Origin of the sequence: Wolbachia endosymbiont (group A) of Aleiodes leptofemur, assembly GCF_964028465.1 — a bacterium.
Taxonomy (GTDB): Bacteria; Pseudomonadota; Alphaproteobacteria; order Rickettsiales; family Anaplasmataceae; genus Wolbachia; species Wolbachia pipientis.
In genome coordinates, this window is record NZ_OZ034782.1 from 458480 (window position 1) to 573822 (window position 115343).

General features: G+C 35.7%; 97 protein-coding genes, 4 tRNA genes and 22 pseudogenes (2 of these 123 running past the window's edge). 78 read left to right on the forward strand and 45 right to left on the reverse strand.

Annotated elements, in window-relative coordinates:
• The 5 genes and pseudogenes from ABWU67_RS02570 to ABWU67_RS02590 all read left to right on the forward strand — a co-directional run.
• Positions 1 to 1371, forward strand: a pseudogene (locus ABWU67_RS02570) (glycoside hydrolase TIM-barrel-like domain-containing protein) (its annotated part extends 924 nt beyond the left edge of the window); the annotation flags it as partial.
• Positions 1372 to 1428: 57 nt separating this feature from the next.
• Positions 1429 to 2295: a hypothetical protein gene (locus ABWU67_RS02575; protein ID WP_353282150.1), complete on the forward strand. Its 867-nt coding sequence runs from the start codon at positions 1429 to 1431 to the stop codon at positions 2293 to 2295.
• Positions 2296 to 2480: 185 nt separating this feature from the next.
• Positions 2481 to 3644, forward strand: coding sequence for a multidrug effflux MFS transporter (locus ABWU67_RS02580; RefSeq protein ID WP_341822181.1), 1164 nt, complete (start codon positions 2481 to 2483; stop codon positions 3642 to 3644).
• 132 nt (positions 3645 to 3776) lie between these two features.
• Positions 3777 to 5909 (forward strand): ankyrin repeat domain-containing protein, encoded by a 2133-nt coding sequence (locus ABWU67_RS02585; protein ID WP_353282151.1) that lies wholly within the window; start codon positions 3777 to 3779, stop codon positions 5907 to 5909.
• Positions 5910 to 5941: 32 nt separating this feature from the next.
• Positions 5942 to 6343 carry a hypothetical protein gene (locus ABWU67_RS02590; RefSeq protein ID WP_353282152.1) on the forward strand — a complete coding sequence of 134 codons (402 nt, stop codon included), beginning with the start codon at positions 5942 to 5944 and terminating at the stop codon, positions 6341 to 6343.
• Between the two features lie 664 nt (positions 6344 to 7007).
• On the opposite strand, the gene tkt is transcribed toward ABWU67_RS02590, so the two are convergent.
• On the reverse strand, positions 7008 to 9071 hold the full coding sequence (gene tkt / locus ABWU67_RS02595; protein WP_353282153.1) for a transketolase: 2064 nt from the start codon (positions 9069 to 9071) through the stop codon (positions 7008 to 7010).
• 113 nt (positions 9072 to 9184) lie between these two features.
• Between tkt and rpsD the strand changes: the two genes are divergently transcribed.
• The 5 genes and pseudogenes from rpsD to ABWU67_RS02620 all read left to right on the forward strand — a co-directional run.
• On the forward strand, positions 9185 to 9799 hold the full coding sequence (rpsD, locus tag ABWU67_RS02600; protein WP_010962555.1) for a 30S ribosomal protein S4: 615 nt from the start codon (positions 9185 to 9187) through the stop codon (positions 9797 to 9799).
• A gap of 9 nt (positions 9800 to 9808) precedes the next feature.
• Positions 9809 to 9895 (forward strand) — tRNA-Leu (locus ABWU67_RS02605).
• A 30-nt stretch (positions 9896 to 9925) separates the two neighbouring features.
• The gene (gene iscX / locus ABWU67_RS02610; RefSeq protein ID WP_007552114.1) at positions 9926 to 10126 is read left to right on the forward strand and encodes a Fe-S cluster assembly protein IscX; all 201 of its coding nucleotides are present in this window, start codon (positions 9926 to 9928) and stop codon (positions 10124 to 10126) included.
• A gap of 565 nt (positions 10127 to 10691) precedes the next feature.
• Positions 10692 to 11276 carry a reverse transcriptase domain-containing protein gene (locus ABWU67_RS02615; protein ID WP_353282154.1) on the forward strand — a complete coding sequence of 195 codons (585 nt, stop codon included), beginning with the start codon at positions 10692 to 10694 and terminating at the stop codon, positions 11274 to 11276.
• Between the two features lie 190 nt (positions 11277 to 11466).
• Positions 11467 to 12408 (forward strand): annotated as a pseudogene (locus ABWU67_RS02620) (IS110 family transposase); the annotation flags it as partial.
• A 23-nt stretch (positions 12409 to 12431) separates the two neighbouring features.
• Here ABWU67_RS02620 and ABWU67_RS02625 read toward each other — a convergent pair.
• A pseudogene (locus ABWU67_RS02625) lies at positions 12432 to 12611 on the reverse strand (transposase); the annotation flags it as partial.
• A 62-nt stretch (positions 12612 to 12673) separates the two neighbouring features.
• Between ABWU67_RS02625 and ABWU67_RS02630 the strand changes: the two are divergent.
• Together ABWU67_RS02630 and ABWU67_RS02635 are read left to right on the forward strand one after the other, a co-directional pair.
• Positions 12674 to 13532 (forward strand): annotated as a pseudogene (locus ABWU67_RS02630) (IS630 family transposase).
• Between the two features lie 90 nt (positions 13533 to 13622).
• Positions 13623 to 14455 (forward strand): IS5-like element ISWpi1 family transposase gene (locus tag ABWU67_RS02635; RefSeq protein ID WP_353281801.1). Its coding sequence is split into 2 segments (ribosomal slippage): positions 13623 to 13992 and positions 13992 to 14455, totalling 834 coding nucleotides; the frame shifts between segments, so codons are not numbered across the junction.
• A gap of 116 nt (positions 14456 to 14571) precedes the next feature.
• Here ABWU67_RS02635 and ABWU67_RS07235 read toward each other — a convergent pair.
• From ABWU67_RS07235 to ABWU67_RS02650, 3 genes and pseudogenes are all read right to left on the reverse strand, one after another.
• Positions 14572 to 14820: pseudogene (locus ABWU67_RS07235) on the reverse strand (IS4 family transposase); the annotation flags it as partial.
• Positions 14821 to 15176: 356 nt separating this feature from the next.
• The gene (locus tag ABWU67_RS02645) at positions 15177 to 16040 is read right to left on the reverse strand and encodes a gamma-glutamyl-gamma-aminobutyrate hydrolase family protein (protein WP_341821661.1); all 864 of its coding nucleotides are present in this window, start codon (positions 16038 to 16040) and stop codon (positions 15177 to 15179) included.
• Positions 16041 to 16258: 218 nt separating this feature from the next.
• Positions 16259 to 16331: transfer RNA gene (locus tag ABWU67_RS02650), tRNA-Phe, on the reverse strand.
• A gap of 79 nt (positions 16332 to 16410) precedes the next feature.
• Between ABWU67_RS02650 and coaD the strand changes: the two genes are divergently transcribed.
• Entirely contained in the window at positions 16411 to 16917 is a 507-nt protein-coding gene (gene coaD / locus ABWU67_RS02655; protein ID WP_006279325.1) for a pantetheine-phosphate adenylyltransferase, read from the forward strand.
• A gap of 68 nt (positions 16918 to 16985) precedes the next feature.
• Entirely contained in the window at positions 16986 to 17177 is a 192-nt protein-coding gene (locus ABWU67_RS02660) for a zinc-finger domain-containing protein (RefSeq protein ID WP_006279326.1), read from the forward strand.
• Positions 17178 to 17193: 16 nt separating this feature from the next.
• Here the strand turns inward: ABWU67_RS02660 and ABWU67_RS02665 are convergent, their stop codons facing one another.
• The 7 genes from ABWU67_RS02665 to rpsB are packed head-to-tail and all read right to left on the reverse strand — an operon-like array spanning position 17194 to position 21789.
• Positions 17194 to 17820 (reverse strand): phosphatidate cytidylyltransferase, encoded by a 627-nt coding sequence (locus tag ABWU67_RS02665; RefSeq protein ID WP_010082212.1) that lies wholly within the window; start codon positions 17818 to 17820, stop codon positions 17194 to 17196.
• Positions 17810 to 18505 (reverse strand): polyprenyl diphosphate synthase, encoded by a 696-nt coding sequence (gene uppS, locus ABWU67_RS02670; protein WP_006279327.1) that lies wholly within the window; start codon positions 18503 to 18505, stop codon positions 17810 to 17812. The genes ABWU67_RS02665 and uppS overlap by 11 nt, the downstream gene beginning before the upstream one ends.
• Before the next feature lie 6 nt (positions 18506 to 18511).
• Positions 18512 to 18775 (reverse strand): hypothetical protein, encoded by a 264-nt coding sequence (locus ABWU67_RS07240; protein WP_010962657.1) that lies wholly within the window; start codon positions 18773 to 18775, stop codon positions 18512 to 18514.
• A 5-nt stretch (positions 18776 to 18780) separates the two neighbouring features.
• Entirely contained in the window at positions 18781 to 19338 is a 558-nt protein-coding gene (gene frr, locus ABWU67_RS02680; RefSeq protein WP_010962658.1) for a ribosome recycling factor, read from the reverse strand.
• 7 nt (positions 19339 to 19345) lie between these two features.
• Positions 19346 to 20083 carry a UMP kinase gene (gene pyrH / locus ABWU67_RS02685; RefSeq protein WP_410529992.1) on the reverse strand — a complete coding sequence of 246 codons (738 nt, stop codon included), beginning with the start codon at positions 20081 to 20083 and terminating at the stop codon, positions 19346 to 19348.
• A 16-nt stretch (positions 20084 to 20099) separates the two neighbouring features.
• Positions 20100 to 20960: a translation elongation factor Ts gene (gene tsf, locus ABWU67_RS02690; RefSeq protein ID WP_070356839.1), complete on the reverse strand. Its 861-nt coding sequence runs from the start codon at positions 20958 to 20960 to the stop codon at positions 20100 to 20102.
• Positions 20941 to 21789, reverse strand: a complete 849-nt coding sequence (rpsB, locus tag ABWU67_RS02695; RefSeq protein ID WP_010962661.1) for a 30S ribosomal protein S2 — start codon at positions 21787 to 21789, stop codon at positions 20941 to 20943. The genes tsf and rpsB overlap by 20 nt, the downstream gene beginning before the upstream one ends.
• A 191-nt stretch (positions 21790 to 21980) precedes the next feature.
• Here rpsB and ABWU67_RS02700 point away from each other — a divergent pair.
• The 6 genes and pseudogenes from ABWU67_RS02700 (at position 21981) to ABWU67_RS02725 (ending at position 27994) form a co-directional block, all read left to right on the forward strand.
• A tRNA-Asp gene (locus tag ABWU67_RS02700) sits at positions 21981 to 22057 on the forward strand.
• Between the two features lie 137 nt (positions 22058 to 22194).
• The gene (gene yajC / locus ABWU67_RS02705) at positions 22195 to 22566 is read left to right on the forward strand and encodes a preprotein translocase subunit YajC (protein WP_010081840.1); all 372 of its coding nucleotides are present in this window, start codon (positions 22195 to 22197) and stop codon (positions 22564 to 22566) included.
• A gap of 80 nt (positions 22567 to 22646) precedes the next feature.
• Positions 22647 to 24467, forward strand: coding sequence for a glutamine--fructose-6-phosphate transaminase (isomerizing) (glmS, locus tag ABWU67_RS02710; RefSeq protein WP_353282227.1), 1821 nt, complete (start codon positions 22647 to 22649; stop codon positions 24465 to 24467).
• Between the two features lie 315 nt (positions 24468 to 24782).
• A pseudogene (locus ABWU67_RS02715) lies at positions 24783 to 25028 on the forward strand (PD-(D/E)XK nuclease family transposase); the annotation flags it as partial.
• A gap of 633 nt (positions 25029 to 25661) precedes the next feature.
• Positions 25662 to 27209, forward strand: a complete 1548-nt coding sequence (gene ltrA / locus ABWU67_RS02720; RefSeq protein ID WP_353281708.1) for a group II intron reverse transcriptase/maturase — start codon at positions 25662 to 25664, stop codon at positions 27207 to 27209.
• A complete protein-coding gene (locus tag ABWU67_RS02725) occupies positions 27206 to 27994 on the forward strand; it encodes an Rpn family recombination-promoting nuclease/putative transposase (RefSeq protein ID WP_353282155.1) in 789 nt (262 codons plus the stop codon). The genes ltrA (ABWU67_RS02720) and ABWU67_RS02725 overlap by 4 nt, the downstream gene beginning before the upstream one ends.
• Here the strand turns inward: ABWU67_RS02725 and ABWU67_RS02730 are convergent.
• Complete coding sequence (locus tag ABWU67_RS02730; protein WP_353282156.1) at positions 27983 to 28345, reverse strand: hypothetical protein; 363 nt, start codon at positions 28343 to 28345, stop codon at positions 27983 to 27985. The genes ABWU67_RS02725 and ABWU67_RS02730 overlap by 12 nt on opposite strands.
• Positions 28346 to 28574: 229 nt before the next feature.
• Between ABWU67_RS02730 and ABWU67_RS02735 the strand changes: the two are divergent.
• The 10 genes and pseudogenes from ABWU67_RS02735 to ABWU67_RS02780 form a co-directional block, all read left to right on the forward strand.
• Positions 28575 to 28885, forward strand: a pseudogene (locus tag ABWU67_RS02735) (phage portal protein); the annotation flags it as partial.
• A gap of 105 nt (positions 28886 to 28990) precedes the next feature.
• Positions 28991 to 29584 (forward strand): annotated as a pseudogene (locus tag ABWU67_RS02740) (phage portal protein); the annotation flags it as partial.
• Positions 29581 to 30663, forward strand: coding sequence for a S49 family peptidase (locus ABWU67_RS02745; protein ID WP_341821699.1), 1083 nt, complete (start codon positions 29581 to 29583; stop codon positions 30661 to 30663). The pseudogene ABWU67_RS02740 and the gene ABWU67_RS02745, both read left to right, overlap by 4 nt.
• 112 nt (positions 30664 to 30775) lie before the next feature.
• Positions 30776 to 32239, forward strand: a complete 1464-nt coding sequence (locus ABWU67_RS02750; protein WP_353282157.1) for an AAA family ATPase — start codon at positions 30776 to 30778, stop codon at positions 32237 to 32239.
• A gap of 66 nt (positions 32240 to 32305) precedes the next feature.
• A complete protein-coding gene (locus ABWU67_RS02755) occupies positions 32306 to 32677 on the forward strand; it encodes a head decoration protein (RefSeq protein ID WP_341821696.1) in 372 nt (123 codons plus the stop codon).
• A 44-nt stretch (positions 32678 to 32721) separates the two neighbouring features.
• Positions 32722 to 33384, forward strand: a pseudogene (locus ABWU67_RS02760) (major capsid protein); the annotation flags it as partial.
• A 227-nt stretch (positions 33385 to 33611) separates the two neighbouring features.
• Positions 33612 to 34517 (forward strand): IS110 family transposase, encoded by a 906-nt coding sequence (locus ABWU67_RS02765; RefSeq protein ID WP_353281687.1) that lies wholly within the window; start codon positions 33612 to 33614, stop codon positions 34515 to 34517.
• Positions 34518 to 35085: 568 nt separating this feature from the next.
• Positions 35086 to 35871: a 4-hydroxy-tetrahydrodipicolinate reductase gene (dapB, locus tag ABWU67_RS02770; protein ID WP_010962542.1), complete on the forward strand. Its 786-nt coding sequence runs from the start codon at positions 35086 to 35088 to the stop codon at positions 35869 to 35871.
• A complete protein-coding gene (gene pstB, locus ABWU67_RS02775) occupies positions 35868 to 36626 on the forward strand; it encodes a phosphate ABC transporter ATP-binding protein PstB (RefSeq protein ID WP_006280935.1) in 759 nt (252 codons plus the stop codon). The genes dapB and pstB overlap by 4 nt, the downstream gene beginning before the upstream one ends.
• A 78-nt stretch (positions 36627 to 36704) precedes the next feature.
• Positions 36705 to 37058, forward strand: a complete 354-nt coding sequence (locus tag ABWU67_RS02780) for a transposase (protein WP_264329466.1) — start codon at positions 36705 to 36707, stop codon at positions 37056 to 37058.
• An 81-nt stretch (positions 37059 to 37139) separates the two neighbouring features.
• On the opposite strand, the pseudogene ABWU67_RS02785 reads toward ABWU67_RS02780, so the two are convergent.
• A pseudogene (locus tag ABWU67_RS02785) lies at positions 37140 to 37998 on the reverse strand (IS630 family transposase).
• Positions 37999 to 38032: 34 nt separating this feature from the next.
• Positions 38033 to 38374, reverse strand: coding sequence for a transposase (locus ABWU67_RS02790; protein WP_353282158.1), 342 nt, complete (start codon positions 38372 to 38374; stop codon positions 38033 to 38035).
• A 651-nt stretch (positions 38375 to 39025) separates the two neighbouring features.
• Between ABWU67_RS02790 and fsa the strand changes: the two genes are divergently transcribed.
• Together fsa and ABWU67_RS02800 are read left to right on the forward strand one after the other, a co-directional pair.
• A complete protein-coding gene (gene fsa, locus ABWU67_RS02795) occupies positions 39026 to 39667 on the forward strand; it encodes a fructose-6-phosphate aldolase (RefSeq protein ID WP_007552982.1) in 642 nt (213 codons plus the stop codon).
• A 336-nt stretch (positions 39668 to 40003) separates the two neighbouring features.
• The gene (locus ABWU67_RS02800; protein ID WP_353282159.1) at positions 40004 to 41113 is read left to right on the forward strand and encodes an ankyrin repeat domain-containing protein; all 1110 of its coding nucleotides are present in this window, start codon (positions 40004 to 40006) and stop codon (positions 41111 to 41113) included.
• Between the two features lie 9 nt (positions 41114 to 41122).
• On the opposite strand, the gene secA is transcribed toward ABWU67_RS02800, so the two are convergent.
• Positions 41123 to 43783 (reverse strand): preprotein translocase subunit SecA, encoded by a 2661-nt coding sequence (gene secA, locus ABWU67_RS02805; RefSeq protein WP_244663065.1) that lies wholly within the window; start codon positions 43781 to 43783, stop codon positions 41123 to 41125.
• Positions 43784 to 44032: 249 nt separating this feature from the next.
• On the opposite strand from secA, the gene ABWU67_RS02810 reads away from it, so the two are divergent.
• Positions 44033 to 47512 (forward strand): tetratricopeptide repeat protein, encoded by a 3480-nt coding sequence (locus ABWU67_RS02810; RefSeq protein WP_353282160.1) that lies wholly within the window; start codon positions 44033 to 44035, stop codon positions 47510 to 47512.
• A gap of 38 nt (positions 47513 to 47550) precedes the next feature.
• Here ABWU67_RS02810 and odhB read toward each other — a convergent pair whose 3' ends face one another.
• Positions 47551 to 48723 (reverse strand): 2-oxoglutarate dehydrogenase complex dihydrolipoyllysine-residue succinyltransferase, encoded by a 1173-nt coding sequence (odhB, locus tag ABWU67_RS02815; RefSeq protein WP_353282161.1) that lies wholly within the window; start codon positions 48721 to 48723, stop codon positions 47551 to 47553.
• 963 nt (positions 48724 to 49686) lie between these two features.
• Between odhB and hemC the strand changes: the two genes are divergently transcribed.
• Both hemC and murB read left to right on the forward strand, forming a co-directional pair.
• Positions 49687 to 50565, forward strand: a complete 879-nt coding sequence (gene hemC, locus ABWU67_RS02820) for a hydroxymethylbilane synthase (RefSeq protein WP_353282228.1) — start codon at positions 49687 to 49689, stop codon at positions 50563 to 50565.
• On the forward strand, positions 50556 to 51443 hold the full coding sequence (murB, locus tag ABWU67_RS02825; RefSeq protein WP_253303484.1) for a UDP-N-acetylmuramate dehydrogenase: 888 nt from the start codon (positions 50556 to 50558) through the stop codon (positions 51441 to 51443). Before hemC ends, murB begins: the two co-directional genes overlap by 10 nt.
• Before the next feature lie 402 nt (positions 51444 to 51845).
• On the opposite strand, the gene ABWU67_RS02830 is transcribed toward murB, so the two are convergent.
• The 3 genes from ABWU67_RS02830 to ABWU67_RS02840 all read right to left on the reverse strand — a co-directional run bounded on the left by ABWU67_RS02830 (position 51846) and on the right by ABWU67_RS02840 (position 54820).
• On the reverse strand, positions 51846 to 52643 hold the full coding sequence (locus tag ABWU67_RS02830) for an Rpn family recombination-promoting nuclease/putative transposase (protein WP_353282162.1): 798 nt from the start codon (positions 52641 to 52643) through the stop codon (positions 51846 to 51848).
• On the reverse strand, positions 52640 to 54187 hold the full coding sequence (gene ltrA / locus ABWU67_RS02835) for a group II intron reverse transcriptase/maturase (RefSeq protein ID WP_353281708.1): 1548 nt from the start codon (positions 54185 to 54187) through the stop codon (positions 52640 to 52642). Before ltrA (ABWU67_RS02835) ends, ABWU67_RS02830 begins: the two co-directional genes overlap by 4 nt.
• Positions 54188 to 54622: 435 nt before the next feature.
• Complete coding sequence (locus ABWU67_RS02840; RefSeq protein WP_230609272.1) at positions 54623 to 54820, reverse strand: hypothetical protein; 198 nt, start codon at positions 54818 to 54820, stop codon at positions 54623 to 54625.
• 39 nt (positions 54821 to 54859) lie between these two features.
• On the opposite strand from ABWU67_RS02840, the gene ABWU67_RS02845 reads away from it, so the two are divergent.
• From ABWU67_RS02845 to ABWU67_RS02855, 3 genes are all read left to right on the forward strand, one after another.
• Entirely contained in the window at positions 54860 to 56101 is a 1242-nt protein-coding gene (locus ABWU67_RS02845; RefSeq protein ID WP_353282163.1) for a hypothetical protein, read from the forward strand.
• Between the two features lie 102 nt (positions 56102 to 56203).
• A complete protein-coding gene (locus ABWU67_RS02850) occupies positions 56204 to 57211 on the forward strand; it encodes a hypothetical protein (RefSeq protein WP_353282164.1) in 1008 nt (335 codons plus the stop codon).
• A 146-nt stretch (positions 57212 to 57357) separates the two neighbouring features.
• Complete coding sequence (locus ABWU67_RS02855) at positions 57358 to 59496, forward strand: hypothetical protein (protein ID WP_353282165.1); 2139 nt, start codon at positions 57358 to 57360, stop codon at positions 59494 to 59496.
• Here ABWU67_RS02855 and ABWU67_RS02860 read toward each other — a convergent pair.
• Positions 59454 to 59681 (reverse strand): annotated as a pseudogene (locus ABWU67_RS02860) (pyrimidine dimer DNA glycosylase/endonuclease V); the annotation flags it as partial. The gene ABWU67_RS02855 and the pseudogene ABWU67_RS02860 sit on opposite strands and share 43 nt — an antisense overlap.
• A 20-nt stretch (positions 59682 to 59701) precedes the next feature.
• Positions 59702 to 60634: an Rpn family recombination-promoting nuclease/putative transposase gene (locus tag ABWU67_RS02865; RefSeq protein WP_353282166.1), complete on the reverse strand. Its 933-nt coding sequence runs from the start codon at positions 60632 to 60634 to the stop codon at positions 59702 to 59704.
• Positions 60635 to 61052: 418 nt separating this feature from the next.
• On the opposite strand from ABWU67_RS02865, the pseudogene ABWU67_RS02870 reads away from it, so the two are divergent.
• From ABWU67_RS02870 to ABWU67_RS02885, 5 genes and pseudogenes are all read left to right on the forward strand, one after another.
• A pseudogene (locus tag ABWU67_RS02870) lies at positions 61053 to 61449 on the forward strand (RNase H family protein).
• Positions 61427 to 61576 (forward strand): hypothetical protein, encoded by a 150-nt coding sequence (locus ABWU67_RS07245; protein WP_410541768.1) that lies wholly within the window; start codon positions 61427 to 61429, stop codon positions 61574 to 61576. The pseudogene ABWU67_RS02870 and the gene ABWU67_RS07245 overlap by 23 nt, the downstream one beginning before the upstream one ends.
• A gap of 56 nt (positions 61577 to 61632) precedes the next feature.
• Positions 61633 to 62067: a helix-turn-helix domain-containing protein gene (locus tag ABWU67_RS02875; protein WP_353282167.1), complete on the forward strand. Its 435-nt coding sequence runs from the start codon at positions 61633 to 61635 to the stop codon at positions 62065 to 62067.
• Between the two features lie 27 nt (positions 62068 to 62094).
• Positions 62095 to 62927 (forward strand): IS5-like element ISWpi1 family transposase gene (locus tag ABWU67_RS02880; protein WP_353281801.1). Its coding sequence is split into 2 segments (ribosomal slippage): positions 62095 to 62464 and positions 62464 to 62927, totalling 834 coding nucleotides; the frame shifts between segments, so codons are not numbered across the junction.
• 56 nt (positions 62928 to 62983) lie between these two features.
• Positions 62984 to 63556: a helix-turn-helix domain-containing protein gene (locus tag ABWU67_RS02885; RefSeq protein ID WP_353282168.1), complete on the forward strand. Its 573-nt coding sequence runs from the start codon at positions 62984 to 62986 to the stop codon at positions 63554 to 63556.
• A gap of 8 nt (positions 63557 to 63564) precedes the next feature.
• Here the strand turns inward: ABWU67_RS02885 and ABWU67_RS02890 are convergent, their stop codons facing one another.
• Positions 63565 to 64185, reverse strand: a complete 621-nt coding sequence (locus ABWU67_RS02890) for a helix-hairpin-helix domain-containing protein (protein ID WP_353282169.1) — start codon at positions 64183 to 64185, stop codon at positions 63565 to 63567.
• Between the two features lie 50 nt (positions 64186 to 64235).
• Here ABWU67_RS02890 and ABWU67_RS02895 point away from each other — a divergent pair.
• Positions 64236 to 65094, forward strand: a pseudogene (locus ABWU67_RS02895) (IS630 family transposase).
• Between the two features lie 28 nt (positions 65095 to 65122).
• On the opposite strand, the pseudogene ligA reads toward ABWU67_RS02895, so the two are convergent.
• From ligA to ABWU67_RS02910, 3 genes and pseudogenes are all read right to left on the reverse strand, one after another.
• Positions 65123 to 66115: pseudogene (gene ligA, locus ABWU67_RS02900) on the reverse strand (NAD-dependent DNA ligase LigA); the annotation flags it as partial.
• A 222-nt stretch (positions 66116 to 66337) separates the two neighbouring features.
• Positions 66338 to 67282: an IS110 family transposase gene (locus ABWU67_RS02905; protein WP_265022222.1), complete on the reverse strand. Its 945-nt coding sequence runs from the start codon at positions 67280 to 67282 to the stop codon at positions 66338 to 66340.
• A gap of 679 nt (positions 67283 to 67961) precedes the next feature.
• Positions 67962 to 68723 (reverse strand): Fic family protein, encoded by a 762-nt coding sequence (locus tag ABWU67_RS02910; RefSeq protein WP_353282170.1) that lies wholly within the window; start codon positions 68721 to 68723, stop codon positions 67962 to 67964.
• A gap of 123 nt (positions 68724 to 68846) precedes the next feature.
• Here ABWU67_RS02910 and ABWU67_RS02915 point away from each other — a divergent pair, with 123 nt between their 5' ends.
• The gene (locus ABWU67_RS02915; protein ID WP_353282171.1) at positions 68847 to 69827 is read left to right on the forward strand and encodes an IS481 family transposase; all 981 of its coding nucleotides are present in this window, start codon (positions 68847 to 68849) and stop codon (positions 69825 to 69827) included.
• On the opposite strand, the pseudogene ABWU67_RS02920 reads toward ABWU67_RS02915, so the two are convergent.
• A pseudogene (locus tag ABWU67_RS02920) lies at positions 69791 to 70389 on the reverse strand (IS5-like element ISWpi1 family transposase); the annotation flags it as partial. The gene ABWU67_RS02915 and the pseudogene ABWU67_RS02920 sit on opposite strands and share 37 nt — an antisense overlap.
• Before the next feature lie 519 nt (positions 70390 to 70908).
• On the opposite strand from ABWU67_RS02920, the gene ABWU67_RS02925 reads away from it, so the two are divergent.
• The 3 genes from ABWU67_RS02925 (at position 70909) to lpdA (ending at position 73271) form a co-directional block, all read left to right on the forward strand.
• Positions 70909 to 71076 carry a hypothetical protein gene (locus ABWU67_RS02925; protein WP_155968863.1) on the forward strand — a complete coding sequence of 56 codons (168 nt, stop codon included), beginning with the start codon at positions 70909 to 70911 and terminating at the stop codon, positions 71074 to 71076.
• A gap of 323 nt (positions 71077 to 71399) precedes the next feature.
• A complete protein-coding gene (locus tag ABWU67_RS02930) occupies positions 71400 to 71822 on the forward strand; it encodes an IS110 family transposase (protein ID WP_049973639.1) in 423 nt (140 codons plus the stop codon).
• A 75-nt stretch (positions 71823 to 71897) separates the two neighbouring features.
• Entirely contained in the window at positions 71898 to 73271 is a 1374-nt protein-coding gene (gene lpdA, locus ABWU67_RS02935) for a dihydrolipoyl dehydrogenase (protein ID WP_151807945.1), read from the forward strand.
• A 5-nt stretch (positions 73272 to 73276) separates the two neighbouring features.
• On the opposite strand, the gene ABWU67_RS02940 is transcribed toward lpdA, so the two are convergent.
• A complete protein-coding gene (locus ABWU67_RS02940; RefSeq protein ID WP_006279962.1) occupies positions 73277 to 73669 on the reverse strand; it encodes a hypothetical protein in 393 nt (130 codons plus the stop codon).
• Between the two features lie 69 nt (positions 73670 to 73738).
• Between ABWU67_RS02940 and murG the strand changes: the two genes are divergently transcribed.
• A complete protein-coding gene (gene murG, locus ABWU67_RS02945; protein ID WP_341822164.1) occupies positions 73739 to 74770 on the forward strand; it encodes an undecaprenyldiphospho-muramoylpentapeptide beta-N-acetylglucosaminyltransferase in 1032 nt (343 codons plus the stop codon).
• On the opposite strand, the gene gshB is transcribed toward murG, so the two are convergent.
• Positions 74755 to 75684 (reverse strand): glutathione synthase, encoded by a 930-nt coding sequence (gshB, locus tag ABWU67_RS02950; RefSeq protein WP_007549071.1) that lies wholly within the window; start codon positions 75682 to 75684, stop codon positions 74755 to 74757. The two genes, murG and gshB, sit on opposite strands and share 16 nt — an antisense overlap.
• Before the next feature lie 60 nt (positions 75685 to 75744).
• Entirely contained in the window at positions 75745 to 76341 is a 597-nt protein-coding gene (locus ABWU67_RS02955; RefSeq protein WP_006279461.1) for a BON domain-containing protein, read from the reverse strand.
• 140 nt (positions 76342 to 76481) lie between these two features.
• Between ABWU67_RS02955 and ABWU67_RS02960 the strand changes: the two genes are divergently transcribed.
• The 10 genes and pseudogenes from ABWU67_RS02960 (at position 76482) to ABWU67_RS03005 (ending at position 87718) form a co-directional block, all read left to right on the forward strand.
• A tRNA-Leu gene (locus ABWU67_RS02960) sits at positions 76482 to 76563 on the forward strand.
• A gap of 158 nt (positions 76564 to 76721) precedes the next feature.
• A complete protein-coding gene (tig, locus tag ABWU67_RS02965; RefSeq protein ID WP_341822162.1) occupies positions 76722 to 78056 on the forward strand; it encodes a trigger factor in 1335 nt (444 codons plus the stop codon).
• A gap of 11 nt (positions 78057 to 78067) precedes the next feature.
• Positions 78068 to 78694, forward strand: coding sequence for an ATP-dependent Clp endopeptidase proteolytic subunit ClpP (gene clpP, locus ABWU67_RS02970; RefSeq protein WP_038250016.1), 627 nt, complete (start codon positions 78068 to 78070; stop codon positions 78692 to 78694).
• The gene (gene clpX / locus ABWU67_RS02975; protein WP_174515832.1) at positions 78694 to 79971 is read left to right on the forward strand and encodes an ATP-dependent Clp protease ATP-binding subunit ClpX; all 1278 of its coding nucleotides are present in this window, start codon (positions 78694 to 78696) and stop codon (positions 79969 to 79971) included. The genes clpP and clpX overlap by 1 nt, the downstream gene beginning before the upstream one ends.
• A 15-nt stretch (positions 79972 to 79986) precedes the next feature.
• On the forward strand, positions 79987 to 82440 hold the full coding sequence (lon, locus tag ABWU67_RS02980; protein WP_353282172.1) for an endopeptidase La: 2454 nt from the start codon (positions 79987 to 79989) through the stop codon (positions 82438 to 82440).
• A gap of 393 nt (positions 82441 to 82833) precedes the next feature.
• The gene (locus tag ABWU67_RS02985) at positions 82834 to 84129 is read left to right on the forward strand and encodes a Na+/H+ antiporter NhaC family protein (protein ID WP_353282173.1); all 1296 of its coding nucleotides are present in this window, start codon (positions 82834 to 82836) and stop codon (positions 84127 to 84129) included.
• The gene (locus tag ABWU67_RS02990) at positions 84122 to 85423 is read left to right on the forward strand and encodes a cbb3-type cytochrome c oxidase subunit I (RefSeq protein WP_341822175.1); all 1302 of its coding nucleotides are present in this window, start codon (positions 84122 to 84124) and stop codon (positions 85421 to 85423) included. Before ABWU67_RS02985 ends, ABWU67_RS02990 begins: the two co-directional genes overlap by 8 nt.
• Before the next feature lie 464 nt (positions 85424 to 85887).
• Positions 85888 to 86746: pseudogene (locus tag ABWU67_RS02995) on the forward strand (IS630 family transposase).
• A 27-nt stretch (positions 86747 to 86773) separates the two neighbouring features.
• Positions 86774 to 87277, forward strand: a pseudogene (locus ABWU67_RS03000) (transposase); the annotation flags it as partial.
• Between the two features lie 18 nt (positions 87278 to 87295).
• Complete coding sequence (locus ABWU67_RS03005; RefSeq protein ID WP_338482224.1) at positions 87296 to 87718, forward strand: TrbC/VirB2 family protein; 423 nt, start codon at positions 87296 to 87298, stop codon at positions 87716 to 87718.
• Between the two features lie 11 nt (positions 87719 to 87729).
• On the opposite strand, the gene ubiG is transcribed toward ABWU67_RS03005, so the two are convergent.
• The gene (gene ubiG, locus ABWU67_RS03010; RefSeq protein ID WP_015589098.1) at positions 87730 to 88905 is read right to left on the reverse strand and encodes a bifunctional 2-polyprenyl-6-hydroxyphenol methylase/3-demethylubiquinol 3-O-methyltransferase UbiG; all 1176 of its coding nucleotides are present in this window, start codon (positions 88903 to 88905) and stop codon (positions 87730 to 87732) included.
• A gap of 195 nt (positions 88906 to 89100) precedes the next feature.
• On the opposite strand from ubiG, the pseudogene ABWU67_RS07250 reads away from it, so the two are divergent.
• The 4 genes and pseudogenes from ABWU67_RS07250 to ABWU67_RS03025 form a co-directional block, all read left to right on the forward strand.
• Positions 89101 to 89187, forward strand: a pseudogene (locus ABWU67_RS07250) (WPE palindromic element domain-containing protein); the annotation flags it as partial.
• A gap of 618 nt (positions 89188 to 89805) precedes the next feature.
• The gene (gene dnaG, locus ABWU67_RS03015) at positions 89806 to 91554 is read left to right on the forward strand and encodes a DNA primase (protein WP_341822133.1); all 1749 of its coding nucleotides are present in this window, start codon (positions 89806 to 89808) and stop codon (positions 91552 to 91554) included.
• Between the two features lie 237 nt (positions 91555 to 91791).
• Positions 91792 to 92874: a Fic family protein gene (locus tag ABWU67_RS03020; protein ID WP_174515935.1), complete on the forward strand. Its 1083-nt coding sequence runs from the start codon at positions 91792 to 91794 to the stop codon at positions 92872 to 92874.
• A gap of 201 nt (positions 92875 to 93075) precedes the next feature.
• A complete protein-coding gene (locus ABWU67_RS03025) occupies positions 93076 to 94158 on the forward strand; it encodes an efflux RND transporter periplasmic adaptor subunit (RefSeq protein ID WP_353282174.1) in 1083 nt (360 codons plus the stop codon).
• Here ABWU67_RS03025 and ABWU67_RS03030 read toward each other — a convergent pair.
• The 6 genes and pseudogenes from ABWU67_RS03030 to ABWU67_RS03055 all read right to left on the reverse strand — a co-directional run bounded on the left by ABWU67_RS03030 (position 94155) and on the right by ABWU67_RS03055 (position 96060).
• Complete coding sequence (locus ABWU67_RS03030) at positions 94155 to 94418, reverse strand: hypothetical protein (RefSeq protein ID WP_353282175.1); 264 nt, start codon at positions 94416 to 94418, stop codon at positions 94155 to 94157. The two genes, ABWU67_RS03025 and ABWU67_RS03030, sit on opposite strands and share 4 nt — an antisense overlap.
• A gap of 1 nt (position 94419) precedes the next feature.
• Positions 94420 to 94617 carry an IS3 family transposase gene (locus tag ABWU67_RS03035; protein ID WP_353282176.1) on the reverse strand — a complete coding sequence of 66 codons (198 nt, stop codon included), beginning with the start codon at positions 94615 to 94617 and terminating at the stop codon, positions 94420 to 94422.
• Complete coding sequence (locus tag ABWU67_RS03040; protein WP_353282145.1) at positions 94610 to 94771, reverse strand: hypothetical protein; 162 nt, start codon at positions 94769 to 94771, stop codon at positions 94610 to 94612. The genes ABWU67_RS03035 and ABWU67_RS03040 overlap by 8 nt, the downstream gene beginning before the upstream one ends.
• Positions 94772 to 94920: 149 nt before the next feature.
• Positions 94921 to 95076, reverse strand: coding sequence for a hypothetical protein (locus tag ABWU67_RS03045; RefSeq protein WP_353282244.1), 156 nt, complete (start codon positions 95074 to 95076; stop codon positions 94921 to 94923).
• A gap of 18 nt (positions 95077 to 95094) precedes the next feature.
• Positions 95095 to 95235, reverse strand: a pseudogene (locus ABWU67_RS03050) (transposase); the annotation flags it as partial.
• Positions 95228 to 96060 (reverse strand): IS5-like element ISWpi1 family transposase gene (locus ABWU67_RS03055; RefSeq protein ID WP_353282041.1). Its coding sequence is split into 2 segments (ribosomal slippage): positions 95228 to 95691 and positions 95691 to 96060, totalling 834 coding nucleotides; the frame shifts between segments, so codons are not numbered across the junction. The pseudogene ABWU67_RS03050 and the gene ABWU67_RS03055, both read right to left, overlap by 8 nt.
• A gap of 41 nt (positions 96061 to 96101) precedes the next feature.
• Between ABWU67_RS03055 and ABWU67_RS03060 the strand changes: the two genes are divergently transcribed.
• From ABWU67_RS03060 to ABWU67_RS03070, 3 genes and pseudogenes are all read left to right on the forward strand, one after another.
• Positions 96102 to 96467 carry an IS3 family transposase gene (locus ABWU67_RS03060; RefSeq protein ID WP_353282229.1) on the forward strand — a complete coding sequence of 122 codons (366 nt, stop codon included), beginning with the start codon at positions 96102 to 96104 and terminating at the stop codon, positions 96465 to 96467.
• Positions 96389 to 97342, forward strand: a complete 954-nt coding sequence (locus ABWU67_RS03065) for an IS481 family transposase (protein WP_353281999.1) — start codon at positions 96389 to 96391, stop codon at positions 97340 to 97342. The genes ABWU67_RS03060 and ABWU67_RS03065 overlap by 79 nt, the downstream gene beginning before the upstream one ends.
• A gap of 60 nt (positions 97343 to 97402) precedes the next feature.
• Positions 97403 to 98261 (forward strand): annotated as a pseudogene (locus tag ABWU67_RS03070) (IS630 family transposase).
• 124 nt (positions 98262 to 98385) lie between these two features.
• Here the strand turns inward: ABWU67_RS03070 and ABWU67_RS03075 are convergent.
• From ABWU67_RS03075 to ABWU67_RS03090, 4 genes are all read right to left on the reverse strand, one after another.
• Complete coding sequence (locus ABWU67_RS03075; protein ID WP_264373917.1) at positions 98386 to 98688, reverse strand: transposase; 303 nt, start codon at positions 98686 to 98688, stop codon at positions 98386 to 98388.
• Between the two features lie 79 nt (positions 98689 to 98767).
• Entirely contained in the window at positions 98768 to 99082 is a 315-nt protein-coding gene (locus ABWU67_RS03080) for an FtsB family cell division protein (protein WP_010962526.1), read from the reverse strand.
• Positions 99083 to 99131: 49 nt separating this feature from the next.
• Positions 99132 to 99260, reverse strand: a complete 129-nt coding sequence (gene ykgO / locus ABWU67_RS03085) for a type B 50S ribosomal protein L36 (RefSeq protein WP_006279631.1) — start codon at positions 99258 to 99260, stop codon at positions 99132 to 99134.
• A gap of 49 nt (positions 99261 to 99309) precedes the next feature.
• Positions 99310 to 100140, reverse strand: coding sequence for a pyruvate, water dikinase regulatory protein (locus ABWU67_RS03090; RefSeq protein ID WP_006280267.1), 831 nt, complete (start codon positions 100138 to 100140; stop codon positions 99310 to 99312).
• A 135-nt stretch (positions 100141 to 100275) separates the two neighbouring features.
• Here ABWU67_RS03090 and ccmC point away from each other — a divergent pair, with 135 nt between their 5' ends.
• Positions 100276 to 100986 carry a heme ABC transporter permease CcmC gene (gene ccmC, locus ABWU67_RS03095; protein ID WP_151807941.1) on the forward strand — a complete coding sequence of 237 codons (711 nt, stop codon included), beginning with the start codon at positions 100276 to 100278 and terminating at the stop codon, positions 100984 to 100986.
• Between the two features lie 8 nt (positions 100987 to 100994).
• Complete coding sequence (locus ABWU67_RS03100; protein WP_353282177.1) at positions 100995 to 101411, forward strand: GNAT family N-acetyltransferase; 417 nt, start codon at positions 100995 to 100997, stop codon at positions 101409 to 101411.
• 51 nt (positions 101412 to 101462) lie between these two features.
• Here ABWU67_RS03100 and ABWU67_RS03105 read toward each other — a convergent pair whose 3' ends face one another.
• A complete protein-coding gene (locus ABWU67_RS03105) occupies positions 101463 to 103067 on the reverse strand; it encodes a hypothetical protein (RefSeq protein WP_353282178.1) in 1605 nt (534 codons plus the stop codon).
• Between the two features lie 180 nt (positions 103068 to 103247).
• Between ABWU67_RS03105 and ABWU67_RS03110 the strand changes: the two genes are divergently transcribed.
• The 6 genes and pseudogenes from ABWU67_RS03110 (at position 103248) to ABWU67_RS03135 (ending at position 109035) form a co-directional block, all read left to right on the forward strand.
• Positions 103248 to 104525, forward strand: coding sequence for an adenylosuccinate synthase (locus ABWU67_RS03110; RefSeq protein ID WP_341822172.1), 1278 nt, complete (start codon positions 103248 to 103250; stop codon positions 104523 to 104525).
• Between the two features lie 103 nt (positions 104526 to 104628).
• Positions 104629 to 105357: pseudogene (locus ABWU67_RS03115) on the forward strand (IS5 family transposase).
• Between the two features lie 251 nt (positions 105358 to 105608).
• Positions 105609 to 106040, forward strand: a complete 432-nt coding sequence (locus ABWU67_RS03120) for a hypothetical protein (protein WP_353282179.1) — start codon at positions 105609 to 105611, stop codon at positions 106038 to 106040.
• Positions 106028 to 108085 (forward strand): hypothetical protein, encoded by a 2058-nt coding sequence (locus tag ABWU67_RS03125; RefSeq protein WP_353282180.1) that lies wholly within the window; start codon positions 106028 to 106030, stop codon positions 108083 to 108085. The genes ABWU67_RS03120 and ABWU67_RS03125 overlap by 13 nt, the downstream gene beginning before the upstream one ends.
• 112 nt (positions 108086 to 108197) lie before the next feature.
• Positions 108198 to 108461 carry a translation initiation factor IF-1 gene (gene infA / locus ABWU67_RS03130; protein WP_007550159.1) on the forward strand — a complete coding sequence of 88 codons (264 nt, stop codon included), beginning with the start codon at positions 108198 to 108200 and terminating at the stop codon, positions 108459 to 108461.
• The gene (locus ABWU67_RS03135) at positions 108439 to 109035 is read left to right on the forward strand and encodes a Maf family nucleotide pyrophosphatase (RefSeq protein ID WP_010082554.1); all 597 of its coding nucleotides are present in this window, start codon (positions 108439 to 108441) and stop codon (positions 109033 to 109035) included. The genes infA and ABWU67_RS03135 overlap by 23 nt, the downstream gene beginning before the upstream one ends.
• On the opposite strand, the gene ABWU67_RS03140 is transcribed toward ABWU67_RS03135, so the two are convergent.
• The 3 genes from ABWU67_RS03140 to ABWU67_RS03150 form a co-directional block, all read right to left on the reverse strand.
• On the reverse strand, positions 109027 to 111705 hold the full coding sequence (locus ABWU67_RS03140; protein ID WP_353282181.1) for a hypothetical protein: 2679 nt from the start codon (positions 111703 to 111705) through the stop codon (positions 109027 to 109029). The two genes, ABWU67_RS03135 and ABWU67_RS03140, sit on opposite strands and share 9 nt — an antisense overlap.
• 152 nt (positions 111706 to 111857) lie before the next feature.
• Positions 111858 to 112016 (reverse strand): hypothetical protein, encoded by a 159-nt coding sequence (locus ABWU67_RS03145; protein ID WP_353282182.1) that lies wholly within the window; start codon positions 112014 to 112016, stop codon positions 111858 to 111860.
• Positions 112017 to 112051: 35 nt separating this feature from the next.
• Complete coding sequence (locus ABWU67_RS03150) at positions 112052 to 113395, reverse strand: alanine:cation symporter family protein (protein WP_353282183.1); 1344 nt, start codon at positions 113393 to 113395, stop codon at positions 112052 to 112054.
• A gap of 375 nt (positions 113396 to 113770) precedes the next feature.
• Here ABWU67_RS03150 and ABWU67_RS03155 point away from each other — a divergent pair, with 375 nt between their 5' ends.
• The 4 genes and pseudogenes from ABWU67_RS03155 to ABWU67_RS03170 all read left to right on the forward strand — a co-directional run.
• Positions 113771 to 114100, forward strand: a complete 330-nt coding sequence (locus ABWU67_RS03155; RefSeq protein ID WP_007548762.1) for a transposase — start codon at positions 113771 to 113773, stop codon at positions 114098 to 114100.
• A 1-nt stretch (position 114101) separates the two neighbouring features.
• Positions 114102 to 114284 (forward strand): transposase, encoded by a 183-nt coding sequence (locus ABWU67_RS03160; RefSeq protein ID WP_167347183.1) that lies wholly within the window; start codon positions 114102 to 114104, stop codon positions 114282 to 114284.
• Positions 114285 to 114303: 19 nt separating this feature from the next.
• Positions 114304 to 114711, forward strand: a complete 408-nt coding sequence (locus ABWU67_RS03165) for a transposase (protein WP_095742667.1) — start codon at positions 114304 to 114306, stop codon at positions 114709 to 114711.
• Positions 114712 to 115044: 333 nt separating this feature from the next.
• Positions 115045 to 115343, forward strand: a pseudogene (locus tag ABWU67_RS03170) (IS110 family transposase) (its annotated part continues 86 nt past the right edge of the window); the annotation flags it as partial.

Genomic DNA, 115343 nt, shown 5'->3' on the forward strand with positions numbered 1-115343 from the left:
GGAACGCTAAAGAAGTGGCAAAGCTCGGAAATGGTAGAAAAAATGTTTCTCTGGGCATGGGATGCAAGGCCATTTCCTTATTTCCCCAATTTGTGTGATATGTGGACTGACTGCCATAATTGGCAGACAGGACATTGGATTCAGGGAAAGCTTTCACAGCTTAATATTTCCGATGTTTTATCGGATCTATTACAAAAAGCAGGTTTAAAAAGCGATCAGTTCGATACGAGTGATGTTAAAGGATTATTGTCTGGATATGTAATAAATGACCAGCAATCGGTACGTTCAATTATTAAAATGCTGCAAAGTTGCTATTTTTTTGATGTGGTTGAACAGGACTCTAAACTGAAATTTGTCCAAAAGGGCAGGGGAGTTACAACTGTAATGCCAATTGGTGAAATGGTTTTCAATAACAGTTCAAAGTCGATGCAACTTGTTAATATTAGTCAACTGGATTTAAACAATAAAGTTAACATCGTTTACTTTAACCGCAATTTTGGCTATCCAATTGATGTTAAATATGCTGAGTTGCCAAAGCAAGGCACTGCTATAACAGTTGAAATACCACTCATTATGGAGGAGGGAGAGGCGCAAAATATCGCTGAGGTTTTACTTTATTCTTCGTGGCAAGAGAGAAATATATACAATTTCAAGCTACCGATAAAATATGCGTGGCTTGTGCCAAGTGATGTAATAACGATTTTAGACAGTGAGAAAAAACATACGGTGAGAATTATAAAAACGAAATTTGAAAGCATGTCCATTCAAGTAAGTGGTGTTGGTTATGACAGCTCCATATATAAGCTTTCTTTTCCTTCAACAAGGTCACTTATGCTGAAGGAATACCCTCCCTCTCACATTAGCAAAACCATCGTAGAAATGATAGATTTACCGGATATTAAAGGTAATAGTGCAAGCTTTACTTTAATTAGTGAGGAAAAGAATTGGAAGGGAGCAACACTCTTTATTTCGTACAACGATAAGGATTATAAGCCTATTGCAAGCACAAACAAGCAGTCTACTTACGGATATGTAATGGAATCTACCGACGAGGGGCTTATAGTAGTGCTACGTTTTGGTAAGCTGCTAGGAATTATCGATTCAAATTCAGCATTAATCGGAAAAGAGGTAATAAAATTCCAGAGTGCTGAACTTATAGATAAAAATAAATATAAGCTTAGCAACCTAATTAGAGGGCAAGAGGGCACCAAAGAGTATCAGCACACCGCAGGTGAAAAATTTACTCTGCTTGATGATTCAGTAATATCTTTCGAAGTGCAAAGGGGAAAAAAGTTTTACCTAAAAGCAGTGACTTACGGTGACTCGCTGGAAAATACGGAAGTGAAAGTGATAAATTCATTTAGTAATTGAAATTTAATAAAGTAAGTGCTAGAATTAATATACAGGTATTAATGGTAGAGATATAACATGTCAAAGGAAATGGTCAATGCGTTGAAAGCTGAAGTGAAGAAGCTCAAATATGCTGATTTCAAAGCTAACACTTGGGACGAAGTAATTTCTGGTGAGGGAACATATAAGGATCTTAATAGAACACACGGCCTTGCTATTAACGGACAAAAAATAACTAACGAATTTATTAACAATCTGTATTCAAAACATAAAAATCTAATTCTACGGGATGAAAACGGAAAAGGGAATTATCGTCCATTTCTCAGACAAATTTTTACAGAAATGTTTAAACACGTTGGTGCAACAATTCCCAATAACTCTATTATTGAGGAGTTAATAAATAACTATTATCAGGGCGGATATACTCATTTTCTTCCTAATGATATGAGTCAAGCTCTTGGATCTTTTCATTTGTCAACGCAAAGCAACTGTATGACAAGAGAGTATATTATGGATTGTCGTGAACCCAATTGTATAAAGCTTAGTTTTAGCATGAAATATACAAAAATGCTTAACTATGATGATTATACATATATCGAAACACCAGGTTTTTGCAGTTCAGCGGAGTTTAAGCTGAAATGTAAGGATGAAAATGTGACGTATGAAGACGGTAAGGTATTGCTTACCATTCCTAAAGAGTTAGAGGACTATAAAGCTGGTGATGACGGTTTGTTTGATAAGCTTACTTATATTATAAATAAGCTTATTGAGTATTTCAAAAAACTTTGTGAGAAATTGGGCTTTGAGTTTGATACAAGAATAGAGTACGATCCTGAGCGTAATATAAAAATAGAGCATAATCTTGGTGAACCACTAAAGGTAGTAAGTGAGGCAAATGCATCTTCTGTTGAAGACTTAAAGCTTAAAGTGAATAATCAAAGGTAAGATATTGAAATTCGTGCTTTTCATGATTTTAGCTTAAGATTTCAGTGTCCGCTACTCGAATGACATCGTTTACTATGTAACATTGTACTTATACTAATGAAAAAAATACATTATAATTAAGTATATTTAATCCAGTAAATCATTAAGTGAAAACAGCTCTTTCGCAAAATATCATCTCTCTTATTATGATATTGTCTGTAGCAATTGTCGATATGGCAACTGACCTATACTCAGTTGCACTACCAAGCATTGCCAATTATTTTAAAGTAGAAGGCAGTGTAGTGCAGCTTACAATTAGCTTGAATCTAGTTGGATTTGCGGTGTCTGGATTAATTTATGGTCCATTATCGGACCATTATGGTAGGCGTCCAATGATGCTGATTGGTATAACAATTTTTACTTTGGCAAGTGTCATGTGTTATATAGCCGACAGTATTGCGCTCTTGATACTAATTCGCTTCATACAAGGAACAGGGGCTGGTGTTGCAGGTGTTGTTGGGTATGCAGCAATAAGGGATATGTACTCGGGTAGTGAATACTCGAGAGTCATTTCAAAATTAAATATGGTTGTGGCACTCTCACCTGGAATAGCTCCAGTGGTGGGCAGTTATATAATTTCACATGGGTATAGTTGGAAATTTTTGTTTTTTATTATATCACTCGCGGCAATTGCTATACTTATTTTTATCTACTTTAAGTTACAAGAAACACTCACTGTAAATAAAAATGAAACCAGTATAACTAACATAACTACTAATATCTTCAAGCAATATATATCAATATTTAGAAATTATCGTTTCCTTGGGTTTTCAGCCATTCATGGATTAACTTTCATGTGGCTTTGGGCATACATTGCTAACTACCCGTTCATATTTGAATCGATGGGCATTGAAGTACAGTATTTTGGCTACCTCATATCGATCATAGTCATATTTTACATAATTGGAACTTTAATTAATAGAAGGTATGTACCAAAAGTAGGGGTTAGCAAAATGCTAATAATAGGTTTGGTGTTACCGATAATATCCGATAGTTTATTGGTATATTTTTATTTCGCGGACAAGTTGAATATATTCATTCTTCAAACTGCTTGGATTCCAGCCAATATCGGACTTGCATTAATAATAAGCAATAACGTAACTTCTGCCTTAGAAACGATCAAAGGTATAGGGCTTGGTAGTGCAGTCCTCTCATTCTGCAATATGATGTTTGGGGCTATTGGAATATATATAGTAGGAAAATTTTTTCGCTATGGTATTTTACCAAATTTACTATTAACAATAGCATGCTCTACAATTGCAATTCTTATGTACAGCCAGCTCAAATGTACTGAAAAACACAGGGAATAACCATTATTTGCGTGATCCAGAGCTCATGGGTTATTAATGACTTTATCATGATAATATAATTTTACAGGGGGTGAGAGCTCATAGATTACTAACGACTTTATCATAACAATATAGTTTTACAGGAGGTTTGGGATGAGCAATTCAAACAGAGATATAAGAGATATAAATGCTGATTTATTTCAGGCTGCTAAAAGTGGTGATTTTAATGTAGTAAACGATCTAATAAAGGAAGGAGCAGATGTTAATGCAGTAGATGTACATAACAACACTCTTTTACATTATGCTGCTGGAAATGGCTATGCAGAGATAGTAAAAGATCTATTGGATAATGGGGCAAATGTTAATGCAGTAGGATTTGCAAATATGACTCCTCTACATCGAGCTGCTGAAGAGGGCCGTAAAGAGGTAGTAGAAGTTTTACTAAATAATAGGGCAAATGTTAATGCAATAGATGAACATAACAGCACTCCTTTACATAGGGCTGCTGAAGAGGGCCATCAAGAAGTAGTAGAAGCCCTACTGAAAGTAAATGGGATCGATGTTAATGCACAAGATAAATATGAAGGTACTCCTTTACATTTTGCTGCTGCACATGGCCATAAAGAAGTAGCAGAAGCCCTACTGCAAGTAAAAGGGATCGATGTTGATGCACAAGATAAAGATGGAAAGACTCCTTTACACTTTGCTGCTGAAAGTGGTTATCAGCAGGTGGTGCAAGCTCTATTGGATAAAGGGGCAGATGTTAATGCAGTAGATGATGATGGAAAGACTCCTCTACATTGGGCTGCTGAAAATGGCCATGCAGAGATAGTAAAAGATCTATTGGACAAAGGGGCAAATGTTAATGCAGAGGATGATAATGGAAATACTCCTTTAGGTTTAGCCGCTGATGAAGAAATAAAAACTCTATTGCAATCCGCAGAAGAATCTGATGATGCTAGTCCAGTATTGCAAGATTATGAAGAAGAAAGCCAAGTTCCACAAAATGCTGCTTTATTTGAGGCTGTTGAAAGAGGTGATATTGATGGATTAAAGCGTCTAATAAGTGAAGGAGCAGATGTTAATGCTTTAGATGGAAACAGATTTACTCCTTTACGGCATGCTATTGCCAAAGGAAACAAAGATATGGTCTCGCTTTTAATTGATAGCAAAGCAGATGTTAATGCACAGTCTGAAACTGGACGCGCTCTTTTACATGTTGCTGTTGACGAAGCCAACAAAACGCAACCACTCGATACAAGCATAATAGAAGCTCTATTAAAAGTAGAAGGAATCAACGTTAATGCAGTAGATAAAGATGGAAAGACTCCTTTACATGAAGCTGCTAAAAGTTACAATCAGCAAATAGTAACAGTTCTATTAGAAGCAAAAGGAATTTATGTTACTCCACTAGATAATACTCGCAGCACTCCTTTAAATCTTGCCTCTCAACAAGGCAGGCAACATATAGTAAAAATTCTAGAAGAAACGCAAAAGGACATCGAAGCTTTGTATTCAGCCGTTAAAAGTGATAATTATGAGGAAGTTCAAAGTCTATTAAGTAAAAAAGTAAACGTTAATTCAATAGACAACGATGGAAAAACTCTTTTACATTTTGCTGCTATAAAGGGCAATGTAGAAATAGTAAGAGCTCTAATACAAACAGGGGCAGATGTTAATATAGCAGATAAAGATGGAAGGGTTCCTTTATTTGAAGCTGCTTTCTATGGTCATAAAGATGCAACTGAAGTTTTATTAAATAATGGAGCAAAGGTTGATACAGTAATGGAATCACTTCTTCAGAGTATGATGGAATATAATTACAATAGTAGCCATAAAGATATAGTTAAAGCTTTATTAAACAAGGGAGCAAATGCTGATGCAGTAGATTCATATGGACATACTCTTTTGCATTGGGCTGCTAGAGAAGGTTATACGGATATAGCAGAACTTTTATTAGAAAAAGGAGCGAATGTTAATATACAAGATAACGATCTATGGACTCCTTTACATTTTGCTACAAAAAATAAAGTGTTTATGGGTTATGCAGATCGTCCAGCAAACGCCTCTGCGGAAACAGTAAAATTCTTAATAAAAAAAGGAGCAGATGTTAATATAGAAAATGAAGATGGAAATACTCCTTTCAAATTAGCCACTGATGAAGGAATAAAAACTCTATTGCAACCAGCAGAAAAATCTGATGATAGTTCAGCGGGTGGATCATCGACAGATAGTGAAGGGGGTCAAGAGGAAGAAAAACGAGTAGGTGATGATACTGAACTATAGCTCTTTTTACAATAATCCGAACAGACCGTAATATGCTACTGGCCTGCTATAGCCATAAACACATATCTTATCGCATTCGGACTATTATAAGAAAGGCTATACAATCAGATAATAGCAAAGAAGGGGAAAAAACCAGCACCACCAGTGCAGAACAAGGAACTGATGTACAAGACAACGATGTAGGTCCTGTTGCTTCCACAGAACCTGCACAAACAGAAGAACAGCCGAGCTCTTTTTTTGGTAGTTTGTTTAGTATACTTATGAAGCCTTTTTCATTAATTGCATCATTTTTTGGTGGTTTTTTTTCATGGTTGTTTGGGTCTGACGAAGAAAAGTCTGACACACAACCTTATGATGATTCTTCTTCACCTGGGGTCGATCAATCAGTTGAACAAAATAATGGTGATCATAATGACCAGAGCAATGTGATTTGATAGTGATCTTCTACCGGAAAAGGTGTCATCCCAGTGCTTGACACTGGGATGGCTTTGTTGCATCGCTAGCTATGATGGATTAAAGATAAAAAAGATAGCGAATATCAGTAGCTTATTATTCTGGTATTTATAACAAGAACGGTCAATGAATACCTAAATTTGAGTAAAAGAAATTTCACTACCATTTACCAATCCGGCTAAAGTTCAAGAATTTCAATGCTTTAGCTATTTTCAATAGAATTAAATTTATTAATATAAATAACAAATTACTATTCTTAAATTTGATCAGATTGATTGCAAAAAAACAAGATTTTCAATAGGTTGCTTATAATCCTAACTATAGTTAGCCTTTCATAAGTAGCGATGCAACAAAGCCATTCCAGTGTCAAGTGCTGGAATGACATCCTCTCTAAGTAGCCTCCTTCTCCTGTTATCCCAGTGCGTGACACTGGGATCTCATTTTACTTTATGATGATGTCATGAAAGTAGCTGACATTGGGATCCAGAAGACTTAATTTCAACCAAATAATAAAGGCTAGATCCCAGTGTCACGCACTGGGATGACAAAAAAAGGAGCACTGGAATGACACCATCTTGGATGGAAATAACGTCACGCGCTGGAATGACAAAGAAGAGTGGGCTTTCATATGGTTATGCAAGAGGTTTACTGAATGCAACCTAACTTCTCACACACACATTTTACCACATGATCAGCGTTGATATTAAAATGCTCATAAAGTGTTTTATAAGGTGCTGATTCTCCGAAGCTTTTCATGCCAATAAATATACCGTTTGAACCTATGTATTTATGCCAACCCATTTCACTTCCGGCTTCAATTGCAACTTTAATGCTGTCATTATTTAATATTGCCGCTTTATATTCATCGCTTTGCTCGTCAAAAAGCCTCCAGCATGGCATAGAAACAATCCTTGTACCTATACCCTTTTCCTGCAATTTCTCCCTTGCTTCAACTGCAATTTCAACCTCGGACCCCGTAGCAAATATCGTCACTTTTAATTCTTTTGAACATTCACACAAAATATATGCACCAAACTTCGATAAATTAGCAGATTGATCGATATCAGAGTAGAACTTGCGCATGTAACTTACGTTTTGCCTTGAGAGCGCAAACAGTGCTGGAGATTCTTTCTTTTCGAGTGCAATGCTAACACACTCCAGAGTTTCAACTGCATCGGCTGGCCTAAAAACATATAGATTTGGTATAGCACGCAAAGAGGCTAAATGCTCTATTGGCTGATGAGTCGGGCCATCTTCTCCCACTCCAATTGAGTCGTGAGTCATGACATACATAACCTGCTGCTTCATCAGAGCTGAAAGACGTATAGCAGGACGACAATAGTCGGAAAATACCAAAAAAGTGCCGCCATAAGGAAGAATCGCGCCGTGAAGTGCCATACCATTCATACATGCTGCCATAGCGTGCTCTCTCACTCCATAGTGGACATAAGAGCCACTATAATTATTGCTATTTATTACCTGCATGTGCTCATATTTAGTGCAATTTGACCCGGTAAGATCAGCAGAACCGCCGATTAATTCCGGCATAGACTCAGTTAAAAGTTCCATTACTCTGCCGAAAGAAGATCGAGTAGCTTCGTTTGGCATTAGCTCACATATTTGTTTCTTCAGGTCAGCTAAAACACCAGCGATATTATCTGGTAGATGTTTATCTAACCGTCTTTGAAGTTCTGCATGATACCCTGTCATCCCAGCATTCTCTTCTGTCATCCCAGTACTCTCTCTTGTCATCCCAGTGCTTGACACTGGGATCCATTCTTTTTCTTCTTTCCTGGTCACGCGCTGGAATGACATCGTGTAGTTTTGTTTTGCTCTCTCAACAGTTTTCTTCCAGGCATTTTTCACATCTTCTGGTACATGGAATGGTTCATAATTCCAGTTTAATTTCTCTCTCATCTGTTTTATGTCTTCCTCCGAAAAAGCACCACTGTGAGCAGAGGATGTGCCAGCACGGCTTGAAAATTTTCCGATAATAGTTTTGCAGCAGACCATTGTAGGTTTATCAGACTTTTTTGCTTGCTCTATTGCAAGGGATATGGCATCAAAATCATGGCCATCAATTTTGTCAACATTCCATCCATACGCTAAGAAGCGTTTCTCTACATCGTCAGAACAGGAAAGGCAAGTAGCGCCATCTATAGAAATATCATTATCATCAAAAAGAGCTATAAGCTTATTCAATTTAAGATGCCCAGCAAGTGATGCTGCTTCATGGCTTATTCCTTCCATAAGACAGCCATCCCCTAGCATCACATAAGTGTAGTGATTGATTCTAAACTGCTTTTCAAGTATCGATTCAGCAAGTGCCATGCCAACAGCAGCGGCAAACCCCTGACCGAGCGGGCCTGTTGTTGCCTCTACCCCGGAAGTCAAGCCGAACTCTGGATGACCTGGGGTCTTGGATCCCATTTGTCTGAAGTTTTTTAGCTCATCTACGCTAATATAACCTGTCAAATATAATATTGAGTATAGTAACATTGACCCATGACCGTTTGATAAAACAAAGCGATCTCTATTGAACCATTTAGAATCATCAGGATTATGATTCAGATATTTAGCAAACAAAACAGTTGCAACATCTGCCATGCCAAGTGGCATACCTGGGTGTCCAGAGTTTGCTTTTTGTACTGCATCAATTGATAAAAAACGGATGGCGTTTGCCATAGATTTTAAATGTGAATGATTCATGTGTTAATAGAAAAACTTAAAAATGAAGTATAAAAGATTATATCAGCAAAAACAAGTTGACACTGAGTGCTAAAATCCTTAATAATCTAAAGTTAAATCGTGAGAGTTTTTATATGACAACTGTTATCACTAGAAAGTATAGGATTAGCCGTAGACTTGGTGTAAATTTATGGGGTAGAGCTAAAGACCCAGTAAACAAAAGGAAATACCCTCCAGGTCAACATGGTATTCTTGGATTCAAGAAGTTATCCGACTTTGGTAAGCAGTTTGCTGCGCATAAGAAATTTAAGTTTTACTATGCGATTTCAAGTAAGCAGCTCAGACGCACATTTTTAGATGCTTATAACAGAAAGGGTTATACGGCTGATAATTTTATCGGTATCTTAGAATCGAGATTAAGTTCTGTTTTATACCACTCTGGTCTTGTTCCAACAATTTACTCAGCAAAGCAGCTCATATCTCACAAGCACGTTACAGTTAATGATAAGGTGGTTAACATATCGAGTTATCGAGTGAAGCCAGGTGATATAATAAAAATAAGAGAAAGGGCAGCAAAAATCCCTGTAGTAGTAGAGGCTGAACAAAAACAAGAGCGCAAGGCTCCGGATTATTTAGAAGCAGATAGTAAAGAGCATTCAGTGAAGTATTTGAGGTCACCTCAATATTCTGAGGTTCCTTATTCAGCAGACATGGAAGTCAATTTAGTAGTAGAGTTTTACTCTAGATAGATAAAAAAAGCCCGTGTGGCGGAATCGGTAGACGCAGCGGACTTAAAATCCGTGGGTTTTGCGACCTTGGGAGTTCAAGTCTCCCCATGGGCACCAATTTAACTTAGCAGATAAATACAAAAAAGTATGAAATGGCTTGATATAGAAGATATTGTGGAAGCTCTGGAGGAAAAATTTCCAAATGAGAATATAATTAGTATCAGATTCACTGAGCTTAAAAAAAAGGTCTTGAGTTTAGAGGAATTTGATGATGATGAAAAACGCTGTAACGAAAAAATACTCGAAGCTATTCAAGCAGCTTGGATTGAGGAAAGATTAACCGCATAGCAATAAACCATACGCAAACGGTGTGCCGTAGAGACACAAAGAATGTTCAAGTAAGAGCAAACTAAGTGCGAAAGCTACGCAATAGATGAGGGTGGGCCCCTCGGAGCCGGTTTACAAGAACAGGCTTCAAACAACCATGAGCTGCTTTGGTAAAGAGCCAAGGTAGTGAGCGTTATGGAAAAGGCGCAATTATGCGTCATGTATGAAATAGAGAGATGAACGTAAGTGAACCACTGATGAAGTGTCGAAACCGGTTGTATGACGTCAAAACCAGGGGGTCGTTTGTAACCTGGGATAAGGCTATCGGGAGCTTGTTTACTGGATAGCTGGCGTCCGGCATAAAGGTGGCATGAATCTATTTTAGGCTATTGTGTGGAACTACGGGAACCTGTCGTTTCGATGATAAGGGAGAAATCCAAGGGGCTAAACTCCAAGGATGAGAGTACCGATGCGAAAAACAGGGACGGATCAGCTCGTAGTAGTGAAGAAGTTTCTGTAATGGAAATGGAGCGAAGGGGCTGAGTTATTTAGTTTTAATTGTTTATCAACCGAAAGGGAGGAGTTAATGAATAAAACAAAGTCTTTTGATATACCAAAGCAACTTATTTGGAGAGCTTATAAACAAGTATTGAAAAATAAAGGTGCTGCTGGTGTGGATGAGGTTTCGATAACAAAGTTTGAAGAGAATCTAAAAGATAATCTATACAAACTATGGAATAGGATGTCATCCGGAAGTTATTTTCCAGAGCCGGTAAAAGCTGTTGCGATACCAAAAGATACAGGAGGGCAAAGAATTTTATGTGTTCCTTCAGTATTCGACAGGATAGGGCAAACGGCTGCTGCTATGTATCTAGAGCCGCTGGTAGAACCAAAATTTCATGAGGATTCATATGGTTATAGACCAAATAAGTCTGCACTGGATGCGGTAGATACAGCTCGTAAAAGATGCTGGAGGTACGATTGGACGATAGATCTTGATATATCTGGATTTTTCGACAATTTGGACCACGGCTTGGCATTGCAAGCTATCAAAAAGCACACAGACTGCAAATGGGTCATACTGTATGTTGAAAGCCCAGAACAGATAAAATCTGTAAAACCAAAAAGAAACTCCCTCTTTACTTTATGTTCTTTGGGTATAGTGTTATGAAGAAGCGCTTCTGCAGCTATAACCGAAACAATCAATGGTGCTATAAATGCCCGTTTGAAAGCATGGTTTTGGGGGAAATGGTAAAACCATTGATGGAGTTCTTTTTGGGCTACCTCGTTTAGAAGATTGTATAACCTAACCGTCCCAAGCTGAAGTGCTTCTTATCATAATAATATAGGAGGGATTTTATATGGCAGAAGCAAAAAGTAAATTAAAAACAATAAACCTTGATGCAGCAGGGATTGATATTGGCTCGACTGTACATTATGTATGTGTACCTGAAGGAAGAGATGAACAACGTATCCAAAAATTTGGGTGCTTTACAGTAGATCTACACAACTTAGCAAAGTGGTTAAAAAAGTGTCAGGTTAGAACTGTAGCCATGGAGTCAACTGGAGTATATTGGATTCCCTTATTTCAAATATTAGAATCACATAAATTTGAAGTAAAATTAGTAAATGCGCGACATGTCAAAAATGTGCCTGGTAGAAAGTCTGATGTTCAAGATTGTCAATGGCTGCAACAATTGCACAGCTATGGACTGCTTCAAGGATCATTTAGACCGGATAATCAAATGTGTGTACTGCGTAGTTACGTTAGACAACGTGCTAATCTAATTGAAAATGCAGCTAAACATACTCAACGTATGCAAAAAGCGCTAATTCAAATGAATATTCAATTACACAAGGTTATTAGTCATATTACTGGGATAACTGGTATGAAAATCATTGAAGCTATAATTGAAGGCGAAAGAGATCCTGAGAAATTGGCTAAATTCAGGGATGCACGAATAAAAAATGATCAGTCTACTATAGCAAAAGCGTTAGCTGGTGATTATAGAGAGGAACACTTGTTTGTGCTAAAACAAGAATATGCAGCATATACTTTTTTTCAAGAGCAAATAACGGGATGTGATAAAAGTATAGAAAATTACTATAAAACATTTGAAACAAAGTCGAATGAGAACAGGGCATTGAATAAGACACGAAAGAGAAAACAGAAGAATAGTCCAGATTTTGCCGTAGATGAAGATTTATATCGAATAACGGGGATGGATTTTACTAGAGTTCCAGGACTTGATGTATTAAGTATACAGGCTGTCATTTCAGAAACAGGTATAAATCACAATAAGAGGTTGTCCGGAAACTAGTAAATTCAAGCATATTCCCTCTTTAACATAACCCTACTCATAGCTAGGTATATGAAATTCTCAGTGGATGTTGTGAGTAAATCATACTCCTTCGATAGCCTTCTATTCCTATTAACCCAAGCAAAAGTCCTTTCTACAACCCATCTTCTTGGCTGTACTTTAAACCCTTGTTCTCTTGTTGGTATAGCTCTTTCCACAGAAGTCCGGATATGATAAGATTAAGGATAGATGGCGATAAGGAGGTTGGATGCCGGCAGCATATAGTTATGATTTAAGAAAAAAAGCAATGGAAGCACTAGACGAAGGGGAAAGCAGAGAAGCAGTGGCAGCAAGATTTAAAATTGGACGAACTACTTTGTGGGAGTGGAAGCAAAGAAAAAAAGAAACAGGCGACTTTCAGTCAAAAAACTCGGTAATGGAGGTTACAATCAGAAAATTATCGACTGGAATAAGTTTATCGAATTTGCTAAAAAACACGGTAGAAAAACTCTGTCGGAAATGGCTAAACTTTGGGGCAACGTTAGTATCGAAACGATCCACCGAGCTCTCAGAAAAATTGGATTTACGCGCAAAAAAAGACATATGGATACAAGGAAAGGAACGAAGAAAAACGTGCTGAATTCTTAAAAATTATAGCAACAAAAGAACCAGAAAACTTAGTGTATATAGATGAGTCTGGGATTGATAACACGGAGGACTATCCATATGGGTATTGCCAGAAAGGACAGCGATTTTATGCCCTAAAATCTGGAAAAAAAACTCAACGAATCAGCATGGTTGCAGCCTTAAGTAGAAGAAAGATAGTTGCTCCATTAACATTTGAAGGCCACTGTAATATGGATATTTTTAATGGATGGTTTGAGCAATTTTTGGCACCGATCTTAGAACCTGGACAAACTGTCATTCTTGATAATGCTACTTTTCATAAGTCTGATAAGCTTATCAAGCTCGCTAAAGGAGTCGGTGCAGAAATTTTGTATCTGCCGCCTTATTCTCCAGATTTTAACAAAATTGAGCATCATTGGTTTGCTATAAAAAACAGAGCCAGGAAAAACATTCCTCTATTCGAATCCTTTCGTCGTGCTGTTGATTCTGCCTTCCTATGACCTATTCGGACTATTATGAGAAATGCTATAAGAGGTTGTCCGGAAACAAGTAAAAGGCTATAATATCTGAAATTTTAGTACGGGGTAAAGATGAGAAAAAAGTATCCAACAGATCTAAGCGAAAGGGAATGGGCAAGAATAGAAAAACACTTCAGAGTATCATACAAGAAAGGAGGAAGGCCGCCAAAGTATAGCAAAAAAGAAATATTAGAAGCAATTTTCTATGTATTGCGTACAGGGTGTCAATGGCGGTATTTACCAAATGATTTTCCGCTATGGAAGACTGTGTATGAGCAGTTCAGGCAATGGAAGAAGCAGGGAATTTTTGAGAAAATGAATTATGAAATTACAAAATATAGTAGAAGAAAAATAGGAATGAATGAGCAGCCGAGTGCCTGTATAGTAGATAGTCAATCTGTAAAGACTACAGAAAAGGGGGGATCAAAGGCTATGATGGAAGTAAAAAAGTAAAGGGTAGAAAAAGGCATATAATTACAGACACTCAGGGTTTTATACTAGGTTGTTACGTAGGCGCTGCTAACGAAAATGATAGAGATGGTATTAAAATAGCATTAAACAATATGAGAACAAAATATACTAAAGTTAAAAAAATGTGGGCTGAAATGGGATACCAAGGAAGAAATTTAAAGAATCACATAAAGGAAGAATATGACATAGATATTGAAATTGTTAAAAGGCCTCCATGTAGATTTTGGGTGCACAAAGATACTCCACCTGAGCTACTACCAACAAGAGAACAAGGGTTTAAAGTACAGCCAAGAAGATGGGTTGTAGAAAGGACTTTTGCTTGGGTTAATAGGAATAGAAGGCTATCGAAGGAGTATGATTTACTCACAACATCCACTGAGAATTTCATATACCTAGCTATGAGTAGGGTTATGTTAAAGAGGGAATATGCTTGAATTTACTAGTTTCCGGACAACCTCTAACTATTGCATTCCTGAGCATTTTGATTCATCATTCTCTTTGTGAAAAACATTCCAAACTTTCTCTCCACTTTTTCTGGGTAAGGTCAGTTTCCATTTGGTTCAAACTCGGATACAATTTCCCCAGAGCTAGGTAATCTCATACCAGAACCATCTGCTGCAATAAGTCTATAGCCTCTCCAACTCAGGTTCATCCTGATAGGCTGTTTGGATGCTTAAATTCTTGAAAGCCTGTATGGCAAATCTTATACCTTGCTTTAGAAAAAGCTTGCTTTGAGGGTACATGTCAATGGCTCCATAAGTTCACATTCTATTCCCAAACTTTTTTTAACTAACTTTATAGCCTTTCTTATAATAGTCCGAATGCGATAAGATATGTGTTTATGGCTATAGCAGGCCAGTAGCATATTACGGTCTGTTCGGATTATTGTAAAAAGAGCTATAATTTGTAAGATAAGATCTTTTCCTTTTTGCATGCCTCACCTAAAAAAGACACATTTTAAACTTTTTTGTTGCAATAAAATAGAAACAAAAGTGCTGTCCCTTGCACTCTTTGGATAATTTAATGATAAAAAATTTGGAGAGAAATTTTATACACTATCGCTGATATTTTTCCTTAAGTTGACGCCATTGCCTGAACGGATACATGACAAATCTATCGTTTATCAAATCGTCGGTAAGCCTAAAGCTATAGCCATTAAGCACGATAAAGAAAATCATTCATAATCGCTATAGCAACTAGTGTAGACACTTGACGTTCCTTGTGATTTGATAAATAGAGGTTTTTATCTGACTTCACAACAAGGGCTTCTGGATGACTTTGAAAGTGAACATTACCATGCTTATCTTCAATAGCCTCTATTACCCCCTCACTGGAAAATGCTGCAACTTTATATCCAAGTGACTCCAATTTTCTTCTATTTTCTGGTGTATTACTTACTGCTCCTGAATGAGCATCTGGAAAATATGTTGAAAACCAGCCATTTTCATTAGGTATTAGGAATTTGGCTACTACTTCTGCTAAACGACTATTTGGAACGATCTTTATCTGCTGGAGAGGTACATCCTCTTTCTGTGGATTAGGTGCTGATTTTAAATGAGATCTTTGCTTCTCTTCATCACTCACAACACTCACTACTTCAATTCCCTTTGCATTCATTATGCCTTCACATATGCCAAGTAAATGAATTGCAGGGTTATCATCCACTATTTTTACAATTGCTTCAGTAACAAGCTGGCGACAAGGAGTGGGTGCTGAGTGTAAATTATCCGGAATAAATATTCTATTTATTTTGTGCTCTTTAACAAACTTTGCAACTTCAACTTTTATTCGGTCTAATGTTAGCTTCTTTGCCAATGTTTCATCTTGTTTTGCAAAGATAAGCGACTTTTCTTGGATTTCTTTTAAGTTAATTATTTTATTGTAGTCAATGAGTACGGTTTTAACTCCAAAGTTATTAAACATCTCGTAGATATTTTGAGATAGCCCAAGCTCATGTGCTTCTTCCGTTTTCAACAAACCAACAACTATGTCATTATTTACTGTATTTTCTGCCGTCAAGACAGTTGACGCTGGTTCTTCTTTTCTGGTTACATGTTGAGATGCCGGTTTTTCACTAACGCCAGCATAAGTAATATTGCTTAATAATAGAACTATAATTAATAAGATATTAAATAGTTTATTATAATATTTATATACTATGACTTGCCTCCCTAATATTTATATTACGATATAGAGTATTTTATAACAAAAAGGCAAGTTTGCCAAGAAAGAGAAGGTGGCCTGAGCAGGAATCGAACCAGCGACACAAGGATTTTCAGTCCTTTGCTCTACCAACTGAGCTATCAGGCCAACTGTATACTTTTATTTTTAGATAAAAAATGTTATTATGTCTATCAAAAGTTTTTAAAGTAGTTTATAAAAATAAAGGATGAACATTAATGACAAAATAGGAATCTACCCTGGCACATTTGACCCTATAACTTTTGGGCATCTTGACATAATCAAAAGAGCGTGTAAACTAGTCGATAAATTAATAATAGGAGTTGCAGAAAACGTTAATAAGCATACTGCCTTTGACACAAAGCTACGCACAAGCATGGCTGAAAATGAAATCAAAGGGCTAGGAATTGATGCAGATGTTATATCTTTTAATGGGTTGCTAGTGAAGTTTGCCAAAGAGCAGAATGCTTCTGTTATTATTAGGGGATTAAGAGCAGTATCGGATTTTGATTACGAGTTTCAAATGAGCTGGGTAAATTATAAACTTCTTCCTGAAATCGAAACCATATTTCTTCCTGCTTCTGAAGATACTCAATTTATCTCATCAAGCTTTGTAAAGGAAATAGCAAGATTAGGAGAAGATGTTAGCAAATTTGTATCAAAAGGTGTTCAAAACGAATTGATTAACCTGAATAGGATAAAAAATGGAGAATAGTGCTTGTTGTTTTTTATTTCTGAATGGGTATATTCAATATATAAAATGTTATAAGCTAAAGGAGCAGCATGTCAAAAGTGAGGGTTAATAATAGAAAAGTTTGTTGTCATGGTGATGAGAATGATGAGGGTTCCGGCCATCCATTAATATATTTAGATATGGGAGAAGAAGAGGAAATAGCCTGCCCTTATTGTGAAAAGACGTTTGTCCATGACTGCACTGTAGAAGCGGTTGGGGAGCTGACTAGGGATGAGCTCTAATGGCACTTCTGAAGACTTAGCTTATGTAAATAGCAATAAGAGGGGCAGTAAAAATGAAACTGTCCATACGGTCGAGCACTCCCCCATGGCCAGGTATCATATTTCCACTATCTTTAACACCGTAAGCTCTTTTAACAAGCGACTCAGTGAAATCGCCAAGTTGCGCTAGAATAGCAATTGCAAGGCCAATGATTGGAGAATAAAAAATTGAAAATAGACCAAAAAATATTGATCCAAAAATTGTGCACACTACTCCAGCTAAAATCGCACCAAGAAGTCCTGCCCAAGTTTTTCCAGGGCTAATAATTGGGCAAATTTTAGCTCCACCAAAATTCTTGCCAAACAGGTAGGCAGTAACGTCAATTCCCCAAATGGTTAAGACGAACCATACTAATGCGTATTTTCCCTGTGGTAGATTATATAAATATATTAATGAGGCGCTTGGTAGTGCAATCAATAATAATGCAAAAACGTATAAAATTTTGTTTCCCTGGGTTAGATTATACCATTCAAAAGAAGATAAAACTGCTATCGAAAAAATCAATAGGTAAAACGATAAATCACTGAAATATGTAGCAAAGGAAAATATGAATAATATTACTATTGAGGACAACATTCTAATTATAAAATTATTATCTACCATATTTTTTCTCTCTTTTTGTATAATCTTCTAATGCTTTACTCAAATCTTGACAAGAAAAATCAGGCCATAAAGTATCACAAAAATACAATTCAGCATAAGCTGCTTGCCATAATAAAAAGTTGCTTAACCTTTTTTCGCCGCCAGTGCGAATTAATAAATCCAATTTTGGCAAATCTTTAGTATACAGAAATTTTTCAAATTCCTCTTCTGATACATAAGCAATATTTTCTTTTATAATATTGCTTATAGCTTGTGTAATTTCTTGCTTTGCTCCGTAACTGACTGCCACAGTGAGTAATAAACCATCGTTCTTATGTGTCATTTCTTCTGCTTTTTTAATTTGATCCAATATTTTACTGGGTAACAGACTTAAATTGCCAATAAAATTCAACTTAATGTTACAATTGTAAATGAAATTGACTTTATCTTCATTAGTTAAAACGGAGTAAAATAAATCAAATAGACAGTCAGTTTCGTTTTTAGGTCTAAGCCAATTCTCCATAGAGAATGCATACAAAGTTAAGTAGGGTATAGTTAAGTCCGTACAATACTTGGCAATATCGTATGCAACTTCACTGCCCTTTTTATAACCATCAATTTTTACCCTTCCTTGATTGTTCGCCCATCTACCATTACCATCCATAATAATTGCTAAATGTTTCGGTAAAGATTCTTGATTCAACATTTAAATTTAACCTAATTTTGACTTGAGTGAAATTTTTTGGATTTCAATGGACACCTGGAAGGTGTCAGCTACTTGCATGACAGGAAGAGAGTTACTGTAGTGACACCAATAGTTGATACTTGAATGCAAAATTGGTGTCATCCCAGTGCTCCGACACTGGGATCCAGGAAATTTGATTTCAAACAAGTGCATCAGATAGTTGTATAGTAAAGACTGGATTCCAGTGTCAAACACTGGAATGACATCATTTGCTATGTAAGCTTTCTCCATATCATTTAGTGATTCAGTATATCCTTTTCTTTGATGGACAATTCACCATCAATCTTTTTTATATTATCATCAGTAATATTTTGTATTTCCTTCTTAGCACCATGAAAATCATCTTCTGAGATTTCTTTATTTTCCTTCATTTTTTCTGTTTCTTCCATAATATCTCTACGTATATTTCTAATGGCAATCCGTGCATTTTCAGCAAACTGATGCAATAATTTCACTAATTTTTCACGGGTTTCTTGTGTCAAGTCCGGAAGAGCTATACGTATGGTGCTACCCTCGACAACAGGATTTAAATTCAGGTTAGCATTTAATATAGCGTTTTTCACTTCACCTACAACACTAATGTCCCAAACTTTAATTGATAGGGTTTTGTTATCTATAACCGAAACGCCTGCAACTTGATTTAACTTTTGATGCCCACCATAGATGTTTACAACTATACCATCAAGCAAAGATGCACTAGCTCTACCAGTGCGTACGCCTTTAATATCATCATGAAAGGACTGAATAGTTTTTAGCATTCTTTCTTTTGTTTTAGCTTTTATTTCATTTAACATAAATTACCTACTGTTTACAATCTGAAACTATAGTATAAGTACCTTGACCCTTAATAATATTGACTATTTTTTCTCCCTTCAAAGAAAAAACTATAATTGGAATAGAATTCTCACGAGCAAGTGAAATTGCTGATGCATCCATAACTTTTAAATCACGAGTCAATAAATCCGTGTAAGAAAGCCTATCATACATTACAGCATCCTCATTTTTTTTCGGATCAGCGGAGTATACACCATTTACTTGCGTACCCTTTAGAATAACATCACAATTCATTTCAACAGCACGTAAGGCTGCAGCTGTATCTGTAGTAAAAAATGGGTTGCCTGTGCCTGCTGCAAAAATTACCACTCTACCTTTTTCTAAATGACGAATAGCTTTCCTTCTGATGTAAGGTTCGCATACAGTGGCCATGGGTATTGCAGATAATACCCTAGAAGCTACTAAATTTTTTTCTAAAAAGTTTTGTAAAATTAAAGCATTGACTATAGTTGCAAGCATTCCAATATAATCACTGCTTGCTCTTTCACAACCACTTAAAGACGCAGATGTGCCACGAAAGATATTACCACCACCAACAACAATACATACCTGAACTCCAAGATTACAAACTTCAACTATGCCTTTAGATAACTCACCTATAGTCTCCATATCGTGACCAAATTGCTTTGATCCCATCAAAGCCTCACCAGAGATTTTAAATAACACCCTGGAATATTTTATTTCGCTTTTTTCATTTGTTGAAATAAACATTTTTTGCTATTTAATCTGCATCACCCAAAACAAGTAACTTGTAATTAGAGAGTTTAACAGCACTCAACTCGCTTGATTTTATAAAATCAGAAATCTTCATCTTATCATCCTTTATAAATTTTTGCTCCAGTAAAACAACTTCTTCATAGTACTTAGCCATTCGTCCATCTACTATTTTTTTTGCTACTTCTTCAGGTTTATTTAAGCTCCTCACTTGCTCTTCAATTATAGAACGTTCGTTGTTCAACTTCATTTGATCTAAATCATCTATAGACAAAGCTTCAGGCTTCATAGCAACTACATGCATAGCTATTTGTTTCCCAATCTCTTGTAGCTTCGCCTTATCACCAGATGATTGCAATGCAATTAAAGCACCAATCTTACCTAAGCCACACACATCACCATGTACGTAGCCAGCAATAACTCCATCCTTAGCTTCTAAGTAACAAAGCTTGCTTAACTCTAGCTTCTCACCAAGAACTGACGTACCATTCATAATAGCTTCCTGCACTGTGCCAATGCTTTCATACTTGGCATTTTTTAACTCATCAACGCTAGTACAGCGTTCTTGATGAGCAATTGATGCTAAATTTAAAACTAACTCTATAAATTTCTCATTCCTTGCGACAAAATCGGTTTCGCAATTGAGTTCAATCAATACACCACAATTTTCAGTCAAACACATAGCAACGAGCCCATCTGAAGCTACTCTATCAGATTTTTTGTCAGCTTTAGCAAGACCTATTGTACGTAACTTATCAACGGCTTTCTTAATGTCACCATCACATTCTTCTAATGCTTTTTTACAGTCACTTAAGCCAAGCCCTGTTCTATCACGTAATTCTCTTATATCATCTGGATTCATCTTCATTTGTTACTACCTCCCTTTCTTCTTCTTTGTAAACTTTACTACGTCTCCTTTTAGTTTGCACAATACCATCTTCTTTTTCTTGAATAAACTCATCACCCCTTATATCATCAATCTTAACTCCAGATTTTGCTAGACTAGACTCTATTCCAGCTAATATAGAGTCGGTAGCTAATTTACAATAGAGCTCTATTGATTTTCTTGAGTCATCATTTCCAGGTATTAGATAAGTAATACCATCTGGATCAGAATTAGTATCAAGTATTGCAACTATTGGAATTCCTAACTTCTTAGCCTCCTTAACCGCTATATGCTCTTTATTAGTATCAATGATGAATAAGATATCAGGAATTGCTCCCATTTCTCTAATACCGCCAAGCGCCTTATCAAGCTTTTGCTTTTTCTTTTCAATGTTTCCCAATTCTTTCTTTGTTAAAATGCTATCCTCGTCATTTAATATTTTCTCATATTGCATCAAGGTTTTTATCGAAGAAGAAACAGTGCCCCAATTAGTAAGCATACCACCAAGCCAACGATGATTCACATAATATTGACCACAACGAATCGCTTCACTTGCAATAATATCAAAAGCTTGAAACTTTGTACCAACAAATAGAATGCGACCACCTTGAAATGCAACGTCATATAAAGCCTTCATGGCCACCTGTAGCAATGGTAGTGTTTTTCGCAAATCAATTATATGTATACGATTTTCTTGATGCACTCCATATATGTATGGAGCCATTTTTGCGTTCCAGCGACTAATTTTGTGACCAAAATGTACACCAGATTCAGCTAAATCACGCACAGTGACTTTAGGCAAATTTGTCATATATCATTCCTCCAAATAGTTTATCTTCCATGGCATAACCCTAATGGGACTACTTGTACAAGCCATGTGTGAAATTAAATTATTTACATAGTAATAGAAAAGACAGCAAAGCGCAAACAAAAAATATTGACAAAGGGCAACATGTTTATTAGCTTTAAAGTTGAAGCCCGAAAATGCTAAAAAGAAATTAGGGGGGTGTAGCTCAGTTGGTTAGAGCGCATGCCTGTCACGCATGAGGTCGTGAGTTCAAGTCTCATCACTCCCGCCATATTAGTTTTAGCATAACTTAGAATTCGCAGTATTATTGCCGGTATTGAGAAACGCCTTCACCAAACTTGACATGGCATGGTATTGTAATTAATACTTAAATAGGTTTGTTTTTATCATTAACAATTAGGATTAAATATGCTCATTTCTGAAGTTTTTGCAGCAGATGCAACTAGCAATACATCAAGTATCGGCGCATCTTTTGCTAGTTTTATTCCACTGATTTTAATATTTGTGGTATTTTATTTTCTCATTATTCGCCCGCAACAAAAAAAACTAAAAGAACATAGAAAGATGATAGATCAAATAAAACGTGGTGATACAGTCATTACTTCTGGTGGAATAATAGGTGAAGTTAATAAAGTTGATGAGGCAAATGCACAATTTATAATAGAAATAGCACCAAAAGTTGAGATAAAAGTTCTAAAGTCCGCTATATCTGAGGTTTTAAGCAAAGAAACTCAAAAAGTAGCAGCTAAACCAATTAAAAAGGTAAAATCGAAAGAATGATAAAAAGAATATAAATCAACCAGTAATAAAGGCAAAAATGCTTAACATGTTTAGAAAAAAGTTTGTTTGGTGATCCATTTGTGTGCGGAATATTTGGTGTAGTAAGTAGCGGTGATTCAGTAATACCAACCTTACTAACTGGGTTACAAAAATTGGAATATAGGGGATATGATTCCTCAGGTATAGCAATCATAAATAACGAAGGTAAGATAGAAGTCAAAAAATCAGAAGGTAAAGTCGAAAGGTTATGTGAAGTTGTTGATGACAGCAAGATGTCTCACAGTACAGTTGGTATAGCACATACTCGCTGGGCTACACATGGAGTCCCAGGCCTTAAAAATGCTCACCCCATTCGTACAAATAATGTTGTTGTTGCTCATAACGGCATAATTGAGAATTACAATCTGCTAAAAAAGGGTCTAGAAGAAAGGGGCATGTCATTCCATACTGACACTGACACAGAGATCATACCAAACATGCTAACCTTATATCTTGATGAAGGATTGTCGCCAATTGATTCTCTATTTAAGTGTTTAAACAACTTACATGGCTCATTTGCCTTGGTCTTATTATTTGCAGAATATCCAGACGCCTTATTTGTTGCGAAGAGAAATTTGCCTTTAGCAATAGGCTATAACTGTAACACAGTGTTTGCTGCATCTGACTCTAATGCTTTAAGTGCATTTGTGGAAAGAATATCGCATTTGGAAGATGATGACATTGCAGTGATAAAATCTAGTGGAGTTAGTATATACAACAATGGTACACAAGTTAAACGCAGTATAGAAAATAGTAGTCCAAGTGATTTTCTAATTAGCAAAAATGGTTACCCTAGCTTCATGTTAAAAGAGATTTTTGAGCAACCGCGTGCATTAAACAAAACAATAAATCAATTTTACAAGCAATATAAAGAGGTAATATTTGCTAACAAAAAATTGTTTTCTGAGCTGAGTTACATTACTATAGTTGGATGCGGGTCATCTTATTTTGCTGGGATAATAGCAAAGTATTGGCTGGAAAATGTCGCTCAAGTTCGAGTATATCTAGAAATCTCATCAGAATTTAGGTATAGCAACGTCAAGCTGGAAGAAGGCAGCATTGGGTTATTTATCTCTCAATCTGGTGAAACTGCAGATACCATAGAAGCGCTGCGTTATGCAAAATCACAGAAGCAAACAATCATTAGTATAACTAATACATTTAGCAGCAGCATTGAAAAGATCTCAGATATTGTGTTACATACTCTTGCTGGGCCAGAAATTGGTGTTGCTTCAACAAAAACCTTTTCTGCGCAACTTGCAACTTTAGCATGCTTTGCCGTGGAGCTTGGAAAAATAAAAGGTGTACTGGGTGGAGAGAGAATAAAACAGCTAAGCAACGCTATTAACTCTATTCCCGAGTATGTTGAGCACGTTTTGAATGTGATGAAAATACAACATATATCGGGCAGTATATTAGAACACAATAACGTTATTTTAATCGGCAGAGGAAGTTCATACGGAGTTGCAATGGAAGGCGCATTGAAAATAAAAGAGCTTTCATATATCAATACAACTGGTATTGCAGCGGGAGAAATGAAGCATGGTTCTATTGCTTTAATAGACTCTACTGTGCTTGTTATAGCAATTATCCCTTATGATGATTTATTCTTTAAAACGCTATCTAATATACAAGAGATTATTGCAAGAAAAGGCAAAGTAATTGCCTTCAGTGATAAACAAGGAGCGCCATTCCTAAGGGGAGTTTGCGCAGATGTGGTGCAACTTCCAGACACTGATAATTTTATCTCTCCAATCATCTACAGTGTTGCTATGCAATTCCTTGCTTACTTTACTGCAGCAAAAAAAGGGTTAGATGCAGATTGTCCAAGAAATTTAGCTAAGTCTGTCACGGTTGAGTAGTCCATTTAAAGTTAAAGCTAAACTTCTAATTAAGGTAACCAGACTGCATTCTGTGATTTTTAGCAAAACACGATACACAATCGTCATTCCGCTACTTGTTAGCGGAATCTATGCCGAGATACCGCGAATGAATCGCGGTATGAAGGTTCGCGGTGGTATGACGGTTAAGTAATTCGTCATCCCGCTGCTTGTTAACGGGATCTAGAGATACCGCGGCGGTATGACGGTTCGCGGCGGCATAGCTATCTTCAAAAATATGGTTGAATAATTGTTAATAATAGTGTATAATTATTAATATTTTTAAGCACTTTGGCTATGGCTTTATCTAAGTTTCTCGAGCCTAAGCTGGATTTAACCTTTAAAAGAATCTTTGGCACTGAAAAAAATAAGAATATTCTCATACATTTTTTGAATGATATTTTAGGGTTTACCGAGATAAATACTATACAAGAAGTGGAATTCCTCAGTACTATAATGGATCCTGAAATTGCCTCTGATAAGCAAAGTATAGTTGATGTTCTTTGCAGGGACTCTAGTGGGGCTAGGTATGTGATTGAAATGGTGCGACCTGAAAGTCTTCGGTCATATTGTTTAAAAGGAGAGGAATTCATTCAGAAAGAAACTGAAAGGATTCTAAAACTTATTAAACCAGATGTTTTGCCGTCTGAGTCTACGCATCAGTGCGAATCGGGCAACCGGTTGGTGCCAAGCGATGCGGACAATGAACCTCCTCTTGAAAAAGAAGATGCTCAATCGTGAGAGGGGCATAAACTGCAAGCATCATGTGGTTGGAGGGCTAGGCTAGTGGTATGGTGAACGTAAGTGAAGCTTTATAAGTACCGATACGATGAAAGAGCTAAAGATGCTGATAAGCTCTGACCAAAAGGTAATGTGGATAAGTTACATTTTTCATTTCTAGATGTACGCAAATAATAACTCCACCGGTATAGAGAAGCCACCTAACCCACTATTGTATGAATGGAGAAACAGGGTAAGCCTGTATTTTCGCCTACATGGCAAGCAAACCGCAAGGAATGCTGATGGAAGTGCAGGTAAAGGAGAATGGAGAAAGCGAATGCCATTTTGTAACGAAATGGATAGAATTTGTAACATTAATTCGCGTGAAAACGAGCAGACTTCCGTTTGGTCCCTCGTGACAAGAAACTTTGTTAACCACTTAAGGTAGGAAAGCAGATGATTACAAGTAAACCTGTAAGTGCATCTACCAAAAGCTTTGAAGCATGGAAGCAGTTGCCATGGAAGAAATGCCAGAAAGTTATTGTGAGGCTACAAAGATGTATTGTTAAGGCTGTCCAAGAAGGAAGATGGGGTAAGGTAAAAACTTTACAACATCTTCTCACACGCTCTTTTAGCGGAAAAGCTTTGGCTGTTAAGAGAGTAACTGAAAACCAAGGAAAAAACACAGCGGGTGTAGATCGTCAACTATGGTCAACTTGCAATGCTAAATTTCAAGGAATAAAGCAGTTAAAGCAAAGAGGATATAAACCTTCTCCGCTAAAACGGATTTATATCAGTAAATCTAATGGCAAAAGAAGACCTCTTGGAATACCCACGATAAAAGATAGAGCCATGCAAGCATTATATCTGTTTGCTCTGGAACCGATAGCTGAAACGATCAGTGATCGTCACTCCTATGGCTTTAGACCTAAAAGATCCTGTGCAGATGCTACAGTAGCTTGTCATTTGTTACCGGCAAGTCGTAATCAACTACAATGGATACTTGAAGGTGATATCAAAGGATGCTTTGACAACATTAATCATGAATGGCTTATGAAGCATATTCCTATGGAGAAAAAAATTCTGCATAGTTGGTTAAAAGCTGGCTTCCTAGAATCAAAAACTCTGTATCCCACAACTGCAGGTACCCCGCAAGGTGGTATAATTTCTCCAATACTAGACAATTTAGCCTTAAACGGACTTGAAAAGTTATTGGAAAGTCGATTTGGTAAACTCGGCAGTAGAAAAAGAAACAAAATCAGAAGTGGAGTGAATGTAATCAGATACGCAGACGACTTTATTATTTCAGGTTTCACACATGAAGTACTGGAAAAGGAAGTTAAGCCTTTAGTATCATCTTTTCTTCATGAGCGAGGTTTAATTCTGTCAGAAGAGAAGACAAAGATTACATCTATCACAACAGGGTTTGACTTTCTTGGTTGTAATGTACGTAGATATAATAAGAAGTTAATTATTAAACCTTCGAAAGAAAGTATTAAAAGACTTCTTAATAAAGCACGTACATTGATAAAAGCAAATATAGCGAACACTCAGGCTATAGTAATTAAGTCACTCAACTCTCTACTGAGAGGATGGGGAAGTTACTATCACCATGTGTGTGCTAAAAAAGCGTTTAGAAAGATCGACAATGAAATTTGGCATAGTTTATGGAAATGGGCAAAGAAAGGACATCCTCGTAAAGGATTACGTTGGATAAAGAATCGTTACTTCAAAGTAATGGGTCAACGCCAATGGGTTTTTGCTGCACCCCTATGCAAGAACAAACCAAAAGAGATACGGTATTTAAGACTGCTTAAGCTGATTGATATACCTATCAGACGACATGTTAAAATCAGAGCGGATGCAAATCCCCTTGACTTAAAATGGAAAAAGTATTTTGATGAGAGAGTGAAACGAACAAGAATGTTAGCAAGCTCTTTCTCAAGAGAAGGTTCTCTACTGTTGGTGTCACCATTAAGAATGATGTTTCCTGAGGAATCATGAAGGACAAGCCGGTTCTAGAAAAGAAGAACTTAGATAAGGGGCTCAAGCGTAGTGTTGGGAAACCTGCATGCTGCGTTTCTAAGGGAGGGGGTAGTAGTAATACTGCTTCCTTACCTGACCAACTCGCTCGTGATAAAGGCTTCGAAAAACGAGCTCAACTATATGCTGCTAAGGCTTACTCAAGGCAAGCTGATAAAGGTGACCAGTATCATAACCTTAAGGAAATTATCTTCATTGCTATAGCAGATTGTGTACTGTTTCCTAATAAATCTGAGTACAAATCAAAGCATACTATTCGAGATGAAGACACTAATGAGCATGATCTAAAAGATTTCTATTTTATATTTATTGAGCTGCCAAAATTTCCAAAGAATAAGGAAGATCAGTTGGAAAATATAGTTGAAAAATGGGTTTATTTTTTTCGATATGCAGATGAGACTAGTGAAGAAGAGCTGGAAAAAATAATAGGTAGTGATGTAATAATTAAAAAGGCCTATGAAGAGCTAAATAGATTCAACTGGTCAGAAAAAGAATTTATTGCCTATGAACAGGAAATAAAACGTATTCTTGATGAACAGGCTGTCCTCGCTCAAAAACTTGATGATGCTACTGAAAAAGGTAGAGAAGAAGGTAAAGAAGAAGGCATCCAAATCGGACATGAAAAAGGCAGAAAAGCAGAGAAAATCGAAGTGGCAAAGAACTCACTTAAGGTCGGTGTCTCTATTGATGTTATCGCTCAAATTACCGGCCTTTCGATAGATGAAATTCAAAAATCAAGGAATTAATACTTTACCTTGACCTCTAGCTTGAGTTAAATGACATTGAACAGAAGTATTATTTAGATAACTTTTAGGCTTCAAGCTTATTTGTTGTTCTTTTACGTCACTCACTTCTAATCTGCTTAACATTTGTTGCATTAATTGATTTATTACTGGGTCTATTCTTCTATTAAATTCAGCCATAAACTTATCAAACTTTTTCGGACTTAATCTACCGGGATCTCCGGGTTCTCTACCAGGCAATTCTTCCTCTGCGTATGATTTTAAAATCCCTGAAATTTCATTAAATTCACCACTCCTAATTTTTTCATTAATCTTCTCAAATAATTTCTCAAAATTAATATCTAAGCGGTGCATTTTTATACCACCTTTCGATTCAGCTTGCTTCTCTAATATAGCTCTTTTTACAATAATCCGAACAGACCGTAATATGCTACTGGCCTGCTATAGCCATAAACACATATCTTATCGCATTCGGACTATTATAGCTCTTTTTACAATAATCCGAACAGACCGTAATATGCTACTGGCCTGCTATAGCCATAAACACATATCTTATCGCATTCGGACTATTATAAGAAAGGCTATAATTAGAAACGGCATTGAATTTAACCGATTGGGGCAAAGAGAGGCGTATTACCTATTTAGAGAACATCCAGGTGAAGGCTCGTTTGGCGAATCAGTGAGAGTACCAGCAAATGATGTTTTACATATCTACAGACCACTAAGACCTGGGCAGATTCGAGGAGTACCATGGTTGTCCAGTGTACTGTTAAAGCTCTATGAACTTGATCAATATGACGATGCAGAATTAGTACGAAAAAAGACTGCTGCAATGTTTGCTGGGTTTATTACGAGACTCGATCCAGAAGCAAATATTTTAGGAGAAGGTGAAGTATAGCTCTTTTTACAATAATCCGAACAGACCGTAATATGCTACTGGCCTGCTATAGCCATAAACACATATCTTATCGCATTCGGACTATTATAAGAAAGGCTATAAATGAGCATGGAGTAGCATTATCGGGTTTAGAACCTGGGACTATGCAACTTTTAGATCCAGGGGAAGATATCAAGTTCTCGGAGCCATCAGACGTTGGGGGAAGTTATGAAGCATTCATGAAACAGCAGCTTAGGGCAATAGCAGTAGGCACAGGGATAACTTACGAGCAGCTAACAGGAGATCTAAGTGGTGTCAATTATTCATCAATAAGAGCTGGGTTAATAGAGTTTCGTAGGAAGTGCGCGATGTTACAGCATAACGTGGTAGTATTTCAGCTTTGCCGGCCAGTATGGAATAGGTGGCTAGAATTAGCACTACTCTCTGGAGAACTGGACATAGGTGAAAAAAAAGGGGGAAAAGAAGAGGTAAAATGGATACCGCAAGGGTGTGCTTACGTAGATCCACTCAAAGACCAGCAAGCACAGCAAATGGCAGTAAGAAATGGATTTAAGAGTCGATCGGAAGTGGTTTCAGAACTAGGTTATGATGTAGAAGAAATAGACCAAGAAATTGCTGAGGATCAAAGACGTGCGAGTGAATTGGGCTTAAGTTTTGATTCTGATGTACAAAGTAGTTTTGCGGAAATGACATGAAACAACAAGCAATGTGGCTGAATAGACCGGTAATGATGGAGCAAAGAAGTTTTGATCTATTGTCATTATATGCAAAAAAGCAGCCGATCTTCAAAAACATAAAACACGCAATAAGAAATAATAGAAAGGGAATAGCAGTCATACCGATACATGGAATCTTGACGAAGAATTCAGAAGCTTTTGATGATATTTTAGGGATGACATCATACGAGAAGATACGTGAAGAGATAGAAGAAGCTTTAATAGATGAAGAAGTAGAAACAATAATTTTGGACATAGACAGCCCCGGAGGAGAAGTAAACGGTTTATTCGACCTTGCTGACTTTATTTACGGAGCAAGGACAAAAAAGAGGATTGTGGCGATAGCAAATGATGATGCTTACTCTGCTGCGTACGCTATAGCTTCTAGCGCTGAAAAGGTGTATGTAAGCAGAACATCGGGAGTTGGAAGCATAGGAGTAATAGCAAGTCACATTGATCAAAGTGGATTTGATGAAAAGCAAGGGATAAAATATACAACTGTTTTTGCTGGAAGTCGAAAGAACGATTTAAATCCGCATGAGCCGATAACATCTGAGAGTTTGGAAAGCTTACAAGAGGAAGTAGATCGCCTATATGAGATGTTTGTCCAGCTCATAGCACAAAACAGAAATTTGTCCACGGAAACAATCAAATCAACGGAAGCAGGGCTATATTTTGGGGAAAAAGCAATAGAGATTGGACTTGCTGATGGAATTACGACATTTTCAGAATTTTTTGACAATTATAGGAGTAATATGACTAAAACTGAGATAAAAGAACAAGCAATAGATATTGATGAGCAAGGAAGATGTTTAGGGTACGAGAGCTGCCGTAAAGAAGTATTAGAGGTGATAAGATTATGTAATTTATCAAAGATGCCAGAGAAAATAGGAGAATTTATCGAACAGGATGTCAATGCAAAACAAGCGCAAGAGATATTAATGTCGATACTAGCAGAGAGAACGAAGAAGACAGAGATTTTGAGTACAATACCACAAAGTACACCGGAAGACTTGATGATGCAGGTAGCGAAAAGTCGAGCAAAATCGGGCATTTGATGGTAGCCTACTCTTAACCGCGGTATATAATGCTAACATACGCCGCGGTAAAATAAAGTTGATCATCTTATAACCGCGGTATATAATGCTAACATACGCCGCGGTAAATTGTATGAGTGAACCAATAATTGGTAGAGAAAAAGAAACAGCGATTCTAGAAAATAAGCTTCTTTCCCAATCAGCCGAGTTTATCGCAGTGTATGGTCGACGTCGTGTAGGAAAAACATACTTAATAAAACAATTTTTTAGCAAGCGAGATGTAGTGCTATTTGAGCAGACAGGCCTTAACAAAGGTAAATTAAAGGCGCAGCTTGAGATCTTCGTAGAATCATTGTCTAGAGCTTTTTACAATGGCATAAGAATGGCTGTACCTAAAAACTGGATGGATGCGTTACATCAATTAACTCTTTCGATTGATATATACAGAGATAAACAAGTTGTGATATTTTTTGATGAGTTGCCATGGCTTGCTGCAAGAAAATCTGGATTCTTAGTAGCACTAGAACACTTTTGGAATGTATATTGGACATACCGGAAAAAACTTATATTGGTTGTTTGTGGTTCAGCAGCTTCTTGGATGTTAGAAAATTTAATATATAATAAAGGAGGATTACATAATCGTATTACTGCAAGAATAGGATTACAGCCTTTTAACTTACGTGAAACTAAAAAGTATTTAAGATATTTAGGAGTCAATCTTAACCATCAGCAGATATTACAGATCTATATGGCAATGGGAGGAATACCACATTACCTAAAAGAAATAAGTAAAGGATTATCAGCGACACAAAATATTAATGAGATCTGCTTTCAGAAGGAAGGTTTGTTATTTGATGAATTTGATATGCTATTCCACTCTTTGTATGAAGAACCAGAGACATATATAAATATTATTCGCACGATTGCAAAAAAGCCAAAAGGAATCAGCAGAAAAGAACTGATAAAAGCAACAAAAATCACTGAAGGAGGGTACTTAACCACAAAACTAAGGAGTTTAGAAGAAGCTGGATTTATAGGAGATTTTTTACCACTGAATAAAGCAACAAGAGGAGCATATTACAGGGTAATGGACGAATATGTGTTATTTTATCTAACGTGGATTGAACCATTCAGGGAAGTAATGAAAAAGGCAATAACAAGTGATGTTCATTATTGGGAGTTAGCAATAAAAAAACCAGCTTGGCTAACATGGACAGGACAAGCATTTGAAGCAGTGTGTTTTAAACATGCCAATACGATTAGAAGAAAATTAAATATAGAGCATATGGGGTTTATATGTGGAGATTGGCAATATCACTCAGGGAAAAACAGTAAAGAAAGTGGTGCTCAGATAGACTTGGTATTTGATCGAGAGGATGGATGTACGACACTTTGTGAAATAAAATACAGTGATAAGCCTTATACGATAACAAAAGAATATATAGAACAATTAAGAAAAAAAGAGGCAATTTATAAAGAAAAAACTAGGTCAAAGAAACAAATATTTTGGGTACTTATTGCTGCAAACGGAGCAACTGAAAATCAGTACTTGAAAGATATAATCAATAATGTGATCACGTTAGAAGACTTATTTTAATTTAATATCGAAATTTCAGAAAAACTTACACAGCTTTTTTTGAGTAACAAATATAGGAGGGAAAAAATGACAAGTATAACAGAAGGAAATAATTTAGGCGATCTTCTGAAATATGAAGTGTCTAATCTATATTCAAGAGACCAAATAACAGTAGCAAAGGGGCAAAACCTAAAGCTAGGTACGGTTGTTGGTTATGATACTAAAGACGGTCTAATTAAGTCCTTAAATCCAACAGCTACAGACGGCACGCAAACAGCAATAGGTGTAATAACAAGTGATGTAAATGCAACGGAAACCACCAAAGCAGTAATCATTACTCGTATAGCAATACTAGCTGATCATGCAGTGGTGTGGCCAGGAAATATCACTGAGGAGCAAAAAGCTGCAGCAATAAAGCAACTTGAAGCACGGGGTATCATCATCCGCAAAGGTGTCTAAACTTCAACTCAACTTAAATTAATAGGGAAAACAAGGGGAAAAACATGCAAAATCCATTTACAAATCCGGCATTTAGTATGACAGCATTAACAAATGCAATGAACATATTGCCGATAAATTATGGTCGAACAGAGAATTTAAATTTATTTCCAAGTAGGTCAGTAAGATTTCGTCATATTACGATAGAAGAACACCAAGGAGTTTTAACTTTATTACCAACGCAAGTTCCAGGAGCACCAGCAACAGTAGGAAAACGAGGAAAAAGGAAAATAAGAACTTTTACCATTCCGCATATTCCCCATGATGATGTAGTGTTGCCTGAGGAAGTGCAAGGAATAAGGGCATTTGGGTCAGAGAATGAACTTAAGGCGCTGGCAGATGTAATAACGGATCATTTGCAGATGATGAGAAACAAACACGCGATAACGTTAGAGCATTTGCGGATGGGAGAATTGAAAGGGATTATTCTGGACGCAGATGGCAGTGAATTATTAAATCTGTACAACGAATTTGAAATAACACCAAAAGTAGTAAATTTTGCGCTAGGAACAGCAACAACAGATGTAAAACGAAAATGTCTGGAAGTATTGCGCCATGTTGAAGATAACTTAAGTGGTGAATATATGACCGGGATTCATGCGCTGGTAAGTCCAGAGTTTTTTGATGCACTAACTTCTCATGCCAAAGTAAAAGAAGCATATGAAAGATTGTAAGTTAAAAATGTGATATAAAAGAGATAAGAGGGAAAGATAACCCTACTCACTATAGGAATAGGGCTATCACGGGCGTGTGCGACCGAATGAAAGTTGGTATTACAACCGTAGCCATCAAGGTAAACTAGCCCCATCTCTCGATACGTTTGAATAGTTGCATGGGACATATGTATGCACCCGTTTACAATCTTAAATTAATTAAACTATCGAGGTTATTTATTATGATTACATCTTATCAAAATTTCATTGGCATTGATATCGGAAAATTTAAAAATGTTGCTGCAGCTTATAACCAAAGGAGCGCTATCAAGTTTGACAATGATGCTACTGGTTGGCAACAGTTGTTTCAAAAATTTTCAGATATCCTACCTAATTCTCTAGTAACTTTAGAAAACACTGGAAAATATGAGCTTGGCTTAGCACATTTTCTTGTTGATAAGAATGTTGCTGTACATCGAGCTAATACTCGTAAAGTAAAAAGTTTTATCATATCACATGGAACTTTAGCAAAGACAGATCAATCAGATGCAAGAGCCCTTGCTCAATATGGTTTTGAACGCTATAGTGCTCTATCTCTATTTGTGCCTATGTCAAAAGAACAAACCGCCTTAGTTGCACTCTGTCAACGTCGTGATGACATTACGCAAATGAGAACTCAAGAGAAATGTAGGCTTGCAGCACCTGAAAACGACTATATAAAGGAAAGTTGCCAAAAAACAATAGACTTTTTTACCAGTCAGATAAATGAGTTCAACGATGCCATACAAAGAATTATTGATAAAAATCCAGAGTTACAAAAGCGTCAAAAAATCTTGAGAACAGTGCCAGGAATAGGTCTCAAGTTATCACAAGTTTTTGTGTGTCTAATGCCAGAACTTGGCCACCTAAACAAAAAAGAAGTTGCAAGTCTTGCTGGAGTTGCTCCACATCCAAAAGAAAGCGGTAAAACTATTGGTTACCGAAGGATAACAGGTGGTAGAAGCAATGTTCGTGCAAAGCTTTTCACAGCTGCTATGGCTGCTGCAAGATCTAAATCTGCACTTGGTGCTTTTTATTCTGATCTTATTGGTAGAGGTAAAAAGAAGATGGTAGCTATAACAGCTCTAATGCGAAAAATCATAGTATAGCTCTTTTTACAATAATCCGAACAGACCGTAATATGCTACTGGCCTGCTATAGCCATAAACACATATCTTATCGCATTCGGACTATTATAAGAAAGGCTATAATTGCCAATGCAAGACTTAAAGAAGCAATTAATATGAAATAAAAAAAAATCTGCATAGAAAATAGGTTAACGGATATGTGCGTCTACACACATTTAAAGCACATATTCGTTAACCATAAAATCTAAGCAGTGGTTGCTGTTTGATATAAATTTCTTTCTGTATAAACTAGGATCTTTGTTACCAAAATACATTTTTCAATTGAATAAAAATACAAAATTATCAACAAATGAGACTAAATTCAAAAAATTTTAAAAAACATAGTTGATGGTTACAACGTTTTCGATGAGATTGCAGAAAGGCTAGATTCCAGAGTGGAATGACATCGTTCACTATGTACCATATTGCAATAGTTGTGGTCAAGGCACTGGGATCTGAAATTGCAGTGTTCGTACAGCTATAGAATATAGATCAGAAGTGACAGAGCTTAAAAAAAGGCCTAACATTCTTAATAAACGTAAAAAGCTTTATGAAAATCAGAGTTGGAGTAATAGGCTGCTTAGGCAGAATGGGCAAAAAAATACTCAATGAATTAATTACAAATACCAAAGTGGAAATAGCAGGTGCTGTTGCCCGTTCAGGTAGTAAGTACATAGATTCAGATATTGGACCAATTATAGCCAATCTAGGAATTAAAGTTACAAGTTCTATTAGTGGCATATTTGAGTCATCTGACGTTGTAATAGATTTTACAACTAAAGAATGTATGTTAGACTGCCTTAAAGCAGCTGTAAAATTTAAAACACCGCTGGTTAGTGGCACAACTGGAATAGAAGGTGTCGATTTGAAAGAATATGCTGCTGAAGTTCCAATATTATGGTCAGCAAATATGAGTGTTGGGGTTAATGTGTTGCTGAAATTGGTAAAAAAAGCTGCTGAGCTTTTAGGTAATGAATATGACGTTGAGATTTGGGAAATGCATCATAACTTAAAAAAGGATTCACCATCTGGAACAGCTATAGAACTTGGCAAAACAATTGCTAACGCTTCAAAAGTGGATTTTCAGTCCAATCAATATTTACATAGTGGTTCAAACATAAGGAAAAAGGGGGGAATAGGTTTTGCAGTATCTCGTGGAGGTGGAGTAATAGGAGATCACAGCGTGATGTTTGTTAATTCTGATGAACGGATAGAACTAAACCACAAAGCAATTGATCGCACAACATTTGCTAGAGGAGCTGTTCAAGCAGCAGTATGGCTATACGAAAATAAAAGAGAAATTCCGGGGCTCTATTCAATGCAGGATGTGATATGAGCAATACACGTGCCTCTGTTAAAGATTTAAATCTCTGGTACGGCTCTAAGCAAGTTTTATTCGATATAAATTTGAATATTTATAAAAGAAAAGTTACTACTTTTATCGGACCATCCGGGTGCGGTAAATCAACATTTTTGCGTTGTTTTAATCGTATGAATGACTATGTACCAGGTTGCAAAACTGTTGGTGAATTAGATATCGATGGGCTGGGTGATATATATTCACGCGATATGGATGTTGTACTACTTAGAGCAAAAGTTGGTATGGTATTTCAAAAGCCAAATCCTTTTCCAAAATCAATATATGATAATGTTGCTTGTGGGCCAAAATTGCATGGTATGGCGAAGGATAAGCAAAAATTGAATGAGATGGTGGAAAATAGTTTAACCAAGGTTGGTTTATGGGAAGAATTGAAGGACAGATTGCAAGATAGCGCACTCAATTTATCCGGTGGCCAACAACAGAGGCTATGCATCGCTCGCGCAATTGCAGTGAAGCCAACTATTTTATTAATGGATGAACCGTGCTCTGCTCTTGATCCAATGGCAACCAATGCAATCGAAAATCTTATACAAGAGCTGAAATTAAGATTTACTATAATTATGGTGACTCATTCAATGAAGCAAGCTAAAAAGTTATCTGATAGTGTAATTTTCTTTCATAATGGCAGAATTGTTGAGTCTGGAAGCACTCAAGAAATATTCGAAAATGCTCAATCTCCCTTAACAAAGGAGTATATCCTGGATCATTAAATTTCTGACCTTACCCAGAAAAAGTGGAGAGAAAGAAAAGAGTTTTTTCGGGTAAAATAAAATTTTGGAGGATTAGAAATGGTAAGAGAATATACGGCAGAATTCAAATTGGAAGCTGTTAAGCTGGCAAATGAACAAAGAAAGGCAGGTCAAACAATTACAAAAATAGCAAAGGATTTAGGAATAAAGGGTGGTTTATTAGGAAAATGGATAAAGAAACACAACGAAAAAAAGTCAGCGGCAAATGCATTTCCAGGTAGAGGTAACATGGCTCCTTACGACAAAGAGAGGTTTGATTTACAAAGCAAGAGTAACAAGGGAAAGAGACATTTAAAAAAAAGCCCTGGCCAGTCAAAAAGAGTAAAATATTTTTTCATAAAAGAGCATAGTAAACACTATAAAGTGCAGGAATTATGTAGGGTTTTCTGCTAGTGGCTACTATAAGTGGACCACAAGAAAAATAAGCAGTAGAGAATCAGCAAATATAGCATTTCTCATAATAGTCCGAATAGGTCATAGGAAGGCAGAATCAACAGCACGACGAAAGGATTCGAATAGAGGAATGTTTTTCCTGGCTCTGTTTTTTATAGCAAACCAATGATGCTCAATTTTGTTAAAATCTGGAGAATAAGGCGGCAGATACAAAATTTCTGCACCGACTCCTTTAGCGAGCTTGATAAGCTTATCAGACTTATGAAAAGTAGCATTATCAAGAATGACAGTTTGTCCAGGTTCTAAGATCGGTGCCAAAAATTGCTCAAACCATCCATTAAAAATATCCATATTACAGTGGCCTTCAAATGTTAATGGAGCAACTATCTTTCTTCTACTTAAGGCTGCAACCATGCTGATTCGTTGAGTTTTTTTTCCAGATTTTAGGGCATAAAATCGCTGTCCTTTCTGGCAATACCCATATGGATAGTCCTCCGTGTTATCAATCCCAGACTCATCTATATACACTAAGTTTTCTGGTTCTTTTGTTGCTATAATTTTTAAGAATTCAGCACGTTTTTCTTCGTTCCTTTCCTTGTATCCATATGTCTTTTTTTGCGCGTAAATCCAATTTTTCTGAGAGCTCGGTGGATCGTTTCGATACTAACGTTGCCCCAAAGTTTAGCCATTTCCGACAGAGTTTTTCTACCGTGTTTTTTAGCAAATTCGATAAACTTATTCCAGTCGATAATTTTCTGATTGTAACCTCCATTACCGAGTTTTTTGACTGAAAGTCGCCTGTTTCTTTTTTTCTTTGCTTCCACTCCCACAAAGTAGTTCGTCCAATTTTAAATCTTGCTGCCACTGCTTCTCTGCTTTCCCCTTCGTCTAGTGCTTCCATTGCTTTTTTTCTTAAATCATAACTATATGCTGCCGGCATCCAACCTCCTTATCGCCATCTATCCTTAATCTTATCATATCCGGACTTCTGTGGAAAGAGCTATACTATGCTCTTTTATAAAAAAATATTTTACTCTTTTTGACTGGCCAGGGCTTTTTTTTAAATGTCTCTTTCCCTTGTTACTCTTGCTTTGTAAATCAAACCTCTCTTTGTCGTAAGGAGCCATGTTACCTCTACCTGGAAATGCATTTGCCGCTGACTTTTTTTCGTTATATTTCTTCATCCATTTTCCTAATACACTATCCCTTATTCCTAGATCTCTTGCTACTTTTGCAACTGGTTGACCTACCTTTCTTTGTTCATTTGCCAGCTTAACAGCTTCCAATTTGAATTCTGCCGTATATTCTCTTACCATTTCTAATCCTCCAAAATTTTATTTTACCCGAAAAAACTCCTTTCTTTCTCTCCACTTTTTCTGGGTAAGGTCAATATACCAGTGCCGAAAATAGTTGACAAAGATTGTGTATACTTATTACAATTGTTTGGGTACCAGAAGTTTTTACGGCAACAAAGTATGCACTAACTATAAGTAAGGAAGACTTTAAGCAGGCAATAAAAAAAATGAAGTAACGTTTAAAAGAGATTGAAGGAGAGAAGAAAAAGGTAAAAGGGAATACGGCAGAAAATGAATCTTATTACAAATAGCATAAAGGGCTTTTATTCTAGTGTTAAATCGGACCTAGATTGGCAAGCCAAACGTAGTCTTATTAGAACATTAGTAAAAGAAGTCAACATTGATCTTGATAAAGTAGATGTAGTATTTAAGATCAAAGAACTTGAAAACCCCGCCCAGAATGGACAAAATCAAAAGATGGTACATTGTCTAAGGGGTCTGGGCACTGGGATGACATCTTTTTTCTTGGTACAAATTACTCTTATGTCTCAATATTTGTACAGTTGTGTTATCGGCTGTTTGATGTTTACAACGCAGAAAGTTCATACGGTTGTAAGTCAAGCAGTAGGATGACAAGATTTTGCAAGGGTATTTTTTTTATAGGAGATTAATATGGAAATTTTTCTTGATAGCGTTGATTTAAATGAAATTAAAGGACTAAAGGAGTTCATTGACGGCATAACAACTAATCCTTCTTTAATAGCAAAGTCCGGGCGTAAAGATAAATACGAGGATTTAGTGCGTGAAATATGCTCTATTATAAAAGGGCCTGTTAGTGTTGAAGTTGTTGCAGATAGCCATGAAGAGATGATCACAGAAGGTCTGAATTTAGCAAAAATTGCTGATAATGTTGTGATCAAATTACCTCTTACACATGAAGGATTAATTTCTTGTAAAAAGTTATGGACAGAGCATAAAATACCTGTTAACATCACATTATGTTTTTCTCCTGGACAAGCACTGCTTGCCGCTAAGGTCGGTGCTTGTTTTATTTCCCCCTTTGTTGGTCGCCTTGATGATATAAGCTATGATGGCTTATCGCTAATAGAAGATATATGTACTATATATTCTAATTACGGTTTTGATACTAAAGTTCTTGTTGCATCAGTGAGAAGCCCAGCGCATGTAATAGAAGCTGCAAGGCTTGGTGCTGATTCAATTACTGTGCCAGCAAAAGTACTTAGACAATTAATTAATCACCCACTTACTGACCAAGGGCTAGCAATATTTGAAAAAGACTGGGGTGTAAAATAATAGACGGTTACAAATGAACATAAAAATTGGCGTATCCGTTCAGGCAATGGCGTCAACTTAAGAGCCTTCATTAGCAAACTCTCCTAAAGACATGATGGCGTTTGCTACCTTATTGCGGCTGCCCTGGTCGAATTTTAACTTTATAGCTAACCCAAGAAAGGTTTCCCTACATCATACCGCCGCGGCGCTAACGAGTAGCGGAATGACGAATTTGTTGTTTTTCAAATTGTAGGTAAACCTAAAGCTATAGAAAAAAAGAAGAACCAGTTTCTTAGTTCTTCATTGACATAATCCACTCCATATGCCATAATAAAATTTTATATCTTGGAGAAGGAAATGACATTAAGGTTAATACCACAAGAAGTCAACAGTAGTCCAGACCTGAGTGCAGAAAATGTAGTTGAGAAAATCAAAGATGAACTACAGCAGAAGCTTCCAGATATCTACAGTGAGTGGGAAAGTAACCAGTTTGATATAAATCACACATTTGAAGTACTTAATTGTGGTTTATTACTTATAGCAGCTAAAAATGGTTGTGGAAAAGTAGTAAAACACCTAATAAAAAGCGGGGCTAATGTTAATGTACAAGATGTATGGAAAAAAACCTCTTTACATTATTCTGCTCAGTATGGGTATACGCAAGTAGTAGAAGTTTTGCTAGAAGAGGGAGCAGACGTTAATGCACAAGATGAAGATAAAGAGATTCCTTTACATGTAGCTGCTGGCAAAAGAGATATAGAAATAGTGCAAATGTTATTGGAGAAAGTGGCAAATGTTAATCTACAGGATAAATCTGGAGGAACTGCTTTGCACTATGCTACATGTAATGCTAACATATGTACTCCTATGAAGGATGATAGTGCAGCAAAGATAGCGGGACTTTTATTACAAAGAGGAGCAGATGTTAATATAAAAGACGAGGATGGAAAAACTCCTTTGCATTATGCTATTGGTTATGAACTTATACAAACAATAGAAATGCTATTAAAAAAAGGTGCAGATGCTAATATAAAAGACAAGGATGGAAGGGCACCTTTATACTATGCTACTCTTAATTATAGTTACCGTAATATAAGGTTAGGAGGAAAACTGCTACTAGATTGTGACACAACTTTACTAGGTAATTTTTATGAACCTTACAAACCTAGTCCAAGGATGGCAAAACTCCTGCTAAATTATGGTGCAAATCCATCATGCATCCATAGACCTAAAGCTATAACAGCAGGAATTACTGTGGGTGTTATATCTGCTGTTGTAGTTCCACTAGTACTTGCCTATGCCACTGCATTACCTGCACTAGCAATAATTGGAATTACTGTAGCATCTGTACTGATAGTTGGTGGTATTACCTATGGAGTTGCATATAAGTCATCAGAGCATTCATTAAACAGTAAGCTAAGTGAGGTTAGCTGCAGTAATGTTGATGGAAATAAACAAACTGTATAACCATAATTATTAGTTCACCACAGTAACCGCACCATGGCAGTGTTTGTATTTCTTTCCGGAGTTGCAAGGACATTTGTCATTTCTTGAGACTTTGGGAAGTCTGCTATTTCTAGCAGAATGTAACCTATTGCCTATCTCTTGGTTGTCTGCCAACTTAAAGTGTGCTAAGCGGTGAATGGTGAGTTCCTTCCATTTTTCAAGCATTGACTCAAACATCAAGAAAGCTTCGCGTTTAAATTCATTCAGTGGATCTTTCTGCCCCATAGCACGTAAGCTTATGCTTTGTCTTAGGCTCTCTAGAACTGAAAGGTGTTCCCTCCATAAATGATCAAGTGTCATTATCATCATTTGCTTCACGATCGTATTCCACAAATCTGTAGTGTGCTGACTGTTGAAATATTTTTCTTTCTCAGTAAAAAATTCTTGTATCTTATCATTTATATAATTCAAAGCTTCTTGTTTATTCAAAAACTTTGCCAAGTCTTCTTTATCAAGCGTTATTCCATACCTTGTATGGAATTCTTTGGCTATATCTTCAACATAATCTTCGTAATAGCCACTTTGGATTATACCTTCTACTACGCTCTCATTTACTTCGCTATACACTTCAAATATATCATTAATTTCGTTGCCTAAGATATTGTTTCTCTGCTTAAAAATAACTTTACGTTGGTTATTGATTACGTCATCAAACTTAAGTAGAGATTTCCGCACGTCATAGTTTCTAGCTTCAACTTTCTTTTGCGCTTTCTCGAGTGCCTTATTGATCCATGGATGATGAATAGCTTCGTTATTCTTTAACCCTACTTTTTGTAAAAAGCTTCTCATTCTATCAGAGCCAAATATTCTCATTAGGTCATCTTCGAGCGATAAAAAGAACTTAGAAAGTCCAGGATCCCCCTGACGACCAGAACGGCCGCGTAATTGATCATCTATTCTCCTGCTTTCATGTCTTTCGGTTCCAACCACACATAAACCACCAGCTTTTATAGCAATTTCCTTATCTTTTTTTACTCTTTCAACTATTTCTTGGTATTTTTTTTCTCTTTCATCAGCATTTTTTATCTTCTTTAGCTCCACCTTTGCAATCATTTCAGCATTTCCACCAAGCTGAATATCAGTTCCACGTCCTGCCATGTTAGTTGCTATAGTGATACTACCTGGCACTCCAGCTTGCGCTATTATGTACGCCTCTTGTTCATGATAACGAGCATTTAATACTGAATGCTTAAGAGAATGGCTTTGCAAAAGCGCAGAAAGCTTCTCAGAGTTTTCGATGCTCACCGTGCCAACAAGGACCGGTTGAAGGCGTTTGTAGCATTCTTCTATAAACTTCAACACAGCATTAAATTTTTCCTTTTCTGTACCGTAAATTTCATCATCAATATCAACTCTTTTTACAGGTACATTGGTTGGAATTTTTACTACATTTAATCTGTATATATCACGAAACTCTTCTGCCTCTGTTGCTGCTGTTCCCGTCATTCCGGAAAGTTTATTGTACATACGAAAGTAATTCTGAAATGTGACCGATGCTAAAGTTTGGTTTTCATGCTGAATTTCAAGATTCTCCTTCGCTTCAAGTGCCTGATGAAGACCATCGGAATATCTTCTGCCCTCCATCATACGCCCAGTAAATTCATCAATAATCACTACCTTGCCATCCTTTACTATATAATCTTTATCAGCAGTAAACAGCTTATATGCACGTAATGCTTGGTCTATATAATGAGTCATTATCATGCTGTCAGTATCATAGAGCGAGGAATTTTCAGGAATGAGATTGTATGACCTTAGTAGTTCCTCCACTCGTGAAATACCATCTTCAGTCAAGAATACCGTTCTACCTTTTTCATCTACTTCATAATCGGAGTCAACTAATTTGGTTACTATTTTATTGATATGCTTATATATCTGATTGTTTTCCTCAACCGGGCCAGAAATAATAAGCGGAGTGCGAGCTTCATCAATGAGTATTGAGTCCACTTCATCAACTATTCCGTAGTGAAAGCCTCTCTGAACCATGTCTTCTTGAGAAAATTTCATATTGTCTCGCAGGTAATCAAAGGCAAGCTCGTTATTTGTGGAATACACGATATCTGCACTGTAAGCCTCTTTCCTCTCTTCGTCTGTCAAGTTATTCGTAATAAACGCAACAGAAACCCCAAGAGAATTATATAATTTGCTCATCCACTCTGTGTCTCGTTTTGCAAGATAGTCGTTAACAGTTACGACATGTACGCCTTTCCCTTCTAAGGAATTTAGATATGCTGCTAAAGTTGCAACGAGTGTCTTTCCCTCTCCTGTTTTCATTTCTGATATCATGCCATTGTGGAGCACCATTCCACCAATCAGTTGAACATCAAAGTGCCTCATGTTAAGAAATCTTCGAGAGGCTTCACGCACAACTGCAAATGCAGGTACGAGAAGATCATTTAACGTTTTCCCATTTTTCAATTCTCGATTGAATTCTTCAGTTTTACCAGCAAGCTCCTCATCAGATAAGCTCTGCATTTCTGTTTCTAATGCATTTATTTGCTGAACAATTTTCCTAAAGGATTTTATTATCTTCTTGTTTGTTGATCCAAATATCTTTCTTATAAAAAAGAATGACAACGTAAAAATGAAAAATATAAGAATGGCTGTCAAAATTAGCGGAGAATCTAGCATAAACTTAAGTAAAGTCTTATTTAATATGAGATTATATTACTAAATGCAGCCTACAGCAATTACATATTAGATTTGGGGAGTCTTTGGAAAGTCTTTTTTAAATCAAGAATTAAGAGTTTGCCAGGCAATTCCTACCCTCGAAGGCCTTTCTATCAACACATAAAGACTCTATTGCATTATTTTAGGTGTTTGGTAATCTTTAATTCTAGATCAAACAAATTTATAGCAGCCTGTATGAGGTAACTAGTTATGCACGGTAATATCTACCAGCTAAAGGTATTGATGCTATTTTTGCATCGAGGAGTGCTCTATCAGCACTCTTTTCGCTTAGGTACAGAAATAGAAGAGGCCAGAAAATTCGATGATTTAGTATTTGAATGTACCCAAGGTAGTAAGAAAGTATACCGTTTTTTGCAGGCTAAACACACACAAGATGAAGATAACAAGAAAATTGGAGTAGGGAACTTACTTACAAAAGATAAAAGTGGTGAGTTTGGATTAGCAAAGTATTTTGTTTCTTACCTAAAGATCAAAAATAATCAAGATTTTGCAGATGGTAACCTGAAAGATTTTATTATCTGTACTAATATCGATTTTGATCTGGATCAAAGCACAGCACGAAACACAGTGAAGAAGTTGAGGGTAAAAACTTTAGGACCAAACGAGGAAATAGAAATTTTAGTTGAAGTAATCGACACTAGTGATGTCTTTTTTAAAGATGGTGGCACTAGATATAAGTTCTCTTATATTCACAATAACATGATTTCAGTAGTGCAACCAGCATTTGAAAGTGCTGTAGAAGAAGCGATGGAAGAATTAGAAGAGGAGATAAAAAAACTCCAAAACAAGCCAGATCAGAACTCAAAAAGGAAATTGGAAAGAAATCAGACGTGGCAACGTGAATTTGGACGAATGATGAATGAAGGTAGGTTGGAAGACAATATAAAAGAATTTTTTGATAAGTTAGTATTTGCAGTAAATCAGCCCAATGAAATAAAACTAGCGGATATTATCAAAAGTGAGCTAGGCGAGCAATTTAATGATATTGATAGACAGAATGTTTACGCTCGCTTCCAAGAAAAAATGCTAGATTGGTTGAAAGAAAAAGGGAGACGTTTTCTTACACATGAAGACGGAAGAGAATTCTTTCGCAAGATGAAAGAAGAAATCTTAGGAGGCTTTCGATTTGAGGTGAGAAATCCAGTAGGATCGTTCACTGGAAGGACAGAAGAATTACGAGAACTACACAAATTAATACAAAAAAGTCAAGGTGTAGCCACAGTAATATCGCAACTGGTTTCTATTAGTGGGTTGGGAGGAATAGGTAAGACTGAGCTGGCCAAAAAATATATTGAAGAACACAGTAAAGATTATGACAACAATATTATATGGATAAAAGCTGAAACCCATGAAACCATGGTGCAGTCTTTTCTCAGGTTAGCTAGAGATCCTTTAGGCATTCCTACAGAAGATAGGGATATTGAATCTATTGTAAGAGACATATACGCTTTTTTCGCCAAGAGAAAAAGTCTCTTTGTTTTCGATAATGCAGAAGAATATAGAAGTGAAGGTCAAGATGCTGGTATTAGTCAATTCTTACCGTCCCACTTTTTATCATCTGATGATAATAAACCTAGTGTTTTGATTACCTCTCGTAATCAGAAATGGGGAGATATAAAATCATTAACATTGGGTGCATTTACTGAACCAGAATCAATAGACTTTATTAGAAAAGCATTAGGTATAAAAGATGGGTCACAAGAAAATGAAATAAAGAATTTGGCAGAAACATTACAGCATTTTCCTTTAGCTTTGCAGCAGGCAGTTGCATACATAAAAGAAAGGGATATAGCATTAAAGAATGTAGGCTTGAAGTTTGAAATTAGTGATTATTTAAAGAGATACAAAGAGGAAGCAGAAAAATTACTTGATTTTAAGTTTCCTAAAGACAGCGACAATAGCTACACCAAGACAACTTTTATAACCTGGAGAATTACTATTGATAAAATCAAAGATAACCCAGAGTATGGTCAGCAAGCCAAAGAAATCTTGGATATCATTGCCTATATTGCTCCTGACAACATTCCTGCAAAAATGTTTTTAGGGGTAGAACGCAATGAAGAAAAGTTAGGTGATGCTATCCAACTACTTAAGCAATATTCAATGATCAACTCAGGAGAAGAGCAAAATTTAGTCAATATTCACAGGTTAGTACAGCAAGTAATAAGGATAGAGTTAGAAAAACAAGGCAAAAACAAAGTTGTGAAAAAGACTTTTGAATTACTAAAAGAAAGCTTCCCTGACGACAGTGATAAATTAGAAGATTATGCTAAGAAGCGACAATTATTGCCGCACTTAGAAGCGTTTTTATCACATATAGATAATTGGCTAGCAAAAAATCCTTCAGAAAAACAAACAATAGAAAAGGATTATCTTGTGTATTTGTTAATATGGATGAACGATGGATACCATGACTTGGGTAATCCCAGAAGACAAAAGGAGCTGCTTGAGCAGGCTTTATCTATCTTTAAGAAATATTATGGGCCTTATAATTTTCAAGTTGCTATAGCGCTGGCAAATCTAGGTATCGCTTATGGGGATCTGGGTAATCATAGGAGACAAAAGGAGTTACTTAAACAGGCTTTACCTATTCTTGAGAAACATTATGGCTCTGACCATTTCCAGGTTGCTATTATACTGACAAACCTAAGCAACGCTTATGGGGGTCTGGGTAACCATCAGAAAGCAAAAGAGTTACTTGAACGGGCTCTAGCAATTCAAGAGGAACATTATGGGCCTGATCATTCCCAAGTTGCTGTTATATTGACAAACCTCGGTATCATTTATGGGAATTTAGGTAACTATGAAGAAAAAAAGGAGTTGCTTGAACGGGCTTTAGCAATTCAAGAGAAACATTATGAGCCTGATCATTCCCAAGTTGCTAGCACATTAGTAGGTCTAGGTACCTCTTATAGAGCTTTAGGTGATTCTCAGAAAGCAAAAGAGTTACTTGGACGGGCTTTAGCAATTCAAGAAAAACATTATGGCTCTGATCATTTTCAAATTGCCATTGCATTGATAAACCTCGGTATTGTTTACGGTACCTCAGGTGATCCTCAGAAACAAAGGGAGTTGCTTGAACAGGCTTTACCTATTCTTGAGAAACACTATGGCTCTGATCATTTTCAAGTTGCCATTGCACTGACAAATCTAGGTAATGCTTATGGGGATTCAGGTAATCCTAGTAGGCAAAAGGAGTTGCTTGAACAGGCTTTACCTATTCTTGAAGAATACTATGGTTCTGATCATTTTCAGGTTGCCATTGCATTGGCCAATCTAGGTGATGCCTATGGGAATTTAGGTAATTCTCGGAAAGCAAAAGAGTTGCTTGAACGGGCTTTAGCAATTCAAGAAAAACATTATGGACCTGATCATTTCGAAGTTGCTAGAACATTAGTGAGCTTCGGTACCACTTATAGGACTTTAGGTGATCCTCAGAAAGCAAAAGAGTTGTTCGAACGGGCTTTACCTATTTTTGAGAAACATTACGGCCCTGATCACCCTGAAGTTGCCAAACTACTGGCAGACTTATGTGACGTTTATGGTGCTCTAGGTGACCACAAGAAACAAAAGGAATTGTTTGAACGGGCTTCATCCATCTTTAAGAAACATTATGGCCCTGATCATCCGGAAGTTGTGAAACTATTGGCAGAACTAGATGATATTTAGGTTTTTAGCAATACTAGACTAACAACAACTCATTTGAGCTACACTTCCAAAACTAACCTGTTTGGATCTTCTATATAATTTTTTATTTTAATGAGGAAAGTTACTGCTCCTTTGCCATCAACTATTCTGTGGTCGTAAGAGAGGGCAATGTACATCATAGGTCTAATCTCAATTGAGTTGCCCATGGCAACTGGCCTGTTTTGTATTGAATGCATTCCAAGTATTCCAGATTGCGGAGGGTTTATTATCGGAGTGGAAAGAAGTGAACCGTATACTCCACCGTTTGAGATGGTAAATGTTGCACCTTCCATTTCTGATACTTGTAATTTACCCTCACGAGCTTTTTTGCCAAGAGCAACTAAAGTCAACTCAATTTCTGCAAATGACATCTGATCGGCACCCCGAATAACTGGTACAACAAGACCTTTATCGTTGCCAACAGCAACACCTACGTCATAGTAATGTTTATATATGATTTCATCGCCTGAGATTTCAGCGTTAATTTCAGCAATTTCTTTCAATGCTTGCACCGCTGCCTTTATAAAAAACGACATAAAACCAAGTTTTATTCCATATTTTTTTTCAAAGGCGTCCTTATATTTTGCTCTTAGATCCATGACATTCTTCATGTCAATTTCATTGAACGTGGTCAGTATTGCAGCAGTATTTTGCGACGCCTTCAAACGAGCGGCAATTACTTGCCTTATTTTGCTCATTTTTACTCGTTCCTCTCTTTGCTCTCCATTTACTACACTTTTTGGCAATTCATATTGTTTTATTGCAGGCTGTTCAGCTTTGTTCATGTGGCCTATCACATCTGCTTTTGTTATTCTATCTCCCATGCCAGTTCCTTTGACGCTTTCTGCACTGATTGCATTTTCTTCCATAATTTTACGAGCTGATGGAGCATCTTTTTTAGCAGAACTTTCGCTTTTATCTTCTTTTTTTGCTTCCTCTTTTACTTCTCCCATGGAAAGCTTCGCTAACAATTGATCAGGGCTTATTACATCATCTTCCTTTACAAGAAATTCAGTTATTTGCCCTGAAGCTTCTGCAGTTAATTCGAGTGCTGTTTTGTCAGTTTCAATTTCAAAGATCAAGTCATCTACTTTTACTGCTTCTCCAATACCCTTCTTTATTTTTACTATACCTTCTGTAACTGATTCACCACCAAGAGTTTTTGGTGCTCTGATTTCTATAATTTTGCTCATAAAACAACTTCCGTATAAAACTTTCTATAGATTTATACATGAAAAGAGACATGTAATAAACTAATAAATTCATTGAGGCTCTTATCATTTAGAAGTGACAAACGGATAACATATTCCCAAATGTCATTCCAGCACGTGACGCTAGGCCATAAAAATTCCTTGACAAGCTTTGCCATCCCCCCTATCATGAAACTGAAGCTATTTATTTATCTTCGCAATCTGTGCAGGTTAATGACAAAAAACTTAGGGTATTTGGCGTCTCATGTTTAATTTTTCGCACTACGTGCATCGCATGTGTTTAAAAATTTTTAGGTTTTTACCTATATAAGCCGAAACGCGCTTACAAAGCGTTTAAGACAGCAAAAAACGTCAAATTGACAAGGGAGAATTTGAATGCTAGCTACTACGGGGTTTCTTTGCCTTTTTTCCTGCTTAGTAAATTTCTTAAACACTTGCGGTGTAGGTTAGTTGCAAGTTAAAAGCAGCTAAATCGCTCTTAATCAAGCGTTTTAGAATAAAAAAAACGCCGATATTTTAGTACATAGTAAATAGCCAACCACCACGGGGCTTCTTTTGCCTTTTTTTTCGCTTGGTAAATTTTTTAATATTTATAGCTAAACGACAACCGTCATCCCGCTGCTTGTTAGCGGGATCTAGAGATACCGCGAATGAATCGCGGTATGACGGTTAAATAATTCGTCATCCCGCTACGTGTTAGCGGGATCTAGAGATACCGTGACGGTATGACGGTTCGCGGTGGTATGACGATAAGGTTTATACCTTGTCATGCAAGTACTAGAATCCAGTAAGCTTATTTATGCATATAAAAGGTTATTATTTTGTAAAGTCAAAGTTGCTTTTGGTTTTAAGTTAAAGTACAATAAATGCAAAGGTTTATATAATGAATTAAACTGGATCCAAGTAGTCAGCTACTTGAATGACATCAGACAAACAATCGTACACATGCTAGTCAAAATAGGTACCAGAGGAAGCAAGCTTGCAGTTGCCCAGGCTTTGGAAGCAAAACAAAAGTTGCTGGATTCTTTTCCTAACTTATCTATTGAAATTGTTAAAATAAAAACTTCTGGAGATAAGTATGCAAACGCAAATCTTGCTGAAATAGGAGGCAAAGGATTATTCATTAAAGGAATTGAGACTGAATTGCTCGAAAATAATATAGACATGGCAGTTCATTCGCTAAAAGATATGCCTGCGTTTTTCTCAGGGGGTTTAACAATTCCTTGTGTTTTAGAAAGGCTAAGTTCATGCGATGCGTTTATTTCTCATAAACACAATAGCCTTGAGTCTTTGCCACAGCAGGCTACTATTGCCACTTCTTCAATAAGAAGAAAAGTTCAGTTGTTAAATGTTAGACCAGATTTAAATATAGTACCGCTACGTGGAAATGTAACAACCAGATTGCAAAATCAAAGTTTTGATGGAATAATTCTAGCTGAAGCAGGACTCATAAGATTAGAAAAACATCACTTGATTACAGAGGTATTGCCACCAAAAGTTATATTAAGTGCAGTGGGGCAGGGGGCGGTTTGTATTCAATGTAGAAGGAATGATGTAAAAATTATCGATCTTTTAGAGAAAATTAATAATAATATGTCTTTTATAGGAGTGAAATCAGAGCGCAGTTTTATGAAGACAGTGAATGGTTCATGTTTTACACCACTTGCAGCTTTGGCTGAATATGTGAGCGAAAATATGCTACACCTTCGTTGTATGTTAGCAAGTGGAAAAAATATATACTTCACTGAGCGCACTTCATTTATAGAAGATGCGGAGAAAATGGGTATGGATGCAGGATTAGAGTTGAAATCAAAATGCTTATAAGCTTACCTAAAGTACGTGGAATCTATCGTTATGATGTCTTAATGTCTAAAGCGACGTGGTTAAATGTTGGTGGACGAGCTGATGTATTATTTAAACCATGTGATATTGAAGATTTAACATACTTGATTAAAAATACTGAACTGCCAGTTAGCGTTATTGGTGCAACATCCAACATAATAGTGCGAGATAGTGGCATTCGAGGAATAACAGTAAAATTAGGTAAGGAGTTTGCATATATTAAAAGTAAGGGTAACAACTCTATTGTAGCTGGGGGAGCTGTGCTGCTCAGCAACCTTGCTCACTTTGCGGGAAATCAGCAGATTAGTGGGTTGGAGTTTCTAGTTGGAATTCCAGGAACAGTTGGTGGCGGAATAGAAATGAATGCAGGTGCATATGGTAGTGATATCGCAAGTGTTGTACAATCCATAAAAGCAGTGAATCTAGAGGATGGAAACCTATATGAGTTCTCCAGCGAAGAAATGGGGTATTTTTACCGTGGACATAGCCTAAAAGGAAATTGGATTTTTGTTGAAGCTGAGTTTAAAGGGGTAAACTCAGAGTATGAGCTTATACTGCAAAGGTTAAAGGAAGTTATTGAGAGGAAAAATAAAAGCCAGCCAATAAGAGGAAAAACTGCTGGGTGCATATTCAAAAATCCAAAAAACTACCGAGCATGGGAGTTAATTGATAAATCTGGCTGCCTAGGGTTAAATATTGGTGGAGCTAGAATCTCTAAGAAACATTGTAACTTCTTGCTCAATTACGATAATGCAACTGCATCTGACTTGGAAAACCTTGGCAACAAAGTAAAAGATGCAGTAAAGGATAAATTTAATGTTGAACTTGAGTGGGAAATAAGGGTTTTGGGTAGCTATTAGATAGTTTTTATAGCTTATGTATATTCGTTCAGGAGAACGGCAAATAAGGTAAACAAGTAATCTAAAAAAATAATCATAGAGAAACCGTGAGGTAATGTGGTTAATCTTGTAGAACTTTGCAAGAATCTAGAGAGAAAAATAGCAAAGTTATACCAATTCTCATTATTAGTGAATCAAATAAGCGATATTGTAGAGTTATTTAATTGTGGAGTGAGAAAGAAAGGCAATAGTATGGCTTTTTTTCCATTGTTATCTATCCGTTTATTGTGCAGTGGGAATTGGTATTAGCTGAACGGACACTATTGTTATACTATATCTTATATAAAATTGTGCAATATGGACAATGGCAACAAATTTACTAGCGAAATTCAGTGATTTATGATTGATAATTAAAGTTCTTAATTAGTAACCGTTCACACTTAATTCTTCAATCTCACTAATAGAAAGGCCAGTAAATTTGACAATAGTGTTGACATCAACATTGTTAGCCAGCATTGCTTTTGCGACTTCGATTTTTCCTTCGATTTTTCCTTCCTCTTTACCGATTTTGATGCCTCTTTCTTCGCCAATTTGGATGCCTTTTTCAGTAGCAAGGTCAAGTCTGTATTCAAGAATGGCTTCTTCTTTCCGTAGATCCATTATTCTTTCTTCATAAGCTACTAAATCTTTTTCATTCCAGCTAAACCTGTCTAATTCATCGTAGGCTAACTTTATTATTGGTGCTTTTTCTGCTATTTTCCTTAAGTCTTCTTCCGTAGTTTCATCTGCATATTTGAAGAAAAATAACCAACGATCCACTATGCTTTCTAGCTGTTCTTCCTTATTCTTAGGAAATTTAGGTAGTTCAATAAATACAAATTGAAAATCTTTTAAGTCATGCTCATTGGTTTTCTCATCTCTTATAGTGTGGCTGGATATATAATCAAGCTTATCAGGAAATAAATTACAATTAGAGATAGCAATAAAGAAAACCTTCTTTAAATCAATGTACTTACCAGATTTATCAGCTTGCCTTGAGTAAGCCTTAGCAGCATATAGTTGAGCTCGTTTTTCGAAGCCTTTATCACGAGCGAGTTGGTCAGGTAAGGAAGCAGTATTACTACTACCCCCTCCCTTAGAAACGCAGCATGCAGGTTTCCCAACACTACGCTTGAGCCCCTTATCTAAGTTCTTCTTTTCTAGAACCGGCTTGTCCTTCATGATTCCTCAGGAAACATCATTCTTAATGGTGACACCAACAGTAGAGAACCTTCTCTTGAGAAAGAGCTTGCTAACATTCTTGTTCGTTTCACTCTCTCATCAAAATACTTTTTCCATTTTAAGTCAAGGGGATTTGCATCCGCTCTGATTTTAACATGTCGTCTGATAGGTATATCAATCAGCTTAAGCAGTCTTAAATACCGTATCTCTTTTGGTTTGTTCTTGCATAGGGGTGCAGCAAAAACCCATTGGCGTTGACCCATTACTTTGAAGTAACGATTCTTTATCCAACGTAATCCTTTACGAGGATGTCCTTTCTTTGCCCATTTCCATAAACTATGCCAAATTTCATTGTCGATCTTTCTAAACGCTTTTTTAGCACACACATGGTGATAGTAACTTCCCCATCCTCTCAGTAGAGAGTTGAGTGACTTAATTACTATAGCCTGAGTGTTCGCTATATTTGCTTTTATCAATGTACGTGCTTTATTAAGAAGTCTTTTAATACTTTCTTTCGAAGGTTTAATAATTAACTTCTTATTATATCTACGTACATTACAACCAAGAAAGTCAAACCCTGTTGTGATAGATGTAATCTTTGTCTTCTCTTCTGACAGAATTAAACCTCGCTCATGAAGAAAAGATGATACTAAAGGCTTAACTTCCTTTTCCAGTACTTCATGTGTGAAACCTGAAATAATAAAGTCGTCTGCGTATCTGATTACATTCACTCCACTTCTGATTTTGTTTCTTTTTCTACTGCCGAGTTTACCAAATCGACTTTCCAATAACTTTTCAAGTCCGTTTAAGGCTAAATTGTCTAGTATTGGAGAAATTATACCACCTTGCGGGGTACCTGCAGTTGTGGGATACAGAGTTTTTGATTCTAGGAAGCCAGCTTTTAACCAACTATGCAGAATTTTTTTCTCCATAGGAATATGCTTCATAAGCCATTCATGATTAATGTTGTCAAAGCATCCTTTGATATCACCTTCAAGTATCCATTGTAGTTGATTACGACTTGCCGGTAACAAATGACAAGCTACTGTAGCATCTGCACAGGATCTTTTAGGTCTAAAGCCATAGGAGTGACGATCACTGATCGTTTCAGCTATCGGTTCCAGAGCAAACAGATATAATGCTTGCATGGCTCTATCTTTTATCGTGGGTATTCCAAGAGGTCTTCTTTTGCCATTAGATTTACTGATATAAATCCGTTTTAGCGGAGAAGGTTTATATCCTCTTTGCTTTAACTGCTTTATTCCTTGAAATTTAGCATTGCAAGTTGACCATAGTTGACGATCTACACCCGCTGTGTTTTTTCCTTGGTTTTCAGTTACTCTCTTAACAGCCAAAGCTTTTCCGCTAAAAGAGCGTGTGAGAAGATGTTGTAAAGTTTTTACCTTACCCCATCTTCCTTCTTGGACAGCCTTAACAATACATCTTTGTAGCCTCACAATAACTTTCTGGCATTTCTTCCATGGCAACTGCTTCCATGCTTCAAAGCTTTTGGTAGATGCACTTACAGGTTTACTTGTAATCATCTGCTTTCCTACCTTAAGTGGTTAACAAAGTTTCTTGTCACGAGGGACCAAACGGAAGTCTGCTCGTTTTCACGCGAATTAATGTTACAAATTCTATCCATTTCGTTACAAAATGGCATTCGCTTTCTCCATTCTCCTTTACCTGCACTTCCATCAGCATTCCTTGCGGTTTGCTTGCCATGTAGGCGAAAATACAGGCTTACCCTGTTTCTCCATTCATACAATAGTGGGTTAGGTGGCTTCTCTATACCGGTGGAGTTATTATTTGCGTACATCTAGAAATGAAAAATGTAACTTATCCACATTACCTTTTGGTCAGAGCTTATCAGCATCTTTAGCTCTTTCATCGTATCGGTACTTATAAAGCTTCACTTACGTTCACCATACCACTAGCCTAGCCCTCCAACCACATGATGCTTGCAGTTTATGCCCCTCTCACGATTGAGCATCTTCTTTTTCAAGAGGAGGTTCATTGTCCGCATCGCTTGGCACCAACCGGTTGCCCGATTCGCACTGATGCGTAGACTCAGACGGCAAAACATCTGGTTTAATAAGTTTTAGAATCCTTTCAGTTTCTTTCTGAATGAATTCCTCTCCTTTTAAACAATATGACCGAAGACTTTCAGGTCGCACCATTTCTAAAATATATTAAATCTTGTTAAGGGGTTAAGTATGGATTACGAAAATGTACAAAAGATATTACTTACTTCTATTAAAAAAGATGATCCTCATAAAGGAATAAAAGAGTTAGAGATTAAGAGATATTGCATTGCATATCAGACATTGTTCCGTGAGTGGGACAGAACGATAATACCGCCTTTTCTTAAGGAGATTTTAGAGGATAAAACTTGTTGGCAAATACCAATAGGAGATACTTCAGAGCAGGTGAAGCTCAACAGGTATACTGTGGGGAGAAAATTGTTAACTGTGAAGTTTAAGGGTAGGCAAAAAAAACTCCTTGATAGTTTTGACCGCTATAGGATTGCCTGCTGGTGTTGTTTTGAAGACGAGATAAGAGCTATTTTTGAGGAATTTAAATCAACATTAGGTAGTAAACCAGTAGAGAGTTTAGTTAAGGGATGTGATAAAGGGGCTTTAATGATTTACTGGTCACATGCTATGAATAACCAAGAACATCAGTTAGAATTAAATAATGAGCATCGATACGTTTACGCTTTTAAATGTGCGATGCTAGAAAAGCATGTAGAAGCCTTGGAGTTCTTCTGGGATAAGTTACAGTCAATTGATTCTGTATCCCCAAAAAGAAAAGAAGATTTATTAATGGAAGTAGCATATAATAAAGGACGTTTTTCTACTGATGATGTTGGGATGGTTGATTTTTGCCTACGTTATCTCGATTTTAACAGATATCATGAATTATTAAAAAGAGATTTTAAACAAAATAAGTATCATTATACGTTAAGTAAGCTCACGGGAAGTTACTTTTTTGAAAGTGCCAAAAGGCTATTTGAACATTTAAAGTTAGAAGATTTATCTCCTGAAGGTTATAGTACATCAATGTTTGGAGCATTAGATTCAATTCTTTCTGTACCAGATGATAATTTTGTTAAATCTGGCAGTGATATGCTTGCCTCTATGTGGAATCATCCTAGCTTTGAAGCACATAGACAACACTTTTTAGATAAGTTAAGTATAGGATACTCATCTAAAAATAGAATTGTTTGTCTGATAAAAAAGAATATGGATATCAAGATATTGCCGGAAATTATTAAATCTCTTAGTCAAGAGCAAATGCAGTCTATTATGGAAGAAGATAAGTCAGAATATGAGGTATTTATGAGAGTGAGAAACAAGCAATTGGATCGTGGAGCAGGTGATAGTCAGTCACCAAGGTCATTGTTGAATATAGAATCTGTAAAACAGGAAGTTACTGATATTAGAAGCAAAGTATAGTGTTTCTGTTTTAGGAAATTCAGTTACTTACACTTAAACGAAAGTATACAAGGAATTTTAGTGAGAGTAAAAGTTGTAAAAGGTTAAAATTAGGAGGAGGCTATGGTTGATAACAATCAACAACAAGCAAAACCACAAGATTTTGAATTAATAGAGTTACTTTTTGGGAAAGTAGATTCTTCAACTTCTAATGCAGTAGATCAGTTAGATCTATCTTTTGAAGCAAGATATCAGTCATTGGTTGATCAAATACAATCTTATTTACATTCTAGTGAAAAGCCTGGCTTTTTTCCTCATAGATTTTTAGGTTCTTTTTCCAGTGTGTTAGATACTAAGCTTAACGATAAGCTAGGAATAAAGAAGTTACATTTTCGTTTTGAAGGGGCAAGAACTTTAAAGGTTGTAGCAGAAACAGAATCCAAAATACATGTTTTTATTTTTACTGAAGATATAGAAGCTCAACACTCTAAGCCTTCAGATGCACATACTAGGAGCTTTGAATTCACCAAGGGCGAGTTCAAGAGTGTAATGGGTAGAGATTATACTGAATTGGATGCTCGTAAGCTTCAAATTGATGTGATAAAAATTCTTAAAGATAAATATGAGTTAGTAAAAAGCAAACCAAATTCAGACAAAGATATAAAGTCAAAGAAGTTATATTTATATCTGAAGAACAACGTATTGGAGTGTAAAGCTAATAATGTATATGGAAATGTTCAAACAGTGCAAATTAATTGTGATGAGTTAAAAGGTCGTTATCTACCTCAAGATGAATTTTTAAAAAAAGCTAAGCAATTTCTAAATAGCTCAGATAAAAACCTTGATGATTTTAGTAAGGAAATATCAAGAATTTTATCAGCAAAAGGATATACTTTAAAGAGTGGTGGAGAAGATGAAAAAATAAACATTAAGCTAGAAACTAACAAGAAAATCAAAGATTTACCTTTTTCTCCTCCAACAGAGTTTCCATTTAAAGAAGTGAAAAAAAAGTTAGGTAAATCTGTCTATCTAGAAAGTTATATTGAAAATCTTGTCAGTTCAGATACACGTCAAGTCAGGGAAAATCTCGAAGAAATTCTAAATTATATTAAAAAGTTCATACCAATTTAGACTTACAAGCTAATGTTTATGGCACTAAAGCTCGTGAAGCTGATCAACATGGTTTTGTAGCAGGAATCTTTGATAATTTTCGGTATCGTGATAATACCAAACTCTATCTGGAACAATTTGCTGGCGGAGGTTATGCTGATATTGTTTTGCTTGTTCGTGGGCCTAATCGTGCTGTTGATTCAGTACCAATTCTTATTGAACTTAAGGCCGGAACTACAGGAAAAGTTAATCCAAATGATGCGCTAGAGCAAGCTAAAGGTTACATTGAAGGTTTTAGACCAAATAAGATGAGGATTTTAACTAATGCAGATAATGCTATTGCTGTTGGGTTAAATTTAGATAATGCGGAACCGTTTAAAACTGAAGTAAAACCTATTAAACGACCACCAGCTCCTTTGATGGAGGATTTTGTAAAATTAGTTCACAGATGGAATAATCAACAAATTTCTGAAGAAAATTTTAAGCAAGAAATAGCAGGTTTATTATCAAGTGAATACCATACTTTTCCGGCAAATAAAGAGACAAAAGATCATTATTATTTCAGTCGAGACATATTAGGTCAATCAATCTTAGTTAACAAAATTGGTCAAGGTCAAAGTAACATAAAAAAGTATATATATTCATATGATGAGTATCCGCTAAATTGGTCTCAGGGAGAGGAGTACACTTTGTCCAGAAGCCCGGTTATGACATTAATATTTGTTCAAGGTGATGAAGGGCAAGAAAAAACAGCATTCATTTTTCATATACGAGAATCCAATACAAAACAATTCTATGCTAATAAAAGAATCCCAGTGCTGAACATACCTAAAATCGGAAAGGTAGGAAATGTCATGGAAATTAAAACGAGTCTAAAAAAGTATGAAACAGGGTTATCCTTTGAAGACCTTTTAAAAATAGAACAGGTAAGTAAATATAAACCAAGTGGTACCGACCAGCAAATTACAGGTAATTTTCTTAAGATACCTAATTCTGAGGAATTAAAGGTAAAACTTGATCAAGCAATCACTTCTCAACATATTTCTAACAGTAAGGTTTCATTGCAAGCCTATAAAATGTTGCTTAGTGAAGTGGCAGATGCGGTTTACCCTATTAAAGATTTGATTACTAATGAAGCAAGATTGCAAGCTGTTCTTAATGGTTTATTTAGTAGTTACAGTGATTTAAAGCTACAGGAGACTTCTGCGAAGACTGTAATTATACCTGAATTTCAAGTAGGAGCAGGTGGTCGTGTTGATATGGTAATTCAAGGTATTGGTCCTTCATCTCAGGGTACTAAAGAATACACTCCTATAGCGCTGGAATTTAAGCTTATAGATAAAAACTTAGATAAAGAAGGAATGAAAAAAGAGGTTGATAAATTAACAAAAGAGCAAAATGTTAGATATGCTAAGGGGGCGGCACTGAAAGCAATTACAGATAATGATAGAATGCTTTTCATGGGTGTAGTCGTTAATGTGGGAGCTAAAGATAAAAATTCTTTCATATTAATGAGTGATGAGTTTATTTCTGCTCAAGTGAGCCATAGTTCTATTGACATAGATATGGAAAAACATTCAGAAAAGCGAAAGGAAATAGCACAAAAGCTCAAGAATATGGCTATACAAGAAGAATTGCCTACCTTAGAATTTGCAACAGCGGAAGGTGATTATCATTACTTGCTTCAACAACACGATATAGCTGATATTGCAAGGGTACAATATGGTTATGGAACTGATACGTTGTTTGAGGTTGTGGGATCACCAGAACATATAGCTGGTCAATTGCAGAAGTTTCAGAATAGCATAACAACAAGGGGTGAAAAACGGCCATTAACTTTAATCGTTAATTTAAATAATAATCATTGGGTTACGTTAGTTATCGCCTATCAAAATGGGGAGTATAATGGGTACTATGTGGACTCGTTGGGTAATAATGTTCCAGGTAATATTCGTCAAGTTTTACAGCAAGCTCAAATTAATGTTAATGATGTTTCTGTTACTCAACAAAAAGATGATTATAATTGCGGCTTATGGGCATTGGAAAATGCTAAAGATATTCATGCTGTGTTGCAAGGAAGTAGAAATAATATTCTTAATGAAGTACGTAGACATTTGCAAGTCCAAGGAAGAGATGAAGGTCATTTTGTGCGTACAAGAGAATATATTTCAAATATATTAAGTATGAATCTGCAACGTATATCTAACCTAGATGTAGTACTTGCTGAAACACAGCAACCTAGAAAGAAGCTTAATCCAAATAGTTGTGTAGGTCTAGCCCATAGAGAACAAGGGTGGTTTTTGTGAGTAAGTTTATATGGAACTTCTATATTCTGGTCTGTGATGCTGACTAAAGGATTTGGCACTTTTAATGCTATTGAAAAAACATTACTCAGTAATTGAGCAGTTTCTAATGGCATTTTTACTATATGCTTATCACATAACATTTGTGCCGCAATTGCTGGGTTTTCATCTAGTACAAAGATGTTCATCTAGGTGTCAAAAGATAAAATCAGATTAAGTCTTTGACTTCGTTAACTGTAAGACCAGTAGTTTGAGCTATGATATCAATAGAAACCCCTGCTTTAAGTAGATTCTTTGCAACTGTCATCTTAGCTTGTTTTTCACCCTTCTCCACGCCAATTTGAATACCTTCCTCCTTGCCTTCAGCTCTGCCTTTTTTATGTCCGATTTGGATGCCTTTTGCAGTAGCATCATCAAGTTTTTGAGCGAGGATGCCTTCTTCTTTCCGCAGATCCATTATCCTTTCTTCGTACGCTATCAGATCTTTCTCATTCCAGCGAAACTTGTCTAACTCATCGTAGGCTAACTTTATTATTGGTGCTTTTTCTGCTATTCTCCTTAAATCTTCATCTGTCGTTTCTTCAGCATATTTAAAGAAAAATAGCCAACGATCTACTATACTTTCTAGCTGCTCTACTCTGCTTTTTGTAAATTTAGGTAACTCAATAAAGACAAATTGAAAATCTTTTAAGTAATGTCCATTGGTTTTTACATCACGTATATTATGAGTAGAAAGATAATCAACTTCGTTAGGAAGTAAGTTACAATTGGAAATAGCAATAAAGAAAACTTTCTGTAGATCAATGTAATTGCCAGATTTATCTAATTGCCTTGAGTAAGCTTTAGCGGCATATAATTGGGCGCGTTTTTCAAAGCCTTTATCACGAGCGAGCTGCATTTCGATGACAAATCTATGACCAATAGAGTCTTTGCAAAGAACATCAACAATACTTTGTTTATCAGAGGCAATTTCAGGATCCATGATAGTACTGAGAAATTCTATTTCTTTTATTTCATTACCACCAGAAAAGCCTAAGATATCGTTTAAAAAGTGTATAAGAATATTTTTGTTCTTCTCAGAGCCAAAGATTTTTTTAAAACTTAAGTCGTTTTTTGGATCTAGAAACTTAGAAAAAGTCATAAGAAATCAACCTAAAAAGCATTAATAATTATACACAATTCTGAAGAAATATTCAACTCTTTTATGCTGAGGTCTATTAAAGTGGTAAATTTAGCTGAATTTCAAGAGTTGGCAAAAAACTACCTTCATAGATGGCCCTAGAATGCTACTATGCACCTTAGACGTCCCTTTATACATCTTTTAATCAACCCTTCTGTAAAGCGCCTTAAAAGACCGGCAAATGGATGCTATGAGTTTGGAGCTGTAGGAGACATCAAAGATACGCTTTTTGGTGTGGGAGCCTAATAAAAATACGAGCGTAAAAACTCAATTACGATTATCGTGAGATTAACCTCTCACACCTTCATAATAAAAAATCAGAAACTTAATATCAACATATTTCAGTAGAAAATTTATGTTAAATCCGTATCCTGTGAGTATGGGCGAAAAAAAGAAGGTTACAATATATACAGATGGAGCTTGTTCTGGAAACCCTGGTCCAGGAGGCTGGGCTGCTGTAGTTATGTATGAAAATAAAAGTGTCTTTATCAAGAAACGTATCTCTGGAGGTGAGGAAAACACAACAAACAACAAAAAGGCTGTAATTAACGGGCTAAAGATGTTAAAAATTTCTTGTGAGGTTATTTTACACACAGATAGTCTCTATGTTAAACAGGGTATAACAGAATGGATCAGCAAGTGGAAGGCAAATGGTTGGAAAACAGCAACTAAAAAACCAGATGGAATTATGGAAAGAGCTAGATGAAGTTGCCTTACAGCATGACGTTAATTGGAAGTGGGTTAGAGCTCACAATGGTAAACGAGGAGGCGGATAGACTGGCTAGAAAAGAAACTAAAAAGCTGAAATACAGAAGTTATGAGATTGAGAAACCATCAAGAAGAAACTCTAAATCTGCTGCAGCAAGTAGGATGAAGCCATCGTCCAAAGCAAATGAAAATTAAGGTCTTTATTCAGAGTGTTTATGATTAGGTATATATGTTTGTTTATGTGAAAAAGAGTGACCGCTAGTAACATTAATAGTAGCCGTATAAAGCATACTAACGCTACAAGATACAAAATAGCGCAAAAAATAAGAAGCTGGAGGTTAAAACGAAAATATACCCTAAAAGATCTAGCAGATAAAACAGGCATAAAATATTACACGCTGCGAAGATATGAACAAGGGATATGTGGCATTCCAGATGAAGAATTACAAGTTATAGCAGATGCATTATCAGTTAGTTTGAGTGATCTACTTCCTAGACAAAAAGTACTCAAAGAAAACAGTTGTTTTGATAAAAGTAAGATCCAATGGATGTACGATTTCATAGGAAAATACACAAAAACAAGGGGGCGAGAATCACGTAAAGCGATTTATGCATTAACCAAATCTATTCGAGCTGAAGAGGAAAATGATGTAAGAGGTTGTCCGGAAACAAGTAAAAGGCTATAATATCTGAAATTTTAGTACGGGGTAAAGATGAGAAAAAAGTATCCAACAGATCTAAGCGAAAGGGAATGGGCAAGAATAGAAAAACACTTCAGAGTATCATACAAGAAAGGAGGAAGGCCGCCAAAGTATAGCAAAAAAGAAATATTAGAAGCAATTTTCTATGTATTGCGTACAGGGTGTCAATGGCGGTATTTACCAAATGATTTTCCGCTATGGAAGACTGTGTATGAGCAGTTCAGGCAATGGAAGAAGCAGGGAATTTTTGAGAAAATGAATTATGAAATTACAAAATATAGTAGAAGAAAAATAGGAATGAATGAGCAGCCGAGTGCCTGTATAGTAGATAGTCAATCTGTAAAGACTACAGAAAAGGGGGGATCAAAGGCTATGATGGAAGTAAAAAAGTAAAGGGTAGAAAAAGGCATATAATTACAGACACTCAGGGTTTTATACTAGGTTGTTACGTAGGCGCTGCTAACGAAAATGATAGAGATGGTATTAAAATAGCATTAAACAATATGAGAACAAAATATACTAAAGTTAAAAAAATGTGGGCTGAAATGGGATACCAAGGAAGAAATTTAAAGAATCACATAAAGGAAGAATATGACATAGATATTGAAATTGTTAAAAGGCCTCCATGTAGATTTTGGGTGCACAAAGATACTCCACCTGAGCTACTACCAACAAGAGAACAAGGGTTTAAAGTACAGCCAAGAAGATGGGTTGTAGAAAGGACTTTTGCTTGGGTTAATAGGAATAGAAGGCTATCGAAGGAGTATGATTTACTCACAACATCCACTGAGAATTTCATATACCTAGCTATGAGTAGGGTTATGTTAAAGAGGGAATATGCTTGAATTTACTAGTTTCCGGACAACCTCTAAAAGCAGCGAGAATAAGAATGGCAAAGAATATGCTAAAGGCAGGATTTGCTACTGATATAATCTACCGAGCAACAGGTTTATCAGCTGATGAATATGATAATAAAGAGGAAAAGGGTTCTAAGCGTCCAAACAAAAGGCAAGAGATGAAAAAGTGGAGGATAATACAGGGATATACGCAAGAGGAATTAGCAAAAGAGCTTGGTGTAGGAGGTCCACAGGTACATTACTATGAACAAGGGAGCACCATGTTCGGTGAAAGGTTATGGGAAATAGCGAGAAAATTGTCAGTGGATGCTAAGGATCTGGTGCTTAAATCAACGGAAGAAGACTGCTGTGAAGACGAAGATGGTGAAGGAGAAAAAGAACTATTAAGTTGGGTGAGAGAGTCTAAAAAAATTAGCAATCAAGAATCACGAGATGAACTGGATACATGGGTAGAATTTTTATCCCAAAGAAGGCAAATTTACAAAGAAAAGATTGATAAAGTAGAGTCAATCAAGGTTGCGAATAATCTACTTATACTAGGTGTTTCTATTGATGATATTTCTCAAATAACTAGCTTGACTGCAGAGGAACTTGAAACCCCAAATAGGCATCTATAGCAGAAACTTCATATAGACTTTTGGAGAAAGGTTACAAATTCCTCCTCGGTTAAAATTTTAATACCCAGCTTTTTAGCCTTTTCGAGCTTTGACCCAGGTTTTTCGCCGACAACCAAGAAGTCCGTTTTATTTGATACACTTGAACTCAGAATTCCGCCTAAAGATTCTGCCTCTGCTTGCATCTCCTTTCTCTCTCTTGACAGCTTGCCAGTAAAAACCACTATTTTTCCGCTAAGAGGGGAATTACTAACATTAGCACTTAAAGGCTCAATCTTTAGTTGAGAAGCGAGATTCTTTACCATTTCAACATTATCCTTTTCAGAGAAGAAAGATATTAATGAATCTATAATCTTTTCTCCTACGCCTATTATGCTCATTAATTCTTCTTCATCAGCAGAATACCAATTTTCATATGAGCCATAATGTTTTGCTAGTAATTTTGCTACGTGTGGTCCGACGTATCGAATCCCTAGAGAACATATAAATTTATCCAAACTCACAACTCTTCTGCTGTTAATGGATTTGAGTAAATTAGATATTGATTTTTCATCCCATCCCTTCAGCTTACTTAAGTTGAAATTTTTGAGTTTTTCTTCGAGAGCAAAAATGTCAGATATAGCTCTTTCCACAGAAGTCCGGATATGATAAGATTAAGGATAGATGGCGATAAGGAGGTTGGATGCCGGCAGCATATAGTTATGATTTAAGAAAAAAAGCAATGGAAGCACTAGACGAAGGGGAAAGCAGAGAAGCAGTGGCAGCAAGATTTAAAATTGGACGAACTACTTTGTGGGAGTGGAAGCAAAGAAAAAAAGAAACAGGCGACTTTCAGTCAAAAAACTCGGTAATGGAGGTTACAATCAGAAAATTATCGACTGGAATAAGTTTATCGAATTTGCTAAAAAACACGGTAGAAAAACTCTGTCGGAAATGGCTAAACTTTGGGGCAACGTTAGTATCGAAACGATCCACCGAGCTCTCAGAAAAATTGGATTTACGCGCAAAAAAAGACATATGGATACAAGGAAAGGAACGAAGAAAAACGTGCTGAATTCTTAAAAATTATAGCAACAAAAGAACCAGAAAACTTAGTGTATATAGATGAGTCTGGGATTGATAACACGGAGGACTATCCATATGGGTATTGCCAGAAAGGACAGCGATTTTATGCCCTAAAATCTGGAAAAAAAACTCAACGAATCAGCATGGTTGCAGCCTTAAGTAGAAGAAAGATAGTTGCTCCATTAACATTTGAAGGCCACTGTAATATGGATATTTTTAATGGATGGTTTGAGCAATTTTTGGCACCGATCTTAGAACCTGGACAAACTGTCATTCTTGATAATGCTACTTTTCATAAGTCTGATAAGCTTATCAAGCTCGCTAAAGGAGTCGGTGCAGAAATTTTGTATCTGCCGCCTTATTCTCCAGATTTTAACAAAATTGAGCATCATTGGTTTGCTATAAAAAACAGAGCCAGGAAAAACATTCCTCTATTCGAATCCTTTCGTCGTGCTGTTGATTCTGCCTTCCTATGACCTATTCGGACTATTATGAGAAATGCTATATTTTCCTTATCAAACCAAGGTCATAAAAGAACTCTATTTGCTTATCACCAAAGCCGGTAATGTCAAAAGCTTCTTTCGAAACAAAATGTTTTAGTTTTTCTATTATTTGGGCTTTACAGGTAAATTCATTAGAACACCTTATGGCTGCTCCTTCAATCTGTACTTCACTTTCACATTCTGGACAGGTATTCGGAAATATAAACTTTGGTGCATTCGGAGAACGAGCATTTTTGTCCACTTCTACAATCTTTGGAATGACGTCGCCTGCTCGCTGCACTACCACGACATCTCCTTCTCTTACGTCCTTGCGCTCTATTTCATCTTGATTATACAGGTTTGCTCTAGTAACGACCACCCCACCTATGTTTATTGGCACTAATTGAGCAATTGGAGTCAATTGGCCTGTTCTGCCGACTTGTACTAATATCTTTTCTATTTTAGTTTTTCCATAAGCTGCAGGAAATTTGTGTGCTATAGCTCCTCTTGGTGCTTTATTGGTACTACCTAGACGATCTTGCAACTCTAAGTTGTTGATTTTATAGACTACCCCATCAATATCATAACCTAATTCATGACGATTATCATAAATCCTGTTATAAAACTTCAGCATCTCGTCCACATTGTTTGCCAAGCATTGATGTTCATTTACACAGAATCCAAGTTTCTTCAACTTGTTTAATACTTCAAATTGAGTTTTTTCTGCTCCACCAATTAAAGAATAGGCAAAGTACCTGAGCGGTCTACTGGCGGTAACTTCTGGGTCCAATTGTCTTAGTGAACCGGATGCCGTATTGCGCGGATTTGAAAATTGGTTATCCTTATTTAATTTTAAAAAATCGTCATTTCTTATGTATATTTCCCCTCTTACCTCCAATCTACCCTTTATACCAGGTAAAGCTTGAGGAAAACCCTTTATGGTTTTTGTGTTATCAGTGACATCTTCGCCTAAATTACCATCACCGCGCGTTGCAGCTTTAACGAGTAAGCCATCAACTATGTTTTTTAAAATTTTTTGAATTTAGTCTCATTTGTTGATAATTTTGTATTTTTATTCAATTGAAAAATGTATTTTGGTAACAAAGATCCTAGTTTATACAGAAAGAAATTTATATCAAACAGCAACCACTGCTTAGATTTTATGGTTAACGAATATGTGCTTTAAATGTGTGTAGACGCACATATCCGTTAACCTATTTTCTATGCAGATTTTTTTTTATTTCATATTAATTGCTTCTTTAAGTCTTGCATTGGCAATTACTATGATTTTTCGCATTAGAGCTGTTATAGCTACCATCTTCTTTTTACCTCTACCAATAAGATCAGAATAAAAAGCACCAAGTGCAGATTTAGATCTTGCAGCAGCCATAGCAGCTGTGAAAAGCTTTGCACGAACATTGCTTCTACCACCTGTTATCCTTCGGTAACCAATAGTTTTACCGCTTTCTTTTGGATGTGGAGCAACTCCAGCAAGACTTGCAACTTCTTTTTTGTTTAGGTGGCCAAGTTCTGGCATTAGACACACAAAAACTTGTGATAACTTGAGACCTATTCCTGGCACTGTTCTCAAGATTTTTTGACGCTTTTGTAACTCTGGATTTTTATCAATAATTCTTTGTATGGCATCGTTGAACTCATTTATCTGACTGGTAAAAAAGTCTATTGTTTTTTGGCAACTTTCCTTTATATAGTCGTTTTCAGGTGCTGCAAGCCTACATTTCTCTTGAGTTCTCATTTGCGTAATGTCATCACGACGTTGACAGAGTGCAACTAAGGCGGTTTGTTCTTTTGACATAGGCACAAATAGAGATAGAGCACTATAGCGTTCAAAACCATATTGAGCAAGGGCTCTTGCATCTGATTGATCTGTCTTTGCTAAAGTTCCATGTGATATGATAAAACTTTTTACTTTACGAGTATTAGCTCGATGTACAGCAACATTCTTATCAACAAGAAAATGTGCTAAGCCAAGCTCATATTTTCCAGTGTTTTCTAAAGTTACTAGAGAATTAGGTAGGATATCTGAAAATTTTTGAAACAACTGTTGCCAACCAGTAGCATCATTGTCAAACTTGATAGCGCTCCTTTGGTTATAAGCTGCAGCAACATTTTTAAATTTTCCGATATCAATGCCAATGAAATTTTGATAAGATGTAATCATAATAAATAACCTCGATAGTTTAATTAATTTAAGATTGTAAACGGGTGCATACATATGTCCCATGCAACTATTCAAACGTATCGAGAGATGGGGCTAGTTTACCTTGATGGCTACGGTTGTAATACCAACTTTCATTCGGTCGCACACGCCCGTGATAGCCCTATTCCTATAGTGAGTAGGGTTATCTTTCCCTCTTATCTCTTTTATATCACATTTTTAACTTACAACTTTCTATGCTAGTTTGCTTGCTTACAAGCAAACTTTTCTGGATCCCAGTGTCTGGGCACTGGGATGACAGGAGAAGGTACTGGGATGACACCCTGACAACCGTCATCCCGCTACTTGTTAGCGGGATCTATGCTAAGAGATACCGCGAATGAATCGCGGTATGACGTAGGACTACTGTCATTCCAGTGCTCCTTTTTTTGTCATCCCAGTGCGTGACACTGGGATCTAGCCTTTATTATTTGGTTGAAATTAAGTTTTCTGGATCCCAGTGTCAGCTACTTTCATGACATCATTATAAAGTAAAATGAGATCCCAGTATCTGGGCACTGGGATGACAAGAATAGGGCACTGGGATCTAGTGGGCTCAAACTACAATGTTTGTACAGCTGTGATCTATATTCTATAGCTGAATAATTTAACAATTCAAAATGAATACATATCCTATTGAGCTCTATATTACATACCAGGTTGCTTTGCCTTTTCCATGCTGAGTGATGTGATTACTCTTTACGAGATTAGATACGTGCTTCTTTAAGGTATTGCAGTTTGCTTTAGTAATATTTTCCAAATCCTTAATTGTAAGACGTCCATGTTTGCTGAGTAGTGCTAATACTTTAGCAGAAAGTGGTGGTAAATAGAGATTTAACACTTTTTCATGTGACACCTTTTGTTCAAGATGAAATTTTTGCTTTTGTAGTGACCTTAAAAAGAATATAAGCCATGGATTAAAATCATAGCTGCTCGTCTTCAAGGATTGTTGAGTACGACGCAAAGCTAAGTAGTAACTCTCCTTATTACTTTCAAGGGAACTGTAAGGTACATAGATATACCCTAACTTTAGTAACAAGAAAGTTGTGAGAATGCGTGATAATCTGCCATTTCCATCCTGGAAGGGATGAATAGCTAAAAAAGTAACTATAAAAATGCCAATAATTAATAGAGGGTGTAACGATTTCACCTCTAATTGCTGGCTAGTCCAATAAATAAGTTCTTGCATTTGTGTTGCTGTCTCAAATGGAGAGGCTGTTTCAAAAACTATGCCCAAGCTTTTTCCAGATTCATCAAACGCTTCAACATGATTGGGGAATTTTTTATATTCTCCCATGTGCCTTTGATCTTTATATGAAAATTGTAAAAGCCAGATGTGAAACTGTTTTATAGTGTTTTCTGTAAATGGCATCTTGTTAAAGTTTTGAAATACTTCTTCACACACATACGCATATCCGGCTATTTCTCGTTCATCTAGAGAACGAAATGAGCGTGTATCAAGTTTGGATAGTAGATGTATGGTCCCAGAGAGTGATGGTATACTATCATCATCATTTAAGGAGTCATTATGGGACAGATATTACATGGGTGCGCCAAAACAACACAGACGATTCGTAGAGCAATACAAAATAGAAAAGAGAGCATAGCAAAACTCTCCAAGCATTATAACCTTAATCCAAAAACTATTATTAAGTGGAGAAAACGTTCATTTACGAAAGATGCTGATATGGGTCGAAAGCATCCAAGATCAACTGTTTTAACGCTAGAAGAGGAAGCTATAATAGTTACATTTCGCAAGTATACACTACTGCCACTAGATGATTGCCTTTACGCTCTGCAGTCTACAATTCCGCATTTGACTCGCTCTAGCTTGCATCGTTGTTTACAAAGACACAACATTAGCAGATTACCAACTGTTGATGGAGAAGTTAAGTCAAAAAAGAAATTCAAACAATATCCTATCGGTTACTTTCATATTGATATTGCTGAAGTTAGAACTGAGGAGGGCAAATTACATTTGTTTGTTGCTATTGATAGGACATCCAAATTTACCTATGTTGAGTTGTGTAACAGTGCTACAAAACCCATAGCTGCTGAGTTCTTACGTAATTTGATTAGAATTTTACCGTATAAAATCCATACTATTTTGACAGATAACGGTATACAATTTACAAACCAGAAGCGTCATAAGTATGCTTTCCAACATATATTTGATAGAGTTTGCGAAGAGAATGTTATTGAACATCGTTTGACAAAAGTTAGCCATCCTTGGACGAATGGGCAAGTCGAGCGTATGAATAAAACTTTAAAGGATGCTACAGTTAAGAAGTATTACTATCAATCGCACCAGCAACTTAAAGAACACCTTTATAACTTTGTTATGGCTTATAATTATGCAAAGAGACTCAAAACTCTTAAGGGTCTTACTCCTTATGAATTTATATGTTATCAGTGGACACAGTCTCCAGAATTATTTATACTAAATCCACACCATCACACTCTGGGACCATACATTTCAATATCTATGTCATATTCTTCCTTTATGTGATTCTTTAAATTTCTTCCTTGGTATCCCATGTCAGCCCACATTTTTTTAACTTTAGTATATTTTGTTCTCATATTGTTTAATGCTATTTTAATACCATCTCTATCATTTTCGTTAGCAGCGCCTACGTAACAACCTAGTATAAAACCCTGAGTGTCTGTAATTATATGCCTTTTTCTACCCTTTACTTTTTTACTTCCATCATAGCCTTTGATCCCCCCTTTTCTGTAGTCTTTACAGATTGACTATCTACTATACAGGCACTCGGCTGCTCATTCATTCCTATTTTTCTTCTACTATATTTTGTAATTTCATAATTCATTTTCTCAAAAATTCCCTGCTTCTTCCATTGCCTGAACTGCTCATACACAGTCTTCCATAGCGGAAAATCATTTGGTAAATACCGCCATTGACACCCTGTACGCAATACATAGAAAATTGCTTCTAATATTTCTTTTTTGCTATACTTTGGCGGCCTTCCTCCTTTCTTGTATGATACTCTGAAGTGTTTTTCTATTCTTGCCCATTCCCTTTCGCTTAGATCTGTTGGATACTTTTTTCTCATCTTTACCCCGTACTAAAATTTCAGATATTATAGCCTTTTACTTGTTTCCGGACAACCTCCTATAGTATTTTCTAAAACGAATGATAAACGTCTAAAATGGTATTACCAACTAAAAGGTGTAAGTTTGTACATTGATGCATTAGAGGTCTGAGGCGACTTTTGATGGTGTGCCAACAATGCTCTATCGGATTTAGATCTTACTATTACCCACAAATATAAATGTTTGTTGCATAGCTCTTAATGGCATAACTTTTGCTTGAAATAACTGTTTATATGGTGCAATTTACAGCTTTTAGTTGCTAAAATTATAACTCTTAGTTTAATAATTTTAATCTAATAAGCTTTCAGGTTAATAAAATTAAATTATTTGAGTAAATACAATACTATGTTTTTATTTGTGGGTAATAGTAAGGCTTAAAGCAAAATGTAGTACGAACGGTAGGTGGATCTAAAAGATCGAATTACAATCCTGTATACAGCATTTTGCATTATTGTTTGATTATATTTATAGGTACAAAAATGGCTAGAATAATTTTCATGGGAGTAGATGTTTCCAAGGAAGCATTGGACATCTCAATTAATGGCAAGCATAAGCGCATAGCAAACGTGAGTGATGCTATATCTAAGTTTATAGAAACAAATATAGTCGATTTACCCATCAAGTTATGTGTAAGCTGGTGGCTATGAAAAGCTCATTATAAAATTGTTGCAAGATAACTGTCCATAAAGCTCACCCGAATCGGGTATATGAATTTGCCAAAGCTTGCAATCATTTTGCAAAAACTGACAAGTTAGATGCTAAATTACTGGAAAAATACGCTGAATTTGTCAGTAAAGACGGTGAAGTAAAAGGATGTATAATTTCACAAAAGCAAGAGGAATTAAAGGAGCTGGGGGCAGTTGAGCGTAATTTAAATGATGCAATTCATGCAAACAAGTGTCGCCTGCAAAGTGCGACGGGAAAAGCTAGAGAATACATAGAAAGACAGATAGGGTTTGCTGAAAAACAATTGAAAGAAATTAGGCAAGACATAGAAGACGCAATAGCTGAATTGAAAGGAAAAAATGAGCTTTTAATCAGCTATAAAGGTATTGGATCAAAGACGGCGAGCGTTCTACTGACAGAGGTGCCTGAGCTTGGTAGATTAGAGAATAGAGAAATTGCATGCTTAGTTGGAGTTGCACCTAAAACTAGTGAAAGTGGAAGAAAAGTTGGCAAAGCTCAAATCAAAGGAGGCAGGTTTTATGCAAGGAAAGCACTATACATGTCAGCTCTTGTTGCTATGCGCCACAACAGAAAAATGAAAGCGTTTTATCAGCGTTTGGTTGATTCTGGCAAAGCTGCTAAGGTTGCATTAGTTGCTGTCATGAGAAAAATTATCGTTTGTTTAAATGCCATGATAAAAAATAACAACTTTTATCTTGACTCTTAAGACGGTAGATGACAGACCATTGATTGTATGGGTTCCATCTGTTATATATAATCTTTTTGAATACGAAGAAAACTGATGAATGAGTATGATATTACGGTTATAGGTAGCGGTCCTGGTGGTTATATAGCGGCAATTAGGGCGGCACAGCTTGGGTTTAAAACTGCAATTGTGGAAAAAGAAAAAAATTTAGGCGGTATATGCTTAAATTGGGGATGTATACCAACAAAATCACTGCTTAGAGCATCTGAGGTTTATAGGCTAATAAAAAGATCAAAAGAGTTTGGTATAGAAGTAAAGGGAGCGAATTTTGATATACAATCAATAGTGAAATACTCAAGAAACGTTGTTGATAAATTGTCAAGCGGTGTTGCATATTTGATGAAAAAAAATAATATCAAAGTTCATCAAGGTTTTGGTAAACTTGCAGGCAATGGTACTATAAAAGTCGTTAGCGATAAGGAAGAACAAGAAATTGTTTCCAAGCATATCATTTTAGCAACAGGCGTGAGGGCACGGAATCTGCCTGGAATAGAGGCAGATGGAGATTTAATATGGAATGCGCAGCACGCTATGACTCCAGAGAGATTACCAAAATCGCTACTAATTATAGGGTCTGGTGCAATTGGAATAGAATTTGCAAGTTTTTATAGTACTTTGGGTGTTGATGTAACAATCATAGAGATAAAGAGCACTATTTTGCCGCTGGAGGATAAGGACATTTCAGATTTAGCACAAGAAATATTCACAAAACAGGGGATAGAAATATATACAAGCAGTAGCGTAAAAGCTCTTACTAAAAGTAAAGACTCTGCTCAAGTGCTACTAAGTAGTGGTGAGAGCAAAGAATTTGAGAGGGTGATTGTTGCGGTTGGAATTCAAGCAAATATTGAAAATATAGGTTTAGAAAATACAAAAATTAAATTAAGCCCTTCTGGCTTTATTGAAACGAATGAATGGTATGAAACTAGTGAATCAAATGTGTATGCAATAGGTGATGTAGCTGGCCCACCATGTTTAGCACATAAAGCGAGCCATGAAGCCGTGATCTGCATTGAAAAGATTGCTGGTAAAAATGCTCATGCGTTAAAAAAAGAATGCATACCAAATTGCACTTATTCTCATCCACAAATAGCGAGCATCGGCCTTACTGAGGAACAGGCAATAAAAGGTGGGTATGATATAAAAATAGGAAAATTTCACTCTAACTTTAATGGTAAATCTGTTGCACTCAGTGAAACTGAAGGGTTAGTGAAAACGATTATAGATAAAAAAACCGGAGAAATTCTGGGTAGCCACATGATAGGTGCAGAAGTAACGGAGTTAATTAGCAATTTTGCTCTTGCAAAGCAACTAGAAGGAACAGACTTCGACATAAAATCTACGATTTTTCCTCATCCAACCATTTCAGAGATGATACATGAATCAGTGCTTGCTGCAGATGTTAAATAGTTGAACTAACGTTCCATCGTTTTAGAGTTGTCAATGTCTTGAGTAGTAGTTTGATTAGGCACTTTAGTTTCAATAGATTGATTACCACCAGCATCAGAATTCTGTAACTCTTCTTTCAATCCCTTAGCTGCTTCTTTAACTTCAAGCTTTGCCTTTGGATGAAGATCTTCTGGGCCTTTTCCTTTAGTATCCAAACCTTGTTGTAGATTAGTGCTTTTCATTTTATTATGCTGCTCGTGCTCAGGTAGGTCAACGACCGAATTGAAAAGAATTTTTATTATATTTTTTAGCAGTTCTAAAAAACCTCCGCTTCTGCCTTCTCTTTGTTCTTGAGGTTTATTTTTCTCATTAGGTTCTTTTTTACTATTACTTTTAGGCATTTTTAACTCAACTATCATAACGCTTAATAAAATTCTACGTGCAAATTGTTAAATAACAGTTAACAATCTAGGATTTATTATTTACAGATGGATATTATTTTAGCAACAGGTGGCACAGGTGGGCATATCTTTCCGGCCATAGCTTTAGCAAAAGCACTAAAGACACAAGGATACAATTGCATATTATTCACTGATAAAAAAACAAATAAAAATACCGACATAGAAAGCTACACCTTACCATTACGTAGACCAAGCAGCAACAAATTTAAGTTTTTCCTTTTCTTGATATACAGCTCTATGTTAGCACTGTATCAAGTAAGAAAATTAAAACCAAAATCGGTCATTGGTTTTGGTAGCTATGCTTCTTTTCCAACTCTTCTTGCAGCAAGAGTTCTTTCTATACCTATAATTTTACATGAACAAAACACAGTTTTAGGGAGAGTAAATAGATTCTTTTTCAAGAGTGCAAAATTAATTGCAACCAGCTTTCCGGAGACTAAATATGCAGAGGGCAATAAATGTATTTTTACAGGAAATTTTGTTGATATAAAAGCACAGAGCCATTCTAGCACTGAGAAAATCCTAAATATATTGGTCATAGCAGGCAGCCAAGGTGCAAATTTTTTTGATGATGTAGTAAGCAGCGTAATTTGTGATTTACCTATGAAAATGAAAAAGAAAATTAGAGTGACGCAGCAATGTACGAAGAAAAATGTAAACAAGGTCAAAAGTCTATACAAAAGTGAAAAGATCGATTGTGAATTGAGTGAATTTTTTGATGATATGGAGAATAGACTGGCCAATGCTCACTTGGTAATTAGCAGAGCAGGAGCAACTTCAATAGCAGAGATCACTCTTGCTAGGCGTTCTGCTATATATATTCCTTACCCTTACTCAAAAGATAATCACCAATTTTATAACGCAAAATATATTGAAGACTCGAGAGCAGCTATAATAGTTAAGCAGAATAGTGAAGCAAAAAAAAATCTAACAGAGGTACTATTTGATCTATTAAATAATTCTCAAAAATTGCGTGATATGACCAATAGTACAGAAAAAACAGGGATAAAGAATGGGACTACTGAGTTTGTTAAGGTGATTGTTCACAGGTTTAGTTGATGGCTGCTTGCTTTTTCTTCAAACACGTCCCAAAGATCCTTTTCTAGCGATATATTATACAATTTATTGATATAAACTACTCCCGTGGGTGAAGTTGTGTTAATTTCGAGCAGGAAGTCATCTATAATATCAATACCAACAAATATTAGCCCTCTTTTCTTTAATTCAGGACCAATTTTGTTACATATTTCATTGTTTCTATCGTTCATTTGAGCGGGCTCAAAACTTGCTCCAAGTCGCATGTTTGTTCTGATCTCTCCACTGATTTTTGGAATTCGTTTCATTACACCAATTGGTTGGCCATAAAGTAGCAATATTCTTTTATCTTTATCTATGTTTTTACAAAATGATTGTGCAATCACAGGGCATTCGTATTTTGCTATCATGAGATCCACTACTACTTGAATACTATTCTCATCTTGTATTCTTATCACATCGTTTCCTCCATAACTATACAATGGCTTCAGAATAATATCTTGATAGTTGTAGTAGAAATCTCTAATCATTGATATATTTTCAGTAATCAAAGTTGGCGGAATTAGCTCTGGAAATAATGAAGTTATCAATTTTTCAGGACAATTTCTTATTTCTGTTGGATTGTTAATTACCAATGCGCTGGTTTTTTCTAAGATATATGTTGTTGTAATATAACGCATATCAAAGGGTGGATCCTGTCTGATAAATATGATGTCCATTTCATTCAAGTTGATTGCTACATCCTCTTTAGAGATAAAACTAAAATCATCAACGCTGACTTTCTGAGCCAGAGCAATTGGATGGTTTAGCTTTAGTGCTAAATTGTTAGGAGCATAGACAAAAACTTCGTGCTTCCTCCTTTGTGCTTCCTTTATTAGCACGAATGTAGTGTCAGTTTCAAAATTTATATTTTCATCCATCTGAAAGGCAACTTTCATTTATGTTCTCTACCTATTGTCACAATTGTACAAATGTTATAATTTGAAAGCGATTTTTGCCTAATGGCGTAACTTACTGTACCTATATCGTACATAACTTACAACTTGTTTTACTCCCTTTACTTTTCTTGCAATTGCTATTACAGCTTTTAATTCCGCTTTATTTTGGGCTATACCCATCAAATAAACAACTCTATCAACCGTATTAACGCTATAATTAATTGACTTAATATTTCTTTTTCCCAGGAGTCTTGTTCTTATTTCCGCTGTTATCATGCCATCTACAGTGGTGTCTAGCATGGAAGCCATTTGAATTGGTATTACTCTTATTTCATTTATCACTTCTTTAATTTCTTTTTGCTGCCAAGCTATTTTTTCTGCTGTAAGTTGTTTTTCAGGAGTGTCAACACTTCCAATGAGCAATACTCTTCCTTCACTTACTTTAACCTTTATGGATGAAAATAGCCCATGTTTTAAGAGCCCCTTATTAATTCTGATGACCATAGTCGTATCATCAATGATATTTCCCAAGGATTTGTCCTGCATTGTTATTGCTGTTGCTGTCGCTGTAGCCACCACACCACCTATTATAAGGGTTGTGCAACCACTTTGTGTAATCAAAAAAATTGCGAGTAAGAAGCTTGTTATTAATCTCATTATTGATTTTCAGGGTTTAGAGCTTTCATTAAGAAATGTTAATAAGCTTTTTTGATTGTGTAAATACCATAAATTAAGTAAGACTTTAAACCTTGAATATTTTTAATGGAATACCTATAATAGGGTACTAAAAATTTCTTGCGGATATGGCGGAATTGGTAGACGTGCCAGGTTTAGGTCCTGGTGAGCTTGCTCGTGGGGGTTCAAGTCCCTCTATCCGCACTTTAAAGTCATGTAACTTAGGTTTTAAGGGAAAATTTATAATCACTAAATACACTTTTGTTTGTGTAAAAACCTGTTCTTAAGGATTGTGTTTAACTTAAATTCTGGTAAAATGACTCTATTAAGATATGAATTAAAATGTTAATAAATGAATTATGATGTCTAATAATATACCTCAAAATACAGTCGAAGTAAGTAGCGTATATACCTACAAAGAGCTTAGTATAGATAAACTAAAGTATGAGTATGAAATCACAGTTGGTAGTGATTATATAAAACAAAAGGTAAATTCCAGGTTGCAAGAGATAGCAGAAAATGCAAAATCACCTGGATTTAGGGCTGGAAAGATGCCCTATGACCTTGTTGTTGCAAATTATAAAAACGAGGCTTTGGAATATGTGATAAATAATACAATTGATTATTGCTCAAGTGATTTGATGAAAAAAATTGAAGTCAAGTCTCACATTTATCCTAAGGTTGATGTTATATCATTACCAGATCTGGGCAAAGAAAATGAGGAGGGCAATTTTGTATACAAGCTATCTTTTGAGTCGATGCCTGAAGTACCGATGATAGATCTTGACAAAATAAACTTAAAGAAAATTGAAGCAAAGATTGAAGAGGAAGATATAAAAGAATTTATTGATTCTATCAAAACAAAGTTCCCCAATTTTGCCTCTGTTGATGATGCTTCTTATCAAGCGAAAGATGGGGATAAATTGATAATTGATTTTGAAGGGCGGATTAGGAATAAGCTCTTTCAGGGTGGAAGTAGCAAAAATTTTGCCGTTAATTTAGGGTCTGGCACATTTATTAATGGTTTTGAAGATCAATTAACTGGTATGAAAAAGGGAGAAACAAAGAACTTTAAGTTGAAATTTCCTGAAAATTACCAAGCCATTTCCCTTGCAGGACAGGAAGCTGATTTTTCTGTGCGAATTAATGAGATTCAGGTTGCCAAAGATTTTGAAAATGATAATGAAATAGCTAAGAGTATTGGTTTTAAAGATTATTCTTTGCTAATAAGTCATGCAAAACAAATGATTGGTGATCAGTGCACTGAAATGATAAATTTCTTAATTAAAAAGGAGCTATTTGATTATTTGGATGCTAATTATAGTTTTGATTTACCCACAGACATAGTAAAACAGGAGCAACAAAGAATGGAAGGAGAACTGGGCACTCAAAATGATTCTCGTAAAGAAGCTGAAAAACGTGTAAAGCTTGCTATGTTATTTATGAAATTTAGTGCAGAACATAAAATATCATTAACTCAAAATGATGTTTTGAGTGTTATTGTAAATCAATATGTCAGTAAAGATGTGCAATTTGACAGAGTACTTAAGCATTTTGAATCAAATAAACAATTTCAAGAATTAGTTAGAGGGCAAGCGCTTGAGTATAAAGTGACAGATTATATAATAGAAAAAGTTAGTAAAGAAGAGCAGATTGTTTCTGTGAAAGAATTAAAGGAATTATTTGATAATATTTAATAGGAAAAGGTATGACTCTTATACCAATTGTAGTTGAACAAACTAGTCGCGGTGAGCGCGCTTATGACATATATTCAAGACTAGTGAAAGAAAGAATAATTTTCGTAACAGGTCCTATTGAGGACAACATGGCTAGCGTAATAGTAGCACAGCTTTTATTTTTAGAATCGGAAAATCCCGATAAAGACATTTGTATGTATATTAACTCACCAGGTGGTGTTGTAACTGCTGGTTTGTCGATCTACGATACAATGCAGTATATAAACCCAGACGTTTCAACTTTATGTATAGGTCAAGCTGCGTCTATGGGTTCTTTATTGCTTGCAGCTGGTACAAAAGGTAAGCGCTACTCTCTACCTCATTCAAGAATTATGATACATCAGCCATCTGGTGGTTATCATGGTCAAGCAACTGATATAGAAATACATGCTAATGAAATTTTGCGAGTTAAGAAAAAACTAAATCAAATTTATGAAAAACATACTGGAAATTCACTGAAGAAAATTGAAGGAATGATGGAAAGAGATAAATTCATGGATCCTGAAGAAGCAAGGAAAATTGGCTTAATTGACAGGGTGATAGCTGAGCGTACAGATATTGAAATTGAAAATACTAAAGTTAAACAAAAGGTGGGTTAATGGATAACAATAATGATTTACACTACTGTTCTTTTTGCAACAAGGCGCAAGATGAAGTAGATAAATTGATTACTAACTCTTCGGATGGTTTAAAGGTGTTTATTTGTAATGAGTGCATAGAATTATCCCATAAAGCAATAAGTCAAAAGAAAGATAGATCTTTTAATTCAGATCGTATATCTGATATGAAGCTATTACTAAAGAAACCTGAGGATATAAAAAATTTTCTTAGCAAGCATGTTGTAGGTCAAGAACATGCGCAACATGTTTTATCTGTAGCTATGTATAACCATTGTCAATCCATGGTACAATTTCATGCTATAAGTGATATTGAAATCGAGAAGTCAAATATAATGCTTATTGGTCCCACTGGTTCTGGTAAGACTTTGCTGGCCAAAACACTTGCTAAAGTTTCAGATGTGCCATTTGCTATGGCTGATGCGACAACTTTAACTGAGGCAGGTTATGTGGGTGATGATGTAGAAAGCGTGTTGTCGCGTTTATTACAAGCTGCAAATTATGACGTTGCAAAAGCACAGCGTGGTATAGTGTTTATAGATGAAATAGACAAGATCACAAGAAAATCTGAAAGCACTTCAATAACCCGTGACGTTTCAGGTGAAGGGGTCCAGCAAGCTCTGCTTAAGATTATGGAGGGTACAGTTGCTTATGTTCCGCCACAAGGAGGGCGAAAACATCCACAACAAGAGTTTATACAAGTGGATACTAGTAACATACTGTTTATTTGTGGAGGAGCTTTTGAAGGCCTCGATAAAATTATTGAAGCGAGAAAAAAGGGAACATCAGTTGGCTTTGGAGCAGATATAAGTCAGTCTAAAGAGCAAAAGAAAAAAAATGCTTTACATGATGTTCAACCTGAAGATTTAATCAAATTCGGTTTAATACCCGAATTTGTAGGGCGGGTTCCAATAACTGCTGTTTTAGATGAGCTGGATCATGAAGATTTAATACATGTTTTGACAGAACCAAGAAATGCGCTAATAAAACAATACAAAGCATTGCTTGCGTTTAGCAAAGTAAACCTTGAGTTTTCAGATGAAGCAATATCAGCTATTGCTAAAAAGGCTATAAGCTATAAAACAGGCGCAAGAATGTTACGTGCTATCTTGGAGTCACTTTTGCTTGACATTATGTATACATCTGGAAACGGAGGCTTTGAAGGTAGCACTATAGTAATCACTAAGAAAATGGTAGAGTTAGGAAAAGCAACGGTTAATCATAATAATAATGGCAATGTTATAACGGTTAATGATTAATTTGAGGCATATATTATGAACATTGAACGTACTGTGAGCTCTGGTTTTGCTGCATTGTCAGTATTACCTTTAAGAGATGTAGTAATTTTTCCAAATATAATGGTGCCTTTATTCATAGGCAGAGAAAAATCTGTTAATGCACTAGAGTATGCAATAAGTAGTAGTAATCACCAAAATGAGATTTTTCTTGTAGCACAGAAAGATGGCTCTGTTGATAATCCAGAGCCTGAAGATCTTTATGAAGTAGGTGTGTTAGCAAGCATTGTACAACCGTTAATAAAATTACCTGACAATGCAGTAAAAGTTATAATCCGGGGGATAAGAAGGGGAAGAGTTGTAGAATATATTAGCTCTCATACTTTATTACAAGCCAGGGTAGAGTTAGACAATCATTATAAAGAAGATGAAGACAATATTGATTTAGAAGCTTTAAGGCGGTCTGTTGTAGACGCGTTCGATAGCTGGTGTAAGCTAAACAAGAAAAATCAACCCGAGGTTGCCATTAACTCCATTGATCAAATCAAAGAAGTTGATCAACTTGTAGACACGGTAGCTTCAAATTTAAATATAAAAGTATCAGATAAACAAAGTATACTTGAGGCTTATGACCCAGAAGAGCGTTTAAAAAAAGCTTTTGCTTTTATTGAGAGAGAAATGAGTATTTTGAACGCACAAAACCGTTTATATAAGACAATTAAATCGCAAGTTGAAAGCACTCAGAAAGTTTACTACCTTAACGAGCAATTGAAAGCTATACAGAAAGAATTAGGCGAATTTGAGAATGGTGATGAAGGGAATATACTCAATGAATTTGAAAAAAAGATAAATGAAACAAAGCTTTCTCAGGAAGCAAGAGAGAAAGCTATAACTGATTTGAAGAGATACAAGAAAATGAATCCCATTTCTCCTGAAGCTACAGTTATATCTAGTTACTTGCATTGGTTGCTTGAGTTGCCATGGGGAAAGTACAAAGATGCAAAAATTAACTTAAATACAGCTAAGAAAATCTTAGATGAAAATCATTATGGCATAGAGAAAGTAAAAGATAGAATAATAGAATTTTTAGCGGTATTAAAAAGAGTAAAAGAGATAAAAGGTCCTATACTTTGCTTAGTTGGACCACCAGGTGTTGGTAAAACTTCTTTAGCTAAGTCTATGGCAAGAGCAGTAGGAAGAGATTTTGTTCGTATAGCTCTTGGTGGTGTGCGTGATGAGTCCGAGATACGAGGGCATAGGAAAACTTATATTGGCTCAATGCCTGGTAAAATCATTCAACACATGAAAAAAGCTAAGTCATGCAACCCGCTTTTTCTGCTTGATGAAATAGATAAGATGGGTTCTGATTCGCGTGGCGATCCTGCATCTGCATTACTTGAGGTTTTAGATACTGAGCACAATAAACACTTTACGGATCATTACTTGGAAATTGAGTTTGATCTTTCAAGTGTAATGTTTGTAGCTACGGCAAACAGCTTAAATTTACCACATCCTTTGCGTGATAGAATGGAAATTATACAATTGTCCGGGTATACTGAAGATGAAAAAATCAGTATTGCTACACACCACCTTATTCCGAAGTTAAAGAAGGAGCATGGTTTGCATCAGAAGGAGTGGAGCATAACTAATGAGGCGTTATATGAATTGATACGTTTATATACACGTGAGAGTGGTGTGCGGAGTATGGAGAGGGAGCTTGCAAAGCTCATGAGAAAGGCAGTTAAAGAAATATTGACTGATAAAAATAAGAAAATATCCGTAGGGGTTGACAATTTACAAGATTATTTAGGGGTACGTAAATATACCTTTGGCATTGCGGAAAATGAGAGTTTAGTAGGAATAGTAACTGGGCTCGCCTATACTGAAACAGGTGGTGATATTTTGATGATAGAATCAGTCCTAATTCCGGGCAAGGGAGAAATAAAATACACAGGAAAGCTTGGAGAGGTTATGCAAGAATCTATAAAAGCTGCGTATAGTTATATTCGATCAAATTGTTTATTTTTTGGTATAAAGCCCGAAAAATTCCAAAATAATGATATACATTTGCATGTACCTGAGGGTGCTGTACCAAAAGATGGCCCTTCTGCTGGCGGCGCGGTATGTACGTCTATTGTTTCTCTTATGACAAATATACCAGTTAACAAAAATGTTGCTATGACAGGCGAAGTGACATTGCGTGGTAGAGTTTTAGCTATCGGGGGCTTGAGAGAAAAATTGCTTGCAGCGCTCAGAGGATCAATCAAAACTGTGATTATACCAAGTGAAAATGAGAAAGATATGCAAGAAATTCCGGCAAGCATCAAAGAGGGGATCAACGTAGTTTTTGCTAAGAATATTGATGAAGTTATGAAAGTTGCTTTAATGCACCCTACTACTCCAATTAATGGTGATGATAATCAAAATAGTGTGCCTTCCTCTATAGAAAGTAAAGATGATACTTTTCCTATGTCGGAAACATTGAAGCATTAGATTAAAAAAATATTATCAATCTCCATTTCTCTTTTATCCGGCAAAAATCCACCAACTTGTGCATCCCATAAGGATATGACTTGCTTTGTTGTTATGTCATTCATATTTTTTACTTATTCTATCTCCCAGTTTATAGCTCTTTTTACAATAATCCGAACAGACCGTAATATGCTACTGGCCTGCTATAGCCATAAACACATATCTTATCGCATTCGGACTATTATAAGAAAGGCTATAATTCAAGTAGATGATATATTATAATAGTCCTTTTCATGGAAACCTTTTCTGGTAGATTGCTTTCTAGAAAAACCTTGGTCAAGGTGCTAACTGTGGTTTATAATAATATAAATCATATCATAGTTGATTTGCGTTTATCAGAGCTGGAGTAGAGGTATGTTTTATCTTACAAATTTTTTGCCTATTTTACTGTTCCTATTTCTTTTTGTAGGAAGTGGTATATATTTTACTATTCTTGGCGTGTCAAATGCTTTTTATCAGTTATCTCCACTGGTAGCCATTGTTCCTGCCATAGCTCTGGGTTGGGTTTTATACAAGGGCAATACTGAAGAAAAAATGTATGCCTTTCTAGATGGGGTAAGAGATCGTAATATTATCACTATGTGTATCATTTTCTTACTTGCAGGTGCATTCAGTGAAGTAACTAAAGCAATCGGTAGTGCTGATGCCACAGTTAATTTGGCTCTTTCATTTATACCAACACAATTTTTACTCATAGGATTATTTTTTGTAGCAGCTTTCATCTCCACTGCTATTGGTACATCAATGGGCACCATTGCAACAATTGCTCCTATTGCAGTTGAACTGACACAAGCTGGGATTTCTCCTTCCTTAGGAGTTGCAACCGTTGTAGGAGGAGCAATGTTTGGCGACAATTTATCTATTATCTCTGATACTACAATTGCATCTGTGATGTCTCAAAAGGCTGATATAAAGAAAAAATTAAAACTGAATGCAAAAGTGGCACTAATTGCTTCTATATTCACAATAATTATATTATTTTATAGCTCAAGCAATAGTGCTGCTATTTCAGTTAAGGAGTATTCTTTATTGCTTGTGACTCCTTACATAATACTTATATTGCTTGCAAACTTTGGAATAAATGTATTTACGGCATTGGTTTTAAGCATAACTTTTGCTGGAATCATTGGATTTATAAATAACAACAATTATGGTTTATTATTTTTAAGCCAAAACATCACTAAGGGGTTTATGAGTATGCATGAAATTATGCTACTGTCATTGATGGTTGGCGGGCTTTCAGGACTGGTAGGTAAAAATTCTAAGGAGTTTGCAGATAAACTTTCATCTTGGGTTATGATACAACGTGGTGGACAAAAAACTGCGCAATTATTTATTGCAAAAATAGTCAGCATATTTGATATTTTACTTGCAAATAACACCATCGCTATAATTTTTAGTGGTGAAATTGCTAGAGATATTGCTAAGAAATATGAAATACCGCCTCACTATAGTACAGCATGGCTAGGCATATTTTCTTGTGTATTTCAAGGATTAATACCGTATGGCGCTCAATTGCTTTTGGCTAGCACTATTGCTGGAGTTTCACCTTTGGCAGTCATGCCACACGTATACTATTGCTATGTTTTAGGTATTATTGCAGTGTTATATATTGTATTGAACAAAATTGAGAAAAAAGATTGTGCTTAACATACAAGACAATGCTTCACTTTGTAAAAGATGGATATTCCTAGCAGTATGTGCCCTTGCTTGCTCTGGGTTACTGTCAATAATTGTTATTTTTCTACGATTGCCTTTTATCTCCTCTCTTGTTCCTTCTGCACAATATATTTTTGATAATGCGCTGGTAATACACGTGAACTTGTCAATTTTGGTGTGGATGTGCTCTATAATATCTCTGCTCTTTATCATAAACCTACAAAATACCAATAGTTGGTTTAACTTTTCATGGGTTCTATCAACCCTTTCGATGCTGCTCATGTTTATATCCGCATTCGTTCCAAACACTGAAGTTATCAAAAGTAACTATATTCCCGTATTACAAAACAAATTATTTTTACTTGGACTCAGTTTATTTATTGCCAGTATATTAGTAAATACAATGCTAGCATACACATCAAAAAAAGAGGTTTCATTTCTCTCTGTTGGGCAAATTGGGCTAGTTATTATACTTGTATCGTCATTTCTTTGCTTTGTTTTAGCATATAATAATATGCCTCCAGGTCTATATCACTCAGATAATAATTTATTTTACGAATATCTCTTTTGGGGAGGCGGACATTTATTGCAGTTTGCTTTTACTCAAGGAATGTTTTTAGTCTATTTAATAATGCTAAGTTCCAATGATATTAGTTTAGCTTCAAACAATAAAATTACTATTTTACCACTATTTATAAACACGATTTTAGCTGTAGGCGCACCGTTTGTATATTTTGTTTATCCAGTTGATAGTGCCAAGTTAATACAGTTTTTTACTTGGCATATGAGGATTGCTGGAGCAGTTTTGCCGTGCTTTTTGATAATATTAGTGTGCTACAACATCAGAACTTTTATTAATGATAAAAGCAACTATTTATTACATTCATTTTTGTTGTTCACTTATGGAGATGTGCTCGGAGTGTTGACTATTGAAGGTAATGTCACGATTCCCGCTCATTACCATGGTTCTGTAGTTGGTATCACTATAGCTTTTATGAATTTTGTCTACTGGATGTTACCTAAATTAAACTTTAAAGAGATAAAAAGTTCCATGGTAAGATTACAGATTTATGCCTACAGTATAGGGCATTTTCTCCATATCACTGGTCTTGTGTGGCTTGGTGGATATGGTGCTTTAAGGAAGGTTGCAGATCTGCCAAGTATTTCGTCAATGTTAGCACGCACGTGCTTCATTATAGGTGGCGCTATATCAGTTGTTGGTGGAATGTTGTTCGTAATAATTGTGCTTTTACATCTGTTAAAAGGCAAAGCGCGTACCAACTGACCCATAGAAACAAAAAAAACTTCCTTGACAAACTCCGCCAGCCCCCTTATCATGAAACTGAAGCTATTTATTTATCTTCTCTGTACAGATTAAATGACAAAAAACTCACGTATCTGGCGTCCCATGTTTAATTTTTTGCACTATGTGCACCTTATGTCTTTATAAAATTTCTAGGTTTTTACCTAATATAAGCAGAAATGCGCTTATAAAGCATTTAAAACATCAAAAAACGCCGATTTAAAAAATGGATAGTGAATAACTAGCTACCCTAGGGTTTCTTTTGCCTTTTTTTCTGTTTAGTAAATTTCTTAATGTTTATAATTTAGATTAGTTGCGGCTTAAAAGCAACTAAATCGCGGTTATTAAGCGTTTAGAATAAAAAAACGCCATACTTGAAAGTATAGCTCTTTCCACAGAAGTCCGGATATGATAAGATTAAGGATAGATGGCGATAAGGAGGTTGGATGCCGGCAGCATATAGTTATGATTTAAGAAAAAAAGCAATGGAAGCACTAGACGAAGGGGAAAGCAGAGAAGCAGTGGCAGCAAGATTTAAAATTGGACGAACTACTTTGTGGGAGTGGAAGCAAAGAAAAAAAGAAACAGGCGACTTTCAGTCAAAAAACTCGGTAATGGAGGTTACAATCAGAAAATTATCGACTGGAATAAGTTTATCGAATTTGCTAAAAAACACGGTAGAAAAACTCTGTCGGAAATGGCTAAACTTTGGGGCAACGTTAGTATCGAAACGATCCACCGAGCTCTCAGAAAAATTGGATTTACGCGCAAAAAAAGACATATGGATACAAGGAAAGGAACGAAGAAAAACGTGCTGAATTCTTAAAAATTATAGCAACAAAAGAACCAGAAAACTTAGTGTATATAGATGAGTCTGGGATTGATAACACGGAGGACTATCCATATGGGTATTGCCAGAAAGGACAGCGATTTTATGCCCTAAAATCTGGAAAAAAAACTCAACGAATCAGCATGGTTGCAGCCTTAAGTAGAAGAAAGATAGTTGCTCCATTAACATTTGAAGGCCACTGTAATATGGATATTTTTAATGGATGGTTTGAGCAATTTTTGGCACCGATCTTAGAACCTGGACAAACTGTCATTCTTGATAATGCTACTTTTCATAAGTCTGATAAGCTTATCAAGCTCGCTAAAGGAGTCGGTGCAGAAATTTTGTATCTGCCGCCTTATTCTCCAGATTTTAACAAAATTGAGCATCATTGGTTTGCTATAAAAAACAGAGCCAGGAAAAACATTCCTCTATTCGAATCCTTTCGTCGTGCTGTTGATTCTGCCTTCCTATGACCTATTCGGACTATTATGAGAAATGCTATATATCGAATAACGGGGATGGATTTTACTAGAGTTCCAGGACTTGATGTATTAAGTATACAGGCTGTCATTTCAGAAACAGGTATAAATCACAATAAATGGAGGACAGAAAAGCATTTTTCTTCCTGGCTCGGATTAAGTCCTGCTAATAAAATTACAGGAGGGAAAATTATTGGAACAAGAACTCGTAAAGTTGTTAATCGTGCTGCAACTGCCTTGCGACTTGCTGCTCATTGTGTATCAAGAAGCAACACTGCACTTGGTGCATACTGCAGGAGGTTAAAGAAGCGACTAGGGATACCAAAAGCGATCACTGCTACAGCAAGGAAATTAGCATGTATTTTTTATAATATGCTAAAATATGGACAAGAATATGTAGAAAAAGGAATGAACTATTATGAAACACTCTACAAAGAGAGAGTAGTCAAAAATTTGACTAAAAAAGCAAAGGAATTTGGTTATATACTAATGAAAGAGGAGCCGATAGATGAAGAAGGTTCTTAGGAGTTTCTTAGAAGAACAATGGGAAATTTTCTTGTAATTCTATTTATAGTTTTCTATGCATTTGATGCACACGCTGATGGAGCAACAGATGTAATGTGTAATGTAATAGGTTACGTTCATGGAATAGGTGGACCAATGATTACAGTGGTAATAATTGGTTCAAGCTTACTTGCAATATTTGGCAGAATGCCTTGGCCTGCACTTTTCGCACTGGGTATGTTTGTTGCTGTGTTTTTTGGTGCTCCTCAAATTGTAACAAAGGTAACAGAAAAAGAAGTTTGTTGTCTTTTTAAAGGTCAAACCTTGGAGAATGGAAAGTGTGTTGCTGCTCCTGGATATGAACGTGTAGGTACAGGTTATGCTTGTCGTTCCGGTTGGGCGCTAACTAATAAAGGCTACTGTATAAAAGCTGGCCAAGATCCTTCAAAGTATTGGAAGTGAAAATGGTGCTTTTATAGAGTTAAATCTAACAAACCGCAGAGTATATAATTAACATCCACGCCTTTAGTTAGATTCCACTCACGCTTTATTACGTTGTACTCCATGCCAGCCATGTTTTGCAGCGTTACATTATTTTCTCTTAAGTGATTTGCAATTTCTGACGGCTTGAGAAATTTATTCCAGTTATGTGTACCTTTTGGCAGCCAATTTAATATGTACTCTGCACCAATTATTGCAAGACAAAAGGATTTAATAGTTCTATTTATTGTGGATATAAAGATTAACCCCTCCGGTTTTAGCAGTTCTATCGCTTTTTTCATGAAAAGCTCTAAATTATCCACATGTTCAACTACTTCCATCAACAGAACCACGTCGTACTTCTTGTCATTGCTTAGCTCTTCAATGCTGGTGTGTATATATTCTATATTTAACCCTACTTTTTTCGCATGTGAATGCGCTACTTTTATGTTTTCTTCACATACATCTATTCCCACAACGTTAATGCCAACGCGTGCCATTGACTCTGACAAAATGCCACCACCACACCCGACATCAAGCAATGATAATTCTTTTAAATTGCATTTTTTTAACTCTTTTATTTTCTCAATAATGTAAGATACTCTAACAGGATTCATCATGTGCAATGGTTTGAATTTGCCGTTCTCATCCCACCACTGGCCTGCCATTTTAGCGAATTTTGATATTTCATCTTCGTTATAAGTTTTTGTTTTTTTTTTCTTAGAGGTTATATTGCTGAGTTTATCAAGGCGTTTTTTATGTCTGCTTTCTTTTGAAAATTCTGTTTCGAGGAATTGTTTGACTATGTCTTTTGCTAATCCACTCGCAGTAAATCCTGCACCAAGACACAGTACATTTGCGTTGCCATGCTCGCGAGCTAATTTTGCGATCTCAACACTGTTACATAAAGCAGCGTAGATTCCTTCAAAACGATTTGCCACAGTACTCATGCCCAAACCTGTACCACAAATTAATATCCCATAATTTGCTTTTTTGCTTGTTATATCTTCTACAACTTTAACAGCATAGTTTGGGTAATCTACACACTTTTGCTTAGCAGTGCAGCCTTGATCTACTACTCTGTAACCTAGGGCTTCCAGGTAAGGTTTTATTTCTGATTTTAATTCATAACCAGCATGATCTGAGGCAATTGATACTATACCTAACATATAAGAAATAAGGACATTTTATATGGGTTTGAACTTTCTGTCAAGTCATTCAATGCTTCTGACCTTTTGGGAGTTCTAAAGCTATAGCTAAGGTTTTCCTACGTCATACCGCAATTCATTCCACAACTGTACGAACATTGTGATTTGAGAATAATCTCCGCCAGGAAGGGTGTCATCCCAGTGCTTTGGCACTGAGATCCAGAAAACTTAATTTTAAATAAGTACACCAGATAGCTGTATAATAAGAACTGGATTCCAGTGTCAAGCACTGGAATGACACCTTCTGTATAAATATTAAGAAATTTACCAAACGAAAAAAAAGGCAAAAGAAGCCCCGTGGTTGGCTAATTACTTACATTATACTTTCAAGTATGGCGTTTTTTTATTCTAAACACTTAATAACCGCGATTTAGCTGCTTTTAAGCCGCAACTAATCTAAATTATAAACGTTAAGAAATTTACTAAACAGAAAAAAAGGCAAAAGAAACCCTAGGGTAGCTAGTTATTCACTATCCATTTTTAAAGTTGGCGTTTTTTAATGTTTTAAATGCTTTATAAGCGTATTTCAGCTTGTGTAGGTCAAAACCCGGAAATTTGATAAAGACATAAGGTGCACATAGTGCAAAAAATTAAACATGAGACGCCAGATACGTTGAGTTTTTTTGTCATTTAATCTGTACAGAGAAGATAAATAAATAGCTTCAGTTTCATGATAAGGGCGCTGGCGAGGTTTGTCAAGGAAGTTTTTTGTTTCTGTGGGCTACCTGGATGACAGGATTGCTCTTGAATTTGTATAGCTACATTGTCGGTAAATCTAAATTGCTTTAGTTATAGAAATAAATTTCGAGTCAGATGTGTATAAATTCTATATAATTTTTATCCTACTACTAATTTAACAAGATGGATCATATAGATATTATAAAATCAAAATTATTATTATCCGACCTAGTAGGTAAAAAAGTCAGATTAATAAAAAGAGGAGATAGTTTTGTTGGGCTCTGTCCATTTCATAACGAAAAAACCCCATCTTTTTCGGTGAGCAATACTAAGGGGTTATATTACTGTTTTGGTTGCTTGGCTAGTGGTGATGCATTTGAATTTATTTCACAAACTGAAGGATTAAGCTTTAAAGAAGCATTGGAAAAATTAGCATCGGTTACAGGTGTTGAACTGCCCAAAAATCTTAGTATTACAAAAGAGGACAATAAACTATTTTTAGCGCTTGATTTAGCTGCAAATTGGTTTGCACAAAAAAATCAAGGTGTTGTAGATTATTTAAAGCAGCGTAAGATTTTACCTAAAATCATAGATAAATTTAAGATAGGTTATGCACCAAGCTCTGGTTTGAAAGAGTATTTAAACTCTTCAGGTATTGAAGACAAAATTTTAATTGATATTGGATTAGTAAACAAAAATTTTCATGATTATTTTTATGACCGGCTGATATTTCCTATACAGAGCATTGCAGGGAGAGTTATTGGTTTTGGCGGACGTGCGCTAAGTTCTGAGCAACAGCCGAAATATTTAAACAGTCCAGAGAGTCAGCTCTTCAAGAAGAGGGAGAATTTATACGGATTAAACTTTGCTTTAAGCGAAATACGTAAAAAACAGCACATACTCGTTGTTGAAGGATATATGGACGCTATAGCGCTACATCAAGCAGGAATTAGTAATGCAGTTGCTCCGCTTGGTACCGCAATTTCTGCAGAACAGATAAAAAATCTATGGAGATTTGCTAAAGAAATCTCCATCTGTATGGATGGCGATAGTGCTGGACGTCATGCTGCTACTCGAGTTGCAGAACTTGCTCTGCCAATATTAGAGCCTGGATACACGTTAAAGTTTGTGACTTTGCCAAGTAATAAAGATCCATACGATATATGTAACGAACTGGCATACAAGAAAGAAGACGTGTTGACTGCTCTTGACCATTCAACAAAACTGCATTCTGAATATTTATGGCATCACATAATCGATAGCAATTTGCAAAATTATGAAAAACTTGCTCCGGAAAAATATTCAATTCTTGAGCACAAGTTCATGGAATATGTAAATACTATTAGCAACAGCAGTATTAGAAGGTATTACAGAGATTATTTTTACAATAAGGCTAGTGAACTAAGAAGTAGCTTCAAAAAACAGATTTTTAATAGTAAAACTAGAGCAACAAAAGGTGAGTATCTTCATAACAAGTCTCCAGAGCTAATTGAAGCAGAGCAAAATCAGGCCGTAATTTTGCGTATAGCCGTAGAATTTCCTGAAATCTTGAACCGTCCTATATTTTTTGAGCAATTTTCTCATTTTGAATTTACTAATGAGATGAAAAGATTACAACAGCGTATAATTGATGTAATAAGTAACAAAAGCAAACTCGATAAAGAGGCTTTGTTACAAGAATTGAAACAGTTTAACGTTATAAAGTATGTATTTGAAAAAACTAGTGTACTAAATAGCCAACTGAACGAGAGAAAATCTGCAGAAATTGTGTGGAATAATATAGTGTTACTAAAAGAGTTAAATGCATTACGAAAAGAAAGAACCGAAGCGAGGCTGAGCGGTAATCTTGACTTAGAGGAAAGGTTGATAGAACAAATAAAGCAAATAGAAAGCAGTATACAAGAAATGCAAATGGAGTTTATTGAAAAGTAGATATCGTCTCGTTAGTCAACAAGAAAATTACAAAATAAGACAATATTTTACATAAGATTGAAATTTTTAACTAATTAAGCCTTCCTCTAACAGCTTTGCCCTGTAGTTTTTGATATGGTTAGGATCACTTGAAAATGTATAATTTTTGTAGTTAGCTCTGCTGTGCATATAAAGTTTACTATTGACTTTTATCACATTATCTCACATTATCTCACATAATATGCATGTGAGAAGAATATGAACTGGAAGAATTTTCGTCTTAGTACGCGTCTCAACCTAGAAGGGCCTGTAATTGAGCAAGTGTACGAGTTAATTACTGCAGTTGATAGTGTTAAAAATAGCTGGCAGATAACGAAAAAACTACTACCACAAACAATTGAAAGATTAACTCATTCAGTTATTGTTACATCTTCTGGCGCTTCTAACCGTATTGAAGGAAATCGTCTAACCGATAAAGAAGTTGAGGATCTATATAAAAACCTACGTGTCAAAAAATTTAAAAATAGAGATGAGCAAGAAATTGCTGGCTACTTAGAAATGCTTAAACTAATATTTCATGATTATACGGATATTCCAATTAGTGAGTCATCAATATTGCACATTAACAACCAGATGCTACTTTATAGTGAAAAAGATTTGTATCATAGAGGAAAATACAAAGCAAGTTCTAATAGAGTTGAGGCAAAAGATCAGAATGGAAAAGTTGTTGGTATAATTTTTGATCCCACACCACCTTACCTTGTTAGAAAGGAAGTACAAGAGCTTATTGATTGGTATCACTGGTCCTTAAATAATAAATTTAAGCATCCTCTTATTATTATTGCTAACTTTGTTTTTGAGTATCTGGCAATACACCCTTTTCAAGATGGGAATGGCAGAACTAGTAGATTGATGACTAATTTAATGCTGTTGCAGCAGGGTTATGATTTTGTATCTATTGTATCACATGAAAAGATAATTGAAACTAACAAACTTGATTACTATTTAGCGCTTAATAAAACACAAAGTAGCTGGAAAAGTAGCAAAGAAGATATTTCCCCATGGTTAATATTTTTTCTTAATGTGCTCAAAACGCAAGCAAATGAGGCGCATTATATTCTTGAGAGGGAGAATACTGAATATTTATTATCAAGAAAACAATTATTCTTCTGGGAATGGGCACTTAGCCTTGCAGATAAAGAATTTAGTAGAAAAGATGCTATAGAAGCTCTAGGATTTCCTCCAAGAACAGTAGAGGCAATTACAAAGAAACTGCTAGGGATGAAATACTTACAGCGTCTTGGAGAAGGCAAAGCCACTAGATATAAAGTTATTATTTAAAAGTTTTAGTATGTTTTTCGAGATTTTTTTAAATCCAGTCTTATGCACAACTTTGTTTGCAATTTTATTCGATTAAAAATTGCATTTTAGCAATAAAAAACTTACTTATTATAGGAAAATCTTGTGTTTGTTCTCATATAAAACTATTTATGGAGTGACAATGGTACATGTATTATACTTACATTTCTGATTCGAAAATTTATGCAGTTGTTTCTAACAAGATTGGTCAACAAATTCTATTGTTTAAAGATGAGAAATAAAGTAATCATCATTTCCAGTATTGCTTTTATTCTACTGTTTTTTATCAGTAGTGCATTTTTAAAAAAAGATCAGGCGGTTCATAGCGATAATGCAACTAGTAGCTTTTCAGTAAAAACTCAAGAATGTGCGCCGCAAAACCGCACTATATATTTAAATTTTTCTGGTACAGTAAATCCCTTACATAGAGCTAGCCTTGTCTCAAAAATAAGTGGTAAGATTATTGCTATTTATTTACCTGATGGTGAAAAGGTAAAAAGAGATGATGTAGTGTTAAAGATAGAAGATTATGACAGGATTGAGCAAGCTCAGAAAGCCAAAGCTTTATTAAAGCAGCGTGAAATTGAGTATGATTCCTCTCACAAACTGAATAAAAAAGGCTATGGGGCACAAATACAAGTAGAAGCAGCTTTTACTGCGTTACAAAGTGCAAAAGCTGACCTAAAAAGGCTAGAATTGGATTTAGAAAATACTGCAGTCACATCTCCTATAGATGGTTATATTGATAAAATCAATGCAAACGAAGAGGATTTTGTTAATGCTGGGCAAAAAATAGCTGACGTGGTTAATTTCGATCAAATTCTTGTAGTGTTATACGTTTCGGAAAATGAAGTAAATAAAATAGAGCTAGGCAGCACAGCTCAAATTAATTTGCTGGACGGAAAAGAATTGGCAGGTGAAGTAAGTTTTATTAGTAAAATTGCTGAGCCTAAAACTGGGTCTTATAGGGTAGAAGTAAAGGTAACTAATAATAAAATGATATCCTTGCAGGGACTAACTGCCAACGTAAGGCTACCTTCAGGCGAAAGATTTGCATATAAAGTTCCTTCTTCAGCCCTGAGCTTAAGTGACGAGGGTGCTCTTGGAATAAAGATTGTTGATGACAATAATTATGTAGTATTTGCACCAATAGAAATTGTTGATCATGAGAGCGATGGGGTTTGGATAGTAGCAAATAACGAAGATAAACCCATAAAGTTAATAGTATTGGGCCACCTATTTGTTAAGCCTGGTGATAAGGTTTAAGACATAAGATCCTTTGACCTTACCCAGAAAAAGTGGAGAGAAAGTGTGGAATGTTTTTTACAAAAAGAATGATGCATCAAATTGTTCTGGAATGCAATAGTTATAGCCTTTCTTATAATAGTCCGAATGCGATAAGATATGTGTTTATGGCTATAGCAGGCCAGTAGCATATTACGGTCTGTTCGGATTATTGTAAAAAGAGCTATAATAGTCCGAATGCGATAAGATATGTGTTTATGGCTATAGCAGGCCAGTAGCATATTACGGTCTGTTCGGATTATTGTAAAAAGAGCTATAATAGTGACGTTGTTTGTTATAAAAAATTTCTATGTATTCAAATATTGCAGTTCTAGTTTGTTGAGCAGAGTGTTGTGAAGTATCAATAAGTATTTCTCTTTTCAATGAGCTAAAGAAGCTTTCTGCAACAGAATTGTCGTAACAACAGCCTTTATTACTCATCTATATTCTTTACAGCTAAGAGATATTGATACCCTTGCGCAGTATATTGTAAACCTTGGTCACTGTGCAGCAGTAGATTTTTAACAGGTTTACGCCTATTAATGGCCATTAATAAAGAGTTCATAACCAATTGTTTATTTATTGCACTACTCATTAACTACCATACGTGAGAATTATTGCTGCCAAATATAGCCATCCCTCCTTGGTTTTGATGTAAGTAATCCCATACTTTATAGCTCTTTTTACAATAATCCGAACAGACCGTAATATGCTACTGGCCTGCTATAGCCATAAACACATATCTTATCGCATTCGGACTATTATAAGAAAGGCTATATTTGGTTGATCAACAATAAAGTTTTGATCTAGTATATTGGGAGCTACAGCTCTATTATCTGTTTGTTGTTTTTTAATTTTAAACTTTCTTCTCAGTATAGCCCTGATGTCATTTTTCTGCATAATACTTTGCACCGTTTTCAAATTGCAACTTTTACCCAAAGCCTTCAATTCAGCATGAATTTTAGGAGCTCCATATCTACATTTAGAAACTTGATATATTTTTTGAATAGCTTCGAGTAGCTCTTTAGAGGTTGTCCGGAAACTAGTAAATTCAAGCATATTCCCTCTTTAACATAACCCTACTCATAGCTAGGTATATGAAATTCTCAGTGGATGTTGTGAGTAAATCATACTCCTTCGATAGCCTTCTATTCCTATTAACCCAAGCAAAAGTCCTTTCTACAACCCATCTTCTTGGCTGTACTTTAAACCCTTGTTCTCTTGTTGGTAGTAGCTCAGGTGGCGTATCTTTGTGCACCCAAAATCTACATGGAGGCCTTTTAACAATTTCAATATCTATGTCATATTCTTCCTTTATGTGATTCTTTAAATTTCTTCCTTGGTATCCCATGTCAGCCCACATTTTTTTAACTTTAGTATATTTTGTTCTCATATTGTTTAATGCTATTTTAATACCATCTCTATCATTTTCGTTAGCAGCGCCTACGTAACAACCTAGTATAAAACCCTGAGTGTCTGTAATTATATGCCTTTTTCTACCCTTTACTTTTTTACTTCCATCATAGCCTTTGATCCCCCCTTTTCTGTAGTCTTTACAGATTGACTATCTACTATACAGGCACTCGGCTGCTCATTCATTCCTATTTTTCTTCTACTATATTTTGTAATTTCATAATTCATTTTCTCAAAAATTCCCTGCTTCTTCCATTGCCTGAACTGCTCATACACAGTCTTCCATAGCGGAAAATCATTTGGTAAATACCGCCATTGACACCCTGTACGCAATACATAGAAAATTGCTTCTAATATTTCTTTTTTGCTATACTTTGGCGGCCTTCCTCCTTTCTTGTATGATACTCTGAAGTGTTTTTCTATTCTTGCCCATTCCCTTTCGCTTAGATCTGTTGGATACTTTTTTCTCATCTTTACCCCGTACTAAAATTTCAGATATTATAGCCTTTTACTTGTTTCCGGACAACCTCTATAAGTGGACCACAAGAAAAATAAGCAGTAGAGAATCAGCAAATAAAGAGCTACTCGAAGCTATTCAAAAAATATATCAAGTTTCTAAATGTAGATATGGAGCTCCTAAAATTCATGCTGAATTGAAGGCTTTGGGTAAAAGTTGCAATTTGAAAACGGTGCAAAGTATTATGCAGAAAAATGACATCAGGGCTATACTGAAAAGAAAGTTTAGATGTATGGTCCCAGAGAGTGATGGTATACTATCATCATCATTTAAGGAGTCATTATGGGACAGATATTACATGGGTGCGCCAAAACAACACAGACGATTCGTAGAGCAATACAAAATAGAAAAGAGAGCATAGCAAAACTCTCCAAGCATTATAACCTTAATCCAAAAACTATTATTAAGTGGAGAAAACGTTCATTTACGAAAGATGCTGATATGGGTCGAAAGCATCCAAGATCAACTGTTTTAACGCTAGAAGAGGAAGCTATAATAGTTACATTTCGCAAGTATACACTACTGCCACTAGATGATTGCCTTTACGCTCTGCAGTCTACAATTCCGCATTTGACTCGCTCTAGCTTGCATCGTTGTTTACAAAGACACAACATTAGCAGATTACCAACTGTTGATGGAGAAGTTAAGTCAAAAAAGAAATTCAAACAATATCCTATCGGTTACTTTCATATTGATATTGCTGAAGTTAGAACTGAGGAGGGCAAATTACATTTGTTTGTTGCTATTGATAGGACATCCAAATTTACCTATGTTGAGTTGTGTAACAGTGCTACAAAACCCATAGCTGCTGAGTTCTTACGTAATTTGATTAGAATTTTACCGTATAAAATCCATACTATTTTGACAGATAACGGTATACAATTTACAAACCAGAAGCGTCATAAGTATGCTTTCCAACATATATTTGATAGAGTTTGCGAAGAGAATGTTATTGAACATCGTTTGACAAAAGTTAGCCATCCTTGGACGAATGGGCAAGTCGAGCGTATGAATAAAACTTTAAAGGATGCTACAGTTAAGAAGTATTACTATCAATCGCACCAGCAACTTAAAGAACACCTTTATAACTTTGTTATGGCTTATAATTATGCAAAGAGACTCAAAACTCTTAAGGGTCTTACTCCTTATGAATTTATATGTTATCAGTGGACACAGTCTCCAGAATTATTTATACTAAATCCACACCATCACACTCTGGGACCATACATCTTATAGCTCTTTCCACAGAAGTCCGGATATGATAAGATTAAGGATAGATGGCGATAAGGAGGTTGGATGCCGGCAGCATATAGTTATGATTTAAGAAAAAAAGCAATGGAAGCACTAGACGAAGGGGAAAGCAGAGAAGCAGTGGCAGCAAGATTTAAAATTGGACGAACTACTTTGTGGGAGTGGAAGCAAAGAAAAAAAGAAACAGGCGACTTTCAGTCAAAAAACTCGGTAATGGAGGTTACAATCAGAAAATTATCGACTGGAATAAGTTTATCGAATTTGCTAAAAAACACGGTAGAAAAACTCTGTCGGAAATGGCTAAACTTTGGGGCAACGTTAGTATCGAAACGATCCACCGAGCTCTCAGAAAAATTGGATTTACGCGCAAAAAAAGACATATGGATACAAGGAAAGGAACGAAGAAAAACGTGCTGAATTCTTAAAAATTATAGCAACAAAAGAACCAGAAAACTTAGTGTATATAGATGAGTCTGGGATTGATAACACGGAGGACTATCCATATGGGTATTGCCAGAAAGGACAGCGATTTTATGCCCTAAAATCTGGAAAAAAAACTCAACGAATCAGCATGGTTGCAGCCTTAAGTAGAAGAAAGATAGTTGCTCCATTAACATTTGAAGGCCACTGTAATATGGATATTTTTAATGGATGGTTTGAGCAATTTTTGGCACCGATCTTAGAACCTGGACAAACTGTCATTCTTGATAATGCTACTTTTCATAAGTCTGATAAGCTTATCAAGCTCGCTAAAGGAGTCGGTGCAGAAATTTTGTATCTGCCGCCTTATTCTCCAGATTTTAACAAAATTGAGCATCATTGGTTTGCTATAAAAAACAGAGCCAGGAAAAACATTCCTCTATTCGAATCCTTTCGTCGTGCTGTTGATTCTGCCTTCCTATGACCTATTCGGACTATTATGAGAAATGCTATATTTGCTGATTCTCTACTGCTTATTTTTCTTGTGGTCCACTTATAGTAGCCACTAGCAGAAAACCCTACATAATTCCTGTACTTTATAGCAGTTACTATATAAAAAAATATTTTACTCTTTTTGACTGGCCAGGGCTTTTTTTTAAATGTCTCTTTCCCTTGTTACTCTTGCTTTGTAAATCAAACCTCTCTTTGTCGTAAGGAGCCATGTTACCTCTACCTGGAAATGCATTTGCCGCTGACTTTTTTTCGTTGTGTTTCTTTATCCATTTTCCTAATAAACCACCCTTTATTCCTAAATCTCTTGCTATTTTTGTAATTGTTTGACCTGCCTTTCTTTGTTCATTTGCCAGTTTAACAGCTTCCAATTTGAATTCTGCCGTATATTCTCTTACCATTTCTAATCCTCCAAAATTTTATTTTACCCAAAAAAACTCTTTTCTTTCTCTCCACTTTTTCTGGGTAAGGTCACTACTGCTATTCCACGTCAAGAACAACCATAAGTTCATTAGGGTTCACATAACCTAAAGCATTTTTTGCTTGCTCATCAAGCAGATCTAAATCTAAGCTTTTTTCATATAAGCCAAATACTTTGTTGTCCAACTTTTCCTTTTCAGAAGAGACATCCTTTAGCAAAAGTTTATTGTACTCGATTTCTTTTTTTAAATCGATTAACGTCAATAAGCCACGTTTACCTGTAATTGTGCTAATGCTGAAATATAATGTAAGGGAAGAAATGAGTAAGGCTGCGCTTAAACACAGTAACTTTTGCTTCTTTTTAGATATAAGCACCGTACTTTCACATATAAAAAATATATAACATGAAAAGGTGAACAAAAAGCTAAGAACCTTGACGCGCTTTACACCTTGGCTTTACCTTATTTATAATGTAAATCTTACCACCCCTTTTCACAACTTTACAATTTTTATCTCTGTTACGATGAGATTTTAGCGACCCTTTGACTTTCATATCTATAGTAAGAATTAAATTACTTTACATTATAATCACTTATCAAGAGTTAGTCAATTGATAACATTTTATTAAAATATTGTATAATTGTTGCTGATACTTCTTCGATCGACTTTTGCGTGACATCGATAATTGGCCAGTTATTCTGTTTAAAGAGCTCCTCTGCTTCTTTAATTTCCTTTTCTACTTTCTCAGGGTTAGCATATATATTATTATCTTCGTTGTTAATTGAAGTAAGTCTATTTTTGCGTATTTCTATTAGCCTACTTACGTCTATTGTTACCCCTATTGTCAGTTTATTTTTTAATTTTGCCAAGTCGACATAAAAGGGTACCCCACTAACAAAAGGAATATTTGCAACCTTATAGCCTCGGTAAGCTAAATACGTACTGGTGGGAGATTTTGATGTACGTGAAACTCCAACCAAAATTATATCTGCTTTATCAATATCTTGAATATTTTGTCCATCATCATGATTAATAGTGTAGTTTATTGCCTCAATGCGCTGAAAATATTCGTTATTTATCTCAGTATGCAAGTCAAGCTTTTCGTCTTTTTCAATTTCAAGATAAGACGAAATTTCTCTAATAATATGTGATAATATTGCTCTATAGGGAATTTTCAACTTTATACAGTTATCTTTTAGATATTTTCTTAGCTCATCATCAGTAATAGTGCATATAACAAAATTATGCTCATCACTTTTCCTATTAATTTCCTCCAGAATTTTGTCAATCTGCTCTTCTCCTTTTACAAAAGACCAAACATATTCGATCGTTTCTACAGAACGAAAGTGTTTCAGAGCTGATTTTGCAACTGATATAACAGTTTCACCACTTGAATCTGATACTAAGTGTAGATTAAGCTTTTTAAGGGTCATATACTAAAAATAATAGCTAGCAATCTGCTACTGAAATTATGCTAATTTGTTGACCTACGTAAATATAGAAAAACTATCCTGTTGATAAAACTCAAACTAATTGGTAAATTCTTAACACAATTATTCTCAAAATGAATGTTTTTATTAAAGCCTACAAATTTCTCTTATTTTTCTAAGAAAGCTCTACCTTGGCTTGGGGTGATTTGTTTCGCATGTTTTTTAATTGGAATGTCTTTGGCGTTATTCTTCTCCCCAGAAGATTATAAACAAGGAGAAATTGTACGAATTATGTATCTTCATGTGCCTTCTGCATGGCTTGCTCTTGGAATATATGGATTAATTGCATCACTCAGTTTCATTTCATTGGTGTGGAACAATAGCATTGCTAGTGTCTTGGCACATGCTGCTGCTCCTGCAGGGACAGTCTTTTCTGCAATATGCTTAATCACAGGCAGCATCTGGGGAAAAGGAACCTGGGGCACTTGGTGGGTATGGGATGCAAGGCTTACTTCAATGCTGATTTTATTTTTCCTATATGTTGGCTACCTTTCATTGTGGAGCGCTTTTGATAATGAAGCGAGGGCAGAAAAATCAGCAGCAGTATTTGCCATCTTTAGTGCTATAAATATTCCTATAGTAAAATTTTCCGTGAATTTATGGTCCACTCTCCATCAGCCAGCAAGCATTTTGAGAAAAGGTGGAATAGCAATAGAAAGTTCCCTGCTGTTGCCACTGGTTGCAATGTTTATGTTTTGTGCCACATTTTTTTTAGTAGTGTGGATACTGTATTCACTTTACTTAATTAATTTATATAAGATAAAGAGAGAAATCAGTATGCGGTATTAGGCCGAGAGATGAAAATAGAACACACCACATCACCAAGTAGCAAAGACATTGAATTCCTACTCAAAAAGATTAATGAAGAAACCGTTGATAAAGGTACGTGTAACCCATTTGCTTTTTTTATTCGCGATGATACTGAACAAATTATTGCAGGTTGTAGCGGTTTTGTTATCTATGGTTCAATTTACACTGACTTGCTTTGGGTGCACTCTGATTATAGAAGAAAAGGTATGGGAAAGCAGCTAATGGAAGAAGTTCATGATTATGGTCGTGAGATGCACTGTAAAATAGCAACCGTTGCAACCACGAATTTTCAAAAAGCGAAAGTATTTTATGAAAAGCTTGGGTATAAGTGTGATCTTGTACGTCCAGGGTATGTTAACATGTATATTTTTGAAGAAAGTGTTGTGAGATGCACTGTAAAATAGCAACCGTTGCAACCATGAACTCTAAAATATTTAAGGAGCCTACCAGTATCTTTAAGGTAAATGTTCATGTGATTCCGCAGAATAATTCTGTTTTTTGATTCTATCTGTCCATTTATCATTTTCTATATCTTGTTTGTTGGTTGCTTTTTTTTCTTGCTCAACAATTGCCTTATCTATCTCCTTATGAATTGCATCAATTGCATTAATCGCACCTCCTTTTTTGTATACTTCGCTTTTCCCTTCAATAATTAACTTAATAAAAGTATTTACAACAGACTGCACTTGATTATGATTAACCTGACCTTTTGTCAAAGAAGGTAAAGAGCCTAATTCCATCAATACTTCTGGTGCTGTTTTATCTTGAGTGGAAAGTCCTAAATTATCTGCTACTTTACTTATTAATAACTCTCTGTGTTCTTTATTATCTTCCAATTTAGCATAATCACTCAATAGATCTATAACGGTAGATACTCTGACTTCAACAATATCATCAACATCTTCATCTTCTAGAGCAACTCCTGACCCCAATAACCTCTCTCTGAGATTTTCGCTTAAAAGATTGATAAATTCTTCATTTGCATCTGATCCTGTGGTTGATATTGTACCATCTAAATAGTTACTTTGAGCACCGAAGCCATGCTCTATTTGTATTTTTGTCTCAGGTTTAAATCCTAATTTTGCACAGAATTTCTGAAAATATTCTTTAATAATGTCAAACAAGCTCTTGCCATTATCTTTATAATTTTTTAACTCTTTAGGAATAGTAAGTGACAATTTACCATCTCTGTATGTTACAAAGCCTTCACCATTGTGAGATTCAATTGTAAATTCCAATGAACTAGACAGATTACATATCTTATCGCCATGCATAACTTGATTTTTAACAGAGAGTATTGGTAGCCTCATATCAGATCTAATTCTCACATTATTTTGGTTAGCACAATCAATGTTTATTACTTTTTTAGGATTTTCTACTATGAACGACTGTCCAAGTGCAAGTTGAGTTTGTATAAATGGAGCAGCCTTATACCCTGCTTGATTACAATTGGTGACTAGCTCTTCTAAAATAGCATTACTTGGAACTTCTGCCCCAGCGTATCTGAACATTTTTTTGAAAACTTCTTTTGCAAAGGAACGGTAATCCTTGTTTTCATCTTTCTCTGTTGGTAATAGATGGATATACCTTTGGCCAGCATTGTAAAATTCTTCAAATTCTTTCTTATATGAATCGGTTTTTTGATGATTGGCAGTTTTGGAATTTTCACAGTGATTTTTCCATAGCTCACCCAATGCATTACTTACAAGCTCTTTCTCAATATCTTCGAGTACTGAAGCAACAAAAGCTTTGCCATGATCCGTATCTATTTCTCTTGTTCCTTTTTTGTTAAATATTTCGTCATTATATATATCATCACTATTAAAAAGTTCGCTTTTGCGGTGCTTAGCTCCTTCCTTAAATGCAATAATAAGATTTTTATCTATTTCTTTTCCGTTAATAATAAAATTCATCCTTTGAAAATCTAAGAACATTGTTTCACCGGAATTCGCTAATTTATTATCTTGATCTGCTCTTAATTTACTAAAATTGAACTCTTTAGCTGTGGCCTTTAATCTAACTACTGGACTCTTATTATTTTTTCCTTTTGTCTCTTTCATAAATAACACCTTACTGTAAATATGCTGTAAGTTATATCATATAATGATGAATAATTTGGTAATATATTAAGAAAATCGACAGTATATTTCTTTATTTAAGGGGTGTAGGAAAGGCGTAGATTTCTCTTTCCATTTGTAGCGTACTGCATTAATATTTATGTATTAATCTAGAAAATAATGATGAATAATATTGTAATTGTTGGTCTGCAATGGGGTGACGAAGGCAAGGGTAAAATAGTAGATTATCTTTCTGAGAATGCAGATGTAGTTGTGAGATTTCAGGGAGGAAATAATGCAGGGCACACTATAGTAGTAGATGATGAGGTTTATAAATTAAATTTACTGCCCTCTGCTGTTTTGAGGCCAGGCAAAATATCTATCATAGGAAATGGCGTTGCTCTTGATTCACACGCTCTAATCTCAGAAATAGAGTCATTGAAAGTTAAAGGAGTAGACGTAAACTATAACAACTTGATGGTATCTGAGAGCTGTCCATTAATACTTAGCGTACATAAGGACAAGGAAAAGCTATTTGAAGATTTAAATGGAAATCACAAAATTGGTACAACAAATAAAGGGATAGGACCATGTTATGAAGATAAAGTTGGGAGGAGAGCTATACGCCTTTGTGACTTAGAAAACGCAGATGAGTTCAATAAAAGATTGGATACTCTTTTGAATTACCACAATGCTATCAGGAAAGGCCTTAACTACCAGGTAGTTAAAAAAGAAGAAATATTAAAGGAAATTCAAGAGATTTCAGAAAAAATTCTTTCATATAAAAAACCTGTGTGGAAGATATTAAATGACTTGATGAAAGAAGGTAAGAAAATAATATTTGAAGGTGCCCAAGGCGCATTTTTAGATATCGACCACGGAACTTACCCTTTTGTTACTTCAAGTAATACTGTAGCATCGCAAGCAATAACAGGCTCAGGGTTATCCTCCAATGCTTACATTATTGGTGTGGTAAAAGCTTATACAACAAGAGTGGGCAATGGCCCATTTCCTACTGAGCAGAAAAATGAAGTAGGAGATAGCTTGTTTACTATAGGTAAGGAACTTGGAACAGTGAGCAATAGAAGAAGGCGTTGCGGATGGTTCGATGCAGTTTTAGTGCGCCAGGCCGTACAACTCTCTGGAGTTTCAAGCATTGTATTAACCAAATTAGATGTGCTTGATTCTTTTGATACAATTAAAATATGCACTGATTACAAATATAGCGGAAAAATGTATGATTATTTACCCGCATCACATTCAATACAAGAGGAATTAGAGCCAATATATGAAGAGTTTCCTGGCTGGAAAGAAAACACTCAAGGTAAAAGGTCGATTAAAGCATTGCCTATCAATTTAATAAAATATATAGACAGGTTAGAAAAATTAATAGGTGTACCAATTCATCTAATCTCAACTAGTCCAAAGAGAGAGGATGTTATTAAGCTTAAAGATTTCTGAAAACGTCTTTGTATCTTAGAGCCTGTACGTAATCTCAAAAAAGAGATAAAGTGAGAGGATAAAGTATATAAAGTAGGATATGCGAAGTTTATAACCAAGTGACATAAGTCGAGAAAAGTTTGAGATTATTGTAGCAGATCTGGAATCTTGCAGAAAGAAGACAAAACCAAGAACACTTGATTTACATGATGTATTTTGTGGAGTGTTATACGTGTTAAAAAGTGGTTGCCAGTGGAGAATGGTATCAAAAGAGTTCCCAAAATGGCGCAATTGTTACGACTATTTTAAGAAGTGGAGTGAAAAACCAGACGCAAATAAAGAAAGTGTTCTGGAGCTGGTATTAAAAAAAAATAATTGCGACAAAACAATGGTCGGAAAAGCTTCTGCATAATTGATGCACAGAGTATAAAAAATGCAGATACTGCTGAAGCTATGATGCAGGCAAGAAGATTTCAGGGCCGTATTGCAGTAGATACGCAAGCATGCAATTTATACAACAACAGCAGAGATAACTGACCGTAGCAGTGCTGTGAGAATGGTCGAAAATGCAAAAGAAAACCTCTCGGGAGTTAAAAATGTACTGGTTGATGCAGGCTATACTGGAGAGAATTTTGTAACTCAAATAAAAACGATTATTGGTGCAACCGTTGAAGTGATCAAAAGAAATGAATTACGTTCCTTTGTTGTATTGCCCAAAAGATGGGTTGTGGAGCGATCTTTTGCTTAGTTAGAAAAATGTAGAAGATTGTGGAAAAATTGTGAGCGAAAACTCAATACTAGCCTACAAATGGTCGTTCTGGCTTTCACTGCCTTACTTCTGAAAAAATTATGAACAGGCTCTTACTAACTCTTATCTAATAAAAAAAATACTTGTGTAACTTCGAATAGTCTATTATGCAAGACAGCAGTATAAACATGTAGTAAGAAATGTATAATGAAAAATAAAAGCTCAAGTTTAACACTTGCAGTTATTTTTACACAATTAAGTAATCATAAAAGTTAGTGTAGGGCGAGGTTATACAGTTTGATTTCTTTTAATATATGTTAATTGGTATAATATAAATATAGTTAAGGAGGTGTATTATGATTGGAAGTTTGGCTAAAGAAGAAAAAACAGCAGAGGCAGGAAAAACAGGTGATCAACTTGAAAAGTGTATTGGACCAACTTCACTGAATAGGGAGGTTTATTACTCTACGCTTATCTACTATACATTAAAAGAGTTATATTCACAATTAGGTGATATCTCTTATGCTAATAAAACAAGATCAGAAAAAGAAATAATCAATTTTTATGTTCTACCTCAATTTGCACGTTTTAAAGAAATTATTGATGAAGATATAAAAAAAGATCCTTCGTTTGCAAATTCTGCTATTGTAAAGTTTTGCTCCTCAATTATAAAAAATAACAAATTACTTAAAGAATTAGAAGAAGTTAGTATTCCTGCCAAAAACTCTAGTGTAAAGGCAAGGGTAAGCTTTCAACTGAAAAATCTGAAAGAAAGGTGTGGTTCTTAGGAAAACTAAAGGAAAAAAAGAATTTCACTTACGTGCAGAGGGCTTTTGGGGATAAGTGGAGTTTTTATGACCTAATAAATGATGGAGATTTTAAAAAAACGTACATAGATAAAGCAGTAACAGAGTCTGCTAATAAGAGCTTTAAGGAAGATATAGATAAATGCATAAAGTTGGCAGAGCAGGGAAAAGAAGCTGCAAGTAAATATCTTGGAGAGAAAGGCGTAGAGCTTCAAGCTTATTACACAGAAACTGATAACGCTTATAGAGTTTTGAATATCAACTCTATTAATTACAATAGAAGTGAGCCAACCAGGATTAGTGACATTTTACAGCAAGAGAAAGATATTAAAGAGCTGAATATCTATTGCAATAAAAAACATGAAATACACGCTCATCGGAAAGGTAAGGAAAGATATTATGAATTTAAAGAGGGCGCATATTATGAAATGAAAAGCACTTGGCCTGTAAAGGATGGATCCGAAATGTGTACCATGATTATGAATGTGAGTAGCGATGGCATAACTGAAGTACTAAAATTTAATGATGAAGATTTTGTGCTATCGGATGAGATCTTAGAATTAATAAAGCAAAACGATGAATTATATATTCAAGGTCTCTCCTTATATGATGCTGTACTAGAAAAAGGTAAGGCTGCTGATGTTGTACCTACTGCTAATAATAATTTTCAAAATGAGTCTATAGCGGCCTATCGCGAGGAACCAGAGGGGGAATTAGACCCTAAAGTTGATGCTGACAATAGCCTTCCTCCTTCTATTAATAGCAATGCATCAACTCAAACGGAAGTCAATTTACAACACACTGAAACTCAAACAGAAGTTGCTTCACAACAAATTGAAACTAAAACGGAAGTCAATTTACAGCACACTGGAACTCAGACAGAATTTGCTTCACAACAAATGGATGAATTGATTTTAAATAATCAGATGCTGTCCGAAAAAAACGTTGAATTGAAGCAAGAAATGTCAAATTTGAAAAAAGAAGCTGTTGAATTGAAGCAAGAAATAGAAGCAGGGTTGCAAGTGATAAATAAAAAGCACCATGAATTAATACAAGAAAATCAGCGACTACAGGAGAAACTAGAAACAACCCAAGCAGAAGCTAATCAAACAATTGTAAAGTTAGAGAAGCAGAATAGCAATTTACAAGACAGGTTTGAAAAAGAGGAGCAAAAAAACACGGAATTGCAAACTGAACTGGCACAAAAAAATGAAGAATTAGCAGGTGTGTTAAAAGAGCTACAAGGGAAAGCACAAGAACTTAAAGGTGTATATGAAGAAAAAAGAAAGCTAAAGGAAGAGCTGAAAATTGTTAATGCAGGAAAGAAGAATTTGGAAAAAGAGCTAAATCAAGCACGAGAAGATGCGGAACAGATAATGGTTGAACGACGCCAGCAGAAAGAGCGCTTGAAAGATCAGCTAAGAGAATTAGATCAGGAATATAAGGTACAAGTAGAAATTGAGCAAAAGATTAAAGAATCAGATAGGCAGGATAGCGATTTACAAGATACACTTGGAGAAGAGAGACTAAAACTCAACATTGAAGAACTAGAAAACGAGTACGAGGAATTTCCAGGAGATAAGGTGCTTACACTTGAACTCACTAAAGATGAAGATAAAGTCGAAGAGTTAAGAAACGAGCTAGAGCGTGAGAAAGAAAAGTGTAAACAATTATTAGAAGAAGAAAATGAATGGGGTGATGAATTGGTAGGAATGCTTGATGGACTGGAAGAAAAAATTCGTGCTGATGAACAAAGGAGCTTCAACAATCAATTAACGGGAGAAATTTCTAATGAGTCTGGTAATGCTCTACGACAGAAGAAAAGGTTATCCAAATCTTCAAGCGTTGATAATGAGTCTTATGTTCCACTGAGAGAGAAGACAACATTACTCAGATCTTTAAGCGTTGATAGTGGACTTGATAGCGATGAAGAAAATTGTGATAATGATTTATCTTTCAACATAAGTCCTATAAGTTCTATTGAGAAGGTGGCAGAGAGTAGAAACGTAGGTAGGGTATCATTGTGAAGATGGTTGGGGTTAAGTTGCAACTTAAGTGGGGCGCAAAAGGTCTTTTGTGTTGATAATAATTTAAAATCTATAGTAGACTAAAAAAGATTATTAAATTATAATATAACATATGATAAAAGACGAGAAATCGAAAACAATTTTTGAAGTGGAAGGGGCAGTAACTGCTTTACTACCTGCAGCAGAATTTAGAGTGAAACTGGACAATGAACATGAGATTATCTGTCATGTATCAGGGAAAGTGAGAAGAAGTAAAATACGCATCATTATAGGGGATAGGGTGTTAGTTGAGATGAGCATTTACGATAGGAATGCGAGAAAGGGTAGGATCATTAGAAGGCTTAAAGGTACAAGTGACAGAACGATCTCTAAATAATCTTATTCTTGCTTCATCATCGAAAAGGCGTATAGCTTTACTAAAACAAATAAACATTGAGCCAGGTTTAATTTTGCCAGCAGATATAGATGAAGCCCCTTTAAAAAAGGAACTTCCGAAGGATTACTCAATCCGTATGGCAAAAAGTAAAGCTGAGAAAATACAAAGTTTAAATCCAAATTATTTTGTGCTTGGTGTTGATACAGTTGTTGCTTGTGGTAGAAGGATATTGCTCAAAGCTGAAAACGTTGAGCAAGCAGAAAAATGTATCCGCTTGTTATCAGGAAGAAGGCATAGAGTATACACCAGTGTATGTCTATTAACTCCCGATCAATCTAAACAACATATCAGGACTGTGGTTACAATAGTGAAATTTAAACGTCTCAGTGAACAAGAAATTAAGTATTATTTAGCATCAGAAGAGTGGAAAAATAGGGCGGGGGGATGCAATATACAAGGCCTAGCTGGAGTGTTCGTATTGTTCTTACGCGGCTCCTACTCTTCCGTTATAGGGTTACCATTACATGAAACCTATTGTTTGCTAAGCAATTATTTTAACTTCAATTTATATTGAAATACCTTTATTAGTATCTTTTTTTTGTTGTGACTCAGCAACCTGTTTAGCCCAATCTAGTGGTCTTTTATTTCTGTTAGCTAATGCAATTCTATTGCGATCATAACCATCAGTGTGTTCTGTTAAAGTATCTCCTCTTTCTTCTTCTATTACTCCAGCTTTCAGTTGTGCTTCATCTTTCTCTAGTAATTTATATAGTTCGCTATTTTTATCTACAGTTGGATTAGTGTCATTATTTTCTCGTTCTGCCACTGTTTTTTCTAACCACTTACGTATAGGGTCATATTGTTTACCTTCTCCTATCTTTTCTAAAATGTTTTCTGAGAATGAATCTTTAGGAATATTTTCTTTAGTAGCCTGTTGTGCCGGTTCTCTTAACCCTTTATCCGGGTTTCCCAATGCTCCTTTTAACTCACTCGTATCTCCGATTTCTTTTGGTTCAATGTTTTCTAAGCTCTTCTTTAACTGTTCAGGATTTACTTGAGATTGTTCATTATTGTCATGAGTTGGAGATGAATAGCCCGAATCGTTTGCTTTTATGTCTGTTGAGCTGTCTTTTAGCAACCCAACTTCTCTCAAGCGTTTTTTAGTTTCTTCGCTAATCTGACTCTGATCAGCTGGTTTTAACCCGAGATTTTCTTGACCTAATGTATTTTTAAGTTCTTCAAATAGAGTTAGATTACTTTGTCTAATATGTTCTTCTAATTTCCTTCCTACCTGTTTTAAATCTGTTTGAGATTTACTATCACTATTAGTTGGAGATATATAGCCTGAATCACTTATACTATTTGGTGTTGAAGCAGAGACACTAATAGTTGGACCTTCCACTATTTTTACATCTGCTAAATCGTCTTTTTGCAATCCATCTTCTTTATCTTGTGACAGTTTATCAGTAGGATCAACTTGCCTTAATCCTCTATTATCCTGCTGTGATCTATCTCTGATTTCTTTAAGAAGATTTTCAGGTGGAGTTTGATCACTTTGTTCAATGTTCTCTAAGCTCTTCTTTAACTGTTCAGGATTTACTTGAGATTGTTCATTATTGTCATGAGTTGGAGATGAATAGCCCGAGTCACTTTTATTATTGAGTGCTGTAGCAGAGAGCGGCTGTTCACTTTCTTTCCACTTAGCATCACTAGCATCTTGGTTATCACTGTTATCTGGAGAAGATGAATAAGGAATTATGTCCTTTAATGTCTCTAACGGTGATGGGTTATTTTTTCTACTTCCTGCAATTGATGCTTTTCTATCATCAACATCAATGTGCCGTAAGTTGTTTTTCTTGAAATTTCTGATGTCTTGTAACAGATCGCCTTTGCTATTTCCTTCTTGTTGCTGGGTTTTAGGTTGTTGCTGATCATTAGGTGTTTGCTCACTTCTATCTGGTTTTTGGCTTCCAGGTACAGCATGTCCAAATGTAGGATTGTCATACCGTTCATCTTCTTGCCTATTATCTTGATTGTGGCTTACAGACTTGGTGAAAGTAGAACTATCTGAAGAATCAGAAGTTGCACCTTTTTGCTGATTATTAGGTGTTTGCTCATTTTCGCGCAAGTCATCTGGTTTTTGGCTTCCAGATTTGGCTCCCCCTTGCTCATCGAAAACACCTTTTTTAGGTGGTAGTGAACTAGTTCTAGGTGGAAGTGGCGGAGGAGTTTTTTTGTTCTGAGGATTCTCCTCAAAAAGCGATTGTAGGTTATAAACTTGACCTCCCGAATTTGCTTCTCGTGCTGCTTGTCTAAGCTCACGCTTTTCTTTAGCCTCCTGAGAATTAATTTTATCGTCAAAATCTTTTCCAATTCCGCTATCGTAAGACTGCCTTCTGCTGTTAGATTGTAGTCCAAAATGTGAATGGTGGTCTTCTTTTTTTTGAGTTATATCAGTAGCTTGAACGCTAACACCTCTATTAACATCAATTCTTGTTGTAGTTTCAGATGATAGCTCGTTACTGTCTTTATTATGTTGCATCTCATTCGCTTTTCCTTGTCCTTTCTCCCTGAATTGTATTTCATGCAAGAATAAACCACCTATTTTTACATCTCTGTTTACTTCTAACCGTTCTAGAGAAAAATCATCACCTTTAACAAGGTCTACACCGTTAGCATCAATCTTAATTTTGATCTTACATTCCTTCCCCTCCGCATACCACTTTAAAGTCATTTCATATGAACCATCAGTTACGACATAATGTCTTATTTTTTTCCCTTCTTCCTCGGCAACAAAACCATGCATTCCGCTCTTTCCATCACTATGCAATGTTGAAAATCCCGAGATTTCATTCTTCTCACAAAAATCACTGTTTAAAAATTCGCTGATTTTAAACTCTTTTTTGTTATTTACCAGCGTAATACTTGCGTGATTACCGTATATTGAAACTCCTGCAACATCATCAACATACTCTTTCAACCTTTCTTTAACTTCACTTTCAAGGTCTTGTCCAGCTTTCTTTGTCTTGTCGCATTTCTGAAGAATAACTCCATATGCTTTATCTTTGTTTTCTTCTTCGTCCCAATTCCAGTTGGCGTGTTTTGTTAAAAACTTTACTGTGTTAAAATCAACTCTAGCATTATAAATTGGGTCGTCTTCCTTTTTTATTTTATCAAATAAAGGAAAAATTTCTTGAATGCGCTCATTATAAATGTGTTCTTGTTGTGTATCGTTAGTGCCCATATATCCCTCACTAATAACCCTCTGCCTTTAGTTCTAGCTAATACTAGCTAATATAATTATCACAAGCATTGGTTGAATTTTTATTAAGGAAGGTTGTGTTACTAATGTGATGACACAAGCTATTTTATGGTAACATCAAACGATTTAAGTTGTCATTCCAGTCTGGAATCCAGCCTTTCACGAACCCCATCAAAAATGTTGTGTTTTAACATAAGATTAGCTACTTTTATGCTCACTAACTTAGTGCCAATCAAGATTCCTGGATCCCAGTGTCTGGGCACTGGGATGACACCCTTCTTGGCGGAAATCACTTTTATATCACAACAGCTGCATAGCCTAAATTGCTTTAGCTATAGCTCTGTTTTTGCAACTTCAAATATCTGCTACTCATAGTAAACACTTCTGGATCTTGAGAGGTTAGCTTGAGTATAGCGAGTATGTTGATAAACAACAAAGCAGCAATCGAGATATCAGCAACATCCCATAGCAACCGGACTTTACCTATCGCACCAAGCGGAATGATCATGGTAAAAATTACAATCCAGATTTTAGTGTATTTATTATCCATAGACACATAGCGTATTGTCTGTTTTGAGCAAAAAAACCAAGTAAAAATAGTAGTAAAAGCAAAACAAAACATTATGGCCATAATTAAATAGTCAATATAAGGCCAATTCATTGCCTTTCTAAAAGCAAATATGCACATGTTAGTGCTCTCTAAATCAGTGACCCAAGAATCTGTGACAAGCAGTACCATTGTTGTAATAAACACTATAAACGCAACTATAAAAGGCGATATTATCGTAATTAGACTCTGCTCAATAATAAATTTATTATTATTTTTCTTAGGAACAATTGAAGAATGTACGATTCCTTCAAGGCCAAGCCCTACATCTGTTGCAAAAATACCTCGCAAAGTTCCAACTTGAATAATAGTCAACATTTCTAAAATCAAACCTAGAGATAAACCAGAGTTAAAGCTACTAGTTGTAAAAAAACTGCTTGTTATTAGTTTTAGAGAAGGAAGAATATTTTCACTAAATTTAAATAATATGATACCGCAAAGTGTGAGGTAACTTACCGTCATTATCGGTATCATAGCCGATATAAAAATTTTAATTTTTTTTAAGCTGAGAGCTGCAACAACAAAAAATATTATGGCCATTACAATGCCACCAATGACTACAGGCACATCTATCATGTTAAGTGGTATTGATAGAGAATTTACCTGAACAAGGTTACCAACTGTTATTGAAACCATTATCATAACAACTAGAAACACAATTGTAGCTTTTCTAGAGTTAAATGCATCAGCCATGTAGGCTACAGGGCCACCTATAAACCGTCCGTTCTTTTCCTTTCTGGTTTTTATACTTAGATAACAAGTGACATATTTTATCACAGAAGTGATAACAATAATTATCGCCATCCACAAAATAGAGCCCGGTCCTCCGGTTTTTAGAGCAACAGCAGTTCCTGAAATATTTCCTACTCCTAAATTTCCCCCTAAAATTGTAAACAGAGCGGCTATAGAAGAAAATTTATTTTCTCCTTTTTTAGCTCCAAGGAGTGAAAGGGCGTATGGTAATCTAAATACCTGTAGCCATTTTAGTTTAATCGATAGGTAAACACCAGCAACTAGCATGAGTAATATTGTTGGCAGTAATAAAACAAACTTTACTGTATCCATCTGTAAAAGTGAGATTTTTATTTGAGTATACAACAAAAATTGAAAATACCTAACCTATTTTCTATGTATGACTTCGTTTCCGTCATTCTAGAAACCTTTTCTTGTCATCCAAGTAGCGTGACACATAACTGTACGAACATTGTAATATGGTACAATGTTAAGACGATGTCATTCCAGTGCTTGACACTGGAATCCAGCTTTTAATGCAACCCCTCACCAAAAATATTGTGTTTTAACATAAGGTTAGCTACTTTTATACTCACCAACTTAGTGTCCAATCTGGATCTCAGTGAGCTTTGTTGCATAGCAGCAGAAAAATTAGTGATTACTGACAAAATTCATTATAAATAGCGATTTAACTGTTGAAGAAAAAATATGCCACAAAAAATGAGGGTCAGTAACCATAGCGAATATAACAAATTTCTAGAAAAAAGAGGAAATATTTTTCATTATATCAACGAAGCCATAGAAAAGTGGTACGAGAATGGTCCAAAAATACCAGGTGGCAATAATATTTATAGCGATAAAGTTGTAATTTTGGTGCACATAATAACTTGTTTATTTAGAATAGGCCTGAGGCAAACAGTTGGGTTTATAGCAGGATACCTTGAGCAAATTGGGAAAAATTTGCAAGTTATCAGCTATTCACAATCATCAAGAAGGTTTAAGAAACTCAATATTAAGATCAATGATTGCAGAAAATAATATGGAAGATATCGAAATTGCTATAGACAGTACAGGAATTAGTATATACAACAACACTCCTGGTCATAGCAAAGAAAATAGCGAAGATAGAAAGTATCGCAGCTATGAACAGACAAGAAAATTGCATGTAATGTTGAATACAAACAGCAAAAAAGCCATAGCTGTAAAATACAGTAACGGCTGATCACTATGGAGCTTGTGATTTGCTAAAAGAAGTCGATTTTCAGTATGTCATAAAAGTACTATATGCAGATAGGGCATATGACAGAGAAAAGCTCTATAAGCTGTGTAATCAATATGGTATAAAAACGAAAATTCCTCCGAAAAACAACGCAACAGAGCATCCAAAGTTAGACTATATGGCTGAGAGAAATTCTGCAGTCAAGCTCATAAAGTCATATGATGAAGATGGTATAAAGAAGTGGAAAAAAGAGATGAGTTATGGAAAAAGATCTTATATAGAAGGTTTTTTCTCGCGATTAAAAAAGACATTTGGATTTAGTTTTAGGAACAAATCTGAAATGAATCGTGAGAGGGAACTGCTACTCAAATGTTATTTGCTTAACAAATTTACTGAAATAGGCATGGCTAAATTTGAGATAGCTTCATAAATTTATTGTGCGTTACCTACTATCCGAAGAGCGATGCAACAAAGCCATCCCAGTGTCTGGGCACTGGGATGACATCTTTTTTCTTGGTACAAATTACTCTTATATCTCAATGTTCGTACAGTTAGTGCGTGACACTTGTATCTTTATGATGTGAGGCATTAGAGCTAAAATACCTCACAGGGAGGGTGAAGCTGATGCGACACTAATGCCATTAAGCCAGATTTTGCTTCCCTCCCATAGAGTTAAAGACTGAACAGTATCTTTTGGAACTATATCCCGTATTACAAGGTTAGTCTAAACTCTCAGTTTATTTATAGTCTTGGAGGCAATTTTATGCAAGTAAATGCTATTTTGGGTGTGGATATTTCAAAAAAGAAATTTGATGTTTGTTTGTTAGTGGACAGTAAAAAACGACACAAAGTCTTTCAAAATAATCAAGATGGTTTTGCAAAACTTGTAGTTTGGTGCAATGGCCATGGAGCAAATCTTACTCATTTATGTCTTGAAGCAACTAGTTGGTATGGAGAAGATTTGGCTACTTTTATGCACGATTTAGGACATAATGTCAGTATAGTAAACCCAGAAAGCTTTTGGCAAAAGTGAGCTGCTCAGAAATAAGACAGATAAATCAG

What these genes read in the sequence shown, in the direction of transcription:
- ABWU67_RS02575 (WP_353282150.1), top strand. Translation starts at nt 1,429, where the DNA reads ATGTCAAAGGAAATGGTCAATGCGTTGAAAGCTGAAGTGAAGAAGCTC.
- ABWU67_RS02580 (WP_341822181.1), top strand. Translation starts at nt 2,481, where the DNA reads ATGATATTGTCTGTAGCAATTGTCGATATGGCAACTGACCTATACTCA.
- ABWU67_RS02585 (WP_353282151.1), top strand. Translation starts at nt 3,777, where the DNA reads ATGAGCAATTCAAACAGAGATATAAGAGATATAAATGCTGATTTATTT.
- ABWU67_RS02590 (WP_353282152.1), top strand. Translation starts at nt 5,942, where the DNA reads ATGCTACTGGCCTGCTATAGCCATAAACACATATCTTATCGCATTCGG.
- tkt (WP_353282153.1), bottom strand. Translation starts at nt 9,071, where the DNA reads ATGAATCATTCACATTTAAAATCTATGGCAAACGCCATCCGTTTTTTA.
- rpsD (WP_010962555.1), top strand. Translation starts at nt 9,185, where the DNA reads ATGACAACTGTTATCACTAGAAAGTATAGGATTAGCCGTAGACTTGGT.
- iscX (WP_007552114.1), top strand. Translation starts at nt 9,926, where the DNA reads ATGAAATGGCTTGATATAGAAGATATTGTGGAAGCTCTGGAGGAAAAA.
- ABWU67_RS02615 (WP_353282154.1), top strand. Translation starts at nt 10,692, where the DNA reads ATGAATAAAACAAAGTCTTTTGATATACCAAAGCAACTTATTTGGAGA.
- coaD (WP_006279325.1), top strand. Translation starts at nt 16,411, where the DNA reads ATGAACATTAATGACAAAATAGGAATCTACCCTGGCACATTTGACCCT.
- ABWU67_RS02660 (WP_006279326.1), top strand. Translation starts at nt 16,986, where the DNA reads ATGTCAAAAGTGAGGGTTAATAATAGAAAAGTTTGTTGTCATGGTGAT.
- ABWU67_RS02665 (WP_010082212.1), bottom strand. Translation starts at nt 17,820, where the DNA reads ATGGTAGATAATAATTTTATAATTAGAATGTTGTCCTCAATAGTAATA.
- uppS (WP_006279327.1), bottom strand. Translation starts at nt 18,505, where the DNA reads ATGTTGAATCAAGAATCTTTACCGAAACATTTAGCAATTATTATGGAT.
- ABWU67_RS07240 (WP_010962657.1), bottom strand. Translation starts at nt 18,775, where the DNA reads ATGGAGAAAGCTTACATAGCAAATGATGTCATTCCAGTGTTTGACACT.
- frr (WP_010962658.1), bottom strand. Translation starts at nt 19,338, where the DNA reads ATGTTAAATGAAATAAAAGCTAAAACAAAAGAAAGAATGCTAAAAACT.
- tsf (WP_070356839.1), bottom strand. Translation starts at nt 20,960, where the DNA reads ATGAAGATGAATCCAGATGATATAAGAGAATTACGTGATAGAACAGGG.
- rpsB (WP_010962661.1), bottom strand. Translation starts at nt 21,789, where the DNA reads ATGACAAATTTGCCTAAAGTCACTGTGCGTGATTTAGCTGAATCTGGT.
- yajC (WP_010081840.1), top strand. Translation starts at nt 22,195, where the DNA reads ATGCTCATTTCTGAAGTTTTTGCAGCAGATGCAACTAGCAATACATCA.
- ltrA (WP_353281708.1), top strand. Translation starts at nt 25,662, where the DNA reads ATGATTACAAGTAAACCTGTAAGTGCATCTACCAAAAGCTTTGAAGCA.
- ABWU67_RS02725 (WP_353282155.1), top strand. Translation starts at nt 27,206, where the DNA reads ATGAAGGACAAGCCGGTTCTAGAAAAGAAGAACTTAGATAAGGGGCTC.
- ABWU67_RS02730 (WP_353282156.1), bottom strand. Translation starts at nt 28,345, where the DNA reads ATGCACCGCTTAGATATTAATTTTGAGAAATTATTTGAGAAGATTAAT.
- ABWU67_RS02745 (WP_341821699.1), top strand. Translation starts at nt 29,581, where the DNA reads ATGAAACAACAAGCAATGTGGCTGAATAGACCGGTAATGATGGAGCAA.
- ABWU67_RS02750 (WP_353282157.1), top strand. Translation starts at nt 30,776, where the DNA reads ATGAGTGAACCAATAATTGGTAGAGAAAAAGAAACAGCGATTCTAGAA.
- ABWU67_RS02755 (WP_341821696.1), top strand. Translation starts at nt 32,306, where the DNA reads ATGACAAGTATAACAGAAGGAAATAATTTAGGCGATCTTCTGAAATAT.
- ABWU67_RS02765 (WP_353281687.1), top strand. Translation starts at nt 33,612, where the DNA reads ATGATTACATCTTATCAAAATTTCATTGGCATTGATATCGGAAAATTT.
- dapB (WP_010962542.1), top strand. Translation starts at nt 35,086, where the DNA reads ATGAAAATCAGAGTTGGAGTAATAGGCTGCTTAGGCAGAATGGGCAAA.
- pstB (WP_006280935.1), top strand. Translation starts at nt 35,868, where the DNA reads ATGAGCAATACACGTGCCTCTGTTAAAGATTTAAATCTCTGGTACGGC.
- ABWU67_RS02780 (WP_264329466.1), top strand. Translation starts at nt 36,705, where the DNA reads ATGGTAAGAGAATATACGGCAGAATTCAAATTGGAAGCTGTTAAGCTG.
- ABWU67_RS02790 (WP_353282158.1), bottom strand. Translation starts at nt 38,374, where the DNA reads ATGGTAAGAGAATATACGGCAGAATTCAAATTGGAAGCTGTTAAGCTG.
- fsa (WP_007552982.1), top strand. Translation starts at nt 39,026, where the DNA reads ATGGAAATTTTTCTTGATAGCGTTGATTTAAATGAAATTAAAGGACTA.
- ABWU67_RS02800 (WP_353282159.1), top strand. Translation starts at nt 40,004, where the DNA reads ATGACATTAAGGTTAATACCACAAGAAGTCAACAGTAGTCCAGACCTG.
- secA (WP_244663065.1), bottom strand. Translation starts at nt 43,783, where the DNA reads ATGCTAGATTCTCCGCTAATTTTGACAGCCATTCTTATATTTTTCATT.
- ABWU67_RS02810 (WP_353282160.1), top strand. Translation starts at nt 44,033, where the DNA reads ATGCACGGTAATATCTACCAGCTAAAGGTATTGATGCTATTTTTGCAT.
- odhB (WP_353282161.1), bottom strand. Translation starts at nt 48,723, where the DNA reads ATGAGCAAAATTATAGAAATCAGAGCACCAAAAACTCTTGGTGGTGAA.
- hemC (WP_353282228.1), top strand. Translation starts at nt 49,687, where the DNA reads ATGCTAGTCAAAATAGGTACCAGAGGAAGCAAGCTTGCAGTTGCCCAG.
- murB (WP_253303484.1), top strand. Translation starts at nt 50,556, where the DNA reads ATGCTTATAAGCTTACCTAAAGTACGTGGAATCTATCGTTATGATGTC.
- ABWU67_RS02830 (WP_353282162.1), bottom strand. Translation starts at nt 52,643, where the DNA reads ATGAAGGACAAGCCGGTTCTAGAAAAGAAGAACTTAGATAAGGGGCTC.
- ltrA (WP_353281708.1), bottom strand. Translation starts at nt 54,187, where the DNA reads ATGATTACAAGTAAACCTGTAAGTGCATCTACCAAAAGCTTTGAAGCA.
- ABWU67_RS02845 (WP_353282163.1), top strand. Translation starts at nt 54,860, where the DNA reads ATGGATTACGAAAATGTACAAAAGATATTACTTACTTCTATTAAAAAA.
- ABWU67_RS02850 (WP_353282164.1), top strand. Translation starts at nt 56,204, where the DNA reads ATGGTTGATAACAATCAACAACAAGCAAAACCACAAGATTTTGAATTA.
- ABWU67_RS02865 (WP_353282166.1), bottom strand. Translation starts at nt 60,634, where the DNA reads ATGACTTTTTCTAAGTTTCTAGATCCAAAAAACGACTTAAGTTTTAAA.
- ABWU67_RS07245 (WP_410541768.1), top strand. Translation starts at nt 61,427, where the DNA reads ATGGTAAACGAGGAGGCGGATAGACTGGCTAGAAAAGAAACTAAAAAG.
- ABWU67_RS02885 (WP_353282168.1), top strand. Translation starts at nt 62,984, where the DNA reads ATGCTAAAGGCAGGATTTGCTACTGATATAATCTACCGAGCAACAGGT.
- ABWU67_RS02905 (WP_265022222.1), bottom strand. Translation starts at nt 67,282, where the DNA reads ATGATTACATCTTATCAAAATTTCATTGGCATTGATATCGGAAAATTT.
- ABWU67_RS02915 (WP_353282171.1), top strand. Translation starts at nt 68,847, where the DNA reads ATGGGACAGATATTACATGGGTGCGCCAAAACAACACAGACGATTCGT.
- ABWU67_RS02925 (WP_155968863.1), top strand. Translation starts at nt 70,909, where the DNA reads ATGGCTAGAATAATTTTCATGGGAGTAGATGTTTCCAAGGAAGCATTG.
- lpdA (WP_151807945.1), top strand. Translation starts at nt 71,898, where the DNA reads ATGAATGAGTATGATATTACGGTTATAGGTAGCGGTCCTGGTGGTTAT.
- ABWU67_RS02940 (WP_006279962.1), bottom strand. Translation starts at nt 73,669, where the DNA reads ATGATAGTTGAGTTAAAAATGCCTAAAAGTAATAGTAAAAAAGAACCT.
- murG (WP_341822164.1), top strand. Translation starts at nt 73,739, where the DNA reads ATGGATATTATTTTAGCAACAGGTGGCACAGGTGGGCATATCTTTCCG.
- gshB (WP_007549071.1), bottom strand. Translation starts at nt 75,684, where the DNA reads ATGAAAGTTGCCTTTCAGATGGATGAAAATATAAATTTTGAAACTGAC.
- ABWU67_RS02955 (WP_006279461.1), bottom strand. Translation starts at nt 76,341, where the DNA reads ATGAGATTAATAACAAGCTTCTTACTCGCAATTTTTTTGATTACACAA.
- tig (WP_341822162.1), top strand. Translation starts at nt 76,722, where the DNA reads ATGTCTAATAATATACCTCAAAATACAGTCGAAGTAAGTAGCGTATAT.
- clpP (WP_038250016.1), top strand. Translation starts at nt 78,068, where the DNA reads ATGACTCTTATACCAATTGTAGTTGAACAAACTAGTCGCGGTGAGCGC.
- clpX (WP_174515832.1), top strand. Translation starts at nt 78,694, where the DNA reads ATGGATAACAATAATGATTTACACTACTGTTCTTTTTGCAACAAGGCG.
- lon (WP_353282172.1), top strand. Translation starts at nt 79,987, where the DNA reads ATGAACATTGAACGTACTGTGAGCTCTGGTTTTGCTGCATTGTCAGTA.
- ABWU67_RS02985 (WP_353282173.1), top strand. Translation starts at nt 82,834, where the DNA reads ATGTTTTATCTTACAAATTTTTTGCCTATTTTACTGTTCCTATTTCTT.
- ABWU67_RS03005 (WP_338482224.1), top strand. Translation starts at nt 87,296, where the DNA reads ATGGGAAATTTTCTTGTAATTCTATTTATAGTTTTCTATGCATTTGAT.
- ubiG (WP_015589098.1), bottom strand. Translation starts at nt 88,905, where the DNA reads ATGTTAGGTATAGTATCAATTGCCTCAGATCATGCTGGTTATGAATTA.
- dnaG (WP_341822133.1), top strand. Translation starts at nt 89,806, where the DNA reads ATGGATCATATAGATATTATAAAATCAAAATTATTATTATCCGACCTA.
- ABWU67_RS03020 (WP_174515935.1), top strand. Translation starts at nt 91,792, where the DNA reads ATGAACTGGAAGAATTTTCGTCTTAGTACGCGTCTCAACCTAGAAGGG.
- ABWU67_RS03025 (WP_353282174.1), top strand. Translation starts at nt 93,076, where the DNA reads ATGCAGTTGTTTCTAACAAGATTGGTCAACAAATTCTATTGTTTAAAG.
- ABWU67_RS03030 (WP_353282175.1), bottom strand. Translation starts at nt 94,418, where the DNA reads ATGCTACTGGCCTGCTATAGCCATAAACACATATCTTATCGCATTCGG.
- ABWU67_RS03035 (WP_353282176.1), bottom strand. Translation starts at nt 94,617, where the DNA reads ATGAGTAATAAAGGCTGTTGTTACGACAATTCTGTTGCAGAAAGCTTC.
- ABWU67_RS03040 (WP_353282145.1), bottom strand. Translation starts at nt 94,771, where the DNA reads ATGAGTAGTGCAATAAATAAACAATTGGTTATGAACTCTTTATTAATG.
- ABWU67_RS03045 (WP_353282244.1), bottom strand. Translation starts at nt 95,076, where the DNA reads ATGCAGAAAAATGACATCAGGGCTATACTGAGAAGAAAGTTTAAAATT.
- ABWU67_RS03065 (WP_353281999.1), top strand. Translation starts at nt 96,389, where the DNA reads ATGGGACAGATATTACATGGGTGCGCCAAAACAACACAGACGATTCGT.
- ABWU67_RS03075 (WP_264373917.1), bottom strand. Translation starts at nt 98,688, where the DNA reads ATGGTAAGAGAATATACGGCAGAATTCAAATTGGAAGCTGTTAAACTG.
- ykgO (WP_006279631.1), bottom strand. Translation starts at nt 99,260, where the DNA reads ATGAAAGTCAAAGGGTCGCTAAAATCTCATCGTAACAGAGATAAAAAT.
- ABWU67_RS03090 (WP_006280267.1), bottom strand. Translation starts at nt 100,140, where the DNA reads ATGACCCTTAAAAAGCTTAATCTACACTTAGTATCAGATTCAAGTGGT.
- ccmC (WP_151807941.1), top strand. Translation starts at nt 100,276, where the DNA reads ATGTTTTTATTAAAGCCTACAAATTTCTCTTATTTTTCTAAGAAAGCT.
- ABWU67_RS03100 (WP_353282177.1), top strand. Translation starts at nt 100,995, where the DNA reads ATGAAAATAGAACACACCACATCACCAAGTAGCAAAGACATTGAATTC.
- ABWU67_RS03105 (WP_353282178.1), bottom strand. Translation starts at nt 103,067, where the DNA reads ATGAAAGAGACAAAAGGAAAAAATAATAAGAGTCCAGTAGTTAGATTA.
- ABWU67_RS03110 (WP_341822172.1), top strand. Translation starts at nt 103,248, where the DNA reads ATGAATAATATTGTAATTGTTGGTCTGCAATGGGGTGACGAAGGCAAG.
- ABWU67_RS03120 (WP_353282179.1), top strand. Translation starts at nt 105,609, where the DNA reads ATGATTGGAAGTTTGGCTAAAGAAGAAAAAACAGCAGAGGCAGGAAAA.
- infA (WP_007550159.1), top strand. Translation starts at nt 108,198, where the DNA reads ATGATAAAAGACGAGAAATCGAAAACAATTTTTGAAGTGGAAGGGGCA.
- ABWU67_RS03140 (WP_353282181.1), bottom strand. Translation starts at nt 111,705, where the DNA reads ATGGGCACTAACGATACACAACAAGAACACATTTATAATGAGCGCATT.
- ABWU67_RS03150 (WP_353282183.1), bottom strand. Translation starts at nt 113,395, where the DNA reads ATGGATACAGTAAAGTTTGTTTTATTACTGCCAACAATATTACTCATG.
- ABWU67_RS03155 (WP_007548762.1), top strand. Translation starts at nt 113,771, where the DNA reads ATGCCACAAAAAATGAGGGTCAGTAACCATAGCGAATATAACAAATTT.
- ABWU67_RS03160 (WP_167347183.1), top strand. Translation starts at nt 114,102, where the DNA reads ATGGAAGATATCGAAATTGCTATAGACAGTACAGGAATTAGTATATAC.